Origin of the sequence: Enterococcus sp. C57 (assembly GCF_040887305.1) — a bacterium.
GTDB lineage: Bacteria > Bacillota > Bacilli > Lactobacillales > Enterococcaceae > Enterococcus_B > Enterococcus_B hirae.
In genome coordinates, this window is the sequence record NZ_JBFOFP010000002.1 from 230687 (window position 1) to 346029 (window position 115343).

General features: G+C 36.5%; 99 protein-coding genes, 1 tRNA gene, 4 pseudogenes and 1 riboswitch (2 of these 105 running past the window's edge). Of the genes and pseudogenes, 20 read left to right on the forward strand and 84 right to left on the reverse strand.

The genetic code is table 11. The annotated features are described in order from the left end of the window. The 11 genes from AB5M32_RS03000 to AB5M32_RS03050 form a co-directional block, all read right to left on the reverse strand. Positions 1-2137, reverse strand: the beginning of a protein-coding gene (locus AB5M32_RS03000) for a Rib/alpha-like domain-containing protein (RefSeq protein WP_368024297.1). 2768 nt of this gene lie to the left of the window's left edge; only the first 2137 of its 4905 coding nucleotides appear in the window; its start codon is at positions 2135-2137; its stop codon lies beyond the left edge, outside the window. 50 nt (positions 2138-2187) lie between these two features. Then, positions 2188-2391: a hypothetical protein gene (locus AB5M32_RS03005; RefSeq protein ID WP_368024298.1), complete on the reverse strand. Its 204-nt coding sequence runs from the start codon at positions 2389-2391 to the stop codon at positions 2188-2190. 615 nt (positions 2392-3006) lie between these two features. After that, positions 3007-8199: an LPXTG cell wall anchor domain-containing protein gene (locus AB5M32_RS03010; protein WP_368024299.1), complete on the reverse strand. Its 5193-nt coding sequence runs from the start codon at positions 8197-8199 to the stop codon at positions 3007-3009. Between the two features lie 487 nt (positions 8200-8686). Further along, positions 8687-9487 carry an Asp23/Gls24 family envelope stress response protein gene (locus tag AB5M32_RS03015; RefSeq protein WP_178286198.1) on the reverse strand — a complete coding sequence of 267 codons (801 nt, stop codon included), beginning with the start codon at positions 9485-9487 and terminating at the stop codon, positions 8687-8689. A gap of 14 nt (positions 9488-9501) precedes the next feature. Then, the gene (locus AB5M32_RS03020; RefSeq protein WP_010719084.1) at positions 9502-9684 is read right to left on the reverse strand and encodes a DUF2273 domain-containing protein; all 183 of its coding nucleotides are present in this window, start codon (positions 9682-9684) and stop codon (positions 9502-9504) included. A gap of 12 nt (positions 9685-9696) precedes the next feature. Beyond that, complete coding sequence (gene amaP, locus AB5M32_RS03025; protein ID WP_034698115.1) at positions 9697-10266, reverse strand: alkaline shock response membrane anchor protein AmaP; 570 nt, start codon at positions 10264-10266, stop codon at positions 9697-9699. Positions 10267-10284: 18 nt separating this feature from the next. Further along, on the reverse strand, positions 10285-11178 hold the full coding sequence (locus tag AB5M32_RS03030) for an SDR family oxidoreductase (protein WP_010719082.1): 894 nt from the start codon (positions 11176-11178) through the stop codon (positions 10285-10287). 29 nt (positions 11179-11207) lie between these two features. Next, positions 11208-12146 (reverse strand): magnesium transporter CorA family protein, encoded by a 939-nt coding sequence (locus AB5M32_RS03035; protein WP_010719081.1) that lies wholly within the window; start codon positions 12144-12146, stop codon positions 11208-11210. Positions 12147-12173: 27 nt separating this feature from the next. Further along, a complete protein-coding gene (locus AB5M32_RS03040) occupies positions 12174-12524 on the reverse strand; it encodes an iron-sulfur cluster biosynthesis family protein (RefSeq protein WP_010719080.1) in 351 nt (116 codons plus the stop codon). Positions 12525-12569: 45 nt separating this feature from the next. Beyond that, complete coding sequence (locus tag AB5M32_RS03045) at positions 12570-13472, reverse strand: glycosyltransferase family 8 protein (protein ID WP_034698121.1); 903 nt, start codon at positions 13470-13472, stop codon at positions 12570-12572. Continuing rightward, entirely contained in the window at positions 13465-14322 is an 858-nt protein-coding gene (locus AB5M32_RS03050) for a glycosyltransferase family 8 protein (protein WP_010719078.1), read from the reverse strand. The genes AB5M32_RS03045 and AB5M32_RS03050 overlap by 8 nt, the downstream gene beginning before the upstream one ends. 320 nt (positions 14323-14642) lie before the next feature. On the opposite strand from AB5M32_RS03050, the gene AB5M32_RS03055 reads away from it, so the two are divergent. Both AB5M32_RS03055 and AB5M32_RS03060 read left to right on the forward strand, forming a co-directional pair. Further along, positions 14643-15452 (forward strand): Cof-type HAD-IIB family hydrolase, encoded by an 810-nt coding sequence (locus tag AB5M32_RS03055; protein WP_010737655.1) that lies wholly within the window; start codon positions 14643-14645, stop codon positions 15450-15452. A gap of 21 nt (positions 15453-15473) precedes the next feature. Next, entirely contained in the window at positions 15474-15965 is a 492-nt protein-coding gene (locus AB5M32_RS03060; protein WP_010719076.1) for an isochorismatase family protein, read from the forward strand. 317 nt (positions 15966-16282) lie between these two features. On the opposite strand, the gene AB5M32_RS03065 is transcribed toward AB5M32_RS03060, so the two are convergent. Continuing rightward, a tRNA-Ile gene (locus tag AB5M32_RS03065) sits at positions 16283-16356 on the reverse strand. 407 nt (positions 16357-16763) lie between these two features. Here AB5M32_RS03065 and AB5M32_RS03070 point away from each other — a divergent pair. Genes AB5M32_RS03070 through AB5M32_RS03080 form a run of 3 tightly spaced genes read left to right on the forward strand, consistent with a single transcriptional unit; the run spans position 16764 to position 17720 of the window. After that, positions 16764-17018: a hypothetical protein gene (locus tag AB5M32_RS03070; protein WP_010719075.1), complete on the forward strand. Its 255-nt coding sequence runs from the start codon at positions 16764-16766 to the stop codon at positions 17016-17018. A gap of 37 nt (positions 17019-17055) precedes the next feature. Beyond that, positions 17056-17301: a helix-turn-helix domain-containing protein gene (locus tag AB5M32_RS03075; protein ID WP_063627160.1), complete on the forward strand. Its 246-nt coding sequence runs from the start codon at positions 17056-17058 to the stop codon at positions 17299-17301. 32 nt (positions 17302-17333) lie between these two features. Further along, positions 17334-17720 carry a TIGR02328 family protein gene (locus tag AB5M32_RS03080; RefSeq protein ID WP_053766832.1) on the forward strand — a complete coding sequence of 129 codons (387 nt, stop codon included), beginning with the start codon at positions 17334-17336 and terminating at the stop codon, positions 17718-17720. 276 nt (positions 17721-17996) lie between these two features. Here the strand turns inward: AB5M32_RS03080 and AB5M32_RS03085 are convergent, their stop codons facing one another. Further along, a complete protein-coding gene (locus tag AB5M32_RS03085) occupies positions 17997-18197 on the reverse strand; it encodes a cold-shock protein (RefSeq protein ID WP_010719072.1) in 201 nt (66 codons plus the stop codon). A 345-nt stretch (positions 18198-18542) separates the two neighbouring features. Between AB5M32_RS03085 and AB5M32_RS03090 the strand changes: the two genes are divergently transcribed. After that, on the forward strand, positions 18543-18692 hold the full coding sequence (locus AB5M32_RS03090; protein ID WP_010719071.1) for a hypothetical protein: 150 nt from the start codon (positions 18543-18545) through the stop codon (positions 18690-18692). A gap of 806 nt (positions 18693-19498) precedes the next feature. Further along, a riboswitch (M-box (ykoK) riboswitch) is annotated at positions 19499-19667 on the reverse strand. Between the two features lie 367 nt (positions 19668-20034). Here the strand turns inward: AB5M32_RS03090 and AB5M32_RS03095 are convergent. Then, the gene (locus AB5M32_RS03095; protein ID WP_368024300.1) at positions 20035-20421 is read right to left on the reverse strand and encodes a DUF1093 domain-containing protein; all 387 of its coding nucleotides are present in this window, start codon (positions 20419-20421) and stop codon (positions 20035-20037) included. Positions 20422-20864: 443 nt separating this feature from the next. Here AB5M32_RS03095 and AB5M32_RS03100 point away from each other — a divergent pair, with 443 nt between their 5' ends. Further along, positions 20865-21467, forward strand: coding sequence for a DUF4352 domain-containing protein (locus AB5M32_RS03100; protein WP_010719068.1), 603 nt, complete (start codon positions 20865-20867; stop codon positions 21465-21467). Positions 21468-21945: 478 nt separating this feature from the next. Here AB5M32_RS03100 and AB5M32_RS03105 read toward each other — a convergent pair whose 3' ends face one another. From AB5M32_RS03105 to AB5M32_RS03155, 11 genes are all read right to left on the reverse strand, one after another. Beyond that, positions 21946-24354 carry a MucBP domain-containing protein gene (locus AB5M32_RS03105; RefSeq protein WP_178286196.1) on the reverse strand — a complete coding sequence of 803 codons (2409 nt, stop codon included), beginning with the start codon at positions 24352-24354 and terminating at the stop codon, positions 21946-21948. A gap of 16 nt (positions 24355-24370) precedes the next feature. Next, positions 24371-25405, reverse strand: a complete 1035-nt coding sequence (locus AB5M32_RS03110) for a DUF916 and DUF3324 domain-containing protein (protein ID WP_178286194.1) — start codon at positions 25403-25405, stop codon at positions 24371-24373. Then, complete coding sequence (locus AB5M32_RS03115) at positions 25392-26078, reverse strand: WxL domain-containing protein (RefSeq protein WP_178286192.1); 687 nt, start codon at positions 26076-26078, stop codon at positions 25392-25394. The genes AB5M32_RS03110 and AB5M32_RS03115 overlap by 14 nt, the downstream gene beginning before the upstream one ends. A gap of 464 nt (positions 26079-26542) precedes the next feature. Beyond that, a complete protein-coding gene (locus AB5M32_RS03120) occupies positions 26543-27340 on the reverse strand; it encodes a hypothetical protein (RefSeq protein WP_368024301.1) in 798 nt (265 codons plus the stop codon). 86 nt (positions 27341-27426) lie between these two features. Continuing rightward, entirely contained in the window at positions 27427-28011 is a 585-nt protein-coding gene (locus AB5M32_RS03125; RefSeq protein WP_368024302.1) for a helix-turn-helix domain-containing protein, read from the reverse strand. A gap of 552 nt (positions 28012-28563) precedes the next feature. Further along, a complete protein-coding gene (locus AB5M32_RS03130; protein WP_178286188.1) occupies positions 28564-29433 on the reverse strand; it encodes an ROK family protein in 870 nt (289 codons plus the stop codon). 2 nt (positions 29434-29435) lie between these two features. Then, positions 29436-30881 (reverse strand): glycoside hydrolase family 1 protein, encoded by a 1446-nt coding sequence (locus AB5M32_RS03135; RefSeq protein ID WP_178286187.1) that lies wholly within the window; start codon positions 30879-30881, stop codon positions 29436-29438. Then, positions 30859-31698, reverse strand: coding sequence for an alpha/beta hydrolase family protein (locus tag AB5M32_RS03140; protein WP_178286185.1), 840 nt, complete (start codon positions 31696-31698; stop codon positions 30859-30861). The genes AB5M32_RS03135 and AB5M32_RS03140 overlap by 23 nt, the downstream gene beginning before the upstream one ends. Beyond that, positions 31695-32612: an ROK family protein gene (locus tag AB5M32_RS03145; RefSeq protein WP_034698145.1), complete on the reverse strand. Its 918-nt coding sequence runs from the start codon at positions 32610-32612 to the stop codon at positions 31695-31697. Before AB5M32_RS03145 ends, AB5M32_RS03140 begins: the two co-directional genes overlap by 4 nt. Further along, the gene (locus AB5M32_RS03150) at positions 32605-33708 is read right to left on the reverse strand and encodes a DUF871 domain-containing protein (protein WP_178286183.1); all 1104 of its coding nucleotides are present in this window, start codon (positions 33706-33708) and stop codon (positions 32605-32607) included. The genes AB5M32_RS03145 and AB5M32_RS03150 overlap by 8 nt, the downstream gene beginning before the upstream one ends. An 18-nt stretch (positions 33709-33726) precedes the next feature. Continuing rightward, a complete protein-coding gene (locus AB5M32_RS03155) occupies positions 33727-35019 on the reverse strand; it encodes a PTS sugar transporter subunit IIC (RefSeq protein ID WP_010737665.1) in 1293 nt (430 codons plus the stop codon). A gap of 153 nt (positions 35020-35172) precedes the next feature. Here AB5M32_RS03155 and AB5M32_RS03160 point away from each other — a divergent pair, with 153 nt between their 5' ends. Together AB5M32_RS03160 and AB5M32_RS03165 are read left to right on the forward strand one after the other, a co-directional pair. Continuing rightward, positions 35173-36222, forward strand: a complete 1050-nt coding sequence (locus AB5M32_RS03160; RefSeq protein ID WP_063627168.1) for an AraC family transcriptional regulator — start codon at positions 35173-35175, stop codon at positions 36220-36222. Positions 36223-36941: 719 nt separating this feature from the next. Next, positions 36942-37124 carry a hypothetical protein gene (locus AB5M32_RS03165; RefSeq protein WP_178286181.1) on the forward strand — a complete coding sequence of 61 codons (183 nt, stop codon included), beginning with the start codon at positions 36942-36944 and terminating at the stop codon, positions 37122-37124. A 39-nt stretch (positions 37125-37163) separates the two neighbouring features. Here the strand turns inward: AB5M32_RS03165 and AB5M32_RS03170 are convergent, their stop codons facing one another. The 7 genes and pseudogenes from AB5M32_RS03170 to AB5M32_RS03200 form a co-directional block, all read right to left on the reverse strand. Beyond that, entirely contained in the window at positions 37164-37982 is an 819-nt protein-coding gene (locus tag AB5M32_RS03170) for a DUF3037 domain-containing protein (RefSeq protein ID WP_178286179.1), read from the reverse strand. Between the two features lie 5 nt (positions 37983-37987). Continuing rightward, positions 37988-38785: a HipA family kinase gene (locus tag AB5M32_RS03175; RefSeq protein ID WP_368024303.1), complete on the reverse strand. Its 798-nt coding sequence runs from the start codon at positions 38783-38785 to the stop codon at positions 37988-37990. Positions 38786-38998: 213 nt separating this feature from the next. Then, positions 38999-39592 carry a hypothetical protein gene (locus tag AB5M32_RS03180; protein ID WP_178286175.1) on the reverse strand — a complete coding sequence of 198 codons (594 nt, stop codon included), beginning with the start codon at positions 39590-39592 and terminating at the stop codon, positions 38999-39001. Positions 39593-39684: 92 nt separating this feature from the next. Next, positions 39685-39855 (reverse strand): hypothetical protein, encoded by a 171-nt coding sequence (locus AB5M32_RS03185; RefSeq protein ID WP_256736379.1) that lies wholly within the window; start codon positions 39853-39855, stop codon positions 39685-39687. Between the two features lie 62 nt (positions 39856-39917). Beyond that, complete coding sequence (locus AB5M32_RS03190) at positions 39918-40190, reverse strand: peptidoglycan amidohydrolase family protein (protein WP_368024304.1); 273 nt, start codon at positions 40188-40190, stop codon at positions 39918-39920. Positions 40191-40249: 59 nt separating this feature from the next. Further along, positions 40250-40546, reverse strand: a pseudogene (locus AB5M32_RS03195) (phage holin). Positions 40547-40829: 283 nt separating this feature from the next. Further along, a complete protein-coding gene (locus AB5M32_RS03200) occupies positions 40830-41564 on the reverse strand; it encodes a glycerophosphodiester phosphodiesterase family protein (protein ID WP_256736378.1) in 735 nt (244 codons plus the stop codon). Positions 41565-42199: 635 nt separating this feature from the next. Between AB5M32_RS03200 and AB5M32_RS03205 the strand changes: the two are divergent. Continuing rightward, positions 42200-42375 (forward strand): annotated as a pseudogene (locus AB5M32_RS03205) (tyrosine-type recombinase/integrase); the annotation flags it as partial. Positions 42376-42773: 398 nt separating this feature from the next. Here AB5M32_RS03205 and AB5M32_RS03210 read toward each other — a convergent pair. Together AB5M32_RS03210 and AB5M32_RS03215 are read right to left on the reverse strand one after the other, a co-directional pair. Continuing rightward, positions 42774-42971: a cold-shock protein gene (locus AB5M32_RS03210; protein ID WP_010718754.1), complete on the reverse strand. Its 198-nt coding sequence runs from the start codon at positions 42969-42971 to the stop codon at positions 42774-42776. Between the two features lie 293 nt (positions 42972-43264). Next, positions 43265-43459 (reverse strand): hypothetical protein, encoded by a 195-nt coding sequence (locus tag AB5M32_RS03215; RefSeq protein WP_010719054.1) that lies wholly within the window; start codon positions 43457-43459, stop codon positions 43265-43267. A 391-nt stretch (positions 43460-43850) separates the two neighbouring features. On the opposite strand from AB5M32_RS03215, the pseudogene AB5M32_RS03220 reads away from it, so the two are divergent. Then, positions 43851-44036 (forward strand): annotated as a pseudogene (locus AB5M32_RS03220) (transposase); the annotation flags it as partial. A 182-nt stretch (positions 44037-44218) separates the two neighbouring features. Here the strand turns inward: AB5M32_RS03220 and lepA are convergent. Further along, the gene (gene lepA, locus AB5M32_RS03225) at positions 44219-46054 is read right to left on the reverse strand and encodes a translation elongation factor 4 (protein WP_010719053.1); all 1836 of its coding nucleotides are present in this window, start codon (positions 46052-46054) and stop codon (positions 44219-44221) included. 146 nt (positions 46055-46200) lie between these two features. Between lepA and AB5M32_RS03230 the strand changes: the two genes are divergently transcribed. The 3 genes from AB5M32_RS03230 to AB5M32_RS03240 are packed head-to-tail and all read left to right on the forward strand — an operon-like array spanning position 46201 to position 48590. Continuing rightward, entirely contained in the window at positions 46201-47421 is a 1221-nt protein-coding gene (locus AB5M32_RS03230; RefSeq protein ID WP_010719052.1) for an enhanced intracellular survival protein Eis, read from the forward strand. A gap of 16 nt (positions 47422-47437) precedes the next feature. Beyond that, positions 47438-47932, forward strand: coding sequence for a nucleoside 2-deoxyribosyltransferase (locus AB5M32_RS03235; protein WP_010719051.1), 495 nt, complete (start codon positions 47438-47440; stop codon positions 47930-47932). Next, positions 47925-48590 carry a hypothetical protein gene (locus AB5M32_RS03240; protein ID WP_010719050.1) on the forward strand — a complete coding sequence of 222 codons (666 nt, stop codon included), beginning with the start codon at positions 47925-47927 and terminating at the stop codon, positions 48588-48590. Before AB5M32_RS03235 ends, AB5M32_RS03240 begins: the two co-directional genes overlap by 8 nt. Positions 48591-49059: 469 nt before the next feature. Here AB5M32_RS03240 and clpB read toward each other — a convergent pair whose 3' ends face one another. The 39 genes from clpB to AB5M32_RS03435 form a co-directional block, all read right to left on the reverse strand. Then, positions 49060-51672 (reverse strand): ATP-dependent chaperone ClpB, encoded by a 2613-nt coding sequence (gene clpB / locus AB5M32_RS03245; RefSeq protein ID WP_178286173.1) that lies wholly within the window; start codon positions 51670-51672, stop codon positions 49060-49062. A gap of 213 nt (positions 51673-51885) precedes the next feature. After that, complete coding sequence (locus AB5M32_RS03250) at positions 51886-52929, reverse strand: lysylphosphatidylglycerol synthase domain-containing protein (protein ID WP_178286171.1); 1044 nt, start codon at positions 52927-52929, stop codon at positions 51886-51888. A gap of 10 nt (positions 52930-52939) precedes the next feature. Further along, positions 52940-53212 (reverse strand): DUF1294 domain-containing protein, encoded by a 273-nt coding sequence (locus tag AB5M32_RS03255; RefSeq protein WP_178286169.1) that lies wholly within the window; start codon positions 53210-53212, stop codon positions 52940-52942. 26 nt (positions 53213-53238) lie between these two features. Next, on the reverse strand, positions 53239-54144 hold the full coding sequence (locus AB5M32_RS03260; protein ID WP_025480176.1) for a diacylglycerol kinase family protein: 906 nt from the start codon (positions 54142-54144) through the stop codon (positions 53239-53241). 132 nt (positions 54145-54276) lie between these two features. Next, positions 54277-55509: a peptidase T gene (gene pepT, locus AB5M32_RS03265; protein ID WP_010719045.1), complete on the reverse strand. Its 1233-nt coding sequence runs from the start codon at positions 55507-55509 to the stop codon at positions 54277-54279. Between the two features lie 14 nt (positions 55510-55523). Continuing rightward, on the reverse strand, positions 55524-56645 hold the full coding sequence (locus AB5M32_RS03270; RefSeq protein WP_368024305.1) for a Nif3-like dinuclear metal center hexameric protein: 1122 nt from the start codon (positions 56643-56645) through the stop codon (positions 55524-55526). Continuing rightward, positions 56645-57343 carry a tRNA (adenine(22)-N(1))-methyltransferase TrmK gene (locus AB5M32_RS03275; protein ID WP_010719043.1) on the reverse strand — a complete coding sequence of 233 codons (699 nt, stop codon included), beginning with the start codon at positions 57341-57343 and terminating at the stop codon, positions 56645-56647. Before AB5M32_RS03275 ends, AB5M32_RS03270 begins: the two co-directional genes overlap by 1 nt. 116 nt (positions 57344-57459) lie before the next feature. Then, on the reverse strand, positions 57460-57894 hold the full coding sequence (locus tag AB5M32_RS03280; RefSeq protein WP_010737674.1) for a lipoprotein: 435 nt from the start codon (positions 57892-57894) through the stop codon (positions 57460-57462). Between the two features lie 507 nt (positions 57895-58401). Continuing rightward, positions 58402-59328, reverse strand: coding sequence for a primosomal protein DnaI (dnaI, locus tag AB5M32_RS03285; RefSeq protein WP_081127514.1), 927 nt, complete (start codon positions 59326-59328; stop codon positions 58402-58404). Then, positions 59328-60716: a replication initiation and membrane attachment family protein gene (locus AB5M32_RS03290; RefSeq protein ID WP_178286162.1), complete on the reverse strand. Its 1389-nt coding sequence runs from the start codon at positions 60714-60716 to the stop codon at positions 59328-59330. Before AB5M32_RS03290 ends, dnaI begins: the two co-directional genes overlap by 1 nt. Positions 60717-60756: 40 nt before the next feature. Next, on the reverse strand, positions 60757-61263 hold the full coding sequence (gene nrdR, locus AB5M32_RS03295; RefSeq protein WP_063627173.1) for a transcriptional regulator NrdR: 507 nt from the start codon (positions 61261-61263) through the stop codon (positions 60757-60759). 443 nt (positions 61264-61706) lie between these two features. Beyond that, entirely contained in the window at positions 61707-62039 is a 333-nt protein-coding gene (locus AB5M32_RS03300) for a hypothetical protein (protein ID WP_010719038.1), read from the reverse strand. A gap of 52 nt (positions 62040-62091) precedes the next feature. Then, on the reverse strand, positions 62092-62727 hold the full coding sequence (coaE, locus tag AB5M32_RS03305; RefSeq protein ID WP_161637842.1) for a dephospho-CoA kinase: 636 nt from the start codon (positions 62725-62727) through the stop codon (positions 62092-62094). Beyond that, on the reverse strand, positions 62691-63527 hold the full coding sequence (gene mutM / locus AB5M32_RS03310) for a DNA-formamidopyrimidine glycosylase (RefSeq protein WP_096709056.1): 837 nt from the start codon (positions 63525-63527) through the stop codon (positions 62691-62693). Before mutM ends, coaE begins: the two co-directional genes overlap by 37 nt. 69 nt (positions 63528-63596) lie before the next feature. Next, positions 63597-66242: a DNA polymerase I gene (polA, locus tag AB5M32_RS03315; protein ID WP_368024306.1), complete on the reverse strand. Its 2646-nt coding sequence runs from the start codon at positions 66240-66242 to the stop codon at positions 63597-63599. Between the two features lie 166 nt (positions 66243-66408). After that, complete coding sequence (locus AB5M32_RS03320; RefSeq protein ID WP_010737680.1) at positions 66409-67092, reverse strand: Bax inhibitor-1/YccA family protein; 684 nt, start codon at positions 67090-67092, stop codon at positions 66409-66411. Continuing rightward, positions 67085-67570, reverse strand: coding sequence for a MaoC/PaaZ C-terminal domain-containing protein (locus AB5M32_RS03325; RefSeq protein ID WP_053766813.1), 486 nt, complete (start codon positions 67568-67570; stop codon positions 67085-67087). The genes AB5M32_RS03320 and AB5M32_RS03325 overlap by 8 nt, the downstream gene beginning before the upstream one ends. Before the next feature lie 224 nt (positions 67571-67794). Then, the gene (gene murC / locus AB5M32_RS03330) at positions 67795-69129 is read right to left on the reverse strand and encodes a UDP-N-acetylmuramate--L-alanine ligase (protein ID WP_010737682.1); all 1335 of its coding nucleotides are present in this window, start codon (positions 69127-69129) and stop codon (positions 67795-67797) included. 181 nt (positions 69130-69310) lie between these two features. After that, a complete protein-coding gene (locus AB5M32_RS03335; protein WP_178286159.1) occupies positions 69311-70066 on the reverse strand; it encodes a YdcF family protein in 756 nt (251 codons plus the stop codon). 27 nt (positions 70067-70093) lie between these two features. After that, positions 70094-70579 (reverse strand): SprT family protein, encoded by a 486-nt coding sequence (locus AB5M32_RS03340; protein WP_178286158.1) that lies wholly within the window; start codon positions 70577-70579, stop codon positions 70094-70096. Between the two features lies 1 nt (position 70580). Continuing rightward, entirely contained in the window at positions 70581-72764 is a 2184-nt protein-coding gene (locus AB5M32_RS03345) for a Tex family protein (protein ID WP_010737685.1), read from the reverse strand. A gap of 225 nt (positions 72765-72989) precedes the next feature. After that, positions 72990-73721: a metallophosphoesterase family protein gene (locus AB5M32_RS03350; protein ID WP_010719028.1), complete on the reverse strand. Its 732-nt coding sequence runs from the start codon at positions 73719-73721 to the stop codon at positions 72990-72992. Between the two features lie 230 nt (positions 73722-73951). Continuing rightward, complete coding sequence (locus tag AB5M32_RS03355; RefSeq protein ID WP_010719027.1) at positions 73952-74893, reverse strand: rhodanese-related sulfurtransferase; 942 nt, start codon at positions 74891-74893, stop codon at positions 73952-73954. 301 nt (positions 74894-75194) lie between these two features. Further along, entirely contained in the window at positions 75195-75566 is a 372-nt protein-coding gene (locus AB5M32_RS03360; RefSeq protein WP_010719026.1) for a VOC family protein, read from the reverse strand. Positions 75567-75805: 239 nt separating this feature from the next. Next, on the reverse strand, positions 75806-77197 hold the full coding sequence (locus tag AB5M32_RS03365; RefSeq protein WP_178286156.1) for an L-cystine transporter: 1392 nt from the start codon (positions 77195-77197) through the stop codon (positions 75806-75808). A gap of 215 nt (positions 77198-77412) precedes the next feature. Next, positions 77413-77808, reverse strand: a complete 396-nt coding sequence (locus AB5M32_RS03370; RefSeq protein WP_010719024.1) for a DUF1149 family protein — start codon at positions 77806-77808, stop codon at positions 77413-77415. Positions 77809-77858: 50 nt separating this feature from the next. Further along, positions 77859-78482, reverse strand: coding sequence for an HAD-IA family hydrolase (locus AB5M32_RS03375; RefSeq protein ID WP_178287269.1), 624 nt, complete (start codon positions 78480-78482; stop codon positions 77859-77861). A 54-nt stretch (positions 78483-78536) separates the two neighbouring features. Then, positions 78537-79205, reverse strand: coding sequence for a 2,3-diphosphoglycerate-dependent phosphoglycerate mutase (locus AB5M32_RS03380; protein WP_368024307.1), 669 nt, complete (start codon positions 79203-79205; stop codon positions 78537-78539). 9 nt (positions 79206-79214) lie between these two features. Continuing rightward, complete coding sequence (locus tag AB5M32_RS03385) at positions 79215-79652, reverse strand: hypothetical protein (RefSeq protein WP_034698189.1); 438 nt, start codon at positions 79650-79652, stop codon at positions 79215-79217. 54 nt (positions 79653-79706) lie between these two features. Further along, a complete protein-coding gene (locus AB5M32_RS03390) occupies positions 79707-80378 on the reverse strand; it encodes a hypothetical protein (RefSeq protein WP_010737691.1) in 672 nt (223 codons plus the stop codon). A 134-nt stretch (positions 80379-80512) separates the two neighbouring features. Beyond that, on the reverse strand, positions 80513-80890 hold the full coding sequence (locus tag AB5M32_RS03395; RefSeq protein WP_010719019.1) for a P-II family nitrogen regulator: 378 nt from the start codon (positions 80888-80890) through the stop codon (positions 80513-80515). After that, positions 80887-81660 carry a DUF1538 domain-containing protein gene (locus AB5M32_RS03400; protein WP_063627193.1) on the reverse strand — a complete coding sequence of 258 codons (774 nt, stop codon included), beginning with the start codon at positions 81658-81660 and terminating at the stop codon, positions 80887-80889. The genes AB5M32_RS03395 and AB5M32_RS03400 overlap by 4 nt, the downstream gene beginning before the upstream one ends. Then, entirely contained in the window at positions 81657-82340 is a 684-nt protein-coding gene (locus tag AB5M32_RS03405; protein ID WP_063627194.1) for a DUF1538 domain-containing protein, read from the reverse strand. The genes AB5M32_RS03400 and AB5M32_RS03405 overlap by 4 nt, the downstream gene beginning before the upstream one ends. A gap of 352 nt (positions 82341-82692) precedes the next feature. Next, positions 82693-84393: a DUF4091 domain-containing protein gene (locus AB5M32_RS03410; protein ID WP_063627195.1), complete on the reverse strand. Its 1701-nt coding sequence runs from the start codon at positions 84391-84393 to the stop codon at positions 82693-82695. Continuing rightward, complete coding sequence (locus AB5M32_RS03415) at positions 84394-85368, reverse strand: alpha/beta hydrolase (protein WP_063627196.1); 975 nt, start codon at positions 85366-85368, stop codon at positions 84394-84396. A gap of 4 nt (positions 85369-85372) precedes the next feature. After that, positions 85373-86737, reverse strand: a complete 1365-nt coding sequence (locus AB5M32_RS03420) for a glycoside hydrolase family 1 protein (protein ID WP_034867044.1) — start codon at positions 86735-86737, stop codon at positions 85373-85375. Then, positions 86727-87614, reverse strand: a complete 888-nt coding sequence (locus AB5M32_RS03425; protein ID WP_063627197.1) for an ROK family protein — start codon at positions 87612-87614, stop codon at positions 86727-86729. The genes AB5M32_RS03420 and AB5M32_RS03425 overlap by 11 nt, the downstream gene beginning before the upstream one ends. Before the next feature lie 13 nt (positions 87615-87627). After that, entirely contained in the window at positions 87628-88980 is a 1353-nt protein-coding gene (locus AB5M32_RS03430; RefSeq protein WP_010719011.1) for a PTS sugar transporter subunit IIC, read from the reverse strand. Between the two features lie 10 nt (positions 88981-88990). Next, positions 88991-91198: a glycoside hydrolase family 3 N-terminal domain-containing protein gene (locus AB5M32_RS03435; protein ID WP_063627198.1), complete on the reverse strand. Its 2208-nt coding sequence runs from the start codon at positions 91196-91198 to the stop codon at positions 88991-88993. 158 nt (positions 91199-91356) lie between these two features. Between AB5M32_RS03435 and AB5M32_RS03440 the strand changes: the two genes are divergently transcribed. Then, the gene (locus AB5M32_RS03440) at positions 91357-92532 is read left to right on the forward strand and encodes a helix-turn-helix transcriptional regulator (RefSeq protein ID WP_063627199.1); all 1176 of its coding nucleotides are present in this window, start codon (positions 91357-91359) and stop codon (positions 92530-92532) included. Positions 92533-92799: 267 nt separating this feature from the next. Here the strand turns inward: AB5M32_RS03440 and AB5M32_RS03445 are convergent. From AB5M32_RS03445 to AB5M32_RS03465, 5 genes and pseudogenes are all read right to left on the reverse strand, one after another. Beyond that, positions 92800-93912 (reverse strand): annotated as a pseudogene (locus AB5M32_RS03445) (alpha/beta hydrolase); the annotation flags it as partial. Positions 93913-94668: 756 nt separating this feature from the next. Beyond that, the gene (locus tag AB5M32_RS03450) at positions 94669-96885 is read right to left on the reverse strand and encodes a putative mucin/carbohydrate-binding domain-containing protein (RefSeq protein ID WP_368024308.1); all 2217 of its coding nucleotides are present in this window, start codon (positions 96883-96885) and stop codon (positions 94669-94671) included. A gap of 295 nt (positions 96886-97180) precedes the next feature. Beyond that, positions 97181-98062: a carbohydrate ABC transporter permease gene (locus AB5M32_RS03455; protein ID WP_010719006.1), complete on the reverse strand. Its 882-nt coding sequence runs from the start codon at positions 98060-98062 to the stop codon at positions 97181-97183. Beyond that, a complete protein-coding gene (locus tag AB5M32_RS03460) occupies positions 98059-98928 on the reverse strand; it encodes a carbohydrate ABC transporter permease (protein WP_010719005.1) in 870 nt (289 codons plus the stop codon). The genes AB5M32_RS03455 and AB5M32_RS03460 overlap by 4 nt, the downstream gene beginning before the upstream one ends. Before the next feature lie 233 nt (positions 98929-99161). Then, on the reverse strand, positions 99162-100451 hold the full coding sequence (locus AB5M32_RS03465) for an ABC transporter substrate-binding protein (RefSeq protein WP_096709043.1): 1290 nt from the start codon (positions 100449-100451) through the stop codon (positions 99162-99164). 218 nt (positions 100452-100669) lie between these two features. On the opposite strand from AB5M32_RS03465, the gene AB5M32_RS03470 reads away from it, so the two are divergent. Both AB5M32_RS03470 and AB5M32_RS03475 read left to right on the forward strand, forming a co-directional pair. Continuing rightward, positions 100670-102163 (forward strand): helix-turn-helix domain-containing protein, encoded by a 1494-nt coding sequence (locus tag AB5M32_RS03470; protein ID WP_010737705.1) that lies wholly within the window; start codon positions 100670-100672, stop codon positions 102161-102163. Next, positions 102138-103850, forward strand: coding sequence for a sensor histidine kinase (locus AB5M32_RS03475; protein WP_368024309.1), 1713 nt, complete (start codon positions 102138-102140; stop codon positions 103848-103850). Before AB5M32_RS03470 ends, AB5M32_RS03475 begins: the two co-directional genes overlap by 26 nt. A 298-nt stretch (positions 103851-104148) precedes the next feature. Here the strand turns inward: AB5M32_RS03475 and AB5M32_RS03480 are convergent, their stop codons facing one another. From AB5M32_RS03480 to AB5M32_RS03490, 3 genes are read right to left on the reverse strand one after another with little or no spacing between them, the layout of a single operon-like run. Further along, positions 104149-105102, reverse strand: a complete 954-nt coding sequence (locus AB5M32_RS03480; RefSeq protein ID WP_010719000.1) for a beta-galactosidase small subunit — start codon at positions 105100-105102, stop codon at positions 104149-104151. Then, positions 105083-106960 carry a glycoside hydrolase family 2 protein gene (locus AB5M32_RS03485; protein WP_368024310.1) on the reverse strand — a complete coding sequence of 626 codons (1878 nt, stop codon included), beginning with the start codon at positions 106958-106960 and terminating at the stop codon, positions 105083-105085. The genes AB5M32_RS03480 and AB5M32_RS03485 overlap by 20 nt, the downstream gene beginning before the upstream one ends. Before the next feature lie 4 nt (positions 106961-106964). Continuing rightward, positions 106965-109202 carry an alpha-galactosidase gene (locus tag AB5M32_RS03490; RefSeq protein ID WP_368024311.1) on the reverse strand — a complete coding sequence of 746 codons (2238 nt, stop codon included), beginning with the start codon at positions 109200-109202 and terminating at the stop codon, positions 106965-106967. Positions 109203-109317: 115 nt separating this feature from the next. On the opposite strand from AB5M32_RS03490, the gene AB5M32_RS03495 reads away from it, so the two are divergent. After that, positions 109318-110349: a LacI family DNA-binding transcriptional regulator gene (locus AB5M32_RS03495; protein ID WP_368024312.1), complete on the forward strand. Its 1032-nt coding sequence runs from the start codon at positions 109318-109320 to the stop codon at positions 110347-110349. A gap of 52 nt (positions 110350-110401) precedes the next feature. Here AB5M32_RS03495 and AB5M32_RS03500 read toward each other — a convergent pair whose 3' ends face one another. Further along, entirely contained in the window at positions 110402-111193 is a 792-nt protein-coding gene (locus tag AB5M32_RS03500) for a MerR family transcriptional regulator (protein ID WP_096709037.1), read from the reverse strand. 99 nt (positions 111194-111292) lie between these two features. Between AB5M32_RS03500 and AB5M32_RS03505 the strand changes: the two genes are divergently transcribed. Continuing rightward, entirely contained in the window at positions 111293-113032 is a 1740-nt protein-coding gene (locus AB5M32_RS03505; RefSeq protein ID WP_096709036.1) for an ABC transporter ATP-binding protein, read from the forward strand. Beyond that, a complete protein-coding gene (locus AB5M32_RS03510) occupies positions 113029-114816 on the forward strand; it encodes an ABC transporter ATP-binding protein (RefSeq protein ID WP_063627208.1) in 1788 nt (595 codons plus the stop codon). Before AB5M32_RS03505 ends, AB5M32_RS03510 begins: the two co-directional genes overlap by 4 nt. A 480-nt stretch (positions 114817-115296) precedes the next feature. On the opposite strand, the gene AB5M32_RS03515 is transcribed toward AB5M32_RS03510, so the two are convergent. After that, positions 115297-115343: the 3' portion of a WD40/YVTN/BNR-like repeat-containing protein gene (locus AB5M32_RS03515; protein WP_368024313.1), read on the reverse strand. It continues 1489 nt past the right edge of the window; only the last 47 of its 1536 coding nucleotides appear in the window; the start codon falls outside the window, past its right edge; it ends in the stop codon at positions 115297-115299.

Genomic DNA, 115343 nt, shown 5'->3' on the forward strand with positions numbered 1-115343 from the left:
CATAACGGAACTTGTTAGTTGTCCCCTGTAAAATTTCAATGGAGTAAAAGGTATCTCTGCCAAAGTAGTTATTGACTGGCTCGTCTAATTCTGTACCTTCTACGCCCTGGCTAGCTTTAATCTGCCATTGATCATTACTTTTTAGTAAACTGAATGCACCAACAGTCGATTCTTTCAACCCCTTTAGAACGAAAGTATCACCCCATTTCACTTGATAAGTGACTTCAACTTCTTCAGAGACTAAACCATCTTTTGTGGTAATCTTGACTCTCATCGTTTGCTTACCAACTGTTCGAGTATCCCCCCCATCGATAAGGTTGATTTTATACTGTTCATTCGAAGTTAATTGATCATTAAGACGTATATTTTTGATGAACTCTTGTGGATTCAATTGGTTGATATCTTCGCCTAAAAAAAATACTCTTGCGCTTTCAGCTGTTATTACGGGAGCTGGGTCTAAACCATACGCTGTTACACGATAACGAGCATTCTCTGTTCCGTATGTAAAATCTTTTTCTTCTTCATCGATCATCACGACCGAGCTATTAGCTGTTTTCCCTGGGTGTGTGATTTGGATGATATCATCTATTTTAACGTCTATTTTATTCTCTTTATCTCCAAAAGCATTCATAATTTCTTGTAAAGTTGCCCGATTTGTTACTTCTTGCGTATAGATCGTTCTCTCATTACGTAAAATATCCAACCTATAATACAGTTTAAATGGATCTTGTAATTTTCCTACCGCCACGTTTAACGGTGATTCTAATCCTTGGCGAATCGAAAGAGCTGCGGAGTCATTATTTGAGTTACTGACATCAAGAGTGAAAGCACCTGCAGAATGGCCATCAATTGAACGCATTAAGATGGTATTGCCCCATAATACATTGACTGTAGTGGTTCCTGTTCCTTTAATCCAGACACTCGCCTCAGAAGTTTTTTTCTTAACTGTAATGTTTACTTCTTTTTGACCAATAGTCTGAAAATTTGTATCGGTTGTTTCGTCCACGACCAATTCTAGCTCATTAACGTCTACTTTCTCACCTAACAGTGTCACTTCTTCTATATAATTTTTAAAATTTGAACTTAAAGAAGGGTAGGATACTCCTAATATTCGTTCTTCTAATGGTTTTAATTTAACTTCTAAACCTGGATTGGAGATAACTTCAATTTGTACTGCACTATCTGCAGTACGCCCATCTGAGGAGGTCGCTTTCGCCAGACAAGTTTGAACACCCTCTTGATTCATATCAGGGGCTTTGACCCATTCAATTTTATATGTAGACTCTTCATAATGATTCACCACATTAAAATAATCGGCTGCTTTTGGAACAGCACCATATTGTATGACTTTATGTTCTCCTGCTTTTGGTAACATCTCTAGCGGCAAAGGCATAATCGTAATCGGCACAGTGACTTCAAGTGTTCTTCCAGAGTCATCACTGACTACTATTTTCGCTTCTTGCACTCCTGGCTGACTCGTATCAGGAGACGTTTTCCATTCATATTTTACATTTCCTCGAGTATTCTCTACTGACTCAATATATTCTACAGCGTTAGGTACCTCATCACCTTGTTTAAGCGTATGTACGCTATCTTTTATTGAAGCTTTCAATTTCCCAATACTTGCTTCTGCATCAGGAAAATCTACTGAAAAATCAATTGCATCATATTCTTTAACTATCCCATAAAAGTAAGTAGGGTAATAAAAGATTTCCATAGGGAAAATCTCGGGTTGGTTTGGCGCAATTTTCAGACGAGTGAATGTAACTTGATAAGCCGCAACATCTAATTGGACCAATTTCATTCGCCAATTTCCGCTTTTTGAATCTACACTAAAATGTTTACCTTCTGGAATAGTTCCATTATGTGGTGCCCCTTGAGGTAATAAATATATTGTGTCCCTCTTTATCAGAATGCCATCACGAGGGAGATCAGGGTCATAAGCTGGTTCTGCAAGACCTATCTGATTGCTATAATCAAAGTCTGAAACAAGTATATATTTTAAATTTACTTGTTCATCTACTTTATAATTTAAGTTAATCTCATCTACTGTAAGTCTTATCCTAAAATTCAAATATTTTCCTAAATACGAAGAAGCTGTCTTCCTAAGTTCTCCACGTTGATAACTGGTTAGCACAGAATCTCTAGAAGAAATTGTTGTATTTTTTTGATCATCTTCTGGATCTACTATATTATCATTCTCTGCTTTTTCACTTGTTTTTTTTCTTTTCCCTGATTTATTTTTTCAGTTCTTTTTGATTTTTGATTTATAGCTCTGCTTTCATTTGTAGGCAACATCGAACCTGCTCCCACGATAGTCCCACTATTAATTTGACCGAGTATCAATGCAAAAATCAACGCACTTTTCAATAATCGTTTTTTATCTTTCAACATAATCCTCCCTTGATTACTCTATTAAGAAAAAAATTTTTCTTTCATCAAGAAGCATATAAGGAATTATTTTATCGTACAATGTCATATTTTACCAACAAACCAGGAAAAATAGACTTACTTCAAATCGTTATTTTTTAAATTGTACTATAAATGTCAAAAGAAATGAAAAAAACTGATATTTATGGAATTGATGAATCATCATTGATTTTTCCGTTTCATTTCAGATAGTAAAAATGCTGAGAAAAACTGATATTACAATAAAATTCACTTTAGATAGAATTCACCCTCCCTCTAGATGCGGTTAATGAATAAATTTCAATAGGATGATTATCGTAGTAACTTGAAACCGACATGTTCGTTTAGTTAAGCAAATATCATTTTTAACTTTGTTATAATAACTATAATTTTCGTTATACATACAGTAAAATCGTTGAAAAGCTATTTTCCAAAGCTTACCAAAGAATTTTTTTCGGATATTGATAGACGATAGCTGTTATCCTCAGAATTGTATAGAGCTTTATTTGTGCAAATGGTAAGCCCAGTGCCAAAAAAGCACTCATCAGAAGTTTTACGACAACTAATGAGTGCTTTATTTATTTCAATGGGATTATACTACTTTTTTGGTTCTTCTTTTGTTTTTTTCTTTTTCCAAAGCAAAAACATTCCTACCAAACTAATTAGCACGGTACCTAATAGAGGGAACATTGCATTTTTGGTTTCATTGGTTTTTGGTAAGTTACCACCGTTTGCTTCTTCTGTTCCTTCACCTTCCCCGTTGGTCTCTTCTTCTGTATTTCCTTCGCCTGAACTTTCTCCTAACGCTCCTGGTGTTCCTTCTTTCACTACTTCATAAGTCGCTTCAGTTTCAGTAGAAAATCCACCGTAAGAGCGGTCAACTTTGACCACTAATTTAGCGACACGATTTCCTAAACTTGAAGTATCGATTTCGGTTTCAGGATCTAATTTCACTGTATAGGCGTTTTTCGGTACTTCTTTCCCGTTGACTTTCACTTCTTTCAAGAGATCTTTAAGATCCACTTGTTTGGTATTGATGATTATTTTTGCTTCTGCCGGTGTCACGGTAAAGTCTCCAGTTGGTTCAAAGCCGTATTCGGTCACATTATAATACGCATAATTGGAACCATAGGTATAATTTTGCTCCGTTTCTTCTGCCATCAAGACATTCCCGCTTGGATCCGTATGATACACTTTGATTTGATCCCCTGCAGAAACCTTTAATGGCTCCCCACTATTGAATCGCTCAATTGCTTGAGCAATCGTTTGTGTGCCTCGCACTTCGTATTTATATTTACTAGTGTTATTTGTAAAGACTTCGATCCCATAATACACATCTGCATCGTTGGCTTCAGTGACTCGACTAGCTAAGTTCGTTCCTTCTTTTCCTTGTAACGCCTGGAGTTTCAATTGTTTTTTGTCTTTTGTTAAGCCGAAAGTACCAACGGTTTCACCTTTTTTATTTTTGAGCTGGATCGTACTCCCCCATTTGACTTCATAAGGCACTTCCACATCCGTAGAAGTGACACCATCTGCGGTAGATAATTTCACCGTTAACATCTTCGCTCCAGCGGTATTCGTATCAAATTCAGAAACTTGTTCGACATCATATAATGTCGTATCTAATTTTTGACCATTGAAAGTAACATTTTTGATCAAATCCATTCCATCAATATCACTAGCATCTTCGCCTAATGTCAATTCTTGTGAAATTGTTTCAGCTTTCATCTCAGTAATCGGTTCAAATTCTTGATTGGCTACTTGATAATAGGCATAATTTGAACCCGCTGTATAATTTTTCGTCAAATCATCTCGCATCAATAAATTATTCTTCGCCTCTGCATGATAAACTTTTACGATGTCCCCTTCTTCAATTGACAACGGCTGCCCATTATTAAACCCGTTAATGGCCTGACCCACAGTCATGTTTCCAGTCACATCATACTGGTATTTTATTTGTTCCGATAATCGAGTCGTCGGATCTAAGCCCATAATATTTTCAACGGTTACACCAGAACCTTCCTTCGGTTGATTTTCTGAACTTGCTACTACCTCGATCCGATAGTAAGTATCGCGACCAAAAACGTTATTCACGTGATTGGTTAAAACGGTGGAATCCTCCCCTTTGCTAGCTTGGATCGTCCACTCTCCGTCTTGTTCCACAATACTATAAGCGCCCACATTCTGGTCATCTAATCCTTTAAGCAAGAAGGTACTTCCCCAAACCACTTCGTAAGGAACATCCAGTTCGATATCTGCGGTCTCATCCGCTGTCGTTAGTTTTAATCTGACCTCCTTTTTGCCCACAGTTGCGGTATCTAATCCAGAAAGTTTCTCCACTGTATATTCTTCACTCGTAACAATTTCGCCATTGATCGATACTTGTGCTAACAATTGACTCAAGTCCGTCGTTTTCGTATTCTCCTTTAATGAGAATGCTTTGTTGGAGCCAACAGCTTCAATCACTGACATCGGCTCAAAACCATAGGATGTTACTCGATAGTAGGCATATTGCGACCCGTAGGTATAATCTTCTTCCATTTCATCTACCATTAACACCGAACTACCTTCTGAACGTTGAGGATGATACATTTTAACGACATCACCAGCTTGGACATTTAACGTTTGTTTCGTCCCAAAATTGTCCATTACCTGTTGGAGAGAAGCACGTCCCGGTACCTCTTGTAGATAGACAGAACGTCCATCTCGCAATACTTCAATGGAATAATAAAGTGAAGAATCGGTACTAATCGGTGCATTGAGATCGGTTTTTAATCCTTGGTTAAAGACTAATACACGATTCGTACTGGAAGTCCCAGAATGTAATGAAAAGGCTCCGGCTGATTGACCATTTTGAGCTTTCATCAAAATCGTATCGTTCCATTTAACTTCATAAGGAACCTCGATTTCTTTTGAAACGAGTCCATCTTTCGTATCAATACGCACGTTGATCGTTTGTGATCCTGCCACCGAAGTATCAAAATCACTCATTTGTTTGACTGTATATTGATTACTTCCCACTGCCGTTCCATTGATCGTAATGCTATTGATCAACTTCGCACCATCAACGTTACTACTATCTTCACCTAAGATAAATTCTTGAGCCATCGAATCAGCCGCAACCGCTAAAATTGGTTCCAAGCCATGGTCAGTGACTTCATAATAGGCATAATTGGAACCAATCGTATAGTCCTTGACTAATTCATCTTTCATTAAAAGATTTTTCCCAAGAGGATCGGCATGATACACTTTGATCACGTCGCCATTACTGACCGTCAACGGTTGCCCATTATTGAATCCCTGAATGGATTCACGAATCGACTGATTACCTGCCACTTCATAACGGAACTTGCTGGTAGCTCCTTGTAAAACTTCGATAGAATAGTAGGTATCACGCCCAAAATAATTATCCACCGGATCATTTAAGTTTGTGCCGTCCACTCCTTGAGAAGCTTGGATTTGCCATTGATTTTGATTCTTCAATAAACTAAACGCACCAACTGTCGCCTCTTTTAATCCTTTAATAACAAAAGTGTCTCCCCACTTCACTTGGTAAGAAATCTCAATGATTTCAGAAGCCAGTTTATCTTTTGTTGTGACTTTGACCCGCATATTTCGTTTACCGATCGTGCTGGTATCAAACTCATCAAGAGGTTCTACTGTATAAAATTCATTGTCCGCTACCCCACCGTTGATCCGCACATTTTTTACTAGTTCATTCAAATTCGTTTGCTTCACGTCTTCGCCTAAAACGAACGCTTTTTCCGCACTTTCTGCCGTCATGACAGGTGCTGGATCAAACCCATAAGGAGTTACGCGGTAACGAGCGATCTCCGTACCATACGTAAAATCATTTTCTTTTTCCTTAATCATCACAACCGAAGCATTAGGTGTCTTGCTTGGATATGTGATTTGGATAATATCATTCATTTGTACCGTAGTGTTGTTATTAGCATCTCCATAATCATTCATGATTTCTTGTAACGTGGCACGTTTCGGCACCTCTTGTTTGTAAATTTCATTGCCATTACGCAAGATTTCCAAATGATAATAAAGACCAAATGGATCGGTCATATCGCCAACTCCTTCATTTAAAGGAGACGCAATGCCCTGACGAATCGATAGCGTAGCTGGGGCATTATTAGAATTACTACCATCTAACGCAAAAGCTCCGGCGGAATAGCCATCAACCGAACGTATTAAGATGGTATTACCCCATAGTACGTTCACGGTAGTAGTTCCAGATCCTTTGATCATAACATTAGAATTAGGATGCTTCGCTTGCACAGTGATGCGTACTTCATGGGTACCAACCGATTGAAATTCAGTCTTGGACGATTCGTTCGCAACAAACTCAAGATCATCAATCGCTACAGGTTCCCCTAACAGTGTTGCCTCTTCAATATAGTTTTTAAACGTATTGGCTAACGTATCAGACGACTCCACCAAGGTTACGGTACGATCCTCAATCGGTTTTAATTTTAGTTGTAACTCAGGATGTGGCAGCACTCTCATGGTTATTGATTTCGTTATTTCTCGGTTATCAGAGGTTCTTACTGTAGCTTCCCACTTATGTATTCCTGCTGTCATTGTGTTTGGGTTATTAGACCATTGAAGCGTATAGGATCCTTCCGTGGTTACCTCAAAATAATCATTGACATCTGGCAAAAGAGAATATTGATAGATTTCACCTGCTTCCTTTTTTACTGTGAGCAGAGATTTAACTGTCATCGTAAATGTTAGTTCTTTTGACCGACCTGTTTCATCTTCCACTAATACCTTAACGTTTTGATTTCCTAGTTTATTTGTATCTGGTTTTGTTATCCATGTATAAGTCACTTTTCCAAGGCTATCTTTCACCTCTACATAATCTTCTGGTTTAGGCGAGCTCTTTTCTTCGACCACATGAGGACCATCTTTTACCTCTGCCTTAAGCGTTCCTTTACTTTTAGGAAAATCAACGTTAAACGTCATCGGAACATAACGAGTAGTATAAGCTACCCCATAATCATGATTGATATTACTATAAGGGAACTTACTTACTTTAAATACTTCTTTTTGAGGAATAGCTACTTTTAGTCGCGTAAAGGTAACATATAAATTATTATCTGAAGGTGCTACATAATAAAGTCCCTTAGCTTGATCAGACGTTGTAATTTTCATTTGCCAATTTCCACTTTCTGATTCACTAGTAACATAAAACAAGGCATATGTACCTCTTAAAATATTTAGAAGAGTGACTCTATAATTACTAGAGTTTTCCCAGTTCTCCCAGAAATCACTGAACTCACTAGAAATGATTTCAGCTCCATTCGTATTCCCACCTAGAAAGACGCCAGGAATTTTATAAGTAATTGTATCGCCTACTTTAAAATCATCTGTCGAATTATCTATCATATGATTCAACTTTTTAGAAAGAAATTCATTTACAGCTTTTCCAATTTCTTTTTCTGAGTCAGTAGATGCTGCTATAATGTCAGCTCCAACAGGTATTGGTAAATCAAATGTCGGATTAGCAAAACTTTCAATTGAACTTTTTATTTTATTACTTTCTGTTGAACCAGCAACTTTTTTGTCTTTCTCGGTGTTTTTTTCCTTCGTGCGTTTCTCGTCTTTTTTTACTTCTTTCTTGGTCGTAGTTTTCTTTTCATTCATTTTTGAAATTTTCTTGATATCACTACTTTCAACTGAGCTTAACATCGAAACAGCTTCAACAACTGTCCCGCTGGTTTGTCCAAGCGCTAGCGCTAATATTAATGTACTATGTAATAACTTTTTTCTGGTTTTCAATGTACTCCTCCTTTTAAGGCTATATCTTTAAATGGCAATAGAAAAGCAATGTCTGTTTTTTTATAAAAAAAATCTTTTTTTATGCCATACTGATGTTTGATTTCTTCCTTTATTTCTGCCAATGTAGTAAAGTAAAAACGTTATGTTTCTTAAGTTCTTTTTTTTTTCGATCCATTCGCCCCTTTTACGTTTATTTTTATGGAAAAACTTCAATAAAACCCTACTTCTTAAGTTTAATGGGAATCACAAGAATATGTAATGTCACTTTTTCACAATGGACAAACACTAAAAGACAGAAGATGTTTTTGTTATGTAAAACATTTTACTTACCATTAAAAAAGGAGCCTTAGCCAAAAATAGAAGAGACCGAGACAAAAAATTGTCTCGGTCTCTTCTATTGACTCTATAAATAAACTAATTTTTAGTTACTTCGCTTTCAACTACTTAGCGACTGAACGAACAGTTAATTCGTGCTTGAATCAGTTGATTATTGATTATTTTCTTTTTGTTGCTCAATTGCTGATTTGGCTTTTTCCGTTTGTTCAGATGCAAATTCTCCTGTAGCTTTTGCCGCATTTGTCAATTTATCTTGAACTGTTTCACTGTTTGCTTCATATTCTTCTTTTGTCTTAATGTCGACAACATCGACATTGACTTCAATGACATCTAGATGTGTCATTTCATGAACTTCTTTGGCAATGATTTTTTTGATTTGTTGGTAAATTTCTTCGATGTCTTTGCCGTATTCAACAACGATCTTAAGATCAACAGCGACTTGTTTTTTCCCAACTTCCGTGTCAATACCGGCTGTTACATTATCAGTGTTGACTAATTTTTCTGCCACGTTAGAGAAGAAGCCACCATCAGCTGTTAATAATCCATCCACTTTTTCTAAGGAGATGCCTATGATTTTTTGAATGACCTTATCTTCATATGTCACATCACCATTCATAGATTCACCGTTTTCCGTTGTGTTTTTTGGATCTTTTGCTGGGGCTTCTGGCTTAGGTGGTGTATGCCCTGGCATTGGAGGTTTTGGCTGATCTCCATGATGTTCTTTTGGATTACTAAAATTTTCATGTTTTCCTTGTTGTTCTGATTGTCCTTCGTTTTCTTTTTTATCATGAGCCACTTTGTTTTCAACGTTGGGTACAACCGGATCTGGATGTGCTGAAACGGGTGCTGTTTTATCTTTGGCATCATGAACACCATTTGCATTGTTCGGTGTCGTTGGATCTGGATGTGCAGATACTGGTTTGTTTTGGTTATTTGTTTTGTTGTTATCCATAATAGAATTTCCTCCTAAGATTTATGATCAAAAATTTTCGTTTGTTTTAAATACATTCCGACCGCCACGCCAATGATCGCCATAAGGATCAGCAACAAGGTTTTAAAGAATCCCACTGTGATCAATAGTACGGCGAGAATCAACCCAATTGCCCCGCAAATGATCGGAAGCTTATAAGCAGCAAAAAGTTCATTCATTTGTGCCCCTCCTTATTCCACACGAGCGTGTTCGTTTGTTTGATATTTATTGGTAGGTGCTTGGTAACCTGTATACTTCACCGACACTTTTACTTGCTCATCTGTGCCGAGTAACTGTTTCACTTCTTTTTCGATTTCATCCATCAATATTCTTGTTTTCCCGATCAATGAAGAAGTCCGTTTTAATTCACCTTTAACTGTAACTGCGATCTTATTTTTTGTGGCTTTGATATTGACCTTAGGTGAGTGAATGAATTCATCTTCATGTAAATGTGAACGAACCATACCTTCAATCGCTTTTTTGTCTAACGTTAATTCGCCGTCCCCTTTTTTCAATAAGAAGGTTCCGATCGTTTTTGGATAAAAAATGACGATCAATAATGCAATAATTAGTAGAATCGCTAAGCCGACTGCTACCCAAAAAATATATTGCTGCATATAGTAATTCGTTATTGTAAAGAAACGGAATCGTTCAAGCATCAATGGTAAAGGATAGACCGCACTGATCAAGACGACAAATAGTAGAATAGACAAAAGTAGCAGAGAAAAAATGACACCAATTGTTTTAGTCCCTTTATTCATCCTGGCACCTCCCATTTTTTATAAGTTGATAGCTTCCCCACCAGTTACACCATAAATTTGTGCAGTAACGTAGCTCGCTTTATTTGAAGCTAAGAAAACGTAAACTGGAGCTAATTCTACTGGTTGGCCGGCACGTTCAAGCAAGCTTTGTTGGCCAAATTCAGGAATAGAATCTTCCGGTTGTCCTTCGTCTAACTGTAGTGGTGTCCAAATAGGACCAGGAGCTACTCCATTAACACGAATGCCTTTTGGTGCTAATTGTTTTGCTAAGCCAATCGTAAAGTTTGCAATAGCTGCTTTCGTGGAAGCGTAATCTAAAAGATGTTCACTTGGATTGAACGCTTGAACAGAAGTAGTGTTGATAATTGCCCCTCCTGCTGGAATATGCGGAACCGCCTCTTTAACAATCGCAAACATCGCTAAGATATTCACCATGAAAGTATCTTTCACTTGTTCTAATGGAATTTCTTCAATAGCCGGGCAAGAGATTTGTTGTCCCGCATTTAATACTAATGTATCTAAGCCACCTAATTCACTGACAACTTTTTCAACGATTTCTTTAGGCGCTGTTTCGTCTCTAAGATCATATGGTAGTAAGACAACTTTTCGTCCTGCTTTTTCAATATAGGAAGCTACTTGTTTGGCATCTTCTTCTTCTCCTGGGAAAAAGTGCAAGCCGATATCTGCCCCTTCTCTTGCAAAAGCAATAGCTGCCGCGCGCCCGATCCCTGAGTCTCCGCCAGTAATCAGAACACGGCGATTTTCTAGTTGATTTGATCCTTCATAAGATTCTTCTCCACAGTCAGGAACTGGTTGCATTTCTTTTTGTAATGCTGGTGTATCCTGGTCTTGTTTAGGAAATTCCTCAGTATGGTAAAGTTTACGTGGATCAATTAATTTTGGTTCTGTCATGTGTATCCTCCTCATAGTTTGGTACTTTTTTATTTTGTATAATCTTTTCGGTAAAGATGGTAGCCTACAGCTCCTGCAACAACGATCGAGCCAAAGATAACTAATAAAAAGGCTAAGCCAGAGCTTTTACCAGGTAATCCGCCAGTATTCATCCCCCAAATCCCTGCAATCAATGCTGGAACAGAGATCACTAGTGCCGCCGAATCAAGATATTTCATTAGATGATTCAAATGATTGTCCATCATTCCATTAAAAAGATCCCCAATACTTTCTAACAAGTCACGATAGATCAAAATCATTTTTTCTGTTTGTCTTTGTCTCAATTGGATGTCATAAAGTAGACGAGCATCAGCTAATTTCTCAACAAAATCTTCTGATTGCCATAAGGTATCTAAAGTCTCTTTTTGATCTCTCAACGTATGGTCAATATAAACAATGTCCCGTTCTAAATCCGCTTGCTTATATAGTTCTTCGTTTTCCGTCGTTTTACGCGCTTCTTGATCGAGGGAATCAATCCTCTTTTTCATTTCTGTTAGTTCTTTCACGTAATGGGTATAGATGTTCAAGACAGAATATGCAATAAGTGTTTCAAAAGAATTGATCTTATTCCCATGTTTTGCTAATACTCGATCAAAAAAGTCCGTTTTTTTATCGATACAACTAATCAATAACTCATCCGAATAAATAAACGAAATAGGCATTAATCGATTCTCGATTTTCTGCTCCTGGTTGGACAAATTCAGTAGCACTAAGGAAATCGGATGGTTCAAATTCGTCCCCACAAGCTCTTCAATTCTTGAAACTTCTTCTGGTAGAGAAGTTCCAACAAAGATATCTTTTGGTAAACGATACTTTTCAATCACCTGTTCGATTTCCTTAGTGTCACTACTGTCGATCACGAGCCAATTATAGTTGTTTTTGTCTGTCGTTATTACTTTCTCTTTTCCAATAAAGTAATAGTCCAGCATGATCAATCTCCCTTTCTACAAAGGATGTTAGCTAAAGAAACAGTTGCTTAATTTAATGTTACGATCCAAGACAACAATCTCATTTTCTAAAGAGAAACTGTTTAATTGGTGGTCATATGCAAGATTCAAATGTCTACCTAAATAAGATTGCTCTAATTTAGATGTGTAGATTTCCAGAGTGGGATGTTCGATTTTATTGACGTATTTCCCAAATTCTACAAAGAAAGGAATAATCTGGAAAAAACTGCCTTTTGCACAAGCCCCTTTATCTCTTAAAAACGGATCTGAAGAATCAATCAATGCCAAAGCAATTTTTGAATCTTTTCCTACTTTTTTTGTCAATGCCTCCATCGCATGTTTTGTCATCGTGATTTCCATCATCATCATCTCCTTCAGATTATATATAAATTACGACATTTTTCCTCAGCGGCTCACTTCTGTGTTACGATTGATTCTGGCATAAAGTGGATATTTAGGAAATTTTGCAACACAACGGAAAGCTGTCATGTTTGCATATTTATCGTAGTATTTTTTAGTTGGCCCTTCAAAATCTTTACTCCATGGTTTAACATGACCAGAGAAGTGGATGATCGATGGATCTTTACGTGTTTCTTCGTATTCCTTTTCTCCTTGTGGTGTTGGATGTTTTTTCGCTTTTGCCATGATATATCCTTGAGCATTCCATTTTGGATGTAATGGAATCCAACGATCATGTAAAATTGCATTTAACGCATCTTGATCGTGGAAACGTAATTTTTCAGGATTTTCTTCAATGAATGTTAGAACTTTTTTAGTAATGTCTTGTTCTAACCATTTTTCAACATTGATGAGCATCAATCCAGAATTAAAGTAGCGTGTTGATTTTGCTGGAATCTCCATTTTTTCTAATCGTTGGTGGAAACCAGCATCTTCTACGGCGGCCAAGATCGCACCATTAAATTCAAGATCCCATAATGGTGTAACATCTTTTACGGTAATCATGTCACAGTCCATATATAAAAGACGTTCGACATTTTTCCCTCTAAATAACTCAGGAATAGCAATACGATAGTAAGCAGTTTCCGGAATACGATCACTTGTCACTACATTTTCAAAGAATTTTTTGTTGATCTTCAAGAATTCAACCTCTGTATTCATACGAGAATTCTTAACAGAGAAACGTAATAATTGTTTGCTTTCATTATCAATGTTGTCATCAATGACATAAAATCGTACAAAAACTTTTGGATCACTATTTTCTAATACTGAAACGAACAGCGCCGCTAGATGAGGCACAAATTTGGTATTACAACTTGATACGATTGCGATTTCTTTTCTTCTATTCATTTACCTCTCCCACTTTCTTTAAAACGCTATGCGCTAATTTTTTTAAATAGACATTTGTATATGGATGATCTTTTAACGTATTCCATGGTTTGTCATGCCCTGTGAAATGAACGATCGACGGCGATTCATTTCCTGCTTTGTATAATTTTTCATACGCAGCATCTGGAGCAGGATGACGTTCAAAAATCAAGGAAGTCTGCATATTCCATTTTGGTTCTAATTGCTCCCAGTCTTCATACAGAACTGCATTTAACGCATCTTGATCATGGTAAATAATTCGATCACCATTTTCTTTTAAATAATTGATTGTTTTTTCAGTGATCATTTTTTCATTCCAACGATCAATGTCGATAACCATCACGCCTGAATTAAAATAATAAGCATCTGATTCAATTCCTAACCGTTTCAAAGCTTTCGTTTGACCTGGATCGATGACAGCTCCAATCGTTTTACCATTTAATGGTTGATCATATAAATGAACGATGTCATCCAGTACTAAAATATCTGAATCTAAATAAAGCACTTTTTTATAGTCGTATTTAGCTAAGATCTTAGGTAAAGATATTCTTAAGTATGCTGTAGTAGTAATATGGTCACTTACTAGGAAATCTTCGTAGACATCTTTATCAACTGTTAAAAATTGAATCGTTGCATTGTCTGAATGTTTTTTAACCGTTTGTCTAAGTCCTTCTTTGCTATATTCAGAAATACCGTCGTCAATGACATAAAAATAAATGTGTCTTGTTTTAGTGGAGTTTTCCAGTACAGTGGCAATCATCACGCTTAAGTAAGGAGCGTAATTTTCATCTGAAGCAGTTACTACCGGAACGATACCTTGTTTCATCTCCATTAAAATCACTCCTTTTTCTAATCTTTTTCTAACCTTTTCTATATCCAGAATATGCCTCAATAAACTTTAAAGCAAAAGATATGCTTCATTTTCATTGAATAATTCATAAAAATAAACCTTTTTTATCGAATTGAAAACGTTAACTTAATCGTTTTTCTGCCTATTTATTCAATTATAGGATTTGAAATACTACCTATATATGTCTAATGAAAACTAAGAATATTTTTTGAAAAAATTCAAAAACACAAAGCATTTTATTTTTATTTTAGGAAATTCTCATTTAACCTTAGAGTAAGCAATAGATAAAGGGAGCGAATAATATGAAATTAGCAGCAATTGATTTAGATGGTACTTTACTCGATCGGAATGGAAAGATACCAAAAGAAAACATCGAGGCACTTCAAAACTTTGATCGACATGGTGGAATCGTCACGATTGCGACTGGTAGAAATAGCATCTCTGCTAAAGATGTATTTGAAGAACTTGGGATCGGCGGCTATTTGATTTCATCTAATGGTTCTTTCGTGGCAAAGATGATGAAAGGCGAGATCCTTCACGTATTGAAACGTTCTAAAATTGAGCTTGCTACCCTTAAACGGGCCTTCTTCTTAGCACAAGAGGCAAAAATATCAATTATTGCTAGTCGAGAAACTCAAGATGATCAATTAACCTTTGATGAGTCAAATTTGGTGAAAGATGATCCTTACTATCAGCATTTCAATTTACAGAACCAGACATTTGCTGAAATTACTAAGTTACTAGAAGATCCATCTGTCAGCTATTTAAAATTGGCATTAACAGATAAAGATGAATCAAAATTGCAAAAACTGCAACAAGATTTAAAAAGTGAAGGGATTGATTCCGTCTTTTCAGACCCCCATTTTTTGGAAATCACACCTAAAAACGTAACAAAGGCTCACTCATTAATCTTTTTAGCTGAGACCTTGGAAATCGATCCTCATGAGATCGTTGCCTTTGGTGATCAGGAAAATGATATTGCGATGCTAAAAGTCAGTGGAACAAGTATTGCAATGGGAAATGCACAGAAACAGGTAAAAAATATTGCGGATGAAGTAACCAAAACAAATGAAGAAGCTGGTGTAGCGTATATTATCAACAATTATTATTAAGGTTTAAGGAGGGAAACAAAATTGTTAGTAATCGTCGATATGCAAAATCATATTCTAGATCCTGAGAGTAAATATTATGTTCAGCACGCAGATAAGTTAATCAAACAAATCCACTCACGTTTAGAAGCTGCACGTAAAAAAAACGAATATATTCTTTTTACCAGAGATATACCAGTCGAACGAAAAGAGCAGGATGAAGAAGGCGAAGATTTGCAAATCATTCCTACACTTGCTCCTAAAGAAAATGAAAAAGTCGTCAAGAAATACTACTTCACGATGCCACCGGAAAGCTTACTTGAGATTAAACAAGAAGCTTTTGACCAAGATGAAAAAGAAAAGCACATTGAAGTCGTTGGTACAGAAACGAATCTCTGTGTCTTATCGAATACCATTGCTTTACAAAGCGTATTTCCAGAAGCTGATTTTTTAGTGGATACAGCTTTTGTTTCTGAAAACAAGCATGGCGATCAAGCGCTAAAACTACTCAAAGATTTTAATGTTGAGTTGAAGTAACCGAAAATAAAACGCCCACAAAATTTAACTTTGTGGGCGTTTTATTTCGTTATTTACTAAAGGCTTTTCTTTGTTCGTACTATCTATTTCCTAAAATTTGTATTGATCGTTCCCTCACTTTATGGAAAGTAACGGTTAGGATTTTTTTACTACTAAACTTCCTATAGCGTTTATAAAAAATATCAAATGAGGTTCCTCATCTCCAATAAACAATAGTTGAAACGTCAGTTATTAGTCATTTCTAAAAGCATGCAACTTTTCAAAATAAAAAAACAATGATTATCTAATCATTGTTTAAAGAAACGAGCGCTTTAATATGTACCCTGTAGGACTCGAACCTACGACCGGACGGTTATGAGCCGTCAGCTCTAACCAACTGAGCTAAGGGTACAGTAAAAATTTTAAGATATAAAAATAACTTATATCTACTATAGCATGAATAAAAATCCGAAACAAGCTTAATTAATAAAATTCCAAAAGCATTCCATAAAATAACAAATATTCTATTTGGATCAGACGATTTCCAGCTCTCCCCCTCCCTCTTCACCACAAATGCTCTATCACTTGGTATATAAATTGCTTGAATCATTTGTTTTTTCAAACACGTAGCATATTATTTGTTCTGTTACTCGGAACGTGCTATCTTGTATTTGGGTTGTTTTTTTATTCTTATGATTATTTAAGTCGTAATCACTTTTCGAAGTGTTTTCCACCTCTTAGTATAAGTGGTTGTTCGTTGTTAACCTACGACTGAAAATCAATGATTATTTAAATACGAAATCTATAGGAGTTAGTACTATGATAACATTGAGTCGACTTATTTTTTTTATTCCTACCTTAATTCTTATCCCTATTATTTGTTACTTAATCAACTGGAACAAGGAACGCCTAATTTTAGCGTTTTTTACGTTACCAGCAATCTTTTTTTCATATAAAATCTTAAATTATCAGTATTTTGAACCAGATCAATTATTCGTAGCAGAACTGATTGGTTTGATTCTAGCTTTGTTATTACCAATTGCTTATTTGGTTTATTTAAATAGAAAGCATTGATCGATGAATTTATTTGAATGACAAAAGGAGCGAATTTATGAGTATTGAAGAAGCGATTTTATTAGATACACTACGCTGTCGGCTGGATTATCTCCGAAAAAAAAAGAATTTAACCGTTAAGGAAGTGGCTGAACAAACCTCACTCCCGTTGGAAACTTATCTACAATTAGAGCAGGGAAAACGTTGTCCGAGCGCTATCGATCTGATTTTTATTGCGGATTTTTATCATGTATCTGTTGACTATTTGATCGGACGATCAGAAAAACCAGACCGCGTAAATTAAACCATCTAATCTAAATGAAAGAGAGTGAGTAAATGCGCTTATGGCATGAAGAATTAATCCCTTTGCTTCCTAGAAAACAATTATTAGGTCAACATAGAGAATGTTGTGCATTAAGAGGTAATGGTTGGGGAAGAAAGCATGCAACAGTTGATTATGTCTTCCAACATTCCCCTTACAAGCTTTATCAGTATCACCAACTTATTCTTACTGAAATGAAAAAGCGCCATTATCTTCCTTCTCCAGAATGGTCTGTCCCGGAGTACCGTGGGAAAGCCTGTGATCCTTATACTTATCTTTCTCCTCAAAAACAAACTTCACCTATTTATCCTGAGCATGACGAGGACTACCTGATGATCTGTTTAACAAACCTTAAACAAAAAGGAATTGATTTAATCCATATAAAAGCTACGGATTCTTAAAAGTTCATCAGATTTTCCTCATTTATTGATTCAAATAAGCGCAATGAATATGAGAGTATGAACCTTTTCTCACTCTCATATTCATTATATTAGGATTCATTTAAACTGTCTGACTGACACATTCATTCGTCGATCACGATTCTTCGCTATTGAATAGGGAGAGGCCCGTATCCCTTCCTCAATAGTATTCACTTGAGCGGCAGAGCAGCATTTTTCTTTACTAAGAAAAAACAAAAAAACTACTCTAATGAAAGAGTAGTTTTTATTATGACAGTATTAACCTTTTACGATGTTTACTGCTTGAGGGCCACGTTGACCGTCTTCAATATCAAAAGTCACTGCTTGACCTTCGTCTAATGTTTTGAAACCGTCACCTTGGATAGCTGAGAAATGTGCAAAAACATCATTTCCATCTTCAGCAGTGATAAATCCAAAACCTTTGTCTGCGTTAAACCATTTTACTGTACCGTTATTCATATATATTTCCTCCTAATACGTATCAACGTACGATTTTATTGCAATAAATTATTGATAGGCAAAAGGAGTCATAAACTAAAATAGTTAGCTCAAATTACGTTTCAAAATAGATTACTTACTTAATATAGCATAGATAAATGAGAAACACAAGAATAAACCTCTACTTTTTTTATAGTTTTTTAATTAAAGCGAATAGGCTATTTCTATCCTGTTTATCTTATCTTCTATATAAAGTTAAACAATCCTTAATTAGCAAAGTTTTCTTCTTTATGCTATAATAATAAATGGAATTTCGTTATCAACGTTTCGTTGCCTTTCGCAAGAATTTAAGAAAGGAGAATGATTATGACATTCTATAACAAAGACTTACAATATCGTGTAACTCTAAATACTGATTTGAATCTATTTGTGGTATTTGATAAAACAAATGAAAATCGAGTAGCCACTGGAGTGACGATTGAACAAGCAGTGCAAGAATTGAAAAAATCCGCATAGGAGTGAAAACCCCAAATGAACGATTACAGTTCTAGTTCACTTTAAAAGCACCTATTCATTCAATGGTAGGTGCTTTTTTGTCGTCTATTTACCTCACTTTATTCAGTTCTCTCCTTAACTTATTCCGCCATTAATGAGTATACAATTAAAAATTGGACAAGGTAATACAAAACTCTTTGTCGGTTATATACTACGTGCTATTATCTAAATTATGCAAAGGCTGTATAAGGATGGGTCATATGATTACGATGAGTAAATTACTGTTTTGGATCCCTTTTATTGGTATTATTCTTTTTTTGTCTCTTTATACAAAATGGAACAAATATGACATACTAATGCTTCTCTCCTCTTTTCCGTCTATCTATTTTATGATCCAAATTTTAGAATATTCCTATAGTCAACCTGTTCAATTATTCGATTTCTATCTTAAAGGACTCGCTTTTTCCACCATCTTCTATTCCATTCTTGTTTTCATTATTATCAAAAAGAAGAAATAGCTCACTTGTTTTAATGACAAGAATATTATTTTTCACTTTTTAAAATCTGTAACTACTGGCATTCTAACAGAGAAAACTATGCAAGGTGTCCAGCGATATTCAATCGATGTAATAAAAATAATCTTACAGCCTAAAAAACTAACCTAAACAAAATTAGTAAAAAAATTTTTGGAACACCTGCTGCAAAATAACAAATAAACGGCGCTCCAGCATCTGCTCTTCAGACAGGATAAATGTTGAACGTCTACCAACGTTTCATTTTTTTATCCTGTCTGAAGAACTGATTGATGCTTTTGCTACCGTTTTCGTTTGACTTACGTCACGTTTGAGCTTTGGCACTATGCAACGTAAAGTTTGCACTTAGCTACCTTAAGAAAAGCCTTGCTATCGACAATCCCTGTTCTACCCATTGGCGTCTCTCGACATTTTTGGGCAGTAGCTTATGTTTACATAGAAGCCTCACCTAACTATTTGAAGATATTTAAATGAAAATCATCAACGACACTAAAAGTCCAAAAAAGCCGACTACCGGAATCATTCCCCAAGTTACAAAGGTTTTATCCTTAGCAAGCTTAGAGTACCTCTGGTCATTATCCATTTCATTCACCTCATCTTTCTATTCTTAATAAACCATATTAATGATTTTTTGTCAAAATTTCATTCGTGAATCCTAGAATGCGTATTTGGACAATCCCCTGCTAATCTATTTCTCCATCAAATTGCGTCAATGCTCCATCACATGGAATAACTGACCAACAAAAAAATCTAACCAGTACATGCTCCGGCTAGATTTAATAGTTGATTTTGAATCAGACTTTTTATCGTCTCTTTCATTTTTTTGAAAACTAATTTAATTCGTCTACTTTATTTTTGATTTCTTTAGGAATCTTTTCTTCTGCAATTACTCTAGGAGAACTTGTTCTTTTGTCACTGATGTCAGCTTGCACGTAACTACCTGGTTTCAATGGTTGTGGTGCTTCTCCACTCACACTAAATGTTCGTTTAGTTGCTTTGCCATCAGCTTTTACAAAAGTCACGTCATAATGGTAACTATATTCACCCGCAATGATTTTCCCATCGCTGTTCTTTGATTTCGTTTTTTCTGGCACTTCTGCTGGAATCTTAGTGTATGCAGTAGTTGTTTTATACGTTACGCTATAATATTTGTAACCGAAAAATCCTCCAACTCCTAATAAAATTAATACAATAACCCCGAATATTCCCTTTTTCATAAACTCACCTCATCAATAAATTTAACTTATTTTATCTTTTTTGAGCTTTTTTTTCCATTTATTTATCTTTCAAATTTGTCACATAAATGACATTAACCACTTATCAATAGATGCTTATCATCTCCTACATCTTTTTTGATAATCCTACTTCTCTATTACTTTCTCGATACCTAACATGATCTTTCGAATAATAAAAAATAACAAATTTTATAATTATATATTTCCAAATCAAACACATCATGTTACTATATGTAAGTAAAAAATGAATATTCTTATTCAATGAGAACTATTAAGTGTTTTTTTGAAGCTTTTCATTTGTGAAAAACTGAATATTTGGTAGTAAAGATTTCTTAATAAATGAAACACAAGATATCTATCATTTGGCGACTATCACTACCTGCCATTAAGTGGGAGTAAATTAGATAATTATTATGGAGGAAACAATGGTTAAAAAAAGTGTTGTAGGGGAAGATGGCAAACGTTACGTAGTAAAGGAGAAAAAGCCATTTTATAAAAAAGTTTGGTTTTGGGTACTAGCAATCATTCTTGTAGCAATAATTGGATCTGCACTGGGTGGCTCAGATGACAATAAAGCAAGTGATAACGGCGGAGAAAAAGTGACAAAAACAAGTTCTACTAAAGAAGCTACATCAAGCTCTTCTTCAAAAGAAGCGCAAGAAAGTTTTTACCAAGTTGGGGATACTGTAAAAGTTGGCGATGCTGAGTACACATTAAACAGTGTGGAACTTACTGACGAAAGAAATCAATTTGCAGATGAACAACCTGCTCAAGTAGTCAAGATTACTTACACAATTAAAAACAATGGTCAAAATGACCTTCCTGTAGGAATGGATGTAGAAGTTTATGGCTCAGACGATAAAAAAGCTTCTTCTTATCCAAATGACAATACAATGGGATCAGTTGCTCCTGATAAAGTAATGGATTGTACTGCTCATTTTGGTCTAAATCAAACTGGAGACATCGAAATTCAGTTTAGCCCATTAGTTTCTATCGAAAAAGCGGCTAAATTTAAAGCAACAGTCTAGTTTATAGATTCATATCGGGACATTTTAGAAAAAAAGTTAAACGACGGTTAACTATTGATATGGTTAACCGTCGTTTTTTGGTGAAAAACAAGTTCAGAAATAGCGAGTATCTACTGTCCTTCTTTTAAATAGTCACTATCTGTTATTGCTTTGAACAGTTTGTGCATTTTGCGTTCATTTAGTTTTGTTTAGTTTTTTTCATCTCATCCTTCCTAATACTAACTTCTATATATTACATAAAATTTATACTACATAAGTGAACTAATTTTTCGATCGTATTTCATAGTTCCCGCATATCATTTTATAAACCTCGGTTGTATTCTTCTAGTTGGAGTAATCGAACGACAAAGTCTTTGATAAGTCTCTTGATAACCAAAGCTTAGGACACGAATCAACTATTTTCTGACTCGTGTCCTTTGCGTTTATCCTTTTTCTTATGAGGGACTATATAAAAAAGAATCGTTTGGTCAAAACCATCTTAACCTGGCGCATCTTCTAGTGTCCAAATTAGGCTTCCTTGATATGCCCCAGTTTTGTAAAAAGGATGTAAATTTAACTGGATCGTATGATGATCAGTAAAGCTCGCACTACCGTCTCCTTGCCAAACTAATTGGTCTTCTGCATTAATCGTTTGATCCACTCCACTCCTCTGCAGATGAAGAGCATTATGCAACTGGTCATTCTCTTGGTTAGTTAAAGGTCGTTCTTCTTTTAACTTAACGTGCCAATGACTCTTCTCCAACATACTTTCATCGATAAGCTGAATTTCTTTTTGATTCGTTGCTTGTACCGATTGATCTTGACCCGGAATCTGTTGTTCCCCAAACGTCAACTGTTCCGGTAATCTAAGCCTAACCCCGTGATCAATTAAAACCTGACGGCTCTCTTCCTTTGATTTTTGTCCTTTTTCGTTTTCCATATAAAAAGCAACTTCCTTGTTCAACCAATTTTCAGGAAGCTGAACATTCACTTTATCTTGGATCTCGTTTTCGGAACTTGGATAGTCCTTTAACCTTAAGACTTCATCTCCACATTTCGCCATAAATGATAAATTCTGTTTCTCTTCATAAGAAATATGAATCGTCACCTCTCTTGTTTTTGAGAAACGAGAAAACAGTAAAGGATTTTCTTTAGGCATCAAAGTAAATTCAATTGGCGAACCTTTTTTATAATGATGAACGAATTGCTGTTCTTCTGGAGTAAAGATTCCTTGATCCCTTTCCACTATTTCCTTGACTGGATAATATCCGTTCAATTCTGGATATTCTTGTGATAGATCAAAAGAATCTGTTATGATTCCTGAAATGATTTTAGGATCAGAAAGTTGTTGGTTATTTTCATCCAAGTAATTCAGTATGACCTTCCCCACGTAGTATACAGAAGAATAGGCAGAACTCGTTCCTTTCTGTTTGTGATTAATCTGTGTAGTAACAGTGAAAGGAATGTTTAAATAGTCTTCTTTCAAATTCGTTTTATCTACCGGATTTTGCTTACTCCCAATCCACTCAAGATTAAGTTGATAATTCAAAACTGTATCATAAAGATTTTCATTGTTAGGGTCTTTTAACGTTAGTTGATAGGAATGATCATCTTTTTGATTCCCCACAAAAAGATCACTAATGTCCGTCCCATCAAACTTCACTACGTTAAAATCTTTAATCTTATATTGTGAGTGAGTTGTCACATCATCCAATGAAAAAGCCACAGATAAATCTTTCATTTTATTCCCATGTCCCACATTCGGTATGGTTTGCATCGCATTTAAAGTAACCTTTTGTTGTTCCTTATCAAAACGCTTATCCACTGCTTCAGCAGCAGGAAACTCTGGACTAGCCAAAAAATCTGTTTCATACATGAGAGAGGATGGCGTATTATCTAAGTTTTTAACAACCGTTTCTATTTTAGTTACTGGTTTAGTGATAATCTGAAACTCTTGTGTAGGATGCCCCCATGGTTTCGAAAAATTATTTTCAAAATACGTCCAGAAAGAATGATCATCACTCCACGTATGGTAACTGATATCTGTTGGATTATTCGCAACAAGATATTTTGCCACCTTACCGATATGATTATAGCCGATATACTTGTTTCGATTGATCCCAAAATAATTAAAAGAAGTTTCAATTGGAAAGGCATTCCCCGCTTGATCGAAAAATTCATAAGTAAGAAAGACTTCGCCAGAGATATCGATATCTAAAAAACTCTTTGGATTGCCAATACCGATCTCTCCACCTGCTTGTCCATCCTTTTTTTTCATTATTATTTTAACATCTACTGGTTTCCCATTGAAAAAGCCAACATTTTTGATCAACGCACTACTTTCTGGATTCTCCTGATTGACAACCAGCCAATTCCCAGAATACTGACCTTTAACTTGTTCCACAGTTGTAAAACTACCATAATGCATCATAAATGTGTTATTGGCGGGAGTTTCTATCGTATTTGCATATCTGAAATACGGAAGATTTGTAATACTTCCAGCTGCTCGAACTTCTTTTGGAAATATGCCAATCAACCCTAACAAAAAAGGAAGTAACCAAATTTTATTAAACTTACGAACAAATTTCTTCCTCTTTTTACACCAATACAGGATGATTAAAGTCAATAGAGCTACACCAATAAAGAGATATAAATGATGGTTAGATTGGTTTGTTTTGGGATACATTTTTATTTTTCCAGCTTCTTCAGACTTCGCTTGTCCATCAGTAACTGGTCTATTTCTCTCATTTGGATTAAGAACTTTTTCCATTGGGACAATTTGGTGCGCACTCGTTGGTTGGTAAAAACGAATTCCTACCTGACTATTGACCTGGCTATCAGCTAAACCAATTCGTGGGAAAACAACTAAGAAAGCCAGTAAGAGTATATTGAGCCAGCGTTTTTTCATAAATGTGCCACTTCCTTTAATTTCCTTTATTCCTTCGCAATTTTGTAATATGCCACAGTAACAAGCCAATAATGAGTAAGCAAACAATTAGCCCCCCATATAAGTATTGGTAGTTATTGTTCTTCGATTTTTTAAGCTTAACCGTTTTGTCGTTAAGACTTTCATCTTTTCCTTTTACCGTAAAGTCTTTTTTCAACGTCCAAACTTTCCCCGACTTTTCTTTCAAAACGGTAGTTAACGTATACTCTCCTTTTTTTAAAGGTTCATTTTCCCAACTAATCGGTAATTTGAAGGTACTTCGTGGTGCTAAAGAAACCAGCTTACTAACATCGTGTAGTACTTCTTTCTGTTTCTTTTTTGTGATGAAAGCATGAAGATCCAATTGACTCATAATCATTGGTTGTGGATTTGCCAATTTTGCATAGACTGTTAAATAACCATTATCTAGTCCTGGCTTTGCCTCCAAGAGTTTTAGTTCAGGAGCAATTTTTTTGTCTGAACATTGGAGTTGGATACCAATTGTATACGCAAATTTATTTGCTAAGCTAAATCCAGCTGGTTGATCCTCTGCCTTATTCTTTTCTTCATAGCAATAAAAACCACCCAGAACCGTCCCCTCAAATCCAGTTGGCGGAATCTTTAATTGAAACACGACATCTTTTTCTTCATTCGGATTCAGTTCAACCGTTTGAGGCCCTGAAATCAGTTCTTCTAAAGAAGGACCACCTAATAATTTTTGATCATGTTGTGAATAATCTAGCACCCCATTTTTATTGGTAGTCGCATTATTGGCTGCTACTTTGACTTTTATCTTTTCAGAGCTGGTATTTTTAAGCTTTATCGTCAACTCTTGGGACTGGTTAGGCTCAACTTTAAGATCATAATAGCTTGCTTCTGAACGTTGATTCTCTGGCAAGACAGCCTTAGCTTCAAAGTTCACTTCTGTTTTTTCAGCAAAAACTGAGGCAGGGTGGCAAGCAAACAGTAAACTTGTCATAAAAAGGATGGAGACTATCCATCCCCATCCTGGCCTAAATTTATACTGGAGCATCGCTTAACGTCCAAGTAATCTCAGCTGTATAATTTTTTGCTTCCACACCTGCCCGGGGAACATGTAATTTCACATTTTCGTTCTTGCCATCTGTTCCTTCGAATACTGCAGCAAAAGCCCCTGCACCTTCGCCTGGTTGAGCTAACATAACGGTTTGATTGACTTCGTTTAGTACAAATGTATGATCTTTTGACTCTATCAAATGAGGTGCTTTGGATGAGTTGTTTTTCGTTACTACTTGACCACTGCTTAAAGATAGCTGTGCGCCTGTCAACTCCGAGTGATCTTTATCTGTTGAAGTAAATGGTGAGATAGATACACCTAATGTCCAGCCTTTCGCTCCCCCACGAGTATCATTCACTTGGACAAATGGCTTTTTATTCAATGCAAAATAATCCGCATCTCCTTGTTGGATTTCTTGTTCACCAAAAGTAATGTTTGATGCGAAAGGAATAGACAATGAGCCTTTCGCTCCTGTGCTTGGATCGTCATCATGGGTATCATCTGGTACCACTGGCTGAACATCACTACCCGAACCTTCCTTCAAAGTTACATTTGTTTTATTTGTGACTTGACTTGTTAGTCCTTCATTTTCAGCTGCACAAACCACGGAACTAGATGTCCCTAATGCCAATAAGGCAAGTCCAGCTATACTAATAACTTGTTTCTTCATAATTCTCTTCCTCCTAATAAAAATTAGTCTGCAATTGCGACTACAACTATTCTTCCATTTCTTGATGAGGAAAAAAACAGTAAAAAAATTCCGGAATCTGGAAAAAAATTAGAAGTACTTTTTTGAAAAACGTTTCGTCTCTCATTTGATTTCCTATTGATACTGCAATAATTGATTGAAAACAGGTGCCAATTCGACTTATTCTCAGCTAAGCCATTTACGATCAAATCCAAAAGTGCTGATTGACTCAATCTATTTTTCAATTAAAAAGAGGTCGTGATATGTCCAGATTTGAGAAAAAGCCGGAGAATCCAAAGACAGTTTTCCTATTTTTGGAATTCTTCGGCTTATTTCAAGGAGCTGATGCTTAAACATCGTTTAGAGTAAAGTGTGAGTTTTATGTCTCAGACTCTGACAAATAAACCCTTGAAAATTTTGATTGTTGATAAGTTTAAAAAAAATAGTTATTTGTTTGTAGCTCTTTCTCTATGCAACTCATATAAGATTTTTTCAAGATTTCGCCAGTTACGTTCTGTCGGAATGTTTTTCATTAACAGTAACGGTGTATCTTTCGTATCCAAGAAATAATTTGAGATCACTAAATCAACCTCTTCAAATTTGGTTTCAGAATCAAAAAAAGAAAGAGCATAAACATTACTAAACAATGTTTTGATTTTATTCATTAACCATAATCGATGAGGACGATGTAGATCATCCGTGAGCAAAATTTTTATTGGTTGAATACTTTTGAGTAACAATCCATAATAATCCAGCAAATAGTAATAATTTAAAAACAGCTGGTGCGTGTTCTTTAAATGGGGTAATAACTCTGCGGGAGCTATCTGTATCATCGAGTCATGAAACTTCTGAACCATTCGGCAAATTTGAGGATCAAGCTTTTCTACTTCAGATATATATGATTTATTGAAAAAAACATCGGGATTTCCCCAGAAAAAACAGCTTCTTTCATAAAACGCAATCAAGCTAAACAAATGGTTCTGGTTCCTTCGATCAAATTCGTAATCAAAGACTTCTTTTAGCGAACAACTGAGCAATTCAACTAAACGATAGGCTAAACTTTGACTTTTTGTATGAGCACGCACCGCTTGTTGCTCATAGCACTCCTTTCCCTCAACAATACCGAAAGCATAGATTACCCGATATAGAAAATATCGTTCATTGTCTGGCAATAGCAACTGGCTTTCTTTCAACCACATCGAGACCAATTCAAAGTTTGGATCACTCTCGATTGTTGATTTCACCTCTTCATCTAGTGAAATAATCTGCTTCTTAGTTCTTTCAAGTATAATCGCTAACCAAAAACTCAGCGTTTTCGTTTGTAAAGCATCTAATTTAAATCCATAGTTTTTTCAAAACATTGAACATACTTCATGATCCTGTCACAATCAATCAAAAAGGGCCAGTGACCATCTCGTGTTGATTCCCAATAAAAATAGTAATAAAAACTTCTGATATTGATCTCTTCAGCTTCTATTTCCAGTTTAAACGAGTGAAAACCGATCTTGTATCTTTTAAAGTAAGGAACTAATAATTTAGCATATCTAAAAACGGTAGATGTACTCGTATATTGTTTTTCTGCAAAGTCTTCGATTCTTTTTTCGGGATATTTGAACATAAAATCAATTAATTGGTAATTATATGATTCTTTATAATAGGGAAGATAAATACTATATATTGGAAAGTCTTCTTCCTTTTGGATACAAAAGCGCTGATTATTCTCATTTTGTAAAACAATTTTCCCATTAAACTGTTCAAACAGCTCTGATAATTCCTTCATATAAAGAGAAATTGATTTAACAGATCCTCCTATATATTGCTGTATCTCATCCATCGTATACCCATTGTCCGCTTCAAGTAAAAAGCGAATTAGTTTCACTTTTTTTTGGGAGGATTTCGTCAAAAAAGTTTGCATTCAATCACCACCAATTTAAATATTTTTAACTTTCTTAACATTCAAAAGACATTGTTCGTTAACGTTTTGGATTATAGCATACACTGGTTTACGATCAATTCATATGAAATTAACGAGTCATTTTTCAAGTCACAAAGCTAAATCCATTCTCCCATGACAATCAGAAAAATCTACCATTCGGGTAACATTATTTATAATGTTTTGTCCAAAATAAAAAGCCCTAGATAAGAGCCGTTTTTTCTTTCTTTCTATAAAACTACGATTTATTAACTAAAACAAAACTATGAATAGTCAACAAAAGTTCAAACATGCTTTTTGCTCTAATTCCATTTATAATCTGATCAATTACTTTTAGACTAGATGGACAACTCGAACTACTCCAGCTGCCAATTTTTGATTTTCTAACTCTCTTATCTTTTATTCGTTTCACACAAACAAAATAAATATCCGAATAGCGAGACGTGTTTCGCTTACAGTGAAGAAGCTCTGACATCTCTCTATTCGGATATATTGATTATGAAAAAATATTACTTGTGAACGATAGACGATTTTTTACTTAGCTTTTTTGATCATAAAATTGTACACAGCACCAACTAAATTGGCATTATTTCCAAATTTTGAAGGTAGAATCTCCGTTTCCACTCGCTGTGCTCCTGTCCGCGTCCGTAAACATTCTATTTCTTCTTTCATCTTCTTGATAAATAATGAGTTACTGGAAATGGCTCCCCCAATTATTATTTTATCTGGGTCAAAACTGATCATCAAATTATAAATACCTCTAGCACTATACCGACAAAATTGTGTGATTAAATATTTTGCTAATTCATCCCCATTTGTTGCACGTACGAACAATTCTTGCCCATCAATCGACTGGTTTTGACGTTGATTGTATAAGGCAGTTGTACGAACAATACTTGCTAATTCACTAAATGAACCCTCTTCATTTAGCATCATATAGCCAAATTCTCCCCCAAATTGATGTTTTCCTGCCTGAATTTGTCTATTTTGGATAATAGCACCACCTACACCTGTACCAAAAACAAAATATAAAATACTTTGGGCATCATCTGCATGCCCTTTCCATATTTCTGACAAAGCAGCACAATTCGCATCATTTTCCATAGTAACAGGTAATTGAAAATAATCAGATAGCTCCTGAGTGAAACTTCTGTGATGAATGTAATCAATTGCCGTTAATCCATAAATTTTGTCTTCTTCTTGACTCACAGCTCCAGGTACACTAGTTGCTATCCCATCAATCAGATACTCATCGTTTCGATAACGTTCCAAAATTATTTCGATTGCTTTTAAAGCTTCCTCCCAAGTGTTGGGCAGTGGCGTCACACCTTGTTCAATCAATTCCTCTTTCCAAAGTCCGTATTTGATTGATGTACCCCCAAAATCTAAAGCTAAAATGCCCATGGTTATACCCCTTCCAAATTGCTGCCATTACTTGCAATGACCTTTTGATACCAAAAATAACTGTCTTTTTTGTAACGCTTAAGGCTTCCTTTTTGCAACTCATCTTGATCAACATATACAAATCCATAGCGCTTTTGATAGCCATTTAACCAACTAAGTAAATCAGTATATGACCAAGTACAATAACCTAAAACTTCGACACCGTCTGTTAAAGCTTCTTGAATCGCTTGAATATGACTTTTGAGATACGTGATTCGATAGCTGTCATGAATCTGGTTATTTTCAGTTAGTTTATCGTATTCCCCCAGCCCGTTTTCAGTAATGATGATGGGTGTTTGATAACGACTAGCAATTCTTCTTAAAGCAATTCTCAGCCCACTTGGATCAATCTCCCAATCCCAATTTGTTCGTTCAACAAAAGGATTTGGGACTTTTTTGTAGACTCCTGGTAAACCACTTTCTCCAGAAGTTCCTTTTTTACCAGTCGTATTCATTTCACCAAAACCAACTCCTGTTAGCGGATTAAATCCATTGGTTGTTGACTGATAATAATTGATCCCTAAAAAGTCTGGTTTGGCACTTGCTAACAACGCCATATCTCCTGGTTCAATTTCAGGAGCCCAGCCCTTTTCTTCTAAATAGCGCAAAGCAGCTAGCGGATAACGCCCCTGCATGTAAATATCCATCCAAAAATTTGCAAGTAGATCCTCCGCATTTTCTGCAGCAAGAACGTTTTGGGGATTACTATCAATGGCATAGTTTGGAGAATAAGCAAAACTTGGTCCAATCTTACCTGGCATCTCTAATTCACGAAATTTATTGATTACTGCTGCATTTGCAAGATTTGCCATATGATTTGCATGATACATACGCTTAGGATCACTAACTCCTGGCGGATGAACAGCTAACAAATACCCATGGGAAATAAATATGTTCTGCTCATTCAAGCTTATCCAATAATGAACTTTTCCACGAAATGCTTCAAACAATACTTGGGCATAGTTGGTAAAATCTTCGATAATTTTTCGAGATTCCCATCCTTGATACTCTTCTTGTAATGCTTGAGGAAGATCCCAATGATATAACGTCAACATAGGTTCAATGTCATTGTCGATCAATTCATCCACTAAACGTTGATAAAAGGCTAAACCAGCTTGATTGATTGCTCCTCTGCCGTTAGGGAAAATCCGAGTCCACGACACGGAAAATCGATAAGTTTTCAAGCCTTGTTCTTTCATTAATGCAATATCTTGTTTAAAACGGTGATAGTGATCAACTGCAATTTCTCCTGTTGTTCCTTTAAATGTTTTACCAGGAATTTTTACGAATTTATCCCAAACAGATTCTCCTTTGCCATCTTCATCATAAGCACCTTCTACTTGATAGGCAGCTGAAGCAGATCCCCACAAGAAGTCTTCTGGGAAGTCATTTATTTTTTGATGTTCCATTTTCTACACCCTTTTCATTTTCTTCATACCAATCTAGTACCTTAAAAATTTGTTTATCCCAATAGCCCCATTCGTGACTTCCATTAGAATAATCGGTTGTCAATTGGTACTTTTTCTTGTGACATTCTTTTTCAAAAGCTTTTGTATGGTCATATAAAAAATCTTGATAGCCACAGCAAGCAAAATAGTTCGTTGCTTCTTTACCGAGACCCGCTTCCAACATTGTAAAAAGATTTTCTGATTCCGCTTGTGCAAAATTTCCGAAAATCCCTTGCCAATAGAGTTTTTCCTGGTCAGACAATGGTTGCCCAGTCAAAGACTGCTGGTTATTGTTCTTTAACCCGTTAACCACATCTAATGCGCCAGACAATGAAGCTCCATAGGCAAAATAATCACTACGTTTCATCGTTAGTTTGATCGCGCCATAGCCCCCCATTGATAGTCCAGCAACGAGATGATCAGTTCTTTTTGAGGAAATATATGGGAAAAATTCATGACAAACCTGTAGTAATTCTTCCGAAATGAATTTCCAGTAATTCAGCCCGTATTTTGTATCTGTATACCATGACAAGTGTACATTTGGCATTACTACGATCATATTTTTATCTGAGACATAACGCTCGATATTAGAGCGCCTTAACCAAATTGTATGATCATCAGTCATTCCATGAAGCAAATATAAAATTTTATAAGTTTCAGATTCGGGAGCTTGTGACACACCGATTGAATGGTTCTGTCTTTGAGGGACGATCACCTTCATTGTCGTGTTCATATTCAATGTTTTGGAAAAAAAATTAATATCAAAAAGAGCTGTCATTGATTATCACCTATCTGTTGCATATCTATGATTTGTTTTACTGAACCAATTACACCGGCATCATTTGCCAATTTGCAAGGAATGACTTGGGGCATTTGAACGCTGGATAATACTCGGTACTCATGAATAATTCTTGTATAAGCTGCTTGTATCTCCGCCATAATCTGAGAATTTCCACTAACCCCTCCTCCTATCAAAATAGCTTCGGGTGCTATATACACACTAATGTTGGTTAGAAGTCGGGCAACATCATCTAAAAATTCATCTACATATTTTTTAGCTAATGCATCTTTTTGTGCGGCCAAATCAAAGATATACTTGGCATCCTTCACTTCTTTCCCAATCGCTAAGCTATATTTGCGACATAAACCGCCGACAACACCCGCATGTAATGAAGTAGAATCCAGTTTATATTCCTGATTTTCTCTACCCATTAAAGAAACACCGAACTCACCAGCTAAACCACCTTGCCCCCAATAAAGCTTACGATCAATCACGATCGCCCCTCCAATAGCGGAGCCTAAAGTCACGCAGACATAATTACTATAGTTCGCCCCATTTCCAAGCCAACCTTCAGCTAAGGCAACCGCTTTACTATCAGTAATGATTTCCACTGGTAGTTGTAAATGGTCTTGAGCAATTTCTTTAACGTTCAAGCCAATCAATTTTTTTAAGGAGCCTGCTGTTTGCATCGTTCCATCATGATTTATAACTCCTGGTAAACTAATTCCTACACCAGAAATATCTAAATACTGTTGTTGCTCGTTTAAATAATTTTTCAAATCGGTCAAAATTTGTGTCATATCATTTGTACTAGTGATTTTTTCTTTTTTTATTATCTGTCCTGTAGAATCAACTATTCCTAATTTAATAAAGGTCCCCCCGATATCGACACCTAAGTAATAGCTAGTCATACTGTTTGTTCACCTCACAAAATCTAAAATCTTCAAAGCGTTGTATGTTTTTCATCTCAAATAACCGATCTTCCGGAATATGCCCCACAAGATTGATTTTTTTATCACCAGGGCGATCTTTCAAAGCAATTTGAACTTCACCTTTATATTGCCCATAAGCCTCATTTAAAATGAGAATATCCCCTTTTTTGATCATCTGAACTGGGTGATTGCTAGGCAATGGTTTATCTACAATCTTAGCGCGAAGCCTAGTTGAACGAATCATATAATCCGAAGAGTCTCCTCGATAGTTATGCGTGTAGTCAAATAAGAGCTGTCGTTCGAATGCAGTAATATCTTCCACTAAGGTGATATCTATTTTTTTCATTGAATCTTTGGCAGCTTCACTGACTTGACGTAATTCTTCTTCTGAGGCAAACATCGTACCAATCAGGACATCATCTATTAGACCACTTTGTAAAAGATCCCTCACTTGTATTCCTATTGGTAGGTGACGATGTTCCTCTAAGGTACAAAGCCCCTCTTGTAATGGCCAAGGGCCCTGTTCCCCGAACTGAGAAGTAACAAATGCTGCTGTCGTTAAATAACTTTGACAGAATTTTATTGAATACTGCTTAAACTGCTCTCTGGATAGCCCTGTATATTGCTGTGGGAAAAAATTATGGCAACCAGTAAGCTGCTTTCGATTCGGACCATAATCCAAAATTTGATCAAGATAATGAGAATAATTGCTCATATTTAATTCAATCTTGATACCATAAGGATTTTTAGTCATTTCAGCTTCTTCTTTCCCTGTCATACCAGCATCTAAGCGTATACAATTAATTCCCCAATCAGCTAAAAATGTTAAGTCTTTATAGGACTCTCCTAAAAGATCAAATATTGGTGGGATAAAATCAATAGCTACTTCAAATTCTTGCTCTCTTGCTTCTTTGATTATTTTTAAATATTTTTCCATGGACTCACTGACATTGTTCCGATCAATTTGAAGCAAGCTCAAGAATACACGTTGAAAGCCATACGATTTTGCTAAAGCTAAATAGTTTTTCATTTCATTAAATGAAGCTTTTTCTGGATATAAGGAAATTCCTAACACTGGATTTACTCCTAACAATTATTTATTTTTCATTTCTTCCTGTAGCTCTTTCATATCAGCCACTTTAACAAATGGGAACCAAATCAATGCCACAATTGCCGTGATAATAATGTAAATCAACAGGAATTGCCAGTTACCAATCAATGAAAACTTAACAAATCCTGGTGTTGTCCAAGGAATCGCTTCTGCCGTAGGATTATAGGGAATTGGCAAGATCGTACTCATTAATCCCCAAGAAACAAAACCTGCAACAAGTGGGCTTAAAACTAATGGTAAGAAAAAGATTGGATTCATTACTGTCGGAATCCCAAAGTTTAGCGGCTCGGTAATATTAAAAATCGTTGGCAACGCACCTAACTTAAACATTTCTTTATAGCGAGCTGACTTAGAGAAGAATAAACAAATAACCAGACCAAGCGCATTTCCTGCCGCTCCACAAACACCATACACAAGAGAAGCCATGGCAAAAGGCAACGTGCTGCCATTGGTATAAGCATCGATATTAGCAGTCATCATTGTTAAGGTTACAGCTGAAAGTGGTCCAGATAACACAGCATTATGGATACCAAAGAACCACAAGAAAGCAATCAATACTTGAATAAAAATCATTGATACTGGATTAGCCATCAAACTATTCAATGGTGCACTAATCATTTCTGTAATAAAAGTAAAGATATCTCCAAAATCAGTAAACGAAAAAGCAATCCGAATGGCACATACAAATAAGAAAATCGTGGTCACAATAAACGTCGGTGCTAAGGAATCAGAAACCATTGGTGGCACTGATGCTGGTAATTTGATCGTAAAATTTTTCTTTGACAAGATAGAATACAATTTGGTAATTCCAATTGCAACGATCATTCCTACAAAAATACCTTGTCCTCCTAAATAATCAAATTTCACCGCGTTGACTGTTGATTCCACCCATTTTCCCCCATCGTTGACATGCGTAACAACTTGTTGAGGGATTAAAATAAAATATGAAGCGAGAGAAATTAGACCTGCATTTTGTGAATGGACACCTAAGCGATTCGCATATGCATACGCAATATTATAAACTGCAAATAAACCCATTAGACCAATAGAGGCATTACTAACAGCGGCTAAACCAGGTGCTAAGTTCATATCCTGTAACCATTTAAGCCAAGCAGGAATCGGGAAATTTGCTAAAATTAAAATGAACGCAGATCCAATCGTCGCTGGACTTGTTCGAATAAATCCTTCAGATAGTGCTCCTAAGATATTATTGTTTTGCATCTTTGCTGAAAGCGGCAACAAATTGTTGTTTAAAAATGCTTCGAATTTTTTCATTACTCAATACTCCATTCTAATATGTTTAAATAAATGTTTTTTTGATCAAGTACTTTAATCATCCATAGTATAAACAATGATTATGAATAGATATACCAAAAAAGTGTTTCTTTTATTAAGAAAGTGTTTTATATTTTGAATGGAGGTGTTAGTATGTCGCCAATCCTTATTTCATTAATATCCATAACAGAAAAACTAGGCATTCCCGTCAGTGTGGTTGAAAAAACACTAAAAACAGAAGAAAATCAGCTTTCTGCTATTCAAATGTATAATATAAAACGAGAAATCTATGGAACTTTTTTATATAGTGACAGTTCATCAGAGACAGGTTATATGCAGATTACCTGTGGCCCATTACTCATGGCTGAGGTAAATTTTGGTTTAAAAGAAGCCGAGGATACCACACAAGAATTCAGACAAATCCTTACAAATCTATTTATATTAGCAAATCATCATTCACCAAAAAAAATCGACGATAAGCAATTAAATCTAGAAGAATTTTACCAATCACAAACATTCTCTTATAATACTTTTTACGATATTGAAGAATACTATAAGTTAGAGTTGCTGCTCTTTTCTCATGTAAAAGATCGCAATAAATTAGCTGCAATAAAAACACTTGAATTATTTATCAAATATTACTATAAGAGCCTTACAAGCGATCAACTTAAATGTTTTTATTGTGCGCTCATTACATTACTTACACGAGTGGAAGTTGAAAAAGGTGTACCGGTAAGCAAAGTTTTTAATAGACAGTTTCAGTACTATGAATATTTACAGGAAATTCGTGATATCAATAAGTTTGAAACATTAGCTAAGCAAGCCATTCATGACTTTTTGGCTCATCCAACCAATATTCCTAAAAAAACCTATAGCCCTGTTACCGTATGTGTTCTTAACTATGTAGAAAATCATCTGTATGAAGCTATTTCTTTAAAAGATATCTGTGATGTTTTAAATCGGGATTCAAAATACGTGGGAAGGTTATTTTATAAAGAAGTTGGGATGCATTTTAAAGATTTCATGCATTTGAAGAAAATTGAAAAGGCCAAGTACTTTTTATTATTTTCTAACAAATCCATCAATCAAATTGCCGAAGAACTATCGTTTAGCACCCAGAGCCATTTCTCAACCGTATTCAAAAAGATCGTAGGCATAACCCCATATAAATATCAGCGCAATCGTGTCTATTATTCTTATTGAGTAGTGATAATAGTAGTAATCGCTCAGTTCAAGGATTAGGGGAAGCATGAAACTGATCATTCAAAGTGTAGTGAAATGAAATACTAAATCTAGAATGCACTCCCCCTCTCATTCAACTTTCATTCTTTGCGGCATACTCACGCTACTCTTCTTGAAAATGGTGCTAAGATAATGAAACGGTCGACATTATGGTGAAGCTTAGAAAGAACTTTTGAGGTTTGCCACCAAAAAAACACCGGTGGCAAATCCATGTAAACATGGTCTAATTTTTACACTATTTTCAAACAAACACTGCTATTTCTTCGGTTCATCCTCATCCATTTTCAGAACAGCCATGAAGGCTTCTTTTCGCTAGGTTCCCACTGAACACTTCTCTCATAATCTAAAATGTATTCAAAACCCCTATTATTCAGCAATCCAAAGGAAGTGATCATACTCTGCTGTTTTTAGACTTGCTCAAACCATCCATGAAAATCTCAGTTATCGGTGGCAAAGTGGTGGTAAATTTTCACGGTAAAAAATAATTACAATTCGGTATTTACATTTCCATCGGTGTATCACGAATTTTATGAAAAATAAAGCATATATATGGACACTACTTCTTTGTGTACTAATCGGTTTAGTCTTACTCGTGTTTAACGTAATTAATTGGTTAACTTATTTAGTAGTTGTTCTAATCGTAGGTATTCTAACTCAGTTTGAAAAAAGGAGATCTGATAATGAACGAAAATAAACAAACTGAAGCCAACAAAAAATGGCAAGAAAAAAATAGAGAACACGCTCGTTATTTACGGAATCGCAGCACCGCTCGATCATTTATTCGGAAGCAAGCTACTCTTGAGGATTTAGAGGAACTAGAACAGTTGATAGCAGAACGCAAAAAAGACCTCAGCCAAGAATGATTGGTTGAGGTCTTTAATATATAAAAATTACTCGTAGTTCTAATTTAACCCCTCAAAAATCAAGTTATTGGTATATTCACCAATCGAAACAACTTCAATATTGGAGTGTAAGTGGCATATTCTTTTTAAAACTAAATCCATGAATTCTTTATCATAAAATTCAGAGTTACCCATCACTATTTTTATTTTCTTTGAATAAAAGTAGTCGTGATGATCTATCATATCAATTTGAAATTTATTAATTTGATCAACTATGTCATTTTTCCTTTTATAGTCAAAACTTAACACCTTAATTAAAGTATTGTTATATTCAAAATCAGCTACTTCTCGCTCTGCCAAATCTTGGATTTCTGGTATTTTAACATATTCTTTTAAATTTAAATGTCTAAGTTCTTTACTCAATAATCTTTTAACTTCAGGTGTTGTAATTCTTTCTGATTTAGGTCTATCATAATACAGATATGTTCGAATCAAATCGTTCATATCCTCCAATAAAGTCTCTTTTGAAGATATTAGTTCTCTTACTTCTGAAAATTTAAATTCATTAACATAGTATTTTGTTATCTCAGAGATAAAATTGTCAAAATGTATATTGTCGAATCGTTCCTCATCATAATCTTCTTCATCTAAAGAAGGATAATTGAAAAAGTACGAAAACGTTTCGCTCATTAATTCCATATAATCTTTATCAAATTCATCATCAAAAGATTTAAGTCTATTAATATTCTTAGTCCTATAAAATTTAGAATACTCTTCAGAAGGGCAGTGAATAACAATACCAAAAATTACAGATTCTTGTCGAACTATACTGGGAATATAATTACATATAGAATAATTTATTTTTATTGCATTATTCATAATCATTACCCACCTTTTCTTTTTGAGTAAGCATTCTGTAATTGAATTGCAATACCTTCAATTTGCTTCATTTGTTCCCATATCAACTCAAATGAGCTTTCTATTTCCTCTTGATCTATTTCCCAATCTGCTGGAATCCCTTGAAATATACTTTGAACATCCATTTTATTTAATTTTTTTATTTTATCTTTAGTATCATTGTAACAGTTATAACCTGTAAGATGTGAAGAAAATGCACGATAATTTCGACCAAGCAAATTATCTACCACCATAGGACTTTTTTCTTTTAACTGTTTGAGCTCGTTTGCAGACCAAATTTCTCCGTTGATAAATATGTGAGAATGATCAATTGCCAAAACTTTTTTCTCTTTTTTATCATAATATAAATTCCCATCATTTTTAGCTCTGTCGTTATTTAAAATTATTTGGTCAAAAACTAAAATTTTAGAAATATCTTTTCCGTTAACAGTGTTGCGTGCTAAAATAGGTGAAATTTTTGGAGTACCAACTCTATATTCGCTTAAAAAGCAAGTACAGGCTAGAGCATTCATTTCTAATAAATACGGAGTTTTAGAAATGAATGCTTCAGATAGTTCAGCGACCATACAATCAGGCATTGGAATTTCAAGCAATTTTCCAATCCTGTAAGCAATCAACTCATTATATAAAATTTTTGCACTGCAAAAGTCATGCAAATATTTCATTACATAAACTTTTCCATCATCAGCCTGTACTCGAACAGGTTGAGTTACTCCGTTAGATATCCGACCTAGATAATTCGTAACTTTTCGTATTATACTCACCTAATTTCATCTTGTCAATATTATATTAAAAATTATAATATTGTTTAATGTTATTAACAATACGGAACATACGTTTAAATTCAACTTAAATTTACTAAGTTGTGGAATAATCAAACTCCATTACTTATCATAAAAATCTTGTAATCTTATTTTGTGTCACTTATTAAAATCATTCAGTATTATTCCCATCACTCAGAAATCCTTTTAATGGCGTTACTTTTTTTGAAATTCCCTAGCCATTCTTTTTCGTTCTTCCATATATTCCTGTATTGATTCTATCGAAAATACTATCGGCTTACTGAATTCTTTGCCTTCTACATTTAAATAGACAATTTCTAAGGTCATTTCCTTTAAATATTTATTTCTTTTAGTACGCCCATATAAAGACGAAATATACTGATATAGCAACTCTATTTTAACTTTCTCTATTTTGGTTTTTTCCTTAGAATCTAACGTTTGATACTCAGGTATTCGTTCTTCAAATGGATTGCTTAAACTCAATTGATCATTTGGTATTTTAAAAAATAATTTTTTTAAAATATTATGCTTTGGTCTAATTGTATAAAAATATACTGAATCTGGATTTTTTGAAAAATTAACTGCATAGAATTCAAAGAATACAGGCTTACGGTATCCAATATTTATTCCATTATTTTCCTCTACGTATAATGGATATAATACTATTCTAAATTCTCTTTTATTATCATTTAAATAATATTTAACTGTTAAAAATATGGTAAGAGCAGTCACTAATATACCTATCCAATCCGCAATAGTACCCATATATTCGGGTTTATACCAACTCATTTCATCACCTCACTGTTATTATACCAAAATATAATAACTAGATGGGCTTCTCTGAACTTTTTTGCATTTACTCTCTCCAAAGGGCTTTTTTTTTACAATTTATTTGCGTTTAGTCTGCGTTGTAATTCTTTCACTGTATCTGAAACAGGGCTGATCACGCCATCTTGAGTTATTTCTAGATATCTCTGTACCTCTTGGATCATATCTTGTCCGAATAAGCCATCCGGTTTAACGCCTAAGCATTGTTGTAACGCTTTGATCACGTTTGATCCAGTCAAATGTATTGTCGAATTGCGCTGCGTATACGTTCTGACTGCATGCTTGTTTATACTGATGACTGACCAAGCTGTCTTTGCCAGAGGTATCGAAATATTCCTATATGACCAGCTGATCCGTTTGAGCCCCCAGAAGTACCTGACACAAAAATATTGCCTCTTTGAACTTCTGAACGACTAATTTTCTTGAGCTTTGTTCTAACCAAACTTAATAAAGTTTCAGTATTGCCCATCGACCCAGCCGGCAAGCCCCCCCCTGCTACCATCGAAAAAAATACTGACGAACTGTATTCATAACTAATTGGACCCATTCGATGTGGCATTTAATAGGTAACTTTTCCTCTACGATCTTCCATCCATTTGATCGTCGCTTCTTTACTAATCACTTAATGTCCTTTCGTTCGGTAAATTCTTGACCATCACCGTAATCAGGCTTTTCGTCAATTTTAGGTGCGTCATATTTCAGTGCTTGTTTACTATCTGTGACCCCTTTTGTTGTTGGATCGGTTACCATCCCCAAAATAGATAAAAAAGCAAAGGTTGCATTAATGATATCTAGTAACTAATTGTTGATCACATCAAGCTTGAACTGGTAACCGAAAGGTACTGAAAGCAATGCTGCTGGCAATACTGACAACCAAAACGATTCATTTTTAATGCGTACTTTCCAGTTGATTATGTATTATCCCTGTCTTTCAATTGTTTATTCTCATTAGTTAGAAACTCATTTTCATTTTGTGTTTCCAAGTATTCTATTTTGAGTTTGTATAAGTTGATTTCCTTTTCATATTTCTCTTGCAATTTTTCGACTTTCTCTTCTAATATATCGACCTTCTGCTGTAATTAAAGCAGTAATAACCATTGCTAAATATTGTTGTTCGATGAAATGCATACCTTTTCCTCTCTCTTGGTTAATATATAAAAAGCGCACTCCTCTGAGTGAGCTTCTATACTAATTTATTCTATATTTTATTTGGATTGATTGTATCTGTCTCTACTATAGGTACCTCTAATGATTTTAACTTTTTAAACCTTTCAGCATCATTAACACCATAAATCTGGTACATAATTCCAGATTTATTTAATTTTTCAATTACTTGGTTTGTTGCTAAGTCATTTAATACTGATAGCAAAGCTTTATTGTATTGCTCAACTTGTTGTATATCATCGTCAATGTTATTTTTTGAATCATATAACCATGAAACCGTACAATCAGGATGATCCTTTACTACCTTATCTCTAATTTTTTTATTTGTCAGGACAAAAAAAGAACGATCATATACATTGTATTTTTTTAATGTATTTACTATTGATGCAACAAATTTATCGTCACTCCAATCTCCCTTTGATCCATCCACATTAACAATTAATTTGTCTTTACTTATTTCTTTAATTGCTTCGTCAAAAGTTGGTATATTAACTTTTTTATCTTTATATTTTGGATAATTTGAAGTATCTATCGATAATTCTTTAAGCTGTTTGATTGTAAGCCTTTCTGGTTGTCCTTCTCCGTTTGTTGTCCTATCAAGAGTGTCATCGTGCATCAAGAAATTCACTCCATCTTTACTAGTTCTTACATCAATTTCTACTGCATTATAGCCAAGTGACTTTGCTTCTCTCATAGCTTCAACTGTATTCTCAGGAGCAACTATATGTGCACTTCTATGGGCTACTAGGTAAGTTTCTTTATGGTTCAATAAGCTACTGGATGAGTAAACACATCCGGTAAAACAATGGAAAACATAATTAATATCTTTGATATTTTTCTCACTTTCGGAATCACCTCAAAAACAAGTATATCAAATTAAAAAGACACAAAAAAGGCTAGGGCAATAATAAGTCGGTTTCTATCATAGATGTTTCCTTTTTAAGGAGGTAATTTACATTTGCGGTAACTTGCAATTGTCTTCAATTCGCTCTGGTGTATTTAATGTTTCCGATGGAAGCCAATCGTCATTTGTAGAATATATGACAGAGCCAACGCATTCCTGTCCTGCAGGGAAATTCGTTATCGGCGCCATAACTTTTTCGTTTGCGTATAGCGTTAAAGCGGGATTTCTAGACTTTCTGTTTGATAGAGCTCCGCCCCAGTTGTTGTAGTAAGCAGGATAGAAGCCATCCGGATATTGCACTAGCGTTTTCCAGCCAGCAAAATTCGCATTCTTATTCTCGACCATCATATAAGCTATCACAAGTCTTCCTGTCCTTTCGAATGCGCGCCGTCGAAGAAATTTTTGATTCCGAAAATATCTTGAGAGCCACTTATGATAACAAACTTAGCATCAGTCTCAGCTGTTGTGTAAACGTCGCTATCTTCCAATTTCTTCCTTTTCGTCATACTCACGCTACCATGTTATTAGAATAAGGAGCAAAGCCTAATGAGATCCAAGCCAGATTAGGTCATTCCAGGTTAACTACAACAATGGATACCTATGCCCATGTTACAAAAAAAAGAAAAAAGATACAGTTGACATTTTTGAAAAAATGCTACAGGATAATGCCTTTTGATCCTTCCCTTTCCCATGTGGGAAAACCGTGGGAAAAACAGATAAAAAAGGTCTAGCTCAATGGCTAGACCCTTTGCTATTTTTTCGGTTTATCCTCATCCATTTTCAGAACAGCCATGAAGGCTTCCTATAAGATTGTGTTATTCACAAAGTTTTTCTAATATCTATACATCATTATAAATCCTATTATACCAACTTTCATATTAAGCAAGAGCCTATTATTTAATACTTGCTGATACTCATATAATAATAATGGATATTTTATAAAGGGGCGAAAAAACGGCGAAATTATTTCTTTAATAGAATATTTTTTCCCCAGTAGGGCTCGAAGATACGACCGGACGGTTATGAGCCATTATATAAAAAAACCACCTCAATCGAGGTGGTTAAAGTTCAACATTATTTTACGATATTTACCGCTTGAGGACCACGTTGTCCTTCTTCAATGTCATAAGAAACAGCTTGACCTTCATCTAATGTTTTAAATCCATCGCCTTGAATAGCTGAGAAGTGTGCAAATACGTCATTTCCATCTTCACCAGTGATAAATCCAAAACCTTTATCTGAGTTAAACCATTTTACTGTACCGTTATTCATATATATTTCCTCCTAATACGTATATAATACGTGTTTTGTTGCAATTAATATTACTTGGTAAAAGGAGTTTTTATAGTGTGAATATATCGCTCAGATTACGTTTCAAATTAGATTACTTAATTACTATAACACGGATGCAATGGTAACACAAGGATAACTGCTTGATACACTTTTTAATACAAAATTTGGAGTAAATATTTAGAATGATTAATTAAAGGATGAAAAATTTGAAAATAAACGACTAACGCCACTAATTACAATATTACATCATTTACTTAAAACTTTAATAAATTTTACTTTTCTACTATATTGACTATTGCTTTTCCACAAATTAGTTCTTGTTCTAAAACTGATTTTATTTGCAATGCACATTCTTTTGAAAATGGTTCAGCCTCTTTCCATGATCCTAATAGTGGATAATTATTGATTACACTTTTGACATATTGTTTGTTTTTTACTCCTCGTGTTTGTACTTCTACATAATACATAGTGATACCTTCTTTATTAGTTTTTTATGTAAAGACTACTCTTATGAGTAGTCTCATAGATAATAAATCGCAGTAAAATACAGGAGATCTTTGTGAGGTTGATCGTAGTTACTACGAAATTTATTTTGTGCTACATAGTTTAACCTGAATAATGCGAATACAACATGAAATATCTTGTAGCACATTATAATTATAATCTATTAAATTAAGTTTTTTTATTTGTTTTTGTTATATCTAATATAAAAAATATTACCTGATAATAAAAAACATTATATTTAACCAAAAATGGCAGAATAGAAATACAATCTATTTTTATAAAATAGATTAATCAAAAGCAACTAAAAAGAGCTACTCTTTCAAGTAGCTCTGAATAGATGTCATCAATCTTAAAAAGAAAAGAGATCATTCACTATTTGAGGACTGTTTATCCAGAGAAGTCAGCCGGCTACCTGAAACTTAGGCGACAACTTTGCGAACATTTAAAAAGTTTCTGCCACAGATCCAAAACGCCCTCCGCTACAGTTATTCAAACGGACCACTCGAATGTTTAAACAACCATATTAAAATATTAAAACGACGGATCATGATTCGACACGGTAAAACTATTTTAACCAAATAAAAAGAACAGAAAGAAGTTTTTCTTCTTTCTGCCCCAAATTATTCTAAGATTTCTCTTTACCAACATCATTTGACAAAGAGCCTGAGAAAACCGTGGGAAAAACAGATAAAAAAGGTCTAGCTCAATGGCTAGACCCTTTGCTATTTCTTCGGTTCATCCTCATCCATTTTCAGAACAGCCATGAAGGCTTCTTGTGGGACTTCGACGCTACCGATTTGTTTCATTCGTTTCTTTCCTTCTTTTTGTTTTTCAAGAAGTTTACGTTTACGTGAGACATCTCCACCATAACATTTTGCTAAGACGTTTTTACGTAATGCTTTGATATCTGAACGAGCAACGATTTTTTGTCCGATAGCTGCTTGGATCGGCACTTCAAATTGTTGACGTGGAATTAGTTTTTTCAGTTTTTCAACGATTGCTTTTCCTCGTTCATAAGCAAAATCTCGGTGAACGATGAAACTTAACGCATCGACTTTTTCTCCATTTAATAAAATATCCATTTTTACTAACTTGCTCTTTTGATAACCGGACATTTCATAATCCAAGGAAGCATAACCTTTGGTACTAGATTTTAGTTTATCGAAAAAGTCAAAAACGATTTCAGAAAGCGGAATATTATAAACGACATTCACTCGATAATCATCTAAATAATCCATTGTGATGAATTCTCCACGTTTTCTTTGGGATAATTCCATCACTGCACCAACGAAATCATTTGGAACCATGATCTGTGCCTTCACAAAAGGTTCTTCAACATCTTGGATCGTTACTGGTTCTGGAAAATCTGCTGGATTATCGACGACTGTCATAGACCCATCTGTTTTATTCACATGATAGATTACAGAAGGTGCCGTTGTGATCAACTCTAAGTTGAACTCACGTTCCAAACGTTCTTGGACTACATCCATGTGTAATAAACCTAAGAATCCACAACGGAAGCCAAAGCCAAGGGCTTGTGAGGTTTCAGGTTCAAACTGTAGTGCTGCGTCGTTTAGTTGTAATTTTTCAAGTGCTTCACGCAGATCATTGTAGCGGGAAGTATCAATTGGATATAATCCACAGTAAACCATTGGATTCATTTTACGGTATCCAGGTAGCGCTTCTTCTGCTGGATTATCTGCCAACGTAACTGTGTCCCCTACTCGTGTGTCTTGGACCGTTTTGATGCTTGCCGTGATATACCCTACATCACCGACCATCAAGAAATCTCTAGCAACAGCTTTTGGTGAAAAGACTCCCACTTCTGTCACATCAAATGTTTTGCCGTTACTCATCAATTTGATTTTATCGCCTGGTTTGACCATGCCGTCTGTGATTCGAACATTCAGAACGACTCCTCGATAACTATCGTACACGGAATCAAAGATCAATGCTTTCAAAGGGGCATCCAGATCGCCTGATGGGGCTGGTACATATTCAACGATTTGTTCAAGTATTTCTTCAATCCCAATTCCTGCTTTAGCACTAGCCAGGACTGCCTCACTGGCATCGATTCCGATAACATCTTCGATTTCTTGTCGTACACGTTCTGGATCAGCAGCTGGAAGATCGATTTTATTGATGACTGGCAAAATTTCCAGATCATTATCCAAAGCTAAGTAAACATTTGCTAATGTTTGAGCCTCGATTCCCTGTGCCGCATCAACTACTAATACCGCACCTTCACAGGCTGCTAAACTCCTTGATACTTCATAAGTGAAATCGACGTGCCCAGGGGTGTCGATTAGATGGAAGATATAGGTTTCGCCATTTTTGGCTGTATAATTCAATTCGACAGCATTTAATTTAATCGTGATTCCACGTTCACGCTCTAGATCCATTGAGTCTAATAGCTGATCCTGCATTTCACGAGACGTCACAGTGTTCGTCTTTTCCAGAATACGATCGGCCAGCGTTGATTTTCCATGGTCGATATGAGCAATGATCGAAAAATTTCGAATTTGCTCTTGTCGTTGTTTCATTTTTTTTATATCCATAGCGTCTCCTCTTTTCGTTTAATCAGCACCTCTCATTATATCAATGAAAAGCATGAATTTAAAGACTTTTTACCTAGTCAGCTTTAGAAGTTTTTTTTATGAAAATTTGCTATACTAATAACAAGTAAATAATTGGAGATGAAAGAATGGATGAAAAAGATTTCAGAGAAAATCTTGAATTAAAACCTGTTACTGAAAAAGATGTTGATCAATTCAATGAGTTATTGTCTTATGTCTTTCAAGTAACAGAAGCAGACATCGAAGAAAGTGGTTTTGAAAGCAAAGGGGCATTTATTCGCTCCAAGCGCCCAATCTTGGAACTATCGGAAGTATTTGGCTGGTTCCACCATAACAAATTGATTTCTCAAATTGCGATCTATCCATGTGAAGTCAACATCCACGGTAAACCATACAAAATGGGTGGCGTTACCGGTGTCGGAACGTATCCTGAATATGCAAATCATGGATTGATGCAAGATTTGATCTTGGTTGCGTTAGATAATATGCGTAAAAACAAACAATGGATCTCTTATCTTTATCCCTATAGCGTGCCTTATTATCGACGCAAGGGTTGGGAAATCATGTCTGATAAGTTGACATTTAAAATTCGTGATACCCAATTACCGAAGAATGTTCCTGTGGATGGAATGGTTGAACGATTACCAGTAGATCATCCAGATGTTTACCGAGTGTATCAGAAATTTGCGGCTCAAAATCACGGTGCTTTGTTTCGTAGCCAATTTCATTGGGAAGAATATTGGCGATTTGAAAATAAAGAGGAACGGACAGCTGCGATCTACTATACGAAAGAGCATGAACCAATTGGTGTTTTATTTTATTGGGTCGCTGAAGAAATTTTCCATGTCAAAGAGATGTTTTACTTGAATCAAGAAGCTCGGAATGGTTTATGGAATTTTATTTCAGCACACTTTTCAATGGTTTACTGGGTTCACGGTGACATCTACAAAAATGAGCCACTGGCTTTCTTGATTGAAGATAGTCAAATAAAAGAACAGATCGAGCCTTATTACATGGCGAGAATCGTAGATGTCAAAGAGTTTCTGAAGCAATTCCCCTTCGTTTCTACTGCGAAACCTTTCCACTTTGTTGTCGAGGACCCTATCGCCTCATGGAACAATGGTGTTTTTGGGTTGGTCTGGAACGAAGACGGACAATTGGATGTCGTGGACGAACCTGTCGGACAATCGGTCCAGTTGTCCATTCAAACATTAAGTTGTTTGATGATGAATTATCGTCGCCCTTCTTATCTTGCAAGGATCGAACGAATCAAAACAGATGATGAAACACTTAAAACACTTGAATTGATTCTTCCAAATATGGAAGCTTATTTCAGTGACTATTTCTAAGAAAAGGACGATGAAAATGAATATTTATTTTGCTGCCCCGCTTTTTGCGAAAAGTGACTTATTATATAATGCGAAACTTGTAGAAGAAATCAGGAGTCTTTCCAATGAATTAACCATTTATCTTCCGCAAGAAAACGAAGCGATCAATGATAAAACAGCCTATGCTGATAGTCAGATGATTGCTTTAGCCGATACAGAAAAGGTGTTGGAAAGTGATTTGATGATTGCACTATTAGATGGTTTGACGATCGATCCTGGTGTTGCATCCGAAATTGGTGTTGCCTATGCTAAAGGGATTCCTGTCATTGGATTGTATACAGATAGTCGGCAACAAGGCGGTACCCACCCGCAAAAAATTGCTGCTTTACAAGAAGTAGCTGAAAACCAATTCCATTATTTAAATCTTTATACAATTGGGTTAATCAAGCTAAATGGCGCTCTCGTAACTAGTGAAGAAGCGCTACTCAGTCAAGTAAAGACTTACTTAGATGGAGGTTTGAGCCATGAATAAGACAATGAAAAAAATCCAACTTGCACTTGTTGCTTTTGGTGTGTTTGTGGTTTGTTATAACCTTTATGAATTTATTACTAAAAAATATTCAACTACTCAGGGAGTTACTTTCATCATCGAATCTTTAGCTGGGATTCTATTGATTTTTCTCCCTCAGATCGTTAGAAAGATCGCAAAATTATACGTTCCAGATGCCATTGTTTTATTTTATTGGTTTTTCTTGTTTATTTCCGTGTTCTTAGGTACCGGTATGCATTTGATCAGTATCATTTCATTCTGGGATAAAATTTTACACGCCGTTAGTCCTATGGTATTGACTGCCCTAGGTTACGGATTGATCGGCTTATTATTGAAAGATGCACCAATTGCGAAGACTAGTCCATGGTTGTTTTTACTGTTTGGTTTTGCCTTTGCTGGCCTCTGTGGCGTGTTCTGGGAATTTTGGGAATTTCTCTGTGATCAATTCTTAGGAATGAATCTCCAACGGTTTGCCGCTTCAGATGGCACCTTATTTGTCGGACGAGCTGCTTTGATGGACACGATGGGTGATTTATTCACAAATACGATTGGTGCATTGGTCATGGGAATCTTTGCTTGGACCCAAGGAAGAAACAATCGTGATTATTTTGAAAATTATCGGTTGAAAATTTTGAAATAGAGCAAAAAAAATATCACATTAAAGAATTGTGACAAAAGTGAGATGCTTCCTAAAAATGGTGCGTGAAAACGTCAATGGTTAGGTGGCATCTCATTTTGTCTCACCCACTTATTTCTTATCATCAACCCTTACGGTGATTTTGTTACCATTCCCAATGAAAATTGTACTTAGTGACAAGGGTTGAAATGATGGGAACCAAAGAAGATATTTACCTGCCCACGCCTATTTATATGGGGAATAAAAACATTACCTTAGTAGATGAACTTGGAGATAACGATTGAAATCAACTTATTTTATGAATGATTTATTCAGACTTATGACCAAATTACAAAAAAACAATAAAGCTAGGTGGTTGACCTAACTTTATTGTTTTTTTATTAAAAGCTGAGATGGTGTGTGACTCAACTTGAAATTTGATCAATTCTACTTCTCATCAACACACATTTCCTTGCGAAAGTTCACCGTTTCTTTACTCTTCCGTATCTTCAAGTTCTTCCGTTTCGAAATGAAGTTTCTCTGCTAGCAAGGTAATCGTTACTTTAGATTTTGGTAAGATGTGTCCTGCTACGATTTCTTTGGCTAATGGTGTTTCTACTTCTTTCGTAATAAAGCGTTTCAATGGTCGAGCCCCGTATGCTGGTTCGTAGGCATTTTCTGCGATCCATGTTTTGGCTTCGTCGCTGATTGTTAGATGAATTTCTTGATAATCCAATCGTTTTGCCAATTGTGCCACCATTTTATCAACGATTCCTTTCACATTTTCAAGACTTAATGGTGTGAATAAAATCGTATCATCGATTCGATTTAAGAATTCTGGTTTGAAATGACCTCGAAGGATCGTTCTTACTTGTTCTTCCACTTCTTCAGGGATAGTGCCATCTGCTGACACTCCTTCTAATAACAGTTGAGAACCAATGTTGCTGGTCATGATAAGAACGGTATTTTTGAAGTCAACTACACGTCCTTTAGAATCAGTTAACCGTCCATCATCTAATACTTGTAACAAGATATTGAAGACATCTGGATGGGCTTTTTCGATTTCATCGAGTAAAACGATCGTATAAGGATTTCTGCGAACGGCTTCCGTCAATTGTCCGCCTTCTTCATAGCCAACATAGCCTGGAGGAGCCCCAACCAAACGAGATACGGCATGTTTCTCCATATACTCACTCATATCGATCCGCACCATGTGTTCTTCAGAATCAAATAAGTTTTCTGCTAAAGCTTTCGCTAATTCTGTTTTCCCAACTCCGGTTGGTCCTAAGAATAAGAAAGAACCTAGTGGGCGGTTTGGATCTTGCAATCCTGCTCGAGAGCGAATGACCGCATCACTGACTGCATCTACTGCTTCATCTTGTCCAATCACACGTTTATGCAATGTTTCGTTGAGCTTGATTAGTTTTTCTCGTTCCCCTTCAACTAATTTTGTGACTGGGATACCAGTTAAACGTCCAACCACTTGCGCAATTTCGTTTTCAGTGACTGATTCTTGAACCATTTTGATTTCACTGTCTTTAGCTTTTGCTTCCAATTCCTTTAATTCTTTTTCTAATTGAGGAATCGTTCCATGACGTAGGACAGCTGCCCGTTCTAAATCATAGTTGTTTTCTGCGTCTTCTAATTCATGTTTGGCTTTATCGATTTCCGCACGTTTAGAAGAAACACTATTGACTTCTTGTTTTTCTGTTTCCCATTGCATTTTCATCGAGTTTGCTTCTTCACGAAGATCAGCTAACTCTTCTTGTAGATTTTTCAAACGTTTTTTACTTGCATCGTCTGATTCTTTTTTCAATGCTGCTTCTTCGATCTCTAATTGCATCAAGCGACGAGTCACTTGGTCTAGCTCAGTCGGCATAGAGTTCATTTCTACTCGGATCGTTGCACTTGCTTCATCGATCAAATCAATTGCTTTATCTGGTAAAAAGCGGTCTGTGATATAACGGTCAGATAAAGTTGCAGCAGCAACTAACGCATTATCATGGATGTTGACTCCATGATGGATCTCAAAACGTTCTTTCAATCCTCGTAAGATACTGATCGTGTCTTCTACAGTCGGTTCTTTGACTAAAACTTTTTGGAAACGTCGTTCTAACGCTTTATCTTTTTCCATATATTGTCGATATTCATCTAATGTAGTAGCACCGATTAAATGCAATTCACCTCGAGCAAGCATTGGTTTCAATAAATTTCCAGCATCCATGCTGCCTTCAGTTTTCCCTGCACCAACGATATTATGGATTTCATCAATAAATAAGATGATTCGTCCATCACTTTTCTTGACTTCTTTCAGCACAGCTTTTAATCGTTCCTCAAATTCACCACGGAATTTAGCACCAGCAATCAATGCCCCCATGTCTAATGAAAAGATCGTTTTATCTTTCAAGTTTTCTGGCACGTCTTTTCGTACGATACGTTGTGCTAACCCTTCTACAATTGCTGTTTTACCGACACCAGGTTCACCAATCAATACTGGATTATTCTTGGTTTTACGAGATAAGATACGGATAACATCCCGAATTTCTTCATCACGTCCAATGATTGGATCCATTTTCCCGCTTCTGACTTGTTGAACAAGATCAACGCCGTATTTTTCTAATGCTTTGTATTGTTCTTCTTGATTTTTAGATGTCACCTTTTCTCCTCCTCTCATGTCTTCGATATTTTTACGTAACTCTTTTTCTGATAAACCATTTTTGGTCAAATAAACCGTTAATGAATAATTTTTCAATTTCATCAAGGCTAAAATTACAATCTCTGTTGAAAGAAATTCATCGCCAAAACTTTCTCTTAACTGGTCTGCTTCATTTAATAAACGGAATAGATTTTGGCTTAGATTCTGACCATATTGGACGTTTCCCCCTGAAACTGTGGGATATTCATCTAATACACGATCTACTTCCTTTTCAAACGTATCAACATCCATTCCCGCATCAGTGTATAGATTGCGCCCAAAATGGTTTGGTTGTAAAAAAATCTTCCACAAATGCGCAATATCAATTTCTTGATGTTTTCTTGTGACAGCGATTTGTTGCGCTTCAGCAATCGCTTCTTGAAGCGTGGTTGTCATTTTTTCAATGTTCATTTTACTTACCTCCTGAATATAAAATTTCAATATTCAATATGATACATCTCGTTCCAATAAACATTATACCTCTTTGGTCAGTCTTGGTCAAAAGATAACCTCGCTTATTTTATCGGAAATAAGTGATCAAAAAAACACAACAGAGCCAACTTGGATGGACTTACTGTTGTGTTTTAGATCTAATAAAATGACTCTATACAATCGCTGTAATAATCAATTTGATTCTTTTTTGTTGTTTTTTACATCTTGGATCTCTTGTTTTATTACCCTTCGACGATCAGCAATCACGTAACATAACCCATAAATAAAAGGTAAGATAAATGAGCTAAACCGATACAGTAATAAAGAAGAAACAGCATCTACGGTTCCCACAAGTGGTCTGAATAACAACAGATAGACAAATTCAAATGAGCCGATTCCAGCTGGTGTAGGGATGACACCAGATAATACTACCGCAAAACTGATAAATGAAAAGGTCAAGAGAAAGTCGATCGTGGGATGGTTTTCAACGAAAAAGAGATAGGGCATGATATACCAAAAAATAAGTTTGACCATATTCCAAAAATAGATGCGTAATAGAGCTGTTCGATCTTTGACAATTGTCTGGACAGTTTCTCTCAACGAATAGATTTGTGTATTACATGTATCTACCCAACTTCTGATGCGTTCACTTCGAAACAGTTTGTTTGAGATACTCACAAAGAAAATTTGTAGATTCAGACTCATTGAGACCATCAATAAAAAGGCAATGATCAGCCCAGTTAAAATAATGCCAGCAATAATGAACCAAATCATGTTTGGTCCTTTGGAATAAAATAAAGAGAACTGGATGATCAAACCAATGATCGCATAGGTAATCACGGCTAATTTATACATAATCATATGCAACGCAGTGACACCTGCACCTTGTGAGTATTTCATTCCTTTTTTATTATAAAAATAAATTTCTGAAATCAAAGTGCCTGTTCCAAATGAAACGATTCGATAAAATGCAATATAGCAAGATGTCCAAAAACCATCCCAAGTGGAAAATGTTGGTTCGAAAGGCTGGGCAATCTCTTTGATTGAACGCCCTTCTGCCACCTGATAGATCGTTCCTAACAAGAATGCCGCTACCAGAACGATAAAGCTTGTAGACAGCAATTCAGCGAAAATATCTGCAAAAGATTGGTTGATCAAATAATAAATAATGGCAAAAATTCCAATCATTAAGAATAGATTTAACGCTATTTTCGTTTTTGCACCTTTTGTCGCCATCAACTACTCCTTAATGAAAAAAATAAATCAACAGTAAATCCATCAATACACCTAGTACAAATCCTACTGTAAATTTCTTTTTTCTCGTTTTATGATGGAATACTTTACGAGAAATTAATCCCCCAATTCCACCGCCTAATAAACTAACAAAAATCAAATTATTTTCTGGAACGCGCCAACCGCCTTTTTTTGCTTGATACTTATCGTAACCCATCAAACAAAATAAATATAAATTGACAATCACTAAATAAAACCACAAAGGATTGTGTAGTAAAGCTTCCATACGTGTTTTCCTCCACCTCTAGCACATCATTTTTGCTCTTCTTTAGGAGCAAAGACCGACAACCCTTTTTTGACTACGACTAATTCGATAGGCAGATTATCTGTCGTATCACCATCTGTACGAGTGCCAACTGATTTTTCCCGTGCTTGGATATTGATTTGACTAGCAGTCAAATAATTGATACCTGGGACAGAGTAAATTTTTCCTTTGATTAAACGAGGCAAATAAAAAACAAATCGAAAAATATCTAAAGATGGGATGATTGTGACATGAAACATACCATCATCGGGTGAAGCTGAATCATCAAAATTCGTGTAACCACCTACTGAGTTAGACATTGTGACTGTCAATAATTGTGTTTTTCCTCGCCAATGTTCTTTTTCTGTTTTGATATCTAAATGATACTTTCTCTTTTTTAATAATAACTTGATGAACCGTTTGATAAAAATCCAAGAACCATATTTTTGCTTTTCTTTTTGACTGATCCAAACAGCTGTATCTGCCAGTATACCGATCGTTAAAGTTGAGATAATGACTTCATCATTGACTTTTCCATAATCGATTTGACGGATTTGTCCCTCTAAGATAATGTCTGCAGCTTTTTCCTTTTCTAATGGAATACCGAGAACACGGGCTAAATTATTGACTGTTCCTCCTGGTAGTAGTCCTACTTGATAATGCTCAAGTTTATCTTGAAAAGCCTGTACAATATGATGGATCGTACCATCGCCTCCGATTACGATTAAGGTATCTGCGTGCGTTTCTTCAGCTTTTTTGACTAATGTCTCATGCTTGATCGAAGGACCTGTTTCCGTTAGATTGATGATTAGTTCTGGTCGTTTCTTTAAAGCATATTCTTTAAACCAGCTTGCTAATTTTTCACCTTCATCTTGTCCTGAGCTTTGATTATAAAAAACTAGCAATTTTTCCATTTCTTTCTTCCTCCCATTTTTACACAAAAACCAAGGGGTCAGACGTTCCATTGTTGGAATACGCCCACCCCCAGCTAAAAGGATAGATCCACTTCGTTCACTTACTTGATCCATCCACGTTCCTATTTGATTTTATACGTTTGTATTCAATTCTGCAATTTTTACAATCACATCTGTTGCTTTTTCCATCACTTGCAGAGAAACAAACTCAAATCGGCCGTGCATATTTTCGCCACCTGCGAACAAATTAGGCGTTGGAATGCCTAGATAAGAAATTTTCGATCCATCTGTTCCACCTCGTACTGGTTCAATCACAGGCTCGATTTCTAAATCGATCATCGCTTGTTTTGCTAATTCAACAATGCTCATATCTTTTTCAATAATTTCTCGCATATTATAGTACTGATCATACATATCAACTTTCACGCGTGTCTGATCGAAGCGACTATTTAGTTTTTCTTGGATTTCAGTAATTTTCGCTTTCCGTGCTTCAAATTTTTCTCGATCGTGGTCACGGATAATATAACTCATAGTTGCTTCTTCGACATTTCCATTTAATCCCATCAAATGGAAGAACCCTTCATAACCTGTCGTTTTTTCTGGGACTTCATCTGCTGGTAGTTGATTATGGAAGTCTATCGCTAATTGTAATGCATTGATCATCGTATCTTTGGCTGTACCAGGATGGACATTTTTTCCTTGAATTGAAATATTAGCCTGAGCTGCGCTGAATGTTTCATATTGCAATTCGCCTAAAGGTCCACCATCAACGGTATAGGCAAAATCAACATCAAACTGCTGGACATCAAATTTATCTGCCCCTACCCCAATCTCTTCATCTGGTCCAAAAGCTACTTTGATCTCACCATGAGGGATAGTTGGGTTTTTCAGCAGAATTTCCATTGCGGTCATAATTTCAGCGATCCCAGCTTTATCGTCCGCACCTAACAACGTACTGCCATCAGTTGTGATCAATGTGTGTCCTTCGTAGTTTTTCAAATTAGGGAAGTCTTTGGTATTTAATGTATAATGTTCTTCACTATCTAGAACAATCGTTGATTCCCCATCGTAGTTCTCAATGATTTGTGGATTAACATTTACTGCATTGAAATCTGCGGTATCCATGTGGGCAATGAAACCGATCGAGCGAACTTTCTTTTCAATGTTACTTGGCAATGTTCCTATAACAAATCCATTTTCTTCATTGTAAAATACATTGGTTAGTCCTAAATCTTCTAATTCCTTTTTTAAGACTTGCGCAAAAGCGACTTGTGTTTGTGTCGAAGGAGTCGTTTGACTACTTTCATCAGATCTGGTTTCAGTCTTAACATAGCGTAAAAAACGTGGTAAAAGATTTTCGTACATACAACAGCTCTCCTTTAGTTAAATTGAAATGGGTTCGTATCCGTTTCTGAAACAAAGAAATCAACGGTCCAATTTTCTTCTTGTTTCCATTTCTCAAATTTTTCGACAAACTTTTCTTTACATAAAGATTCAATATAATGACCTGGATCAATCGCAATCAAGCCTGCACTTTGCATATCTTGAGCTGTGTGGTAATAGATATCTCCAGTAATATAAACATCCGCTTTTTGAGCTACTGCATAAGGATAGAACTTTTCGCCACTACCACCACAAATGGCGATTCTTTTAACAGTGCTCTTTGTATGAGTTGGACGAACAACTCGTAACCCTTCTAATTGGAAGGCTTCTTTTACTTTAGATACAAAGGTATCTAAATCAAGCGCTTCTGGTAATTCTCCGATTCGACCGATCCCCCAGGTTTGAGTCGGTTCGTCAATTGAAAACAAATCAAATGCTACTTCTTCATAAGGATGGACACGATACATAGCTGATAACACTTTTTCCTCACGGTCTTCAGGAAAAATCACTTCCACTTTAGCTTCTTCTACCTTTTCTAGTTGGCCCTTTTTACCAATTGCGGGATGTGCCTGTTCATTCGATCGAAAACGACCTTCGCCAATACTGGTAAAACTTGTATGATCGTAATGACCTTGTTCACCCGCACCAGCCTCAGCTAAAGCCTTACGTAATTTGTCAGCGTCTTCAATCGGTACATAAACAGCTAGTTTTTTGTAATGCCTTGTATGTGTCTTTAACAAATAATTTTCGACATTGATTCCTAACGCTTCACAAAACCAATCATTCAATCCATCCTCGATAATATCCATATTGGTATGTGCTGCATAGACAGCAATATCATGTTTTAATAAATCAGCATACATTTTTTCTTGTGGATGATCCGTTGTTAATCGTTTAATTGGTCGAAAAATGGGAGGATGTTTGGCAATTAACAAATCAACCTTTTTTTCGATAGCTTCTTGCACAACTTCTGGACGAACATCTAATGTCATCATTATGCGTTGAATCGGTTTATTTAACGTTCCAAGGTGTAGCCCTACAGGATCTCCTTCTTCAGCCAACCATTGAGGACAATATTCTTCAAATTTGCGAATAAATTCATTACCGTTGATCGCCATTAAGCTAAAACCTCCTCGATCATCTGAATTTCTTTTTTTATCGCTTCAACACGTTCTTCTTGGTTCTGTGCTTGTGCCAATTGTTTTAAAATCGCTTGCCTTTGTTTTAATTCTCTTTGCCATTTCTTTTGGAAGACCACTGTTTTTCCTTGCAATAAAAATGGACCAAACAGAATCTCTTCCTCATTATAGATATGCTTCGTCGGTGTTTTTTCAGCTACAATGATTTCATAGATTTTTTTGTTTTCCTCTAAAATCTCTTCTGCAATGATTTGATAGTGATTGTCTTGCAACCATTTTCTCACTGCTTGCTCGCCAATATTTGGTTGGAGAATCAAACGCTCCTTCCCTGTTAAACGATGCTGTTTGGCGCCTGCTTCTAAAATATCTCGAATCAAAGCCCCACCCATACCAGCAATCGTGATCGCATTGATCTGATCTGTTGGCTCAATCGCATCTAATCCGTTAGCTAAACGAACAACGATCCGCTTTTCTAAACCATTTTTCTGTACTTGTTTTTTTGCTGACTCATAAGGACCTTTTACCACTTCGCCAGCTACAGCAAATTCAATTTTATCCTTTAACATTAATGCAACTGGCAAGTAAGCGTGGTCAGAGCCAATATCTGCTAAAAACGCTCCTGTTGGGACATGTTCTCCCACTAATGCTAAGCGTTTCGATAAATCTAAGTGGTTCATACCTTCACTCCTTCCCCCTCATTATAACATTTTCCCTATAAATGAAGGAGATTTGAAAAAGAAAAATTTCAAATCTCCTGATGAGCTATTTGCTTTTACGAAACGTTTAACACTGACTATTCAATAACTCTTACCTCAACGATCGAATTACCAGGAATTTGCGGAGGGATTGACATTGTCATAATTGGTTTTTCTTTTAAAGTAAACTTGATCTCGTCACCTTTTTGAAAAGATTCCTTACCTCCGACTAATTGATCATTCGAAACATTTAGTGTTACACCATCATTATCAAAAGAGGTTCCAATATTCTCGGGGTCTTCGATTTCATCTACATTGACCACTTTGATTTGAATGGTATCATCGACTGAGTCATCAATACTTTCAATTTCACCCTTAAAAATACTTTGTCCTTCGTTAGAAGAATCCTTCGCTTTAGTCGTTGTTTCCGCACTAATCGAATCGATCGATGCCTCATTTTTATCTCCATTACCACAACCTGTTAGCGAAAAAAGTAACCCTGTCGCCAACAAACAAGAAAAAATCACTTTCATATCTTTATCCTCCGGCTAATTATTTACATTACTTCAATTGATGATCGTTCTTTGACTTTTTATTTAGTTGACGATAATCAATACATTCTGTTTTTAGTCGTTCAATTTTGTTTTTGATACTTGTTCATCAGAAATTTATGGTTGTCTTTTTTCGTTACCATGATGACTATTGATCAGGCATAAGCTTCTCTGTAATCATCACTCTATCCAGTATGACACCACTTTTGTAGCTTGTTACGATCAATAAAAGTGGCGTTAAGTATGAATTCAGATACACTTTCATCTCAAATTATGAGTTTCTTAAATAACTAAGTGAACATCGAGAGTCATTGAAAAGAGAATTATTTGCAGACTTCTCTCAATTAATTGTTTGCATTGCTTATTTTCCTACCCATCAAAGCAATAGGCAGGAAATAGGGCAATAACTAATTCAGCAAAAGTCTTTCTTGATCACATCTTCTAAGCCTACTAAGGCTACAATTATGACTTCTATGCTTTCTCTTTTCGCTAGCCATTTCTCCGATTGCGTCCAGTCATTTCAATTTCTTTTGTCAAATAACGAATCCGTTCCATGATTCGTTTGGCTTTCAATGGTTCTTCATCTCCACGCTGTGTCACAGCAAGATGTTGTTCCAATTCATTCATTGTAAAATTGGAAGAGAAAAAGGTTGGTAGTTGCTCTTGCATTCGATATTGCAAGATCACACCAAAGACTTCATCTCTGATCCAACTACTCATTGCATCAGCGCCAATGTCATCCATCATTAAAATCGGTGAACGTTTGACCGCATCTAGTTTTTCTGCGACTTGATCTTTTCCAATCGCTTGTTTCATTTCAACAGCAAAAGTCGGAAAATGGACAAGTGTAGTTGTAAAGCCTTTAATGGCTAGTTCTCTGGCAGTTGCCCCTAAAAGATAGGTTTTTCCTATTCCAAAGCTACCAACTAAATAAAGTCCTTTGTGATATTCTTTGGGACTTGCACTATAATTTTCAACAAAGTCTAGTGCTTCAAAACTTGCATAGCTCCGTCCATCGGTACGCTCAAAATTATTGAAAGAAGCATCTTGGATATCTTTTGGCATATCGACAGCTTTGATCCGGTTCCTAATTTCTTCTTGTCTTTTCTTCGCCAATAAGGCTTCTGTTGGAACATAAGTCACATCGACATAATGAAAATTCAAGGTTAGCTTGGGCTCATAGCCAGGAGCGATCATCGTAGGATCATTTTTTTGGTATTTTCGTTTTTCTTGGACAAATTCATATAGTTTTGCATAACTTTTTTCGATATCTGCTTGTGTTAATTCATCTTTGTGATCCGCCAAAAAGGCTTGCACATCTGGATCGTTGAGGACTTCTTCGATCATTTCAGCAAATTTTTGTTGATAATTTCGCTGGCTGATGATCCGCTTTAATTCTTTTCCTACATCTTCCATTAGCTATCTCCCTCCTTCTTGGCAAAATATTCTTTGAATCGTCGTTCGATCTCCGCTTTTTTCTCACTACTGATTTTTTTCTCTTCTTTAGGCTGGTTGACCCAATCCGGTAGTTTCTCACGACGAACGTTTCGACGATTAGTTGAATAATTCTGGTTCGTATTTTTAGTATTTTGTTTGACTTTGCTATTGGTTTTCCGAATATGTTCAATGGCCTCTTCTGGGGTCATGATCTTTTTTTGTGCCCATTCGTTAGCGATCGTGTTGACAAAGCTTGCGGTTAAGCTAGGACGATCTTTGATTACTAAGACATAATTGATCAGGATATTGATCAAACTATTCGACAATCCCGATTGTGAAACTAAATCCTGTAAAAGCCAAGTTTCTTGTTTTGAGACATAGCCGCCTTTTGCTTGTTTCAGTGCCTCTAAGTATTTCATTGGCGGAATGCTTTTGGCTTCGTTCACTAACTGTAGTGTCGCATTTGTCAGATCAGTTGCTTCCTTAGGTGTCTCATTCTGATTGGCAGAGGTTGCTTCTTCTTTTTGATTAGTCAATGTATTTGTTCGCTTCGTCTGTTGGTTCATCAATACGATGCGTTGAAGCTCTTTGACAGATACTGTCTGCTCAGAAAAATCATACGCTTGTACGACCCATTCACCTAATGTCAACTCATCCACGCCATAAAGTAAATGATACATTGTTAACTGTTCCTTCAATGATTCATCTAGATTCATGATATGTTTTTTTGCCAACCAATCTGTCAAAAAGCGCCAATCAAGAGTGGATTGTTCCATGGACTTCCCCAGATCAGTTGATTTGGTTGTAAATGACTGTTGGTTTTCCTCGAGTTTCTCTTGATCTGCAGCATAAGTTTTTTCATTAAAGCGATATACTTCTAAAAATTTCTTCGTGATCTTTTGATAATCATTCGTCGAAAAATGTTCCGGCTGAAATAGTTGGATCAACTGATCGAAACGCCGTTGACCGACTTTTTCTAATAGCAGAAAAGACAATAATGTATCTTTAAAAAATGCTAACGGTTCAATTGGCTCAAGTAACTCATAAATAAAACATCCCCCTAAGCTAGGGTCTTCTTTGAAAAAAACTTCTAAAAGTCCGATCCCTTCTAGTTTTTTTCGTGCTTCATAAAGCTGAGGAATACCACAATTCAAGCTACTTAACAGATCAGCATGTAATCCTTCCGGTCCAACGCCTTTTTGTAAAGGAATTTCTGATAGTAAGGTAAAATACAAACTCAAAGCTTCACTGCCGATTAATGGCTGGTAGAGATAAAGTAATGAGGATTTCCCTTCTTCTCTTAGCGGATAGCTTTTTCTTCCTTGGTAGATATTTTTAGGTTGAAGCTCTTTCCATGCGTTATCCAAGGAATTTGGCCTCCTTTTATGACTTGATTTTATTTCTGATTTATTCGTTGTTTTCTTTATGATTCTCTTTATGATTCTCTTTATTATTTTCTTTTGCTTTATCAACGATGTCTTGTAATTCTTTTAAAAACACCGACATATCTTTAAATTGACGATAAACACTGGCAAAACGGATATAAGCAATCTCATCTAAATTGACCAGATCTTCCATCACGTATTCTCCGATCAACGTCGTCGATACTTCATTTTCACCAAGACTTCGCACCCGATTTTCAACATGATTTACGATTTGCTCCATTTGTTCCATCGCAACTGGTCTTTTTTCTGCTGAACGGATTAATCCTCTTAAAATCTTGTCACGATTAAATTCTTCCCGTTCCCCATTTTTTTTGATCACTAATAAAGGTGCTGCTTCAATTCTTTCAAATGTTGTAAAACGAAAAGAACAGTTTTCGCACTCTCGTCTTCGACGAATTGCTCGACCATCATCCGCTTGTCGACTATCAATCACTCGGGAATTGTTATGTTGACATCTAGGACATCTCATTATTTTCACCTCTTAATCTGAAATTTTTCTGATATACATTCATTTAACATATTGAATCAATTTATATAGTATTGATTCAACGAACATTCAAAGGATAAATTTTCATTCGATAATAGTTACGTAAATAATTACGTATGAAACAATATTTTTATGATTCACTCCTGCTTTTCATAAAAAAAATTTCACACATGTAACTAGTTGTATTATAACATGAAACAATTCTTACAGGCGACTCTCCTGTATAAAAAACCTCGTTAGAAGAACCTTTTTTTCAATCGATTGATCGAAATTGTTCCAAAGCAAAACAATTAGGCTTGACTTTCGAGAAAATTGCATGTAAAACAGTGCTTCTTAAAAACTTCTTTCAGGTGCATACTTCAAAAAAACAGAGAGTGAGACAAAACTTGTCTCACTCTCTGTTTCAACAGTCTAAGTTATACCCATTAAAGTTTTTCTTCAATCCCTGTATAATGTTTCATTCGTTGTTCATCGATTTTTTGTTGTTCAGGAATATGATCGGCTTCTGGTAAAGGTGTTTTTTTGTGTGTTGGATCATCTTTTTTTCGTTCTTGTGTCAGATCTTGCTCCTTGGCTTCTTTTTCTGCTTGTTGGTCTTCTAATTCATCGACTCTGGCTTTGTAGCGTTCATCATTTTCTTTTGCAGCTTCTGATTGTGCCCGTCCTTCATCTACCAGTTCATCTTTATTCAAGATCTCTCCTAGTTTTTCTTTTGCAGAACCGACTACTTTATCTTTTTGATTTTTAAAAGTCCCCATACCAATCCCCCTCTTTTCTTTATATTCAGCATAGCAAACTATCTAAATATACTCAAAGAAATCGATTGTTGAAGTCCAAGAGCCAACGTTCGATTTGACAAGTCAGTTCATCCTTACTACCGGAATTGTCAAAAACGATATCTGCTAATTTTTTCTTCTCTTCAATCGGCATCTGGCTTTGTATTCTTTTCTTTGCTTCGTCCAGTGTCAATTGATTTCTTTTCATCAAACGTTGCAATTGAATTTCTTCTGGAAGGTAAACGACTGCTACAGCATCCATTTCCTGTTCATAATGACCTTCAAATAATAAAGGGATATCAACGACAACTAAAGGATAATTTGCTTTTTGTTGCTTAATCTGTTCCGTAATCGCTTGACGGATAAATGGGTCTAATAAGCGATCAAGTTTTTGTCTTTGTTCTGTCGAATCGAAAATAATCTTAGCTAAAGCTACTCGATCAAGCGAGCCATCTTCTTGAAGGATTTCTTCCCCAAATTCTTGAACGATTGCCGCCAATCCAGGAGTCTGAGGTTGGACGACTTCACGGGCGATGATATCTCCATCGATCATCGGGATTTGGTGACGGCTAAAAACAGCTGCTGCAGTGCTTTTCCCAGTAGCAATCCCACCAGTTAAACCTAAGACATAGCCTACTTGCTGATTTTTAGTCTTTGGCAATTTGGACAATAGTGCGTCCCCCTTTGCGCTACTTTTGTTTTGACGATCGGTGTATGACAACGAACACATGGTTGACCAGTCTGACCATAGACATGTAAAGCTACTTGAAAGTTACCTGACTCGCCTAACGCATTGAGATAACTCCTGATCGTCGTTCCGCCAGCCTCGATTGCCCGAGACAACACGTCAATAATTGCTTTTCGTAACAACTCTGCTTCTTTGGGCTTCAATGTATCCGCTGGCTGTTCTGGATGGATCTTCGCTTCCCAAAGCGCTTCATCCACATAGATATTCCCTAAACCTGTTACTAATTTTTGATCTAATAATAATGGTTTAATCGCTTTATGAGATTTTTGTAAGCCTAAACGAAAGCCGTCTAATAAAAATGTATCTGGCAACGGCTCTGGACCTAATTTCATGATGCCTTTGTAAGCATCACTCGCTCCTTTTTCAACTAATGTCATTCGTCCAAATTTACGTACATCATGGTATCGGAGTTGGCTACCATCTTCAAAGAAAAAAATGACATGCGTGTGTTTATCGATCGGTTCATTTTTTTCAACAAATTGGTATTTTCCTTCCATACGTAAATGTGAGATCAATTCATAATGAGTCAAACGAAAAATTAAAAACTTGCCTCTTCGATCAATAGCCAGAATCTCTTCGCCAACTAACGAAGCTTCAAAGATTGCTGTTTCTGGTTGTTCAATGATTCTTGGCCATAAGACTTGGATTTTTTGGATTTTCTTTCCAACGACTAAACGAGACAAGCCTTTTCGTACAGTTTCTACTTCTGGTAATTCTGGCATGTTTTCACCTTCGACTTATTTGCTTTTTTATCTATTTATTGAACACATCGGTTCAATAGTGGCAATCAGCTATTTCGCTTCATACCACGTCTTCCCCCAACTACTATCTGTAATCAATGGTACGTGTAAGGACACGGCATGTTCCATGACTTCACTTACTAATTTGTCTAATCGTTCTAATTCTGTTTCTGGCACTTCAAAAACCAATTCATCGTGTACTTGTAACAACATGGTTACTGATAGTTTTTCTTCTTTTAAGCGTTTATCCAACTCGATCATCGCGATTTTAAGAATATCAGCGGCACTTCCTTGGATTGGGGTGTTGATTGCTGTTCTTTCAGCAAAAGAACGTATATTATAATTTCGTGAATTGATATCTGGTAAATAACGTCTGCGATGGTAAAGGGTTTCGACAAATCCTTGTTCCTTTGCTTCACGAACGATACGTTCCATATATTCTTTGACTCCAGGATATTTCTCAAAATACGTATCAATGTACTGTTGTGCTGCTTTTCTTGTAATCCCAAGATTTTGTGATAAACCATAGTCAGAAATGCCATAAACGATCCCAAAATTGACTGCTTTTGCTTGACGACGCATATTTGGTGTGACATCTTCTGCTTTTTCAATCCCAAAAACACGCATAGCAGTACTTGCATGGATATCTTGTCCTTCAAGAAAGGCTGCTTTTAAATGTTCATCATTTGAGATATGAGCTAAAACTCGCAATTCGATTTGTGAATAGTCAGATGAATAGATCAACCAGTCTTTTTCTCTAGGCACAAATGCTTGGCGAATCTTTCGCCCTTCATCTAAGCGAATAGGAATATTCTGTAAATTAGGGTCTACTGAACTTAAACGCCCCGTTTGTGTCAATGTTTGAACATATCTGGTATGGACTTTTCCATCAGATTGAATGACTTTTAACAAACCTTCCACATAAGTTGATTGGATCTTGGCGATTTGGCGATACGTCAAGATATCATCCACGATTGGGGCTTGTTCCCTTAATTGTTCTAAAACATCGACCGCAGTGGAATAGCCTGTCTTCGTTTTTTTGATCACAGGTAACCCCATTTTTTCAAATAAAATGACACCTAGTTGTTTTGGTGAGTTTAAATTGAAGGATTCACCAGCCTCTTGATAGATGGTTTCTTCAATCTCTTTCAATCGATTGGAGAATTCGATTTTCATTTCTTGTAAACGAGAAGCATCAACTTTGATACCAGTGATTTCCATTTCAGCTAAGATGATTGAAAGGGGTAGTTCCATCTCACGGAACAAGGCCATTTGGTTTTTTTCTGTTAATTCTTGACTTAACTTAGGTGTTAAAACATTAATGGCAGATACTTTTCTGGCAAGGTGGGCAAAAAATACTTCTTCCTCTTCCGGTAATCCTTTTTTTGTCCCTTTTCCATAAATTGCTTCATCTGACTGCACTTCATGATAGCCATAATGGGCAGCGATTCCTTCAATATCCGTACTTTTCTCATTTGTATCAAGCAAGTAGGCACCAAGCAAGACATCAAAATCGATCCCTTTTGTTTTCGTAGCATAACGATTTAAAGCCACATAGGTCCGTTTGGCATCATAGACTTTTTTCAACCGTGTTGGATCAGCTAACCAAGCACAAAAAGCTTCGTTCTCAAATAACGCTAGATCATTCGTAACATAAATTTTTTGTTTCGTCCCCCAAGCTACACCCACGATATCTTCTGTATGGTAATTGTCTCCCATCATCTCCACATATAAAGCCATGTCAGTCGTGAACATGTCCTCATGGTATTCATGGACTACTTCAAATAGGATATCTTCAAGTTCTACTTCTTCCTCAACAAGGTCCAGCTTTGCCAGGAATTGTTTAAATTCCATTTCTTTATAAAATGGCACCAATTTCTCTAAGTTTTTCCCTTCATATTTTAATGAATCAATTGAGACTTCAACTGGTGCATCTGTATTGATCGTCGCTAATTGTTTGGATAAGAAAGCTTGTTCTTTATCATTGATCAAATTTTCTTTCATTTTGCTTTGTTTCATTTCATCAATATGCTCATAGATCCCTTCAACGGATCCATATTGTTTTAACAATTTGATTGCTGTTTTTTCGCCGATTTTCGTCACACCAGGAATATTGTCTGAAGCGTCTCCTGCCAAACCTTTCATATCAATGATTTGATTTGGTGTCAACCCATCATATTTTTCAGCCACATGTTCAGGTGTGTAACTTTCGATATCACTCACACCTTTCACCGTAATGTCTACTTTGATTTCATTACTAGCTAATTGAGTCAGATCTCGATCACCAGATAAAACAACGACATCAAATTCTTCTTTATTGACTTTTTCGGCTAATGTCCCAATGATGTCATCCGCTTCATAATTAGGTAATTCATAGTATTGGACACCTAGTCCTGTGAGTAATTCACGAATGTAAGGCATCTGTTCTTTAAATTCTCCAGGAGTTTTTGAACGGCCACCTTTGTATTCTGCATACATCTCGGTTCTAAATGTCGTCTTTCCTGCATCGAATGCAACTAATACATGAGTAGGTTGCTCTTTTTGCATCACATTTTCAAACATCGTGTTAAAAGCATAGATCGCATTTGTATGCAACCCATTTCTATTTTTAAACCGTTCTAATGAATTGTGTAAAGCAAAAAATGCGCGAAAAGCAACACTATTTCCATCTACAAGTAATAATTTATTTTTTGTCATCTGCCTAACTCCTTACTGTAAAGTTCTTATTTATTCTAACAAAGAATACTGAGGAAAGCGAAAAGAAAAACGCAAATTAACCACTTTACTGGACAAAAAAGAGTGAAAAGACTCAATGCTTTTCACTCTCATAATTATTGTTCAACTGAACGATCCATTCAATCGCTTAATTGTTACGTCCGAAAATTCTTAAGAATGCTAAGAACAAGTTGATAAAATCAAGGTATAGTTGCAATGCCAAGAAAACGGCAATCCCACTATGTGCTGTACCATTTGATTCTATATAGATTGACCGGATCTTTTGGTTGTCATATGCGGTAATTCCTGCGAAGATCACGACTAAAAGAAGAGAAATAAACAACTCTACTGCGCTGCTTCGTAAGATAAAGACATTTAAGACCATGGCAATAATGACACCGATCAATGCGGCCATTCCAGCACGGCCGACACCTGTCAAATCTTTTTTAGTAACCAAGCCTACAACGGACATCCCTAAAAACATTCCAGTTGCTGTAATAAACGCTCTGGTAATGCTACCGATATCATACATCGCTAATGTGACAGCTAACGTCAGTCCATTCAAGAGCGAATACGCAATAAAACCACCAATAGCTAAACTTGGGTTTTTAGCTGCTTTAACGCCCAATACAACTACTAAAATCAACTCTACGATCCAGAGACCCATAAAGCCTAATGGAAAATTATTGATGAACGAGAAAACTTGTTGAGGATATACTTGTAATGCGAGATAAGAGATAATCGCACTTAATGCTAGACCTCCTCCTAGATAACCATAGACCTTAGCATAGAAGCGATTCAGTCCTGTTGAAATAGTACCTTGATTATTCATATGTTTCACCTTCACTTTCAAGAGTAATCTCTAATTCTGGTTCGACCGGTGGCTGAACCATCACTACTGCATCCAATACCCGATTTTCTTCGCTATTGTTTGCTTCGACAGAGATTGTCACGACATTTTTCATTTTGTCTACTTTGATAATATCAAACTGAAAAGTCAATGTTTGATAATGGAAAACTGGCTCAATAAAATTGACAGAAAAATTGACTACATGAGACCCAGGACCTGGCAAATGTTTTGAAATTGCACTGGTGATGATGCCCATCAACATGACAGAAGGCACAATCGGTTGTTGGTATTCCGTGTGTTTCGCAAAATCATGTTGGATGTAGAGTGGATTCGCATCATTTGTTAGTCCTAAATACAATAACAGCTGATTGTCTTCAATCGATTCAGTTAAAGACAACGAGTCCCCTTCCTCCAGTTCATTGATGGTTTTTCCTAATTTACGTGGTTTACTTATGTTCAAGTTAGTAACCCTCCAGTTTATATATTGATCACTTCTTATTGTATCAAAACAGTCCAAAAAGGCAAGTTACACTGATTAAAACAAGAAAATATTAACGAAAATGAAAGAAGACAGCGATGTTGATTCCTCTTTTGAAACCCAGAAAGATCAAAAAATCTCTACCTGTTAAGTTTCATTCTTTAACAGATAGAGACTGCTTTACAATCGACTACTTAAAAAATAGATTACAATACATTCTTTGTCGTACTACTTAATAATTTTTCATACGCTTGTTCAAATTTTTGAACGTCCCCTGCACCCATAAAGATAATGACAGCATCGTGGAAATCAAGTAAAGGAGAAACATTGTCTTCTTTGATCACTTGACCACCTTTTTTGATTTTATTGCCAAGATCTTCAATTTTGACATCGCCCTGTTCTTCTCGAGCAGAGCCAAATATATCACATAGATAAACTTTATCTGCAAGATCTAGTGCTTCTGCAAACTCATCCATCAAAGCAATTGTGCGGGTAAATGTATGAGGTTGGAAAACTGCAATGATTTCTTTATCAGGGTACTTTTGTCGAGCCCCATCGATTGTTGCTTTGATTTCAGCTGGATGATGAGCATAATCATCTACAACTGTCATATCAGCTACGATTTTTTCGCTGAAGCGACGTTTTACACCTGGGAATGTTAACAATTCTTTCGCTACTTCTTCTTGGTCTAGTTTTTCAAAATAAGCAACTGCGATCACGCCTAATGCGTTTAATATATTATGTTTACCAAAAGCAGGAACAGTGAAATGTCCCACAAATTCATCTTTGTGGTACACATCGAAAGCTGACCCCGTCGTTGTGCGTTCGATATTCCGAGCTTGGATATCATCGTCTTCAGAAACACCATAATAATAGATCGGAACATCTGCTTCTAATTTTCTTAAGTAAGCATCATCTCCATAGGCAAAGATCGCTTTTTTCACTTGATTTGCCATTGATTGAAATGCGGTAAACACATCATCAATACTTGTATAATAATCTGGATGATCAAAATCAATATTTGTCATGATAACATAATCAGGCGAATATGCTAAGAAATGGCGACGATATTCACAAGCTTCAAATGCAAAAAATTCTGCTTGAGGATCGCCATGTCCTGTGCCATCACCAATTAAATAACTTGTTGGACGAATGCCAGTCAACATATGTGAAAGTAATCCTGTCGTACTCGTTTTACCATGTGAACCAGTCACTGCAATACTCGTGTAGTTTTGGATAAAGTCGCCGATAAAGTCATGATAACGAACAACTTCTAATCCCAACTCTTTCGCTCTTTGAATCTCCTCATGCGTATCTGGGAAAGCATTACCAGCAATGATCGTCATTCCAGGTTGAACATTCTCTGCATCAAAAGGCAAAATTTTGATATTTGCTTTTTCTAAATCCCTTTGTGTAAAGAAATATTTTTCGATATCTGATCCTTGTACTGGTAACCCTTGCTCGTGTAGGACAAGTGCCAATGAGCTCATTCCTGATCCTTTAATACCAACAAAATGGTATAATTTATTTTGATTTTCCATTTGAATCCTCTTCTCTTAAATATCATCCATTATTTTGTTTTCTATTACAACACGTTCCTCATTATCATATAAACCTAAAAAAATTTCAACCAAATATATTTGAAGAGGTTACTTACTTGAAAAATCGTTCAAATTTAAAAACTGGCTAACGCTCTCGTTTGGTCTACTAGGGATGATTTTCTCATGAACGCAAGAAAGTTCCTGAAACAGAAGAACGGATCCGTTGATAGGCTGACCAAACTTTTTGTGGGATGTCCATATGATTCATATAATTTTTCCCATTTGGTCCATAGCCCTGTTCATCATCCCTCAAACGAACCATTTCTCCTAAAACTAACGCATAGAAATAATCTTTCGACCATTGATCGTTCAACTCTGGCTGAGAAAAATGTAACTCTTCCGCTAGTTCAATTAATTGGGGAACAAATGGGACATAGTTACACCATTCTACTCCTGTGCCTTTCCAGACCTTCTCAAAAGTTGCTCTGGTACGTCGCTGTAATGTTGGATCATTCATAAGAAAAATCCGTTCAGGTAAAGCGCCCTTTTTTTGAAGGATCGTCAAGGCATGTTGTGCATTTTCCCCAGAGTTCGTCGAGGTTGTTTCTAAAATGAATCTTTCAGTTGGAATGTGGTATTTTTCTGTTAAGTAACGAAAACACATCTCACTTTCACTGAGTCCATCCTCAAATAAAACTCCTTGCTTTGCAAAATTTTGGCGAAGCACCTTAGTAGCATGTCCGATTCCTCCGACTAGAAAAATTTGCTGCACTTGTCCTTGCAAATACAGTTCAGCTGCCTTATCAGCAAGAATCGGTAAGCCATTGCCTGCTAGAATCACTATTGGTGCCGAATCATTTGTTCTTTGATCACTTGCATCAGCCAAAAAGGATAGCAAACAATTCCAATCTTTCAATTGTTCCCCTTGATTCGTCATGAGCTTTTTTCTCCTTTTTAAGATTTTTTACTTACTGGAAATCTGTTCATTTGGCATTTTATCCAGTGTTTCCTTCCAAATCAAATGCCCTCGACATTTCCCGCAAACATAGCGTTTGGTATCGATTTTTCGTTTGCGGTAAATATCGGTTGTACAACTAGCACACTGATACCATTCAATTTTAGTCGTTTTCTTAGCAGAAAGAGCAGGAGCGTATCTTAAACCACCCGTTTTTTTTAGTAAAGCCTTAAAATCAGCATCTCGATGACGATAACCTTTATTAGCTAAATGCAAATGATAATGACATAATTCATGTTTAATGATTGCAACTTTTGTCGCTTCATCCACTTCTTGAAACATCTTCCAATTAAAATCTAAATGATGGTCGTTTAAGTGATAACGTCCCCCTGTAGATCGCAAACGAGAATTGAATTTTGCTTGATGCTTAAAGGGCAATGAAAAACTATCTAGCGAGATTTTTTCAACGAGTTGCTGCAATTCGATTTCTGTCACTTTATTTCGCCTCATAAGGGGAAAGCATCGTTAAACTGATTCTTCCTTTATTGACATCAACAGCTTCAATCCAAACTGTTACAACATCGCCTACAGAAACGACATCAGTAGGATGTTTAACAAATTTTTTACTTAATTTAGAAAGATGAACTAATCCGTCTTGCTTTACACCGATATCAACAAACGCGCCAAAGTCGATTACATTCCGTACAGTCCCTTTCAACTCCATCCCTGGTTTCAAATCTTCCATGCTTAAAACATCTGAACGCAAGAGTGGGGCTGGCATTTCATCCCGCATATCTCTACCAGGTCGGGTTAACCCTTCAAGAATATCAGCTAACGTTTCTTCTCCTACAGATAATGTTTTGGATAAATGAGTGGAAGAAAGTTGAGATAGGGTTTCGATTGCTTCTTTTTTACCTAATGCTTTCTCTGATAACCCGTTGCTTTTTAGAATTTCTTTTGCAATTGGATAGCTTTCTGGGTGAATGCCTGTATTATCAAGAATGTTTTTCCCACCTGGTACACGGATAAACCCGATCGCTTGCTCATAAGCCTTTGGTCCTAAGCGAGGAACTTTTTTCAATTGCGCTCGCGTCTCAAACGCACCATTTTCTTCTCGATAAGTCACAATATTTTGAGCAGTTGTTTTATTCAAACCAGAGATGTGTTGCAATAATTGAGGGCTTGCAGTATTAACATCCACACCCACTTGATTGACCACAGTTTCTACTACAAAATCTAATTGTTCCGCTAAACGTTTTTGAGAAACATCATGTTGGTATTGTCCAACTCCTACAGCTTTAGGGTCAATCTTCACTAATTCAGCTAATGGATCTTGCAAACGTCGAGCGATCGATACTGCACTTCGCTCTTCCACTTGGAGGTCAGGAAATTCTTTGCGGGCAATATCACTTGCAGAATAAACAGAAGCTCCCGCCTCATTCACGATCGCATAGTACGCTTTATGATCAGCTGATTTTAATTGTTCAGCAACAAATTGTTCTGATTCACGGCTAGCAGTACCATTTCCTATTGCGACCATATCTACTTGGTATTGGTTGATCAATTGAACAAAAGCAGGTCCTGCAGCTTCACGTTTCGCTTGAGAAGCAGGTTTATGCGGATAGATGACTTCAATTGCCAAAACTTTACCTGTCGCATCTACTACAGCTAACTTACATCCTGTACGATAGGCTGGATCGAATCCTAAAACGACTTTTCCTTTTAAAGGAGGTTGTAACAAGAGATTACGGAGGTTTTCTCCAAAGATCGCAATTGCTTGCTCATCAGCTTTTTCAGTTAATTCATTGCGCACTTCCCGCTCAATCGCAGGTTGAATAAATCGTTTGTAACTATCTTGATAAGCATTCCTAACAAACATAGTTGCGGGAGAAGCTGGGTTGTTGATCAATTGCCGCTCCAGATAAGACAAAATAGGTTCCTCTTCCACTTGGAGTCCGACTTTCAAAATGCCTTCTTTTTCACCACGATTCGTCGCTAAAATGCGATGAGAGACGATTTTATGAATGGGTTCGGCATAATCATAATACATTTCATATACCGCTTTTTCATCTAGCTCCTTCTTTTTAACGACACTGACATAAGAACCTTTATTGTAGGTATAGGAGCGTACCCACGTTCTGTAAGTTGCATTATCACTGACTTCTTCAGCAATGATTTCGTGAGCGCCTTGCAATACTTCCTCGACCGTATGAACTTCTTTTTCATCATTGAGGTATTTTTTTGCTTCTGCATAGACATCTTCATTGGGCAATTGACGAAGCCACTGGGCAAAAGGCTCTAATCCTTTTTCTTTTGCGATCGTCGCTTTCGTTCTGCGTTTTTGTTTATAAGGACGATACAAGTCTTCTACTTGTTGCATTTTAACTGCTAAAGTAATGTCTTTTTTCAATTCTGGCGTTAGCTTACCTTGTTCATCGATTAAACGAATCACTTCTTGTTTTCGTTTCTCTAAGTTTTCTAAATAAGCATAACGCTCTTCAATTTCTCGAATTTGTACCTCATCTAAGCTACCGGTCATTTCTTTTCGGTAACGTGCAATAAATGGGACAGTATTTCCTTCGTTCAATAAATTCAATACGGTGGTAAGTTGTTTTGAATGATACATCGTTAGTTCTTTTTGAACTAACTGGACAATTGTTTGATTTAAATTCTCTGCCATCAATATACTCCCTTTTTAAGTTAAAGCCATTTTCATTATTCCCTGTTTCTAAATAAAAATGGTGGATTTTCTCACATACTTATTTATTTTATCATATTTGATAACAGTACTTATAGCAGCTCTCAGCAAAACAAATCAATCACACTAAAAATCCCCTATAATAGTTGAGGAATTTGAGTTTCCTCAATACTTTTATAAGGAATCATGTACTGTTATCCTGATCCATTAATTTCCTTGCCACGGTCCTTCAGTGTTTTGATACTCAATGTCTTGAACGATACCAGTTTCATCAAAAACCACACCATGCATCGATCCACCAAAGACTGCTCCACCGTCAATTCCGATTTTCTTATCGTGAATCCATAAATCTGTCGTTTCCATATCTCCGTGTAGCATAGGGGTAATGGTATGACCAAAAACGATTGTTTTTCCTGTATTATTTTTACCTTCATGGAAAGGTTCGCGGATCCAGATGAAATCATGAGGGTTTGTATCATGCCAATCTTTTTTAGTTAAGTCAACCCCTGCATGGACAAAGAGATAGTTATGCCATTCATAATAAAGCGGCCGTTCACATAAAAAATCAATCAGTTCGCCATATCGTGAGCGAATCATCAACGCAATCTCTGTGGGCGAATACTCTTCAGTTGACCCAGGGTGTAAAAGACTGTCAAATGTTTCTTTGCCACCATTCCGTAAATAGGGCTCATACCAGTCTTCAGGACTTTGGAGGAACTGCAAAAAGTACTCTTCGTGGTTTCCTCGAAGATAAATCGCGTTATTTTCTTTGACTAGTTGCATACCTAGTAAAAAACATTCTTTCGTGTTAGGGCCTCTATCATTCAAATCCCCCATCAATACTAATTGATGATTTAATGGATCAAATTCGTTGACCAATTTTTTAAAGAGATCGTATTTTCCATGAACATCGCCAATCGCATACACCCACTTTTTCATGATGAAACTCTCCCTTTCCATTGTAGTATAACGTATCTTTCGCATAGATTTACACTTATCGAAAAGGTTTTTCCCTTTCCTATACTGATTTTCTCAATAAAAAGAAAAAAAGACAAGCCAAAAATAAAGATAGCAAAGGAATTCCCTTATTCACTCAGCGCTCAACTAGTGCTAGGTGATTGGAGAACAGCTTCTCCTGCTATGTTTATTTTTCAGCTTGTCACTAAATGCTAGTTAAAAAAAGCAGCTAATTTTTCTTCTACTTCTTTTTCAGACAGTTGATGCTCTTTGATGTAGCGGTTTTGTGGATGTTTTGCGCATTCGATCGAACAAGAACCTAAATGTTTTTCTTCATTTTCAACAGAAGTCAACATCTGACGATTGCATTCAGGATTGCCACAATTGATGTAGCGTTCGCAAGGCGTACCGTCGAACCAATCTTTGCCTACGATTCGTTTATCCACTTGATTGATATCAACTGCAATACGTTCATCAAACACATACATCTTACCATCCCACAATTCTCCTTGAACTTCAGGGTCTTTTCCATAAGTTGCGATCCCGCCGTGTAGTTGACCAACATCTTTGAAGCCTTCACGGACTAACCAACCAGAAAATTTTTCGCAACGAATCCCACCAGTACAATAAGTAACCACTCGTTTTTCCATAAATTCTTCTTTATGATCACGGATCCATTTAGGGAGTTCCCTAAAGCTTCTAATATCAGGACGAACAGCCCCACGAAAATGTCCTAGATCATACTCGTAATCATTTCTGGCATCAATGACAACAGTATCTTCATCTAAAATTGCCTCTTTGAATTCTTTTGGTGAGAGATAATCTCCTGTCAATTCGTGAGGATCGATATCGTCTTCTAATTTCAAAGAAACAAGTTCTGGTCGTGCACGAACAAACATTTTCTTAAATGCGTGGCCTTCACTTGGATCAATTTTAAAAAATGTATCAGCAAAACGCTCGTCTTGATGCATCATCGCCATATATTTTTCAGTTTCTTCGATCGTTCCAGACAATGTGCCGTTGATTCCCTCTTTGGCAACTAAGATTCTTCCTTTTAAATTCAACGATTTACAAAAGGCTAAATGTTCCTTCGCAAATTGCTCTGGGTCTTCAATGGTTGTGTAGTTGTAATAAAGTAATACTTGGTAATCCATGTTTTCTTTCCTTCCTTCTCTTCTCTCCAGAATAGTATAAAAAAAGTAAGGTTCGTTTGACGATATTTATGCTTGTGTATTTATGTTCAAACTCTTCAGTTAACATAATATAATTATCGTTTTTTAATTTAGGCAAACTTTACTACATAAAAGATGGAATAAGATGACCTCAACGATGGAATGACCATTTACATAAACTAGGTTCTACCAAGTGAAAAACACCCACTCTACTAGTCGCTAAACATGACCTGTTTAACTACTAGTAGAATGAGTGTCTGAAGACTATCTTCAAATCATTTTTTTATTTCCCTGTTACTGCAAAATAATTACCATCAGGATCGGCAAAATTAAATACGTATTCTTCACCTAACTGGACTAATTCGCCTAATACCGTACCTTGTGCTTGCATTTTCTTATATAAATCAAAAATATCATCGCTATAAAACATCAAGGATGGGGAACTTCCAGCAACTTCTGGGGAATGTTGTTCAATGAATTCCCGATCGTATAAGACAAGTGAAGTAGTCGCTTTCTCTGATTGGGCGATTTCTACAACCAGTGTGCCATCCATTTCTTGACGATCTAATTCTTTGAATCCAACCGCAGTCCAAAAATCAACGTTTTTTTTCACATCATCAACATATAACATGATTTTCATTTCATTGGTAAACATGTAAATCCTCCTACATTTCTTCGTTTTAGAAGTCATAAGCTTAACTATTTTAGCATACGGAGATCGGAAAAGCTATCTTCACTCCATCTTTATACTCTTATACTTGCCCTTATTGTCATAGTTTTTGGAGTGGATGGAATCTCGTTTTCACTTTTCGGAATAAAATAGATTTCCTGTATCAATCGCTTATAAAAAAAACAGATCCCGTCTCAAAGACGAAATCTGTTTTTGGCTTATAACTAAGCATTGACATCAATGACTTTTGAATCATCTTTGATTGCTTCACGATCCAAGTCCTTAATTCTAGCACTTGTGACAATCCCGGCAACCATACTGCCACTGACGTTCGTTGCTGTTCGAGCCATATCAATCAATGGTTCTACTGAGATAACTAAGCCAACGATGGCAACTGGCAAATTCATCGCCCCTAAGACGATCAATGAAGCAAACGTTGCGCCACCACCAACACCGGCTACACCAAATGAGCTGATCGTGACGATTGCAACTAACATCAAGATAAAGCCAATACTAAAAACATCAATTCCAGCAGCTGGAGCAACGATCGTGGCTAGCATCGCTGGATACACGCCTGCACAGCCGTTTTGCCCAATTGATAAACCAAAGCTGGCTGAAAAATTCGCTGTTGCTTCATCCACACCTAACGCTTTGGTCTGTGTTTCGATATTCAATGGCAATGCCCCTGCACTTGAACGTGAAGTAAAAGCAAAGCTCAATACTGGAAAAGCTTTTTTAAAGTAGTCAAACGGATTGACTTTCACTGAAAGCAAGATCAATGAATGAACAATCAAGACTGCTAGTAAAGCAACATATGAAGCAAGTACGAATTTTCCTAAATTGATAATGGCAACAAAATCACTAGTAGCCATCACATTCGTCATCAACGCAAAGACGCCATATGGAGTCAAACGTAAAACTAAGGTAACGATACGCATAACGATTTTATATAAACTATCAATCAAATTGGCAAAAAATTCTGCTTCTTTCGGTGCTTTTCTTTTGACTCCTAGATAAGCAATCCCGACAAATGCAGCAAAAATCACAACACCGATCGTACTTGTTGCACGTGTACCAGCTAGATCAGCAAAGACATTTTTAGGGATGAATGATAATATTTGTTGCGGAATCGTTAATCCTTGGATACTCTCTTGGCGAGTGGCTAATTCCGAGATTCGAGCTGTTTCTGCTGCGCCCTCGGTAAACTTTGCTCCTTGAAGACCAAATAACATGGTTGTACCGATTCCAATCAATGCAGCAATTGCTGTTGTTGCAAGCAGTGAGGTTAATACTGTTGCACTGATTTTACCTAATTTTTCAGAAACTTTCATTTTTGTAAATGCGCCAACGATCGAGACGAATACTAATGGCATAATCAGCATTTGTAAGAAGCCGACATAGCCTTCACCTACGATATTGATCCATTCCATTGATTGACTGATGACTTGGTTATCTACTCCAAAAATCAATTGTAATAAGCCACCAAATACGATTCCGATAGCTAGAGCTGTATAAACCCTTGTTGAAAATTTTGCATGGCGCTTTTGCATGCGATAAAAAACATATAATAATACCGCAAAAACTAGAACCACTAAAACTGTGATGAGTGTTGTCATTTTACTCCTCCTCTAATTTTTAATGACAAGTCCATCTAAGGAAGTAAAGGTTCCCGAAAATGATTCTTCAATCATTTTCCTGAAAATATTTTTTTCAGCGACTCGTTCATTCTAGACTATTTATGTAAAAAATACATTCGTTTTGCTTACAATTAGTAATAGAAAAAAACCAGTAGTGATAGCTTTTGTCTATCACTACTGGTTTTAAGCACGTTTTATGCTTCGTTTTCTTCTTTTTCAGATTGAAAATTTAGTTTCACGCCTGGTTGATCCAATGCAATCTCAGTTATTTCATAGGCCATTCGTTTGACGATGTCAAATAATGGCGCAACTAGCTCATCCACTTCTTCTTGTGTGACATCATTTTGTCCTTCAATCTTTCGATTAAGGATATGGTTAATTTGACTCACGCTTCCTGATAAAACATATGTATCAAAGACTAAGCGAAATTCTAAACGTGCCCCTACGATACTGTGTTCTTTCGGATAGTTCTCAATCGTCTCTTTCAGAGGAGAAAATCCTACTTTTAAATCTGTTTCAACTTCTTGATCAGGCCTTTTAAAGTCATAGTGAAATGCCTCTACTACTTCTTTTTGTCTTTTGATTTCCATTTGATCACTCCTTATTCAAATTATAACATACCTCACTTTGAAAGAGGATACTATTTTATTGCTTTCTCCTTGATATCAAGGATTTTTAAGAGATCATCTACAACATAATCCGCAGGAATATCTTGTAAAAAATGATCAATATCATACAAACAAGTCAAGACTCCTGCATTCTTACCAGCTTCTATATCTAAACGACGATCACCAATCATGATCGTTTCCGACTTTTTCAATTGATGTCTTTGGATCAAATGATTTAATGAGTCGGGCGCTGGCTTACGAGGAAAATTCCGATCAATCCCAATAACTTCTTCAATTAAATCAGTTAGATCAAACTGTTCAAGTAATCCCCAAGTTGAGGATGAGAGTCGATGGGTCAAAATAAAATGCTTTGCACCTTGGCTTTTCAATGATCGTAACACTTCTTGGGTGCCTGCAAAAGGCTTGGAAATTTTCTGACTCGCTGCTTCATAACGATGAAACAAGGGTGTAAATTGTTCTTCTGGTAATTGGTATTCTTTGATTAGTTGACGGGTGGAAAATTTCTTCATAATCGGATAAATCGTTTCTTGATCCGCTAAGATACCTAACGCAGCCATTGCTTGAAGCGCTCCATCGACCATGGCTGGATAAGTATCAAATAATGTTCCATCAAAATCCCAAACATAATTTTTTATCATCGTAACTTCTTTCCTTTAAATCTATTCATATTCCCACAAAACATGTCCCTCTTATAACAATTCTTTTCCGAGGATTTTTAACTCTTTATTTAAAGTGTATTGAATCGGTTGCGCATTCGGGATATCAATCGTATCCAACTGATTTTCTGGTACATCTTCTAAGTATTTCGTTAACGCACGTAAGCTATTCCCATGTCCAACCACTAAGACATTTTTACCAGCTAATAAGTGTGGTGCAAGTTCATCTTGCCATAAAGGAACCACGCGCTCAACTGTCATCTCTAAGCTTTCACCATGGGAGAGCAAACGTGGATCTAAAGAATCATAGCGTCGATCAAAATGGTTTTCTGATACGAGTGGTGGAACTTCTCGATAGCCACGACGCCATTTTTTGACTTGTTCTTCGCCATATTCTTTTTTCATCTCCGTTTTATTTTTACCAACTAATGCCCCATAATGTCGTTCATTTAACCGACAAGTTTTTTGGACGGGAAGATACAATTGATTCATTTCTTCTAAAGCTAACTGTGACGTTTTGATTGCTCTTTTTAGTACAGATGTATAAACGATATCAAAAACCAATCCTTGCTCATTCATTTTTCGTCCAGCTTCCGTTGCTTGTTGCATCCCCTTTTCAGTTAGCGCAACATCTAACCAGCCAGTCCAATAATTTTGAAAATTGGCTTCACTTTCACCATGTCGTAATAAGACTAACTTCATCCTCTTCACCTAGACTTTCGTTTCAAATTGGGTACCGCATTTTTGACAAGTCACTCGAATTCGTCCTTTACCTCGTGGCGCTCTTTGCTTTTGGTGACAAGTAGGACAAGAAAAAAACGTGTACTCCATCACTTTCTTTGAATTTTTTGGCTTTCTCAACTGAGAAAACCATAATTTTATTTGATTCGATTTTTCGATGAATTTACGATTTTCATTTATTCTTACATAGATTTTCTTCGATAACAATCGAAATACGATCAGACCGAGTAATCCCCAAAATAAGAAATAACCGATTGAAAAAGGAAGTAAAAATTGAAACAGACGAAAGAATAGTGCCAGAATCAACAATACTCGGTTCAACGAATCAAATGTTGCATAACGTCCTTGCATCACTTGGTTGTATTTTCTTTTGTATTCAATCAAGCGTCTTAACCAAATTTGTGCCATCGTAACTCCTCCTGTTGCTCTTATTATGGCAAAAAAAAGCAAAAAGAAAAAGCTTTAATTCGCTTTTTCCATTGTTAATTGATGAAGTGCATTCCGATTCTTCATAAAGTCAATCACGATGACTTTCTTTTCCTGCGCTCTTTGGACGACACGAAATGTATCCGCTAACGGTAACGTGAGCTTTCTAGAAGGCACTTCCTTCAAGCGAACAAATCGGCGAATCAGCGTTAAGAATTGTGTTAATTGAATCGATGTATGAACTAAATCAGGATATTTTTTTAATAATTGAGTTGTCTTTAATAAATGGCGTTTTTTACCAATTTCACTTAAAAAACTTTTTAAGATTTTTTGTTGCCGTTGAAAAATTGAAAATGAATCTTTCTCATCAATTTTATAACGCATTTGTCTTTGAAGTTCACTGACCGTTAACTGTATCAACTGGCCGTTCTCCTTGATTATCAAGCCATTTGGAAATAGCTCTGTTACTGCCTGATCCCAACTTGTTAATGAAAGCTCAAGGTAATCTTTCACAGGTAAATCAAGTTCTCTATTAAAAAAGAGCAAAAGTGCAGTTAACCCTTCTGATTGATAGATTTCTCCTAGTGTTTGACCTTCTAAATGAAACTCTGGCGAAAAATGCAACAAAGTTTTCCCCTTGTTTAACTGAACATAAAGAAAGGTCGAACGGTTGATGACTTGATCCTTTAGCACCACTAAAAAATTCATTTTTCTCCCCCTTTATCATTTTTAACATAGCATATTTTTAAAAAGTTGTCTGGTAAAAGAGGAGGGTTTCATAAAAATTTAGTAATTCATCAAATTCTCCTTAAAACAATGAAACCACCTGAGCGATTGCAGGTTCACTCCTCTTTTTCCATCAATTCTTTCATCTCGATCACTTCCCGATATTGGTGGATTTTAGTGATCCCAATGACTTTATCGACATCAATACTAAAACAGATACCATTTCCTGGAACATCAATGTTGATTCCCTGACCAATCGTCTCCATGACTTGATTGGTTAAACTATCAGGTACGAGGGTTAACACAATATCTTTTTCAGGTGAGATTTCCAGACCTAAAAAATTACTAGAATCATGAATCCCTGATCCACGCCCATGGAGTATCGTACCTCCAGCTGCTCCGGCGGTTTTTGAAAACTTAATCACTTCGTACCCCATTCCCCCATCAACAATCGTGACGATCATATTCAGATTCAACGCTACAGGATCTTTCATTTTTTTCCCTCCAACTGTTGTAATTTGTGTTTGGCTTGTTTATCTTTTTCATCTTTCCTTTTGTATATATAGCCTAGAACCAATGTCGATAATATGGGCGTCAATGCAATCATAGCCACCACTCCAAATCCATCAATAATCGGATCTCTTCCTTCAATTTGCGTGGCAATTGCCACACACATCGATAAAATGAACGTGGAACACATGGGACCAGTCGCTACCCCTCCGTTATCAAATGCCATAGCAAGAAAAATTTTATCAACCTTGCGTCCTAAAATAAAAGCTAAGCCATATCCTGGAATCAAAAAATAGTAGAGAGAAAAACCAACTAATAAACGCCACATAGATAACCCAACTGCTAAGCCAATCCCAATAGAGATGACTGCTAACATGATTTTTGCTTTGATTCTTCCCTCACTCAATTCTTCCACTTGTTTAACCATGACATGGATCGCTGGTTCTGCGAAACCAACTAAAAACCCCATCAAGAACCCTAAAGGTATCAAAAGCTGATTATGTTCTAAACTAGCAAGTACACTACCTAGATGTTGTCCAACAGGAACGTAAGCCAGATCGACACCATGCAGGAATAAGATCAATCCGACAGTAGTGATCAAAAAGCCCTTGATAATAGCCCAGAAACGTTCTTTACTCATCTGAAAGCTCAGGAAGTTCATGACTAAGAATAATAGTATGATCGGCGATATGGCGATTAACACCTCATAGGCAATGATTTCTATCCCCGAGAATAATTCTTGGACTATCTTCATTGAAAAATCATCCCTAAAATCATTACTGCCAGAATTGGACCTAAAGATGCAATCCCAACCATCCCAAAGCTATCATTGGCACTCGTTTCTTGACGAATCATACTAGTCAGTCCGCCAGCTAATGCTAGAATAAAAGGAACAGTAATCGGTCCAGTCGTAACGCCTCCAGAATCAAAAGCAATCGGCATAAATTCATTACTTGTAAAAAATGAAGCGACTAATACACCAACATAACCAATCGCCATCAATTGATAATAAGATAATTTGAAGACAACCCGTAACAGAGCAAACGCTAAAAAGACACCTGTGCCAACGCTTACAATTCCAATTAACAACACTCGGCCAATCTTTCCTTCAGAAATCTGATTGACTTGTTGTCCCAACACTTGAACGGAAGGTTCTGCGATCGTGATTACAATTCCAATCATAAATCCTAAAGCAATGAGGATTGTGAGACTTTTCTTTTTGATCATATATTTTCCCACTAATCGCCCGACTTCCATCATCGAATAATCGGCGCCAAATAAAAATAGTGTCATGCCAATCATCATAATCCCTGCCCCAAACAAAAAAGAAATCATTTCATCTGAGTCAAGCGGTGCGAAAATAAAAGTTAAAATAACAATTAAAAGCGTCATTGGTAAAATGGCGATAACAACTTCTTTTAAATTTTTTAGCATATATCCTCCTCCTTTACTCTATTTTACCTGATTCCTTCACAAGTTACGAGCAGAACAGGTAAACGCTGTTATTTTTTTCAATAAAAAAATACTCAAATATGACATTACCGTAAAAAGAAGCCAAATGGAGCGAAAATCAAACTTGGTTTCGGCTCCTTTGGCTTCTCTTTATGTTATAAGCAACCCTGCTACTTCAAAATCAAGAATGAAAAACCATACGAGCCTTTCAATTTTTGGGGCTTGATTCTGAAAAGGAAGGTCTGCTGTTTAGCAAGGTACTCAAAAAACATCTGGAGCTTAGCGCCCTTTTTGTTTCACCCTGAAAAAGCAATCACAAAATAAGTACTCAGCTCTAAGACAAGGAAGCAATCAATTGTTTTCGAAATGCTTCGTATTCGTCTGCCTGTTGATTAAACAAACGTTGGTTGCTTGTATGGCTATCTTGCATCCATTCTTTTGGTTCGCTGCTGCCTAAAAATGCATCTAATAATTGTTGTGTGACAATCGGATTCTTATTCACTGCTTCTTTGACCAGGTAAAAATCTTCAATTCCTCTTTGCAATTGTTTGTAACGTAAAGACAACAATAACTGTCCAGAATAGCTAGGATAAATGAGACAAGTATCACCGATCGGTAACGAACTAGTATTATAGCGGATATCTTCTCGCACATTTTCTGGCCAGCAATTATATGCCCAACGCAGCATACCATCTGTTTTGAAGCAATGCGCTAAAATTCCTTGGATACGAGTCTCTAGTAATGAGCTGTGTAAAAAGGTATTCGGACGATCAGGATAATTACAAATATAATATTGTGTCTTTCCTGGATGGCTTTGTGTTAACTGCTGATAATGGTTGCACGTACAATAAAAAGAAGTGACCGGAAAATCGACATCTGGCAGCAATTGTTCCAAGACGTTTTCTTTATCAAAAGCGACTTTTATCTGAACACTAGTATCCACTGACTTTAATTCTGCTAATGAAGCTTTAAAGGTGTCTATTTCGTGAATCTTCGGCTCATCAGAGATAATCCTGACTTTATCCCATACCCCAATCTCTTTGAAATGCTCAAATAATTGGTTGAAATAGGACTTCAATTCATTTTTGTTTTCGATGAATCCGATCTTTTGCAAGGCTTCATCAAAATAGCGAACCACAATTTTTTCAGGGTAATCTAACTGTTGGATCAATGGGAAGAATGGTACTTGCCACACACCTAACAAACCAAAGACGTTGATTTCTTGATCGATACCTGCTTCTGCCATCGTTTGAAGATAGCGATCTAAAATGGTGAAATCACACGTCAATTCTCCTTTGAGATCCTTCTTGACTTTGATCATTGAATACTCATAGAGATTCGCTGGATAGTCTTTGACGATATAATTGAACCAACCTTTCCAAGGGATCTCGCCTGCGATCACCGTTACCGCTTTTTGCCCAATAGCTGCTAAACTGGCAGCCATTTCGCGAATCAATCGGAAATGAGTCTCACTCCAAAGTGGGACTTGAAAACTTCTCGCTAAATTAGACGGTTGTTGCCAGATGTCCAAATTAAATTTCTGAGTCACGTTATCTGGAAAACAATAATCTGAAACGTCAATCATTAATTTTTTCGTCACTACTTCTTCGTCACCGGCTGTCAAATATGAACGGTAAACTGTTATTTCTAGTGAATAGCTGCCAGACTTGATTTCAGTATCCAAAGGAAATTCCAGATAAATTGGCGCATAACGATCGCCTGAATAAGTTTTCACTGTTTGTTCTAACAACTTATCAGCATACAATATATCTTCGTTGCCTAAATAATAGTCAATAAATTGAGCTTTTACTGGTAACGAGGATTCGATAGCGATACGATAAATCGGTATCTCAATAGCATCTGGTATCGAAAATTCATCCGATAGTACGAAATGGTTTTTTCGCCCGTCATGAAGTAGTAACTGACAAGCATTTTTACTGTTCTTATAAAAAGTTAACTCCGTAAGTTCCTGAGGCTGTTCAGCCGTCAGACGATTGGTCGCTTTATAACTTTCATGGACAAGGTAAGCTTGCATTCAATGCTCCTCCTTTGGTCGATTCAATCCATCGATCAATTGTTCAAATCGTTCATTCGTCATTTGATCTGGAATCATTCGCCGTAATTGCTTTAAATTAAGTCTTTTTACTAATTTGAAACGACTAGGATCTTGCCAGCTAGGGAAAAATCGTTGGAGAACTTGCTGATTTTCTGCCTCTTTTACGAGTTGAAAAATCGGTATGTCGATGATCTCTCTGGTCGATAATTCGTTGCCTTTTTCTTGTTCTTCCCACTGTGATTCCATCCATTCCATCGCAAATGGAAACCAGCGAGCAAAACGTTCGTCTGTCACTTCATCAGATGTGCGGTACCACTTAGTTGCCAAAGAAAGACCATGAGGTCCTTTTTGAAAAATATGTGATTCAAAAGGAACATCATTTTCTTCTAACGCACGTAAATATAGTAAGGAATTTTCGATAGGAACGATCGAATCTTCAAATGTGGAGAATAAAAACGTCGGCGGCGTATCACTCGTCACGCATTCTTCCAAAGAAGGAGCCGAAATACCCATGACCTCTGAAAAAGAAGAGAGGATAGCTGGATAACCTAATAAACATAGAGCGGGTTTAGTCGCTAACATTGTCGACATGGCTGCTGCTAAATGCCCACCTGCTGAAAAGCCAATGACCGCAATCTTATGACGATCAATCTGCCATTCTTCCGCACATTCTTGAAGTAATTCCATTGCTTTTTGTCCATCAGACAATGCTTTTTGAAAATGACGATGTTCTCCTACATGATAATGTAAAACACCTGCATGATAGCCCTTTGACAGAAAGCTTAATGCGATCGGTTCCCCTTCTCTTTCACTACAAAAAGAATACCCACCCCCAGGAATTACTAAAATAAACGGACGTTTTTCGATTGGCTGCGATTCAAACAATTCTTCTTGTAAGTAAAGCTTGAGACCGGTATTTGCCTTGCGATCAAAAATAATTTCTTTTGTTCTCATTGCTTCATTCTCCTAAGCCATTTTCCTCAATCACTTGTTGATACCAATAAAAGCTATCCTTTTTATACCGTGCTAAATCGAGTAACTCTTCATCGGTCCGATTGACATAGATAAATCCGTACCTTTTATTGATTCCTTCATGGGTACTGATCAAATCAATCGCACTCCATGGGCAATAACCGATCACCTCAACGCCATCTTCAATCGCTAAAGCCATTTGCTGGATGTGTTGATGTAAATAATCAATTCGATAATCATCATGGATTTTCCCGTCAATGAGTTGTTCTGATGCACCGATCCCATTTTCTGTCACCAAGAGTGGTAAGCGATAGCGAGAATAAATTTCATTTAAAGTAAAACGAAACCCTTCTGGATCAATAGGCCAGCCAAATTCCGTCATTGGTAAATGTGGATTTTCGACTGTTTGAAAGAATCCTGGAATCCCAAAACCGGATTGCTGATCTATTTTTTGTTCTTTAGCAAAATAACTGGAGACGGTCATTGTATTATAGTAGTTAAAAGCAATGTAGTCTCCTGTTCCTTCTGCTAAAATCGTTTGATCTTCTGCAGTAATCACTGGTGCCGCACCAATCTTCTCTAATAAATGCCAAGCATTATGATTGTACTTCCCAAAAACAGCAACATCTAAAAAGAGCCAATTTCTAAGCGCACTCATATATAAAGCGGCCATCTGATCCTCTGGTTTATCTGAAGCAGGATACACACTGGCGATGTTAGGTGCTGGTCCAATTTTGCCGTTATAATTCCCTTTGTGGTAATTACTGGTCACGAGGGCTTGTGCGACTAACATATGATGGTTTTCTTGGAATTTTTCTTTCATACTTTTATTACTTGTCCCAATTACAGAACCAGCCAATGCCATGACATTTTGTTCATTGATTGTTTGCCAAAGTGGAACATCTTGCCCAAAATGGTCAAATAATACCTGACAATAATCCGCAAAAGCTTGAATCGTTTCTCTATTTTCCCAACCACCTTTTTCGGCAATGGACGCAGGCAAATCAAAATGGAAAACAGTTACGATTGGTTGGATATCATTTTCTTTCAATAACTCAATCAAACGTTTGTAAAAAGCAATACCAGCTGGATTCACTTTTCCATTAGGCATTACACGACTCCATGAAATCGAAAAACGATAAGCTTTTAGTCCTAACTCTTTAAATAAACGGACATCTTCTTCCAATCGATGGTAGTGGTCAGAGGCAACTTTAAAATCAGTCGTTCCTTCTGGGATAGACTTGATATCCTGAACAGATGGTTCTTTCCCCTCTTCATTCCAAGCGCCTTCTACTTGATAAGCACTGGTAGAAGCTCCCCATAAAAAATCTGTTGGAAATTTATTTTTCATCTTCATTCTCCTTTATGGCCGCACCAATTAAATTGGCGTCTGCTTGAAATTTTGCTGCTTCAATCGTCATTGGTTGTAATGTTTTTTTGATGATTGGCGCTACTGTAAACAGCTCTCGATAAGCTTGTTGAATCGTCTGGACCAAATATTCTTGTTGACTGATTCCTCCACCAATGACGATCTTTTCAACATCTAGCAGCGTTTGAACATTGAAACAAAGAAAAGCAACCTGTTTACAATAATCATGAAATAAAGCTTTGGCTGACTCATTCTCACTGTCTTTTAAGGCAGCAAAGACCTGTTCGCCCTCGTTGTCTACTTTTAATAATTCAGCTAATTGTTTGATCAACCAAACAGCCGACAGTCCCATACCTACAAACGAGTCTTGACCAGTAATCTGACGATCACGGATCATAAAGCTAATTTCACCGGCTTGCATGTGCGTTCCTTTATAAAGCTGTCCATTGATACAAATGCCCATGCCAACTCCAGTTCCCAAAATAATTGCTGCGCCTTGTTGGATCCCTTTTAAATTGCCATATTTCATTTCACAGGAAGTAGCAGCTTTGGCATCATTTTCAACGAACACTTCGAAATTCTCCAACTCTAAAAACGATTGCAATTGGAGTTGATCCAGGTAAGGAACAGCACCGCCGAAGCGAACTGTCCCAGACTGATCAACCGATCCAGGTACTGAAAAAGCAATTTTATGGAATGATTGGATTTCTTGATAGTCACGAATCATTTGTGATAATAATCGTTGAAATTGCTCTTTGTCTGAAGGTGTTGGAAAACGCTTTTTAAAAGAAACTTCATTCTGAGAAATCAGAGCGGTCTTGATCATCGTCCCTCCAATATCAATCCCTAAAACGACCATTTGCTCTCCTCCATTATGCTTGAACTTCTTCTGCAATCACACCAGCCATCTTTTCTTTTGCTTCCTTAGCTTCGGCTTCTGCTTTTAATTCTAATTCATACTCTTTTTTGTCAGCAATCTTGATAAATGGATACCACATCAAGATTCCGATACCCATGCAAATAACCATCAAGATTGTATAATTTATCCCACCAGAAAGTGGCATCTTAACAAAAGTTGGTGTCGTCCAAGGCAATAAACTTATCATTGGGTTCAATGAAATCGGTAAAATGGTTGTGGTTAATCCCCACGTCACAAAGCCTGCGATCAACTGTGTAAAGACTTGTGGAATGAAAAACAATGGGTTTAAAATAATCGGCATACCAAACATCAAGGGTTCCGTAATGTTGAAAATGGCAGGAATCACGGATAATTTCCCAAGTTGTTTCATTTTGGCAGATTTACTACGAATCATAAAGAACGTCACAAATCCCATGAAGCCTGCAGCGTACATTCCCATGTAGATCACAGAAGGAATCAAGTAAGGCAAAGCTTCATTTTTTTGGAAAGCTGCGATATTTGAGACAACCATCGTCATACTGATTGCTCCTAATGGTCCTTGTAAAACTGCGTTGTGAATCCCAAAGAACCAAAGGACAGCTAATACTTCCATGATAATAATAATTGATAATGGACTAGCAACCAACGCGTTAAGCGGTGCATTGATCACATCGATAAAGAATTGAAAAATCGAGCCAGATTTTGTCAAACCAAATAAGATACGCAGAATAAATACAAGGACAAAGATGATTGTTACAACAAAGACCGGTGCCAATGATTGCGTAACCATCGGAGGTACGCTATCTGGTAATTTAAGCACAATATTTTTTTTCGATAGATAAGCATAAAGTTGAGTAACCACTAAAGCAACGATCATTCCAATAAACAAGCCTTGTCCGCCTAAGAAATCTAAGCGTAATGCTGCAATCGTAGAGTCTACAGCCTCTCCATTTTGCATAGCCATTGTTGCGACAGTTTGAGGCATCAACATCACAAAACTAGCTAAAGAAATAATTGCTGCGTTTCGCTCATTCGTCCCCAGTTGTTTTGCATAAGAAAAAGCCAGACTATAAACGACATACAATGAAAATACTCCAGTTGCACCATTTGTAATAGCTTCTACATGTGGGTAAATACCTAATGAAGTCAAATAATCGATCCAACCAGGAATTGGGAAGTTCCCTACGATCGTAATCAGCGCAATCCCCAAAGTGATTGGACTCGTACGAATAAACCCTTCCATCAAAGCAGCTAACACTTTATTTTGTTGTAATTTTTGCGATAATGGTAATAACTTACTTCCTAAAAACGCTTCTAATTTTTCCATCGTAATCCCCCTATTGTTTATATTCCCATGTGGTAACACTTTCTAACCCGTCGACATTTAAATAAAAATGGTAGACACCTTCTTCTATCCAACTATTTCCATTATTATCAAAGATAGCTAAGTCAGAAATTGGAATATTGATTCTTGCTTGCTTTTCTTGATTTGCTTCTAAATAGATTCGCTGACTGCTGACCAATCGTTTTTCTGGTTGCACAATCGAAGCATATTCTTGATGAAGATAAACATGTGTCACTGTTTCTGCTGAAACATCCGATCGATTTTTCACTAAATAATTGATCTCAATAAATTGGTCTTTTTGCTCACTTCTCAGTAATTGACTTTCGAATGAGGCGTAACTCATTCCCGTTCCAAATTTGAATAGCGGATCATTGGATTCATCGATATATTTTGAGACAAAACGCTCAGAATGATTGCTTGTTGATATTGGTCTGCCTGTGGAGGTCTGAGCATAATAAATCGGTAGTTGTCCTTCACTTCTAGGAAACGTCATCGATAGACGAGCAGAAGGACTGACTTTACCAGCAAGTAAATTAGCGATTCCGATCCCACCCATCGTTCCAGGAAACCAGACAAGTAATAAACTATCGAAATATTTTTCTATATCCGTTATGACTAGCGGTCGACCGGTGTATAGTACGCCTACAATTGGTTTATTTAATTCATGTAATTTTTTGATCAGACGTTGTTGTTTTTGTGAAATCTGTAAGTGAGCTTTAGAAGCTCCTTCACCACTTTCGAGAAATTGTTCGCCAAATGTTAATACAATCACATCAGCCTTTTGAGAAATCTGGTAAGCTTCTTCCATTAATGATTCATCTTCTGCAATTGGCCCATTCAATAATTCCATTCCTTTTTTCAGAGGTCCAAACCCATCATAAGAATCGAATAAATTGTATCCTTTAGCAAACATTAAGTGATCTGTCGCAAAATGGCGACTCAATCCTTCCTTCAAAGTAACCGTATCTTGTGGCTTTCCGCTGACTGAAGCCCAAAAACCTAAAGTGAGAGGACTTTCGCCGTATGGACCGATCACAGCAATTTTTTGCTTTGGTACTAATGGAAGTGTGTCATTATTTTTTAAAAGAACACAACTTTTTTCAACCAACTCGACTGCTGCTTCTTTAGCTTTTTCGGTTAAGATTTCTCCAGTATTCACTTCTTCCAAGCCACGATAAGGATTTTCAAATAAGCCCAATTTATTTTTTAGCATTAAAATACGCCACACCGCTTCATCGAGAAGTTGCATAAATCGTGGCTCTTGTACTAATTCAGACAGGTGATTGGCATAAATCGAAGTCATCATGTCTAAATCAACACCTGCAATGAGTGCCTTTTTGGCTGCATCTATTTCGTCTTTGGCATACCCGTGAGGAATCAGTTCTTTGATTGCTGCATAGTCTGAAACTAATACGCCATCAAAACCAAAGCGAGAACGTAAAATCTCTCGATTCAACCATTCATTTCCAGTTGCAGGAACTCCATTCAACAAATTAAAAGCAGTCATTACTAATTCACATTTTGCTTCAATTGCTGCTTGATAAGGCTGTAGATATTCATTGAAAAGCCGTTGATGGGACATATCTACCGCTTGATATTCTCGTCCTGCTTCCGGTGCTCCATAAGCTGCAAAGTGCTTCAGACATGCAGCTACATGTTTTTCTGGAATTTTTGTCTCACTATCTCCCTGATAACCATTGACGATACTTTTTGCAAACTCTTTCGCCGTATAAACATCTTCGCCTGGAGATTCCATAACCCTTCCCCAACGTGGATCACGCGCTAAATCTAACATTGGTGAAAACAAGACATGTAAGCCATTTAAATAACTTTCTTCTGCTGTTAACTTAGCTGCTTGTTGGATTAACTCAAAATCGTAAGAACCAGCTTGAGCTAGAGGTATGGGGAAAATTGTCCGAAATCCATAAATGACATCTGACATAAACAACATGGGTATCTTGTGTTTACTTTTTGCTAAAACTTTTGTTTGTAGTTCTTTTAATTTTTGATGATCGTTGATATTATAAATAGAGCCAATCTCAAATACGTCTAACTCTTGAGGTAATCCTAATTCTTCCATTGGCCCAGTATTCATCACATCATTTTCTGATAAAATACTTCCATTCAGTTGGATCGTTTGTGCGATTTTTTCCTGAACAGATAATCGATCAAACAAAGCTTGTAACTGATCTGCTTCCATCGGCGCCTCCTTTGTAACCGCTTTATAGAACAGATTATAAAGAATAAAAAACGAATTTTATATAAAAAAATTAGCATTTATACCAAAATATTCGCGCTATACAAAATTTATTCGTGTAAAATAAAAAGAAAGAATTCGTCACAAGGAGTATTTACATTATGACTACCGATACGATTAAAATAACTATGGATTTATTGTACCGAAAATATCTGATTCCGATGCTATTATTTGATGAAAACGGATATCTCATCCATCCAAAAAATTTAGAAGACTTACCAATCACGATCAGTACCTATTTTCCATTTAAAAAAACAGAGCAGATCCAGCTTTACCATACAACATCCTATTTATACGGCTATTTTTGTTTTAAATGTGATCAAAAGGAATATCAGATGATCATTGGCCCTTGCGGTATTATCGGTTCAAAAGAAACCTCTTGTTTTTTTATGGGACATGAGTACCATTATAATATTCATTATTCCAAAGAAGACAAGTATTCATTTGAAGAATATATCCAACTATTACACACGATTCTGACTCAGCGACCAACCAAAAAGGAAGAATTTATTTGGTACTTTCAACAAGAAAAAAATAAAAAAAATCTATCCACTGATTACAGCCTGGAAAATAATCTTTATGATCGACGGATCCACAAAGAAACCTTCGATTCGTATCATTTTGAATTACGCTATCTAGATTACATCAAACGAAACGAACCTGAAAAAGTCATTTGGGTCTTTAATAAAATGAAAGAAACCTATAAAGTCTCTTTATCCCCCTTTGAATTGGAAGGGTTGAAACTTAAATTTGCCTCGTTCGTAGCCATCGTTACCAGAATGAGTATTGAAGAAGGTGTACCGATCAATCAAGCCTTTGGTCTGTCCGACTCTTTGATTCAGGGACTGATTTATATCCACTCAGTCAAAGAATGTCTGCAATATATGAAAGAAGCAACCTTCCGTTTTATGGAACTGCTTCATAATTTTCCTTTAGCTCAAAAATCCATGTTAGTAAAAACGATTGTCAACCACATTGATAATCATTTATACGAACGCATCACCGTCGACGAGTTAGCTGCCATCACTGAAAAACATAAGGCACATATTTGCAGCCACTTCAAAAAAGAAATGGGGATTACCATTCACGGATACATTCAAGAAAAAAAGATAACCGAAGCAAAACATTTGTTATTGTTTACAGATCATTCTTACGATGAAATCAGTCACTTGCTTGCTTATTCTAGTCAAAGTCATTTTATTCAAGTGTTCAAAAAGGTCGCCGGCTGTACCCCAAAAGAATACAAAAGTATCCACTATGCCCATTCATTGGTCTGAAAATGCCTTAACTACTAAGTCGTTCTCCATTTATCTTGATCGAGATCAGATAGGTTCAATACTTTCATGTATGTATTTGTAACTGCTTGTGGTTTGAGTAAATGTAGTAAAAACAAGCCGAAGAACACTAAAATCAAGGAAATAATTTTAGATTCTTCGGCTTATTTCATCAACCTAATTATGCGTGGCGCTACTCTCTCGATCGTGTCAAACTTCGTCCCATTCCTCAGAAAGATCAATCATTTTTTCTTAATGTCTTTGACTTCCAAAAAGATAATTTAGAAAATTAGTGACATATGTTTGATACGCTACGGGATCAACTGATTGGGCTTCCCCATGTCCAGCTCCTGATACAATCAACTTGACTTTATAGCCCCCGGAAAGATCATAGAGCTCATCCGCATTTTCATGAGGAACTACTTGATCAGCATCTCCGTGAATGATCAATTTGGGGATCGTTGTGGCCATACCAATTTCAGGTAGATTTTCATTCACATTCATTTTTAATTCTTGGTCAAAGTAATACTCTTTCAACAATCCCATATATAGATCTTCATGTTCTTCGTCTGCTACAATGTCAAATTCTTCCCCAAATATTGAACCTAATAAAGGCGCTACGGTATTTTTGTAGGTGTATCTAAGTTGTTCATCAATTGATTTAAATCCGCAATTCTCGATGATTCCTTTTACGTTTGCTGGGATATCCTTAGCTAATGTTGACATCATAGTTGCAGCCCCCATTGAGCCACCATAAAGTAAAATCTTTTGAGTCGGCTTAGTTCCTACTTCTCGATTGATCCAATAGAGCACATCATCTGACTCATATTGTCCATAAGTGACATAATCGCCCCCACTGTTTCCAGTGGCACGAGGGTCTACAAATAATAAATTATAGCCCGCATTGTAAAAGATATTATACTCATCCGTTACTGTCCCTAAATTCCAATTTCCTCGAAAACCACCATGAATCATCACCGTTACATCTGATTTTTGATCCACATAATAAGATTTCAACGTCATTAATTTTCCATCTTGCTTATTTACGGTCGTTCCTTCTAATTGAGTGGTATTAGGATAAAAACCTGTAGGCTCAGCAGGTGCCGTTCCATCATTCGCTGCACCAAGCAAGCTCATAAAACAACTGTCTTTTGCAAAAGCAATGTCATACATCGCACTGATTGTAATCAAACGTTTGATTACTTCTGGACTAACATCAAAGCGTTCTTTTACATTCACTTCTGAAATTTGGTCTGATATCAACGAAGAGAATTCACTTAGAAGTTTAAAAATATCTCCATTATACTCTTTGAAAACTTCAGTTATTTTATCTCGGATATAATTTAAATAAAGTTTTCCCTTGAAATTCTTGCCTTTACCGATTGCTTGAATGATCGCTTGCTCATCGTCAGATAGTCCAAGTGTTGTTGTTTTTACTTGCCCCTCGTTTCCTTTGTTGAGGGATTGAGAAACAGATGCAAGGCTTGTTCTTGCCAATAGTCCCTCTTGTTCCTTTCCGTAAACGATACTTGGTGTAGCACATCCTAACAATAAAATAGAAGCCAAAGTAATCATGCAACATTTATTTTTCATTCTACTCACTCCTTTATTTGATATTTCTATTCTAATGAAAGCGTAACCATTTTTATATCAAAAAAGAAGTGTTTGTTATATAAAAGAAGCTCTTTTAAAAAATTCTTGAGTAAATCTTAGGATCATTCAAGTCATTTATACTAGCATAGCCATTTAGCTAATATTTTATACTGGTCTTATTTGTATTACATCACTAAAACCAAACGCTTGTGATAAAACAAAAGAAGAGACTGAGACAACTTTTTTGTCCCAGTATCTTCTAGTATATCTAAAAATGAATAAACGGTGTTTAAAGAGCTCTTGTTCACGACGAGATAAAAGCAGCATTTTCGAAAGATAAGCCGAAATTAATCAAAAATTGGAGAAGCACCAAGTAGATAACAATCGACAGAAAAAACTAGCGTTTGTGTTTCTTGGCAAGTTCCGGAACTTTTTTTGGTGCTTGATAATTAACACTTTCGTCTCAATCTATAAGGTGCTAAGTTTTTTTGCTAAAGACGATCAATTCGATAATTTTGACTGCTCATTTTGCCTGCTCATCATATGCTATTTGAACAAAACATAATATTGGGACATATAATGTTCTGTATCTTTTGGAGATAGAGATTGTATGGCTGTCCATAATTGTTTTTTAGCCATTGATCTTTCCCACGCCATCGGTTTAATACCCTCAGCTTTTACTAATGAATTCCCTAATTTTTCAATTTTTTTCATAAGATCTTTTTCTGGATTATTGTTTAATCCAAGGTGTTTTAACCCATGTTCCGTAACTAGCCAGTGGTTAGTATTTTGTCCACGATCAATAAGATTTTCTGGACCTTTCAAACGATTTCTTGCTTCTGCATGGTAGATTTCTATGCTATCTCCTGTCTCAAGCAACAAATGGTCATCGGTGAATCGTTCAGGTATGTCTCCATTAATCGATTTTTCATACCTAATTTTGCCATCCTGAGATTTGATAGTCACTTTTACATAAAGTTCATCTTTAAATAAATAATGAGGTTTTGGCATATTTAAGGTAAGTGTTGCTTCTCTTGAATTCAAATTCGTTCTTAATGAACCTGACCATTGATCATTAAAGCCATAAAAGATAAGATCTTCATCGGCTAACTTACTGATATCAGCTTTGATTAATGAAAGAGAAGCATGGTTTTGGGTTTCCTTTACATAAACATAATTTTCGCTTGGTAAATAATACTTCATTTGTTCACCAGAAAATTCTAAATGATAGACCCCATTAGGAATATTTTTAAATGTCATTTTTTGTTGTACTGGTTGACTCGCTATAATAGTTGCTCCATCTTTTAATTCAACTGTGAGCCCTTCAAAGTTACTCAAATCGCTAGGAAGAATTTCAATGGTCAAATCACCAGCCAACCCTAGAGAGGCGATTTCCTCGTTAGTAACCAATTCAAAATTAGAATTGATCAAATAGTTTGGGTCAATCAATTGACGTGCACGCACCAACTCATTTTCAGAGACAATATCTGCCAATGAAGCCACAGCTGGATAACCTGCCACACGATTTTTTTCTGCTTGAAATTCATCAAGATACAACCCACGTTTTTTTAAGGCAGCAGAAAAATCCTGCTTACTATTTTCACTGTAGATACGATTCATTAAATTGGGTAATGTATATTCCCAATCTTTGAAATCACTCTGATTAGCCATTTTACGGTATTCCTGATATATCTTAGTGAAGGAGTCATTTCCAGCTTTTTGTTTGAACATCGTTAATAAAATCAGTTGTTCACGCACATCGACATCATGGTAAGTGTCTCCATCACGGATCAACTTATCATATAGCTTGTTTTCGACTTCTTCTTTTTTACCTAAATTAAACAACCAACCGATGTCATCTGCTTTTTTTCCATATTTTTCATACTGATATTGGACCCCAAATAAATTATTTGACACTTCGCCAGTATACATATCTTGCCCATCAAAACCAGCTTGATAACCGTGAGCAATTTCATGTAATGTTGCCCAACTTAGTTCTTTCAACCACATATCTGTCGTAGGTTCACTATTAGCTGTCCAATCACCCCCATAATAAGCAGCACCTGCGCCAGAATCATCTGCCTTTAAAAAGTAACGATTCGCGCCGTTCTGATTTTCTGGTGCGGAACCATCAAAACCAGCGATACCGTTAAATAAAGCAAAAATACCGTGATGATACTCAATCAACGCATCAATTGATGGAAAATCTTTTAAGTTTCTCACTAGTTCTTTGTCCAATTTGGGTACGAGTAATTGGAAATCTACTCCTTGAATTAGCGCATACTCTGCATCCTCCGTATCCCACATTGAAAAAAACATGGTCTCATTCCCATGATATTCATAAACAGGTAACGCTTTCATTTCTTTGGAAGTCACCACTTCGTATTCGATCTGTGCTGATCCTTCTCCGTACGGTGTATCAATAAATGGAACCAAGGGCTCATCTGCACGTATACTTACCCAATTTGATCCAACTTCGATACTTTTTTCATTCTTTTTATCGTTTCCTAGTAGTCGCAATTTTAACTTATTCTTGAAATGAGCATTTGTCTGTCTCATTCTCAATTCGGTATTTTCGCTTAAGATAAAACCTAGATCCTGACGATCATGGTTTTTCCCTTTACTCATCCCTGAGTTGAAGATCCACGTCGGCTCCGGAATACTAAAAATCTCTTTTGACGTGACTTCTTGCGCACCAACATTGGCTGAAAGTACAAAGATACCAAACACAAACAACAACAGACTAACCGCATATTTTTTCATTTACCTCACTCCTTAAAATTATTTTATGAACAAAAAATAATTATTCACCCATTACGAAAACGTTATTTTTTGTACAATTTAATTATAAATAACAACTAAATAAATAGCAATAATATAATATTTATAAATTTTTCTCCTTACAACCTATAATAATTATAGTTATTTAAATAATTAACCATAAATATATTTTTTATATTAAGCGTTATCTAAAAAGAAAAAAAGCTCTCCCTTAGTGGGACAGCTTTTCCTATACATTTAAAGTTTATACCAAACTAATTTTATCATCGAGTCGCGTTTACTTGACAGAACCGATCATTCCTTGAACAAATTGTTTTTGTAAAACAAAGAACACGATAGCTGTTGGTAATGTTGCAATCACAAGCCCGGCCATAATCATTCCGTAATCTGGTGTATAAGAGGCTCCCATGGCAGATAAAACTAATGGGACCGTACGCTTATCTGGTGATTGTAATGCAACTAAAGGCCAAAGATAGTTATTCCAGCTACTCATAAAAGTAATGATTGCAGCAGCTGCATACGTATTTTTAGCAGTGGGTAGGTAGACACGGAAAAATATACTTAATTCTTTTAATCCATCTAAACGTGCAGCTTCTACTAAATCTTTAGGAAACGCTTTAACGTTTTGTCGAAAGAAGAAGATCAAAAAAGCTGTACTTACTGAAGGCAAAATGACGACTAAGAAGCTATTAATCCCTAAGATCGTTCCGTTTAAGTTAGAAAACATGCGGTACAAAGGAATCATCAACGCAGCAAAAGGAACCATCATCGATAAAAGCAAAATCGTAAATAATCGTTCTTTTTTTCGACTTTTATAGATCTCAAACCCATAACCAGCCATAGATGAAATCAACAAAGCTAAGACCGTTGTTACAATAGCGATCAAAGCTGAATTCCACAATGAGCGTGCAAAGTTTAAGTCATTTGAAAAAAGATTCTGGAAGTTGACAACTAAATGGCTACCGATCTTTAATTTTCCGGCAGTAATATCGATAGGTGTATTCGTCATTCCTAAGATCATCCAAACAAAAGGAAAAATCGAAATAAATGAAATCACGCTCAAAGAGGCATATTTAAAAACAGCTAACCAATCGAATGTTTTAGTCGCTTTTTTTTCATTCTCTTTAAGAAGTACTTTGTTTTCTGCTTGATCTATCACGCTTTTTCACCTCCGACTTTCGTTTGAATGATTGATAACAGTACAATAAAGACTACGATCACAAATGAAACCGCCGCAGCATAACCAAAATTCGGTGTAAATTTATAACTTAAATTGTAAATATACTGAGATAGCGTAGTTGTTGCATTTGCTGGTCCACCACCCGTAATATTTTGTACTTCATCAAAGAGTTGCAACGTACCGATCGTTGATGTGATTGACGTAAACAAAATAATTGGTTTTAAGTTAGGAATCGTGACTTTGATCAATTGTTGCCACTTAGATGCGCCATCGATTTCTGCTGCTTCATAAATTGCCGGATCAATATTTTGCATTCCTGATAAAAAGAAAATCATGTTATAACCTGTCCAACGCCATGTAATCGAAATGATGATTAATACTTTCGCCCAAACTGGATGAGTCAGCCAGCCAATTGGCATATCGATCAAGCCGATCGTCATCAAAAAATTATTCACTAATCCCGATTGAGAAAACAAGCTTTTCATAATAAGCGAATAGCTAACCATGGATGTGATACAAGGTAAAAAAATCGCTGTCCGGAAGAATCCTTTCATTTTAAGCTTTTTATCATTTAATAAATTAGAGACAAATAAAGCTAAAAACAACATAATCGGTACTTGTACCAATAAATATAAAAAGGTGTTAAAAAAAGCCTTTTTGAAGGTCGCATCATTCAACATGCGTTGATAATTCCCCAAACCATTAAAACTCATATTAACTGGGGGACCACTTTGAAATGAAGTGATCAGCGCTAAAATCATTGGGATAAACACCATGATCGAGATCATCAGAACTGGTAAAACAAGAAACGCATTTCCGTTCTTGAAAAAATCTTTTTGTTTCATCTGCTTTGCTCACTTTCGTTACGTTCATCTTCGTTTTATCTGTCATTTAAGGATCGTCTCACAAATCCTTCCTCTTAACTAATTGTCTGAGTAATTGACAGCGTCCTCACGAAAATTCTACGGTATTGATTGAAACTATTTTTAATAGATAGCAAATTTGTGTGACTGATGACCGTTCAAAAATCACCAGCCAACACAAATTTGATACTCTAAATCAATTCATTTCACTCTGCTTAATTGGCTAACTGTGCTTCTACTTGTTTTTGCGTATCTGCCAAGACTTTATCAGTATCTTCTCCATTGATGATTCGGTGTAATGACTCTGCTACAACTGCTTCGATTGCATAGGTTTCTTGTCCATAATTAACTTGTGGAATTTCCGCTGTCCATTTAGAAAAGTCTTCAAACACCTTTTGACCACTATAGAATTCAGAAGACTCTTGATAAGCTGGTTGATCTTTTGCACTTAACATGGTAGAAACTAACCCGATTTCTTTCGCTAAGGTTCCCATCAAATCTTCGTTAGTCGCAAAGGTCTTCTTCAAGAAGTCTTTCGCATTTTCTTCGCCTGAAACACCTTTGATCACATACCACCCAGCTCCGCCTAAATTAGAAGCTTGTGCTTTTTGCATATTGGCAGGTAATGAAGGTGTCGGTGCAATTGCCCATTTCCCTGATTGATCTTCAGCACCTTGGATCGTCGAGGAATACCAAGCACCAATTGGACTGGATGCAACAGCCCCTGATTGAATGGCCGTGACACCTGCATTCCAATCTGAAGTTTGTTCCACTAGATCTTCTTTAAGTAGTGTAGCAAATAGATTTAATCCATATTTCAATGATTGGTTATCTTTGATCGTAACCGTCTTTCCATCTTCCGAAGTGTACCATTCACCAGCTTCTTGCATGATCATACGGACACGTCCAAGATCTGAGGGATTCACTTCAGTAATTTTTTTACCCGTTTTTGCTTTAACATCTCGAGCAACTTGTAAATAGTCATCCCAACTTAAATTCTGCATATCTGCTTGACTGTAACCGGCTTCTTCTAATACATCTGTTCGATAAAAATTAGCCGTAACACCTGAATCAAATGGGACGCCATAAATTTGATCATCGATCTTATTAACCGCAAATTTATACGAAGCAAAATTGGATTCATCTACGATATCGGTTAACTCAGAAAATGCGTCCGGATAAGAATTCAAATAACCTTGAATACGATAATCCTCAATCAACACGATATTCGGTAATCCATCCGTATTTCCACTGGCTAATGCTGTGTTTAACTTTTGTACGATATCATCTTGTGACATCGTAACGACATCCACTTCGACATCTTTATTGTCATAGACTTTTTTTGCTTCATTGACTGCTTTGATATTAAACGTTTCATCCCATGCCCAAACACTGATTTTATTTTCATCTTTCGTTGCTGAATTTGAGGAACTCCCACATCCCGCAAACAAAACTGCTGCTGAAGCTAAAAGCGTCGCACTTGCTACTAATTTTTTGAATTTCATATCCAACCCGCCTTTTTCATTTTTATTCTTTACATGTGAATCATACCAAAAAATGTAATCGTTTTCTTAGTTTCTAAAAGAGTTCCAAAAAATATCCCAAAATAAGAAAAAATCACAAATTTAGATTTCAAATTTTTTTATTTTGAGTAATTCATCTTGCTTTTCTGTCAATAAAACCGTATTTTAAAAAGAGAAACTGTTTAAAAGGGGGAACAAGCTTGATTAATTTATTATTGATCGACGATGAAAAAACAATCTTACATGGCATAGCCAATTTGGTTGATTGGTCAAACCACGGATTCCAAATTAAAGGCGCTTTTTCAAACTCATTGGAAGCGCTTGATTTTTTCTCTATTCATTCTAATGATATTGATATTGTCATTACTGATCTTATCATGCCTGAACTGGATGGGATTGAACTTGCTCGCCTCTTAAAAAAAAGCAAACCTGATATTCAAATATTAGTGTTATCAAGCCATGATGAGTTTCAACTAGTGAAAGACTCTTTTAAAGAAGGCGTATCCGATTATTTACTTAAACCAAAATTGAATCCAGAAAACCTGCTTTCTGCTTTGAACCATTTGGTTAAAAAAGGCCAAAAAAATCTAGACTCTAAATTCTCTCTAGATAGTGCTTTAACACAATATTTCTCTGGACAAAAAACAACGATATCTAACGATCCTTTTCGTTTCCCGTTATTTTACATCGTCTATAGCGAAATGGATGATTTAGCTCCACTAGCTTCTCTAAAAAGTAACGAAGAACGAGCTGAACCCTGGATTGATTGTCAGCCTTTTACCACTCTCGACTATGAATATGGTTGCTTACTAAATGTTTCTTCCATGGATTGTTTCGAACAAATTCAGACTTCTTTGCGTGAATATGCGCAAAAATCTGATGCATTATTGATTATTTCCCCTTGTTTAGAGCTAAGTGAGCTGTTCGATTGTTTTCAAAGATTAAAAAAATTAGGCAAAGGACAACGTTTTTATCAGAAAAGTGCTGGTGTTGTATCGGAAGAACAATTAGTCCCTTTGATTCCACACTTTGATCAGAGCACGAAAAGCTACTTAACAAAGATTGTCAACAAAGATTATGTATCCGCTATCAGAGAAATGAAATCAGCGATTGAGACTCTGATCGCTTTAAAAATTGACCCTTTATTTTTAAAACACGAAACAATCAATCGTCTCTACGCACTCATCAATGCTTTAGAAGATGGTCAAGGGACGAAAGAATTGACGACATTAAAAATTACGTTACCAACACTTATAACGAACGTCGCCACCATCGAAGATTTTTCTATTACGTTTACTAAAATCATCACTCAATTGATGCGTTGGAGCACGCCGGAAAAGAATGAAAACTCAGAAATTCTGACAGCGATCTATGATTATGTTCAAGAAAATTATCATCAAGATATTTCCTTGCAAATCATCTCCGAAAAATTTCATTTTTCCTATAGTTATTTATCTACCATGTTTACCGAGAAATATGGGATTAGCTTCACTAAATATCTAAAAAAAGTCCGGATACAACATGCGAAACGGCTTTTGCTTGAGACAACCGAGCCACTTTCACAAATCTCTTACCAAGTAGGATTTGCTGAACTTGGTTACTTCTCAAGAGTATTCAAGGAAGAAACTGGGCTAAATCCTTCTCAATATCGAAAAGGAAGTTTGAAACATGAAGAAAAAATTCAAAGAGTATGAACTAGTTACAAAACTACTGGTTGTCCTAGTCATTGCGCTTCTTACTCAAGCGATTATTCTGTCCTTCTTCATTTATGATCGATCCAAAAACGCTTATATCCATCTATTTGATAAATCGAATGAACTAACGCTTGGCAAAATACAACGTGATTTTGAACGATTGAATGATAATATCGAAAATATCTTAACGATGGTCGCTAACAACCCTGCAGTCGAAAATTATTTCTCTAACGATCCGCACTCTTCGTTAGATAACTACGCAAATGTAAAAACAATCCAACAAATGAACCGAAGCTTTACTTCGATCTCTCCTTCCATCAATTACGATCTGATGATCTATGGTGAAAGTGGACATACCTTCGTTGGAAACGAGATGCTTGCCAGTATGGATGCTGCGGCATTCATGAGATCTGATGTCGTACAAAAAGCAAAGGCACATAAAGCATCGACCCAAATGTTCTTTGTCGACTTTGGTTTAACTACTCGTGACCAAACAAAAAGCAGCATCCTATTCATTAAGAAATTGACTTCCTCGTTGAATCATATTTATGGGTATGCTGTCATTGCGATAACTGCAGATGAGCTAGCGAATTTATTCAATGAAACGATCCATTCGGAGGTCTCCAAAATCTATCTCATCAATGAAGCAAATCAAATCATTACCTCCAATGAAACTGGCATGATTGGTGCCAAAACCAACTTGTTAAATGATTTAAATACCAATGAAACAAAAACAGTTGATTATAATCGTTTAACACGTGTTCCATTATATCGACAAAACTTAGCTTTGATTAGTAAAGTAAATATTCGTTCACTAGTCAATCAAATGGGACTGATTGTTCCGATCGTCCTTTTTAATTTGATGACTTTAATGGTAGTTGGTGCTATTGTCTTTCGCTATATGAACCGTCAGACGAAGTCGATTTATGCCTTGATTCAGTCCTTAAAACATATCAAAAAAATTCCTAATAATACCCAAGTAGACGTTCAAGGGACCTACGAAACAAAGACTTTAGGCACTACAATCAATCAACTATTAACAACGATCGATGAGAACTATTTTACTTCAATTGAAAACGAAAAGAAAAAACGCCAATTAGAGATTCAAACGATGCAAGCCCAAATCCAGCCTCACTTTATCTACAATACGTTAACTAGTCTAAAATTTTTGATCTGGCAAAAAGAAAATCAAAAAGCAATTCATGGAATCGATCATTTTATTGATTTGTTGAGAAGTACCATTGGGAAAAAAGCAGAAACAATCACTGTCGAAGAAGAATTAAAAAGTGTGCAAAGCTATATCCATATTCTTTCATTGAGATATGGTGATGATATCGCCACTCGGATCATGGTCCCCGATGAACTATACCCTTTTAAAGTGCCCAATATGATAATTCAGCCAATTATTGAAAATGCTTTTTTACATGCTTTTCAAACAAAAAAAAGTGGGTTTATTACTTTATTCGGAAAAATTCACGAAACACAATTGATCTTTGAAATCGTAGATAACGGTGATGGATTTGATACAAATCAAAAGAAAAAAAACAAGGACTATTTTTCTGGAATCGGAGTCAAGAATGTGAACGAACGAATCAAATTGCTTTACGGCAAAGAGTATGGATTGCAGATCCAATCGATTATGGGTGTTGGTACAACGGTAAAAATCACATTGCCATTAATCAGTTAATTCAAAAATAAACAATTCAGTTAGTTGATACTTATAAGCAATAGACGCTGCCCTTCTAAGATAGATGATTTTAGAAAAGCAACGTCTATTTGTCTATGGTTTTATATTTTTCATGTCTGCTAATAATATGAAAAGCTATTGTTCTTTACCGATACTTAGCTATCAATCCTTCCTTTCTCTAGATAGACAGCATTCAAGCATCAGCTCCTTGAAATAAACCTAAATTTTTTTAACATGAAAAGGTGTTTTAAAAAATTGCCTCTTATTTGCTCGGAGCTGACCGCTTCTTTCACGACCTTTACTTCACAATAAAACTAAATTCATGGTCTTCTTCCGCTGAAATATGATACGCTTCTTCAACATCTGCTCCCCAGCTGTTGATTCCTCCTACACCACGTACCTTCCCTTGAATCACTAAGACGGTTCTTCTAGCTGGTGGTAACTCTTCAAGATGTGTGGCATTTTCTAATTCTTCGGCTTTATAAGGGAGAGCTGAAAATGCAAAATCGCCGTTCACTTGTTCAAAGCGTAATGAAAATTCCTCCTTTCCTTGATCCGCATTATTCATCGTAGAATCTCTAGTGATTTCTAGCCATTTCGTCTTCATATGGACACCACAATCTTGTGGCACGAGATAGGGAGTCACTGGTAAACCAGTTACTTTATAAGTACCCTCGATTCCTCCTGCCATTCGATCTGGATACGTTTCTCCTGATAGTCCTTCATATTCAAAATATTTCGCTTTGGTTGGCATGATAAAGCGAAAACCTAATAAAGGTAATTCAGGCAGTCCTTGCTGTCCATGATAAAAGACAGAAATTTTCATTTCTCCATCAGATTGTACTTCATAGTTGACTATGACTTCTGTTTTGGGCACCGTATTGATTTCTAACGTGAATTTGATCGCTGCTGATTGCGCATATTCATGATTGGAATAGCGATTATTGATCGGAGCAATTGGCTGTTCGATTGGTTTTTGATCAATGGAAACTTGAACATTTTTTACTTTCGGGTACATCCCAGCCCCTAGCCACATGGACGAACGATAGCCAAACCCATTCCCTCGATCATTATCCGTCAAAGCCCGCCAAAACGTCGGCAGCGTTTCTCGATACAACCATTCTTTCCCATTTTTATTTAAGGATTCCAACCCACCTCTTGTATAGGAAAAGATATAATGAAATCCTTCACCTTTTAAAGCAAATGTACAATCTCCATAAATAATCTTCATTTTAATCGCTGTATTTTCCATAATAATACCTTACCTCCTGTAATGCCGGTTTTTCTTGACCATCAGAAAAGACGATCCCGTTACCTGAAAATTCATAATCACTTGGACGATCATCAAAGTCCCCACCGTATCTCATTACTTTTTGTTTCGTCAATGGATCGATCACTTGAATCGCTTGATCTTTAAAGTCCCAAATATAGCCACCTTGATACATTGGGTATCGATCTAATAATTCCATGTAAGAATTCAATCCTCCCAACGAATTCCCCATGTCATGCATGTATTCACATAAAATGAAAGGCTTTTCCCCATCATTTTCAAGGTAATCACAGATATCTGTTGGCGTAGCATACATGCAACTCTTGACATCAGAAATCGAATCTTCGAATGCAGGATTAGGGAAATTTCCTTCATAGTGAACAAGGCGATCGGGATCTTTTTCTTTAAAGTAATCATTCATCAAACGAATATTCTCTTCTGCGTAAGATTCATTTCCTAAAGACCAGAATAAAATACTCGTATGGTTCTTGAATGTCTCAAAATTTGTCTGTGCTCTGTCAAGAACGATCTCCCGCCATTGAGGAACGTTCCCCGGTACATTGTAAGACGGCTCAAACGCGCCCATCTTTTGCCAAGAACCATGAGATTCCAGATTGGTCTCTGCCATCAAGTGAATCCCCGCCTGATCACAAAGATAATACCAAGGGATTTGATTTGGATAATGTGAGGTTCTAACCCCATTGATATTCGCATGTTTAATGATTTCTAGATCTTTCTTCATATCCATCAAATCGATAGCTCTTCCTTTTTCAGGATGCCATTCATGTCGATTGACACCGTTGATGATCAAACGTCGGTCATTCAAATAAATGATCCGCTCTTTGATCTCGATCTTTCTAAAACCAAATGGATAGTAACTATACTCCGTCACCCCAGTATCATCAAACGTTTCAAATTCGGCGGTGTATAAATTGGGTTGAAAATGATCCCATAAAGTAATTTTATCTACTGGAATATGCAACGAGATTTGTTCTTCGATTCTCACTTCTTCTTGATGGATCTCTTCTCCTTTGCAATTGAGGAGTCGGACACGTAGCTTTCCGTTTGAAGTAAGATTTTCAATAGTCAAGTCGATATCTACCCAACCGCTTTGAAAAGAGGGATCAACTTGAGGTTTGATCCACATATCCTCTATATGATTTTTCCCTCTGGCGATCAATGAAACATCTCTAAAAATCCCAAAGAAACGGAAAAAATCTTGGTCTTCGAGAAAAGCGGCACTACTTCTTTTATGGACTTCTACCGCTAAACGATTCTCTTCTTCCAGATAAGGAGTTAAATCAAATTCAGAAGGCGTGAAAGAATCTTCTGCATAACCGACAAAGTGCCCATTTAACCAGACATACATTGCCTGTTCGACACCTTCAAATCGAATGGTGATCGCCTTTTCTTTCATTTCTTCATTTAAAGTAAAGTTCGTCACATATGAGCCAACTGGGTTATAATCGGCTTGAGAAAACATCCCCTCGGCTTCTTCCTTACTAGCGGTTGTATAAGCCGGACGTCTAAACTCATGCCCTTCCCATGGATACATCGTATTGATGTAGTGGATCTTGTCGTATCCTGCTAGTTCGATATGCCCAGGAACATCAATCTGATCGAAGCTGCTGTTATCAAATTCCTTTTCAAAAAAATTCACTGGACGTTCTAAAGCATTACGGGAATAGCAAAATTGCCACTTCCCATTCAGTGATTGGATTCTGGTGTTTCCTGTTTCCACTTCTTCTTTAGCACCATAAATAACATGATCACTATGGGCTTTCCTTTGATTTACTCGATACACTTGCGGATCATCTAACCATTCAATCAATGCGTTCATTTTTCTATTCTCCTTCGTCTATACTCATAAAATGAATCAATTCTGTTTGAAAATCGCCATAAAAATCCGGGAAATAAAGACCTATTGTCATTAATTCCGATCCTGAATATACTTTGCCATCTATCTGGTTCTGGTATAGTTTTTCTTCGCTTAGTCCAACAAGGCGTACCTCATGAAATTCGGGCTGTGCATTTGCCAACCGACGATTTATAAATAAGAGGACTTCCTGTTGGTTTTTTGAAACAAATTCCCAGGAAGCAATATTTTGCTCAAAGGGATTTTGTAAACGATAGAAATCACCATATTGGACTGTCTGTCTGATTTTTTTATAAAATTCTACCTGTGCGGCTACTTCCTGCTTTTCCTCACTAGATAATTTTGTTAGATCGAGTTCATATCCAAACACCCCGCCCATGGCCACATCTCCACGTGTTTTTAAACTGGTGACTCGAGCCGTTTGATGATTAGGAACAGCTGATACATGGGCAGTCATAGCTGAAATAGGATAAGCTAAGCTCGTCCCATATTGGATATTGATGCGTTCAACCGCATCTGTATTGTCACTAGTCCAAGACTGTGGCATATAATAAAGCAGCCCTGCATCGAACCGTCCACCACCACCAGAACATCCTTCCCAAAGGATATGAGGATAGTCGTTTGTTAAGTTTTCCATCATCTCATATAATCCTAATAGATAACGATGCAAAACTTCCCCTTGGTTTTGTTTGCCCAATGACACCGAATAGACATCAGATAGCGATCGATTCATATCCCATTTGATATAGTCGATCTCCACACTGTCTAACAAATGCCGTAACTGTGTTTCAATCGTCTGCCGGACTTCTTTTCGGGTAAAATCAAGGACGTGTTGAGATCTAGAAGCCGATGGTTGACGACCTGGTTCTTTCATCATAAATTCGGGATGATCCCGATTTAATTGAGAGTCACTGGAAACCATTTCAGGCTCAACCCACAAGCCAAACTTTAGTCCTTTTTGGTGAACATAGTCAGCGATCCCTTTTAAGCCATTTTTCAATTTCCCTTGATATTCAAACCAGTCTCCTAGAGAAGATTGGTCCGAATCTCTTTTCCCAAACCAGCCGTCATCTAAAACAAACATCTCTATCGCTAATTCGTTTGCTTCATCAACGATCGCTTCGATCTTTTTGCTCGTAAAGTCAAAATAAGTCGCTTCCCAATTGTTGACTAGGATCGGACGTTCTTGGTATTGAAATTGCCCTCTTGCTACTCGTTCCCGTAATAAATGATGGGTCACTTGACTCATCCCATTCAACCCTTGATCAGAATAAGTTAAGAGTATTTCCGGTGTTTGGAAGCTTTCATATGGTTGTAACTCCCAAGAAAAATTATAGGGATTGATCCCACCGATCACTCTAAATTGTTGAATGGCATCTTTTTCAATCTCAAAGGAATGATTTCCCGAATAAACAAGATGGATCCCAATCGCTTCCCCTGTGAATTCAGTTGTTGCATGATTTGTCAAGGCGATGAATGAATTCATCTGATGACTGCTTGAACCACGACGGCTTTCAAATGATTTGATGCCATCTGTTATGCTTTGTCTAGACATCTGCCGTTCTTTGACATGCGCTCCTGGTAAGGCAATCACTTCATCAAACCGGCCTGAATTCGTAAAATCAAGTTGAAAAGAGGCTGCTTTTTCAATCATCACTGGATCATTGGTTTCATTTCTTACCTTCAGCGAACGTGTAATCACTGCTCTTTCTCGATAAATCGTATAGGAAAGATCCACGTAAATCTTTTCTTCACGATCTTTCAACGTCACGATCAACGTTTCTGCCTCTGTATCATTCTTGATATACGCTTGCGGTAATCCAGATAAATTTGGCTTTCCTTCTTGGATCTGAAAACTTTCATAACGTAGATCAAGCAGATTTGATCCATTTTCTCGACGAATCATCAAGGCAGGTAATCGATAATCCATCCCTCCGTGCCCTGAATACTCTTGTGGTAATGTATCTTTTGAATACGTTCGATCTTCATTTAAGGGGACGTTCCCAGAAAAGCCACGATCTCTGCGAGGATATTTTTTATGATTATGATAATGGGTCGTTCTTTTACCAAAATAAACATGAGCCAGAACTTCACTTTCTTCAATTTGAAGAATATAGGAAATTTCTGAATTGGATAGATGAAATACTTTTTCCTGTTCGTCAAATGTGATTAAAGCTGCTCTTTGATTCTTCATCACTTGTTCCATTGTTTCACCTCTCAAATAAATAGTAACCGTTTACTTTTGTTACATTTCCTGTATACTGTTTACTAAACAAATATGTCAATAAAAATTTTTATTTTTTTGTAAGGGGTGCCATTTTATGGTTGGAATTAGAGATGTCGCAAGAAAAGCCAATGTTTCACCTGCTACGGTCTCAAGAGTTTTGAATGAAGACAAAACGATCAGTGTCTCTGCTGCTACTCGTCAACGGATTTTTACTGCAGCTGCCACATTAAATTATGATATCAACAAGCGAAAATATATTAAAAAACGCCGTCCTTCCATCGGTGTCATTTCAGCAATCAGTAAAGCCAGCGAAGAAAAAGATATTTATTATCGAGAATTACGAGCAGGTCTAGAAGAAGAAGCCAGCCGACTCCATATCGGCATGAATCGAATTTATAATATGTCGGATAACCCGACTGAGTGGAAAGATTTGGATCAATTAGGTGCTATAATCGTAGTCGGTACGATCGATAAAGGTGCAATCGCCGATTTATTGAAACAGAACCGACAATTAGTTGTAGTAGATAATCCAGATATCCAACAAGAAGTGGATATGGTCTATGGGGATCTCGAACGAATGACTAAATCTGTTTTAGAACTTTTTTTAGACAATGGGCACACCAACATTGCTTATATTGGTGGTTATCAAATCGATATTAACGAAGCTGGTCGGAAATCAACAACTGAGAATGAAAAAAGGCTCAGAGCCTACCGCCATTTCATGCAAGACCATCATTTGACCAAACAGATCAATTATTATTTAGGAGAATGGACAGAGGAATCCGGAGAGCAGTTAGCGACCAAACTTCTCGAAAAACAAAAACATGATTTACCGACGGCCATTTTGATCGGTAGCGATCCTTTAGCATTAGGTGTTTATCGAGCATTACAAAAAGACAATCGAAAAATTGGAGAAGAGATCGTTCTAGTTAGCTTCGATAACATCGAGGCGATTGCTGATTTATCTCCTAGTTTAACAAGTATAGCGATCAATGCAAAAGCCATTGGTCAGTCTGCTGTTCGATTAGCGGTGGAGCGAATCGATGGTTTGAGAGATGAACCGATCATTGTCACTTATCCTACACGACTAATCATTAGAGAAAGTTTTAACCCTGATAAATCCTAACCAAAGAGACGAAGAAGAGCGAGATAACTATCCTTTCCCGCTCCTTCTTCGTCTACTTTTGCTTATCCTCATTTGTTAAATCAGCTTCTACTTTTTGGCTTTCGATCCATCCTAAATAATATTCATGATAGACTCCTTCTTCCGTTTGCTTCGTTAGCAGATACTGTCCAATCACATTTCCTGTTTGATACCCTCGTTGAGCTAATGTTAATCTTACTTCTTCGATATTGTTCTTTTCGGTATGATTGACTTCCACTTGTAATAAAAATCGATGATAAGTTTTACCTGGCTGATTGTACCAAACAATTTTAGACAGTGGAATTGTGGCTGATGTTTGGTCTGTACAGAAGCCATAAATCATTTCATCGCTCAGCGAAAAATCAAAATACCCACCGAAGCTGGCATAGTTTTCAAGATAGGCTTTCGAATCTAAAATGTCGTCGGAATCCACTATGACGATTGCCGCAAAAGGAATTGTTTCTTTGGTAATGCCTCGATTGTCAATCATAAGTTTTAATTGTTCTTTTCGAGCCAAGATTTCTTCATGTTTTTTTTGCAGACTTATTTTTTCTTGCTTGATCCGCTGCTCTGTTTCTGCAATCGTTGCATAATGTTCTTCGATCGTTTTTCCATATAAATTTTTCATCTGTTTGATTGGAACATCTAATTTTCGATAGAAATTGATGTCATAGATCTGAAAAATATCATCAATATTAAACATCCGATATCCGTTTTCTTCATGGCGTAGAGAATGGATTAACCCTTGCTCATCCCAAAAACGAATCGTTGACTTTGGTACATTTAGTAGTTCCGAGACTTCTCCGATTGTGTAAAATTTTGGCATTTCCGCTCACCTCTTGTTAATTTTACCGCTTCTTCTATTGACCTTCAAGTAACTTTAAGGTGTAAAATTCATTATTGTCTAGTAAAAGGAGGAAACAAAATGACATTACTTAAACAATTCCTATGGAAGAATAAAAAAATCGTAGGCATGACTTTTTTATTCGTCTGTTTACAAATCATTGGTACACTTGGTGTTCCTAAATTAGTGGCAACATTAATTGACGAGGGGATAGTTACTGGTCAAAACAGTAAAATTTATACCATTGGTCTACAAATGGTATTCATAGCCTTGCTAGGTACTTTTTCAGCGATTGCTTCTAGCTATTTTTCTGCACTAGTGTCTGCAAAATTTGGCTACCAAACAAGGGAAACCTATTTTGATAAGTTCCAACAATTATCGATGAAAGATGCAGATGAATTTGGAAGTGCCTCACTCCTGACTCGAATGACTAATGATGTAGATAATATCCAACAAATGATTGTACTCTTTTGTCAAATGATCTTACCTGCACCAATCATTGCGGTGTTTACAATTGTCATGATGCTTCAATATTCCATGACATTGACATTGATTACATTGATTTCTGTGTTTATTTATGCTGTCGTTATTTACATCTTAATGAAAAAAGGAACCCCTCTATCTCTCAGTATCCAACCAAAAATGGATCGTATCACAGTGACTTTAAGGGAATTTTTTACAGGTGTGAATATGATTCGAGCCTTTAACAATCAAGACTATGAGGAGAAGCGCACCAATCAAACATTTGAGAAGTATGCCACACAGATGATCCGAGTCAATCGCGTATTTGCTTGGGTCACTCCGATTGCATTTTTATTAATGGGGATCGTATACAGCGCCATTCTTTGGTTTGGTGGTTCGTTGGTCAGTGAAGGTGCACTACAGATCGGGACTGTTACTGCCATCGTCGAATATTCGATGCTCACGTTGGCTTATCTAATGACTGCAGCTATGGTGTTAGTCGTCGTTCCAAAATCGATGTCCTCTCTTCGGCGGATCGAAGAAGTGTTGAATCAACCTATTGAGATCATTGATCCGGAAAATCCATCAACAGCTTCGCTGAATATGGATGATGAACATGTGTTATCTTTTGAACACGTTTCTTTCAGTTATACCAAAGATTCGGAACCTGTATTGGAAGATATCCATTTTAAGGTACCTAAAGGCAAAACAACTGCCATCGTTGGCGGAACTGGTTCTGGTAAAAGTACAATAGCCAAATTGCTCCTTCGTTTGAATGATGTGACCAGTGGACAGATTACATTAGGGGGTCAACCACTCCAACAATTAACACAAGAAATGATTCGCTCAAAAATCAGCTATGTTCCGCAAAAAGCGTTTCTGTTTAGTGGAACAATTTTATCAAACCTGCAAATGGGCAATGAGCATGCAACAGAAGAAGAATTGACCTCAGCTATACGTATTTCACAATTAGAGGAAGTTTTGGATAAATTGCCCAAAAAATTAGCTAGTTTTGTTGCACAAGGCGGAGATAATTATTCTGGCGGACAAAAACAACGGATGTGTATTGCACGAGCGCTCATCAAACCAGCAGATATCTATGTTTTCGACGATAGCTTTTCTGCTTTGGACTACAAGACGGATGCAAAACTAAGAACAGCCCTCCATGAAGAAATGGCTGATAAGACATTGATCATTGTGGCTCAAAGATTGAGTACAATCATGAACGCTGATCACATCATCGTTTTAGACAATGGCCGAATCGTGGGACAAGGAACTCACGAAACACTCCTTGCTACTTGTCTTTCTTATCAGGAATTTGCTAAATCACAAGGGATTTTGAAAGAAGGGAATATATGAAAACAACTGATGTAAAAATGAATAAACATAGTTTGATCCGCTTTTGGAAAATGATTCAATCTGATCACAAAACATTTTATGGCTTACTATTATGTAGTTTAATCGGTAACCTGATGGTCGTTGCAATGCCGATGATCATGGGCGTTGGTATCGATCAGCTTTTAAGTCGAATCCGTACGATCGGGATTGCTGAAATGACATTTCATGATGTCAAGGATGCCCTTTTGTTCCCTGTTGTTTTATTACTCGTTTTTTCTTTTTTAAGTAGTATTACTTCTTTCATTCAAGAATACGCAATGGCTTCATTGAGTGAAAAAATCACACTTAATGTTAGAAAAGAAATGACCAAGAAATTCAAAACATTACCAATGGCCTTCTTTGATCAGCATCAGGTAGGAGATATCATCAGCCGAACAACGACTGGTTTGAATCAACTAGCACAAGTCTTGCTAACAGGGATCAATCAATTTTTCACTTCCATTGTAACGATTTTATTTTCAATTTTGATGCTGTTTTATATTGACAGCAAATTGACGTTACTGATTCTTTTATTGATCGTTGGTAGTTCCTGGGTCACTCAACTCTTTGCGAATAAAAACAAAAAGATTTCTGATGACAATCAAACAGAACTAGGTTCATTAAATAATAAAGTGGAAGAATATCTTGCAGGTAACTTGGTCATCAAAACATTCAATCAACAAGATCAAGCGATCGAGTCGATCCGTCAAGTAAATCATTCACAGTACCAAGCATTTAAAAAAGCGCAATTCATGAACTTTGCCATCTATCCAGCGATTCGCTTGATCAATCAATCAGCGTTCATTTTAAGTGCTGTCTTAGGTGGGATCTTAGTAATATCTGGTGGACTCACACTAGGATTGTTACAAGCTTATCTGCAGTACATCAATCAAATCTCTGAGCCGATCTCGACCGCTTCTTATGTCATCAATTCGTTACAATCTGCTATGGCGGCGATTGATCGTATCTTTGAGATTATGGATGAACCAAATGAGCGTTCTGATCACGAAAATACAACATCACTTGACCAGCCTGCTGGTTCAATCAGGTTCAAAGATGTTCGATTTGGTTATAGTCCAGATAAGATCTTGATGGAAAATGTCAACTTTTCGGCTAAACCAAAACAAACAATTGCAATCGTGGGACCAACTGGGGCAGGAAAAACGACATTAGTCAATTTACTCATGCGATTTTACGAGCTAAACCATGGAAGAATCGAATTCGACGGAATCGATATCACGAAATTCTCTCGTAGTGAGTTACGTAAACACTTTGGGATGGTTTTGCAAAATACATGGCTCTTTGAAGGCACAGTGGCAGATAATATTGCTTATGGGAAACAGCAAGCTTCCAGAGACGAAATCATTGCGGCTGCCAAAATTGCCCAATGTGATCATTTCATCCGTACGTTACCTGAAGGATATGATACGATTATTTCAAGTGAAAATGGTTCGTTGTCACAAGGACAACAACAGCTATTGACCATTGCTCGGGTATTGCTGGCGAATCCTTCCGTAGTTATTTTAGATGAAGCAACCTCCAGCGTGGATACCCGCACCGAAGCAATGATCCAAAAAGCAATGAATGCTGTCACAGAAAACCGAACCAGCTTTATTATCGCCCATCGGTTATCTACGATTGAAAATGCCGACTTGATTTTAGTGATGGAAAATGGAAATATTATTGAACAAGGAACTCATCAGTCACTATTAAGCAAACCAACACTTTATGCTAGTTTATATAATAGCCAATTTCAAATCACATAAAAGAGATTGTGAAAAGTGCGCTTTGATCTGAGTAATAAGGAAGAAAATCTCGAAACAGCTCCTCATGTTTTGAGATTTTTAGACTTATTACCGAGGGTCAGCACTTTGAACACCGTTTAGCAAGAGGCTGTGAAAGAAGCGTTTAGCTCCGAGCGAATAAGAGAGGATTTTTTAAAATAGCTCCTCATATTTTAGAAAATCATCGCTTATTGTTGAGGAGTTGCTTCTTGAACGCCGTTTATATCAAGAAGTTGTGAAAAGTGCGCCTTGACCTAAGTAATTTTGAACACTTTTTACCTATTTTAAACCCCATAAAAAAGAGCCTTGGAAAAAAGTCCAGGCTCTTTTTTATGGATCTATTCTTTCAATCTCTCTTATTCACAAATTCAATCGTTGCATAGAGAACTTTCACTTACATAAATTGTCAATGTCTCTCCTTACGCCATTTTCTTTTTGGTGTTGAAATTCATCTAAACCTTTTTAGCGATTCTCTACTTGCGATAATTGTTGTTCGAATTGCCATGTTT

What these genes read in the sequence shown, in the direction of transcription:
- AB5M32_RS03015 (WP_178286198.1), bottom strand. Translation starts at nt 9,487, where the DNA reads ATGGATAACAACAAAACAAATAACCAAAACAAACCAGTATCTGCACAT.
- AB5M32_RS03020 (WP_010719084.1), bottom strand. Translation starts at nt 9,684, where the DNA reads ATGAATGAACTTTTTGCTGCTTATAAGCTTCCGATCATTTGCGGGGCA.
- amaP (WP_034698115.1), bottom strand. Translation starts at nt 10,266, where the DNA reads ATGAATAAAGGGACTAAAACAATTGGTGTCATTTTTTCTCTGCTACTT.
- AB5M32_RS03030 (WP_010719082.1), bottom strand. Translation starts at nt 11,178, where the DNA reads ATGACAGAACCAAAATTAATTGATCCACGTAAACTTTACCATACTGAG.
- AB5M32_RS03035 (WP_010719081.1), bottom strand. Translation starts at nt 12,146, where the DNA reads ATGCTGGACTATTACTTTATTGGAAAAGAGAAAGTAATAACGACAGAC.
- AB5M32_RS03040 (WP_010719080.1), bottom strand. Translation starts at nt 12,524, where the DNA reads ATGGAAATCACGATGACAAAACATGCGATGGAGGCATTGACAAAAAAA.
- AB5M32_RS03045 (WP_034698121.1), bottom strand. Translation starts at nt 13,472, where the DNA reads ATGAATAGAAGAAAAGAAATCGCAATCGTATCAAGTTGTAATACCAAA.
- AB5M32_RS03050 (WP_010719078.1), bottom strand. Translation starts at nt 14,322, where the DNA reads ATGGAGATGAAACAAGGTATCGTTCCGGTAGTAACTGCTTCAGATGAA.
- AB5M32_RS03055 (WP_010737655.1), top strand. Translation starts at nt 14,643, where the DNA reads ATGAAATTAGCAGCAATTGATTTAGATGGTACTTTACTCGATCGGAAT.
- AB5M32_RS03070 (WP_010719075.1), top strand. Translation starts at nt 16,764, where the DNA reads ATGATAACATTGAGTCGACTTATTTTTTTTATTCCTACCTTAATTCTT.
- AB5M32_RS03075 (WP_063627160.1), top strand. Translation starts at nt 17,056, where the DNA reads ATGAGTATTGAAGAAGCGATTTTATTAGATACACTACGCTGTCGGCTG.
- AB5M32_RS03080 (WP_053766832.1), top strand. Translation starts at nt 17,334, where the DNA reads ATGCGCTTATGGCATGAAGAATTAATCCCTTTGCTTCCTAGAAAACAA.
- AB5M32_RS03085 (WP_010719072.1), bottom strand. Translation starts at nt 18,197, where the DNA reads ATGAATAACGGTACAGTAAAATGGTTTAACGCAGACAAAGGTTTTGGA.
- AB5M32_RS03090 (WP_010719071.1), top strand. Translation starts at nt 18,543, where the DNA reads ATGACATTCTATAACAAAGACTTACAATATCGTGTAACTCTAAATACT.
- AB5M32_RS03095 (WP_368024300.1), bottom strand. Translation starts at nt 20,421, where the DNA reads ATGAAAAAGGGAATATTCGGGGTTATTGTATTAATTTTATTAGGAGTT.
- AB5M32_RS03100 (WP_010719068.1), top strand. Translation starts at nt 20,865, where the DNA reads ATGGTTAAAAAAAGTGTTGTAGGGGAAGATGGCAAACGTTACGTAGTA.
- AB5M32_RS03105 (WP_178286196.1), bottom strand. Translation starts at nt 24,354, where the DNA reads ATGAAAAAACGCTGGCTCAATATACTCTTACTGGCTTTCTTAGTTGTT.
- AB5M32_RS03110 (WP_178286194.1), bottom strand. Translation starts at nt 25,405, where the DNA reads ATGCTCCAGTATAAATTTAGGCCAGGATGGGGATGGATAGTCTCCATC.
- AB5M32_RS03115 (WP_178286192.1), bottom strand. Translation starts at nt 26,078, where the DNA reads ATGAAGAAACAAGTTATTAGTATAGCTGGACTTGCCTTATTGGCATTA.
- AB5M32_RS03125 (WP_368024302.1), bottom strand. Translation starts at nt 28,011, where the DNA reads ATGCAAACTTTTTTGACGAAATCCTCCCAAAAAAAAGTGAAACTAATT.
- AB5M32_RS03130 (WP_178286188.1), bottom strand. Translation starts at nt 29,433, where the DNA reads ATGGGCATTTTAGCTTTAGATTTTGGGGGTACATCAATCAAATACGGA.
- AB5M32_RS03135 (WP_178286187.1), bottom strand. Translation starts at nt 30,881, where the DNA reads ATGGAACATCAAAAAATAAATGACTTCCCAGAAGACTTCTTGTGGGGA.
- AB5M32_RS03140 (WP_178286185.1), bottom strand. Translation starts at nt 31,698, where the DNA reads ATGACAGCTCTTTTTGATATTAATTTTTTTTCCAAAACATTGAATATG.
- AB5M32_RS03145 (WP_034698145.1), bottom strand. Translation starts at nt 32,612, where the DNA reads ATGACTAGCTATTACTTAGGTGTCGATATCGGGGGGACCTTTATTAAA.
- AB5M32_RS03155 (WP_010737665.1), bottom strand. Translation starts at nt 35,019, where the DNA reads ATGAAAAAATTCGAAGCATTTTTAAACAACAATTTGTTGCCGCTTTCA.
- AB5M32_RS03160 (WP_063627168.1), top strand. Translation starts at nt 35,173, where the DNA reads ATGTCGCCAATCCTTATTTCATTAATATCCATAACAGAAAAACTAGGC.
- AB5M32_RS03165 (WP_178286181.1), top strand. Translation starts at nt 36,942, where the DNA reads ATGAACGAAAATAAACAAACTGAAGCCAACAAAAAATGGCAAGAAAAA.
- AB5M32_RS03170 (WP_178286179.1), bottom strand. Translation starts at nt 37,982, where the DNA reads ATGAATAATGCAATAAAAATAAATTATTCTATATGTAATTATATTCCC.
- AB5M32_RS03180 (WP_178286175.1), bottom strand. Translation starts at nt 39,592, where the DNA reads ATGAGTTGGTATAAACCCGAATATATGGGTACTATTGCGGATTGGATA.
- AB5M32_RS03190 (WP_368024304.1), bottom strand. Translation starts at nt 40,190, where the DNA reads ATGCCACATCGAATGGGTCCAATTAGTTATGAATACAGTTCGTCAGTA.
- AB5M32_RS03210 (WP_010718754.1), bottom strand. Translation starts at nt 42,971, where the DNA reads ATGAATAACGGTACAGTAAAATGGTTTAACTCAGATAAAGGTTTTGGA.
- AB5M32_RS03215 (WP_010719054.1), bottom strand. Translation starts at nt 43,459, where the DNA reads ATGTATTATGTAGAAGTACAAACACGAGGAGTAAAAAACAAACAATAT.
- lepA (WP_010719053.1), bottom strand. Translation starts at nt 46,054, where the DNA reads ATGGATATAAAAAAAATGAAACAACGACAAGAGCAAATTCGAAATTTT.
- AB5M32_RS03230 (WP_010719052.1), top strand. Translation starts at nt 46,201, where the DNA reads ATGGATGAAAAAGATTTCAGAGAAAATCTTGAATTAAAACCTGTTACT.
- AB5M32_RS03235 (WP_010719051.1), top strand. Translation starts at nt 47,438, where the DNA reads ATGAATATTTATTTTGCTGCCCCGCTTTTTGCGAAAAGTGACTTATTA.
- AB5M32_RS03240 (WP_010719050.1), top strand. Translation starts at nt 47,925, where the DNA reads ATGAATAAGACAATGAAAAAAATCCAACTTGCACTTGTTGCTTTTGGT.
- clpB (WP_178286173.1), bottom strand. Translation starts at nt 51,672, where the DNA reads ATGAACATTGAAAAAATGACAACCACGCTTCAAGAAGCGATTGCTGAA.
- AB5M32_RS03250 (WP_178286171.1), bottom strand. Translation starts at nt 52,929, where the DNA reads ATGGCGACAAAAGGTGCAAAAACGAAAATAGCGTTAAATCTATTCTTA.
- AB5M32_RS03255 (WP_178286169.1), bottom strand. Translation starts at nt 53,212, where the DNA reads ATGGAAGCTTTACTACACAATCCTTTGTGGTTTTATTTAGTGATTGTC.
- AB5M32_RS03260 (WP_025480176.1), bottom strand. Translation starts at nt 54,144, where the DNA reads ATGGAAAAATTGCTAGTTTTTTATAATCAAAGCTCAGGACAAGATGAA.
- pepT (WP_010719045.1), bottom strand. Translation starts at nt 55,509, where the DNA reads ATGTACGAAAATCTTTTACCACGTTTTTTACGCTATGTTAAGACTGAA.
- AB5M32_RS03270 (WP_368024305.1), bottom strand. Translation starts at nt 56,645, where the DNA reads ATGGCGATCAACGGTAATGAATTTATTCGCAAATTTGAAGAATATTGT.
- AB5M32_RS03275 (WP_010719043.1), bottom strand. Translation starts at nt 57,343, where the DNA reads ATGAACCACTTAGATTTATCGAAACGCTTAGCATTAGTGGGAGAACAT.
- AB5M32_RS03280 (WP_010737674.1), bottom strand. Translation starts at nt 57,894, where the DNA reads ATGAAAGTGATTTTTTCTTGTTTGTTGGCGACAGGGTTACTTTTTTCG.
- dnaI (WP_081127514.1), bottom strand. Translation starts at nt 59,328, where the DNA reads ATGGAAGATGTAGGAAAAGAATTAAAGCGGATCATCAGCCAGCGAAAT.
- nrdR (WP_063627173.1), bottom strand. Translation starts at nt 61,263, where the DNA reads ATGAGATGTCCTAGATGTCAACATAACAATTCCCGAGTGATTGATAGT.
- AB5M32_RS03300 (WP_010719038.1), bottom strand. Translation starts at nt 62,039, where the DNA reads ATGGGGACTTTTAAAAATCAAAAAGATAAAGTAGTCGGTTCTGCAAAA.
- mutM (WP_096709056.1), bottom strand. Translation starts at nt 63,527, where the DNA reads ATGCCAGAATTACCAGAAGTAGAAACTGTACGAAAAGGCTTGTCTCGT.
- polA (WP_368024306.1), bottom strand. Translation starts at nt 66,242, where the DNA reads ATGACAAAAAATAAATTATTACTTGTAGATGGAAATAGTGTTGCTTTT.
- AB5M32_RS03320 (WP_010737680.1), bottom strand. Translation starts at nt 67,092, where the DNA reads ATGAATAATCAAGGTACTATTTCAACAGGACTGAATCGCTTCTATGCT.
- murC (WP_010737682.1), bottom strand. Translation starts at nt 69,129, where the DNA reads ATGGAAAATCAAAATAAATTATACCATTTTGTTGGTATTAAAGGATCA.
- AB5M32_RS03335 (WP_178286159.1), bottom strand. Translation starts at nt 70,066, where the DNA reads ATGACGAATCAAGGGGAACAATTGAAAGATTGGAATTGTTTGCTATCC.
- AB5M32_RS03345 (WP_010737685.1), bottom strand. Translation starts at nt 72,764, where the DNA reads ATGGCAGAGAATTTAAATCAAACAATTGTCCAGTTAGTTCAAAAAGAA.
- AB5M32_RS03350 (WP_010719028.1), bottom strand. Translation starts at nt 73,721, where the DNA reads ATGAAAAAGTGGGTGTATGCGATTGGCGATGTTCATGGAAAATACGAT.
- AB5M32_RS03355 (WP_010719027.1), bottom strand. Translation starts at nt 74,893, where the DNA reads ATGGATTACCAAGTATTACTTTATTACAACTACACAACCATTGAAGAC.
- AB5M32_RS03360 (WP_010719026.1), bottom strand. Translation starts at nt 75,566, where the DNA reads ATGTTTACCAATGAAATGAAAATCATGTTATATGTTGATGATGTGAAA.
- AB5M32_RS03365 (WP_178286156.1), bottom strand. Translation starts at nt 77,197, where the DNA reads ATGACAACACTCATCACAGTTTTAGTGGTTCTAGTTTTTGCGGTATTA.
- AB5M32_RS03370 (WP_010719024.1), bottom strand. Translation starts at nt 77,808, where the DNA reads ATGGAAATCAAAAGACAAAAAGAAGTAGTAGAGGCATTTCACTATGAC.
- AB5M32_RS03380 (WP_368024307.1), bottom strand. Translation starts at nt 79,205, where the DNA reads ATGAAGTTAGTCTTATTACGACATGGTGAAAGTGAAGCCAATTTTCAA.
- AB5M32_RS03385 (WP_034698189.1), bottom strand. Translation starts at nt 79,652, where the DNA reads ATGGCACAAATTTGGTTAAGACGCTTGATTGAATACAAAAGAAAATAC.
- AB5M32_RS03390 (WP_010737691.1), bottom strand. Translation starts at nt 80,378, where the DNA reads ATGAATTTTTTAGTGGTGCTAAAGGATCAAGTCATCAACCGTTCGACC.
- AB5M32_RS03395 (WP_010719019.1), bottom strand. Translation starts at nt 80,890, where the DNA reads ATGAAAGATCCTGTAGCGTTGAATCTGAATATGATCGTCACGATTGTT.
- AB5M32_RS03400 (WP_063627193.1), bottom strand. Translation starts at nt 81,660, where the DNA reads ATGAAGATAGTCCAAGAATTATTCTCGGGGATAGAAATCATTGCCTAT.
- AB5M32_RS03405 (WP_063627194.1), bottom strand. Translation starts at nt 82,340, where the DNA reads ATGCTAAAAAATTTAAAAGAAGTTGTTATCGCCATTTTACCAATGACG.
- AB5M32_RS03410 (WP_063627195.1), bottom strand. Translation starts at nt 84,393, where the DNA reads ATGCAAGCTTACCTTGTCCATGAAAGTTATAAAGCGACCAATCGTCTG.
- AB5M32_RS03415 (WP_063627196.1), bottom strand. Translation starts at nt 85,368, where the DNA reads ATGAGAACAAAAGAAATTATTTTTGATCGCAAGGCAAATACCGGTCTC.
- AB5M32_RS03420 (WP_034867044.1), bottom strand. Translation starts at nt 86,737, where the DNA reads ATGAAAAATAAATTTCCAACAGATTTTTTATGGGGAGCTTCTACCAGT.
- AB5M32_RS03425 (WP_063627197.1), bottom strand. Translation starts at nt 87,614, where the DNA reads ATGGTCGTTTTAGGGATTGATATTGGAGGGACGATGATCAAGACCGCT.
- AB5M32_RS03430 (WP_010719011.1), bottom strand. Translation starts at nt 88,980, where the DNA reads ATGGAAAAATTAGAAGCGTTTTTAGGAAGTAAGTTATTACCATTATCG.
- AB5M32_RS03435 (WP_063627198.1), bottom strand. Translation starts at nt 91,198, where the DNA reads ATGGAAGCAGATCAGTTACAAGCTTTGTTTGATCGATTATCTGTTCAG.
- AB5M32_RS03440 (WP_063627199.1), top strand. Translation starts at nt 91,357, where the DNA reads ATGACTACCGATACGATTAAAATAACTATGGATTTATTGTACCGAAAA.
- AB5M32_RS03450 (WP_368024308.1), bottom strand. Translation starts at nt 96,885, where the DNA reads ATGAAAAAATATGCGGTTAGTCTGTTGTTGTTTGTGTTTGGTATCTTT.
- AB5M32_RS03460 (WP_010719005.1), bottom strand. Translation starts at nt 98,928, where the DNA reads ATGAAACAAAAAGATTTTTTCAAGAACGGAAATGCGTTTCTTGTTTTA.
- AB5M32_RS03465 (WP_096709043.1), bottom strand. Translation starts at nt 100,451, where the DNA reads ATGAAATTCAAAAAATTAGTAGCAAGTGCGACGCTTTTAGCTTCAGCA.
- AB5M32_RS03475 (WP_368024309.1), top strand. Translation starts at nt 102,138, where the DNA reads ATGAAGAAAAAATTCAAAGAGTATGAACTAGTTACAAAACTACTGGTT.
- AB5M32_RS03480 (WP_010719000.1), bottom strand. Translation starts at nt 105,102, where the DNA reads ATGGAAAATACAGCGATTAAAATGAAGATTATTTATGGAGATTGTACA.
- AB5M32_RS03485 (WP_368024310.1), bottom strand. Translation starts at nt 106,960, where the DNA reads ATGAACGCATTGATTGAATGGTTAGATGATCCGCAAGTGTATCGAGTA.
- AB5M32_RS03490 (WP_368024311.1), bottom strand. Translation starts at nt 109,202, where the DNA reads ATGGAACAAGTGATGAAGAATCAAAGAGCAGCTTTAATCACATTTGAC.
- AB5M32_RS03495 (WP_368024312.1), top strand. Translation starts at nt 109,318, where the DNA reads ATGGTTGGAATTAGAGATGTCGCAAGAAAAGCCAATGTTTCACCTGCT.
- AB5M32_RS03500 (WP_096709037.1), bottom strand. Translation starts at nt 111,193, where the DNA reads ATGCCAAAATTTTACACAATCGGAGAAGTCTCGGAACTACTAAATGTA.
- AB5M32_RS03505 (WP_096709036.1), top strand. Translation starts at nt 111,293, where the DNA reads ATGACATTACTTAAACAATTCCTATGGAAGAATAAAAAAATCGTAGGC.
- AB5M32_RS03510 (WP_063627208.1), top strand. Translation starts at nt 113,029, where the DNA reads ATGAAAACAACTGATGTAAAAATGAATAAACATAGTTTGATCCGCTTT.